General features: G+C 59.3%; 96 protein-coding genes, 1 tRNA gene and 4 pseudogenes (2 of these 101 only partly in view). 51 read left to right on the top strand and 50 right to left on the bottom strand.

Annotated elements, in window-relative coordinates:
- On the top strand, nucleotides 1-1711 hold the 3' portion of the coding sequence (locus PSJ8397_RS10210) for a helix-turn-helix domain-containing protein (protein WP_143515431.1). The gene continues 2288 nt to the left of window position 1, outside the view; 1711 of the gene's 3999 nt are visible here — the last part of the coding sequence; its start codon lies beyond the left edge, outside the window; it ends in the stop codon at nucleotides 1709-1711.
- A gap of 313 nt (nucleotides 1712-2024) precedes the next feature.
- On the opposite strand, the gene PSJ8397_RS10205 is transcribed toward PSJ8397_RS10210, so the two are convergent.
- Genes PSJ8397_RS10205 through PSJ8397_RS16870 form a run of 3 tightly spaced genes read right to left on the bottom strand, consistent with a single transcriptional unit; the run spans nucleotide 2025 to nucleotide 3595 of the window.
- Nucleotides 2025-3137 carry a tyrosine-type recombinase/integrase gene (locus PSJ8397_RS10205; protein ID WP_085864509.1) on the bottom strand — a complete coding sequence of 371 codons (1113 nt, stop codon included), beginning with the start codon at nucleotides 3135-3137 and terminating at the stop codon, nucleotides 2025-2027.
- Nucleotides 3137-3373, bottom strand: coding sequence for a hypothetical protein (locus tag PSJ8397_RS10200; RefSeq protein ID WP_085864508.1), 237 nt, complete (start codon nucleotides 3371-3373; stop codon nucleotides 3137-3139). Before PSJ8397_RS10200 ends, PSJ8397_RS10205 begins: the two co-directional genes overlap by 1 nt.
- 15 nt (nucleotides 3374-3388) lie before the next feature.
- Nucleotides 3389-3595: a hypothetical protein gene (locus tag PSJ8397_RS16870; protein WP_143515430.1), complete on the bottom strand. Its 207-nt coding sequence runs from the start codon at nucleotides 3593-3595 to the stop codon at nucleotides 3389-3391.
- Nucleotides 3596-3736: 141 nt separating this feature from the next.
- On the opposite strand from PSJ8397_RS16870, the gene PSJ8397_RS10195 reads away from it, so the two are divergent.
- The 9 genes from PSJ8397_RS10195 (at nucleotide 3737) to PSJ8397_RS10155 (ending at nucleotide 13808) form a co-directional block, all read left to right on the top strand.
- Nucleotides 3737-4159 carry a helix-turn-helix domain-containing protein gene (locus PSJ8397_RS10195; protein WP_085864507.1) on the top strand — a complete coding sequence of 141 codons (423 nt, stop codon included), beginning with the start codon at nucleotides 3737-3739 and terminating at the stop codon, nucleotides 4157-4159.
- A 4-nt stretch (nucleotides 4160-4163) separates the two neighbouring features.
- Nucleotides 4164-4469: a hypothetical protein gene (locus PSJ8397_RS16865; RefSeq protein ID WP_143515429.1), complete on the top strand. Its 306-nt coding sequence runs from the start codon at nucleotides 4164-4166 to the stop codon at nucleotides 4467-4469.
- 15 nt (nucleotides 4470-4484) lie between these two features.
- Nucleotides 4485-7697 (top strand): Eco57I restriction-modification methylase domain-containing protein, encoded by a 3213-nt coding sequence (locus tag PSJ8397_RS10190; RefSeq protein WP_085864506.1) that lies wholly within the window; start codon nucleotides 4485-4487, stop codon nucleotides 7695-7697.
- A gap of 1 nt (nucleotide 7698) precedes the next feature.
- Complete coding sequence (locus PSJ8397_RS10185; RefSeq protein WP_085864505.1) at nucleotides 7699-8637, top strand: hypothetical protein; 939 nt, start codon at nucleotides 7699-7701, stop codon at nucleotides 8635-8637.
- 13 nt (nucleotides 8638-8650) lie between these two features.
- A complete protein-coding gene (locus PSJ8397_RS10180; protein WP_085864504.1) occupies nucleotides 8651-9556 on the top strand; it encodes a restriction endonuclease in 906 nt (301 codons plus the stop codon).
- 30 nt (nucleotides 9557-9586) lie between these two features.
- On the top strand, nucleotides 9587-11236 hold the full coding sequence (locus tag PSJ8397_RS10175) for a hypothetical protein (RefSeq protein ID WP_085864503.1): 1650 nt from the start codon (nucleotides 9587-9589) through the stop codon (nucleotides 11234-11236).
- 353 nt (nucleotides 11237-11589) lie between these two features.
- A complete protein-coding gene (locus tag PSJ8397_RS10165; protein WP_085864501.1) occupies nucleotides 11590-12177 on the top strand; it encodes a hypothetical protein in 588 nt (195 codons plus the stop codon).
- Nucleotides 12178-12191: 14 nt separating this feature from the next.
- Complete coding sequence (locus PSJ8397_RS10160) at nucleotides 12192-12467, top strand: HigA family addiction module antitoxin (protein WP_085864500.1); 276 nt, start codon at nucleotides 12192-12194, stop codon at nucleotides 12465-12467.
- Between the two features lie 9 nt (nucleotides 12468-12476).
- Nucleotides 12477-13808 (top strand): HNH endonuclease, encoded by a 1332-nt coding sequence (locus PSJ8397_RS10155; RefSeq protein ID WP_085864499.1) that lies wholly within the window; start codon nucleotides 12477-12479, stop codon nucleotides 13806-13808.
- 41 nt (nucleotides 13809-13849) lie between these two features.
- Here the strand turns inward: PSJ8397_RS10155 and PSJ8397_RS10150 are convergent, their stop codons facing one another.
- From PSJ8397_RS10150 to PSJ8397_RS10110, 10 genes and pseudogenes are all read right to left on the bottom strand, one after another.
- Nucleotides 13850-15403, bottom strand: coding sequence for a relaxase family protein (locus PSJ8397_RS10150; RefSeq protein ID WP_085864498.1), 1554 nt, complete (start codon nucleotides 15401-15403; stop codon nucleotides 13850-13852).
- Nucleotides 15397-15825, bottom strand: coding sequence for a plasmid mobilization protein (locus PSJ8397_RS10145; protein ID WP_200811309.1), 429 nt, complete (start codon nucleotides 15823-15825; stop codon nucleotides 15397-15399). Before PSJ8397_RS10145 ends, PSJ8397_RS10150 begins: the two co-directional genes overlap by 7 nt.
- A 41-nt stretch (nucleotides 15826-15866) precedes the next feature.
- Nucleotides 15867-16721 (bottom strand): hypothetical protein, encoded by an 855-nt coding sequence (locus PSJ8397_RS10140; RefSeq protein ID WP_085864497.1) that lies wholly within the window; start codon nucleotides 16719-16721, stop codon nucleotides 15867-15869.
- 464 nt (nucleotides 16722-17185) lie between these two features.
- Nucleotides 17186-17911 (bottom strand): hypothetical protein, encoded by a 726-nt coding sequence (locus tag PSJ8397_RS10135; protein WP_085864496.1) that lies wholly within the window; start codon nucleotides 17909-17911, stop codon nucleotides 17186-17188.
- A gap of 170 nt (nucleotides 17912-18081) precedes the next feature.
- Nucleotides 18082-19249, bottom strand: a pseudogene (locus tag PSJ8397_RS10130) (IS3 family transposase).
- A gap of 63 nt (nucleotides 19250-19312) precedes the next feature.
- Nucleotides 19313-19471 (bottom strand): annotated as a pseudogene (locus PSJ8397_RS17125) (integrase catalytic domain-containing protein); the annotation flags it as partial.
- A gap of 18 nt (nucleotides 19472-19489) precedes the next feature.
- Nucleotides 19490-20419 (bottom strand): annotated as a pseudogene (locus tag PSJ8397_RS17110) (formylglycine-generating enzyme family protein); the annotation flags it as partial.
- A gap of 76 nt (nucleotides 20420-20495) precedes the next feature.
- Nucleotides 20496-21989, bottom strand: coding sequence for a sulfatase-like hydrolase/transferase (locus PSJ8397_RS10120; protein ID WP_085864495.1), 1494 nt, complete (start codon nucleotides 21987-21989; stop codon nucleotides 20496-20498).
- Nucleotide 21990: 1 nt separating this feature from the next.
- Entirely contained in the window at nucleotides 21991-23208 is a 1218-nt protein-coding gene (locus tag PSJ8397_RS10115) for a tripartite tricarboxylate transporter permease (protein WP_085864494.1), read from the bottom strand.
- Nucleotides 23209-23271: 63 nt separating this feature from the next.
- Nucleotides 23272-24210, bottom strand: a complete 939-nt coding sequence (locus PSJ8397_RS10110; protein WP_085864493.1) for a Bug family tripartite tricarboxylate transporter substrate binding protein — start codon at nucleotides 24208-24210, stop codon at nucleotides 23272-23274.
- Nucleotides 24211-24315: 105 nt separating this feature from the next.
- Here PSJ8397_RS10110 and PSJ8397_RS10105 point away from each other — a divergent pair, with 105 nt between their 5' ends.
- Nucleotides 24316-25311, top strand: coding sequence for a LacI family DNA-binding transcriptional regulator (locus tag PSJ8397_RS10105; protein ID WP_085864492.1), 996 nt, complete (start codon nucleotides 24316-24318; stop codon nucleotides 25309-25311).
- On the opposite strand, the gene PSJ8397_RS10100 is transcribed toward PSJ8397_RS10105, so the two are convergent.
- The 5 genes from PSJ8397_RS10100 to PSJ8397_RS10080 form a co-directional block, all read right to left on the bottom strand.
- Nucleotides 25308-26591 carry an FGGY-family carbohydrate kinase gene (locus PSJ8397_RS10100; protein ID WP_085864491.1) on the bottom strand — a complete coding sequence of 428 codons (1284 nt, stop codon included), beginning with the start codon at nucleotides 26589-26591 and terminating at the stop codon, nucleotides 25308-25310. The genes PSJ8397_RS10105 and PSJ8397_RS10100 overlap by 4 nt on opposite strands.
- Nucleotides 26588-27562, bottom strand: a complete 975-nt coding sequence (locus PSJ8397_RS10095) for a class II aldolase/adducin family protein (protein WP_085864490.1) — start codon at nucleotides 27560-27562, stop codon at nucleotides 26588-26590. The genes PSJ8397_RS10100 and PSJ8397_RS10095 overlap by 4 nt, the downstream gene beginning before the upstream one ends.
- Nucleotides 27559-28395, bottom strand: coding sequence for a TIGR01459 family HAD-type hydrolase (locus PSJ8397_RS10090; RefSeq protein ID WP_085864489.1), 837 nt, complete (start codon nucleotides 28393-28395; stop codon nucleotides 27559-27561). Before PSJ8397_RS10090 ends, PSJ8397_RS10095 begins: the two co-directional genes overlap by 4 nt.
- A 4-nt stretch (nucleotides 28396-28399) precedes the next feature.
- Nucleotides 28400-29332: an N-acyl homoserine lactonase family protein gene (locus PSJ8397_RS10085; RefSeq protein WP_085864488.1), complete on the bottom strand. Its 933-nt coding sequence runs from the start codon at nucleotides 29330-29332 to the stop codon at nucleotides 28400-28402.
- An 85-nt stretch (nucleotides 29333-29417) separates the two neighbouring features.
- A complete protein-coding gene (locus tag PSJ8397_RS10080) occupies nucleotides 29418-30068 on the bottom strand; it encodes a GntR family transcriptional regulator (protein WP_085864487.1) in 651 nt (216 codons plus the stop codon).
- A 162-nt stretch (nucleotides 30069-30230) separates the two neighbouring features.
- Here PSJ8397_RS10080 and PSJ8397_RS10075 point away from each other — a divergent pair, with 162 nt between their 5' ends.
- From PSJ8397_RS10075 to PSJ8397_RS10065, 3 genes are all read left to right on the top strand, one after another.
- Nucleotides 30231-31373 carry a Tm-1-like ATP-binding domain-containing protein gene (locus PSJ8397_RS10075; protein ID WP_085864486.1) on the top strand — a complete coding sequence of 381 codons (1143 nt, stop codon included), beginning with the start codon at nucleotides 30231-30233 and terminating at the stop codon, nucleotides 31371-31373.
- Entirely contained in the window at nucleotides 31366-32016 is a 651-nt protein-coding gene (locus tag PSJ8397_RS10070) for a class II aldolase/adducin family protein (protein ID WP_085864485.1), read from the top strand. The genes PSJ8397_RS10075 and PSJ8397_RS10070 overlap by 8 nt, the downstream gene beginning before the upstream one ends.
- Before the next feature lie 196 nt (nucleotides 32017-32212).
- The gene (locus PSJ8397_RS10065; protein ID WP_159453120.1) at nucleotides 32213-33115 is read left to right on the top strand and encodes an NAD-dependent epimerase/dehydratase family protein; all 903 of its coding nucleotides are present in this window, start codon (nucleotides 32213-32215) and stop codon (nucleotides 33113-33115) included.
- Nucleotides 33116-33429: 314 nt separating this feature from the next.
- Here PSJ8397_RS10065 and PSJ8397_RS17215 read toward each other — a convergent pair.
- Nucleotides 33430-33600 (bottom strand): annotated as a pseudogene (locus PSJ8397_RS17215) (hydantoinase/oxoprolinase N-terminal domain-containing protein); the annotation flags it as partial.
- A gap of 521 nt (nucleotides 33601-34121) precedes the next feature.
- Here PSJ8397_RS17215 and PSJ8397_RS10050 point away from each other — a divergent pair.
- The 6 genes from PSJ8397_RS10050 (at nucleotide 34122) to PSJ8397_RS10025 (ending at nucleotide 48492) form a co-directional block, all read left to right on the top strand.
- Nucleotides 34122-34658 carry a hypothetical protein gene (locus PSJ8397_RS10050; protein ID WP_085864482.1) on the top strand — a complete coding sequence of 179 codons (537 nt, stop codon included), beginning with the start codon at nucleotides 34122-34124 and terminating at the stop codon, nucleotides 34656-34658.
- Between the two features lie 77 nt (nucleotides 34659-34735).
- On the top strand, nucleotides 34736-37126 hold the full coding sequence (locus PSJ8397_RS10045; protein WP_085864481.1) for a hypothetical protein: 2391 nt from the start codon (nucleotides 34736-34738) through the stop codon (nucleotides 37124-37126).
- A 19-nt stretch (nucleotides 37127-37145) separates the two neighbouring features.
- Nucleotides 37146-40658, top strand: a complete 3513-nt coding sequence (locus tag PSJ8397_RS10040; RefSeq protein WP_085864480.1) for a DUF6603 domain-containing protein — start codon at nucleotides 37146-37148, stop codon at nucleotides 40656-40658.
- Nucleotides 40651-42579, top strand: coding sequence for a hypothetical protein (locus PSJ8397_RS10035; RefSeq protein WP_085864479.1), 1929 nt, complete (start codon nucleotides 40651-40653; stop codon nucleotides 42577-42579). The genes PSJ8397_RS10040 and PSJ8397_RS10035 overlap by 8 nt, the downstream gene beginning before the upstream one ends.
- Entirely contained in the window at nucleotides 42572-46903 is a 4332-nt protein-coding gene (locus tag PSJ8397_RS10030) for a jacalin-like lectin (protein WP_085864478.1), read from the top strand. Before PSJ8397_RS10035 ends, PSJ8397_RS10030 begins: the two co-directional genes overlap by 8 nt.
- Nucleotides 46900-48492 carry a hypothetical protein gene (locus PSJ8397_RS10025; protein WP_085864477.1) on the top strand — a complete coding sequence of 531 codons (1593 nt, stop codon included), beginning with the start codon at nucleotides 46900-46902 and terminating at the stop codon, nucleotides 48490-48492. Before PSJ8397_RS10030 ends, PSJ8397_RS10025 begins: the two co-directional genes overlap by 4 nt.
- Before the next feature lie 98 nt (nucleotides 48493-48590).
- Here the strand turns inward: PSJ8397_RS10025 and PSJ8397_RS10020 are convergent, their stop codons facing one another.
- A complete protein-coding gene (locus tag PSJ8397_RS10020) occupies nucleotides 48591-49622 on the bottom strand; it encodes a LacI family DNA-binding transcriptional regulator (RefSeq protein WP_085864476.1) in 1032 nt (343 codons plus the stop codon).
- A 99-nt stretch (nucleotides 49623-49721) separates the two neighbouring features.
- Between PSJ8397_RS10020 and PSJ8397_RS10015 the strand changes: the two genes are divergently transcribed.
- The 5 genes from PSJ8397_RS10015 (at nucleotide 49722) to PSJ8397_RS09995 (ending at nucleotide 55669) form a co-directional block, all read left to right on the top strand.
- Nucleotides 49722-51251, top strand: a complete 1530-nt coding sequence (locus tag PSJ8397_RS10015) for a tripartite tricarboxylate transporter permease (RefSeq protein ID WP_085864475.1) — start codon at nucleotides 49722-49724, stop codon at nucleotides 51249-51251.
- Nucleotides 51248-51712: a tripartite tricarboxylate transporter TctB family protein gene (locus tag PSJ8397_RS10010; protein ID WP_085864474.1), complete on the top strand. Its 465-nt coding sequence runs from the start codon at nucleotides 51248-51250 to the stop codon at nucleotides 51710-51712. Before PSJ8397_RS10015 ends, PSJ8397_RS10010 begins: the two co-directional genes overlap by 4 nt.
- 38 nt (nucleotides 51713-51750) lie before the next feature.
- Nucleotides 51751-52719, top strand: a complete 969-nt coding sequence (locus tag PSJ8397_RS10005) for a tripartite tricarboxylate transporter substrate binding protein (protein WP_085864473.1) — start codon at nucleotides 51751-51753, stop codon at nucleotides 52717-52719.
- Nucleotides 52720-52784: 65 nt separating this feature from the next.
- Complete coding sequence (gene sauS, locus PSJ8397_RS10000) at nucleotides 52785-54185, top strand: acylating sulfoacetaldehyde dehydrogenase (protein ID WP_085864472.1); 1401 nt, start codon at nucleotides 52785-52787, stop codon at nucleotides 54183-54185.
- The gene (locus PSJ8397_RS09995) at nucleotides 54182-55669 is read left to right on the top strand and encodes an AMP-binding protein (RefSeq protein WP_085864471.1); all 1488 of its coding nucleotides are present in this window, start codon (nucleotides 54182-54184) and stop codon (nucleotides 55667-55669) included. Before sauS ends, PSJ8397_RS09995 begins: the two co-directional genes overlap by 4 nt.
- 48 nt (nucleotides 55670-55717) lie before the next feature.
- Here the strand turns inward: PSJ8397_RS09995 and PSJ8397_RS09990 are convergent, their stop codons facing one another.
- Together PSJ8397_RS09990 and PSJ8397_RS09985 are read right to left on the bottom strand one after the other, a co-directional pair.
- Entirely contained in the window at nucleotides 55718-56953 is a 1236-nt protein-coding gene (locus tag PSJ8397_RS09990; RefSeq protein ID WP_085864470.1) for an L-rhamnose isomerase, read from the bottom strand.
- Between the two features lie 24 nt (nucleotides 56954-56977).
- Nucleotides 56978-59080, bottom strand: coding sequence for a bifunctional rhamnulose-1-phosphate aldolase/short-chain dehydrogenase (locus PSJ8397_RS09985; protein ID WP_085864469.1), 2103 nt, complete (start codon nucleotides 59078-59080; stop codon nucleotides 56978-56980).
- A gap of 186 nt (nucleotides 59081-59266) precedes the next feature.
- Between PSJ8397_RS09985 and PSJ8397_RS09980 the strand changes: the two genes are divergently transcribed.
- From PSJ8397_RS09980 to PSJ8397_RS09920, 13 genes are all read left to right on the top strand, one after another.
- A complete protein-coding gene (locus PSJ8397_RS09980) occupies nucleotides 59267-60079 on the top strand; it encodes a DeoR/GlpR family DNA-binding transcription regulator (RefSeq protein ID WP_085864468.1) in 813 nt (270 codons plus the stop codon).
- A 25-nt stretch (nucleotides 60080-60104) separates the two neighbouring features.
- Nucleotides 60105-61100: a rhamnose ABC transporter substrate-binding protein gene (gene rhaS, locus PSJ8397_RS09975; RefSeq protein ID WP_085864467.1), complete on the top strand. Its 996-nt coding sequence runs from the start codon at nucleotides 60105-60107 to the stop codon at nucleotides 61098-61100.
- 93 nt (nucleotides 61101-61193) lie between these two features.
- Complete coding sequence (locus tag PSJ8397_RS09970) at nucleotides 61194-62741, top strand: sugar ABC transporter ATP-binding protein (protein ID WP_085864466.1); 1548 nt, start codon at nucleotides 61194-61196, stop codon at nucleotides 62739-62741.
- Nucleotides 62738-63718 carry an ABC transporter permease gene (locus PSJ8397_RS09965; protein WP_085864465.1) on the top strand — a complete coding sequence of 327 codons (981 nt, stop codon included), beginning with the start codon at nucleotides 62738-62740 and terminating at the stop codon, nucleotides 63716-63718. The genes PSJ8397_RS09970 and PSJ8397_RS09965 overlap by 4 nt, the downstream gene beginning before the upstream one ends.
- Nucleotides 63715-64716, top strand: a complete 1002-nt coding sequence (locus tag PSJ8397_RS09960; RefSeq protein WP_085864464.1) for an ABC transporter permease — start codon at nucleotides 63715-63717, stop codon at nucleotides 64714-64716. The genes PSJ8397_RS09965 and PSJ8397_RS09960 overlap by 4 nt, the downstream gene beginning before the upstream one ends.
- Entirely contained in the window at nucleotides 64713-65030 is a 318-nt protein-coding gene (gene rhaM / locus PSJ8397_RS09955; RefSeq protein ID WP_085864463.1) for an L-rhamnose mutarotase, read from the top strand. The genes PSJ8397_RS09960 and rhaM overlap by 4 nt, the downstream gene beginning before the upstream one ends.
- Nucleotides 65027-66409: an FGGY-family carbohydrate kinase gene (locus PSJ8397_RS09950; RefSeq protein WP_085864462.1), complete on the top strand. Its 1383-nt coding sequence runs from the start codon at nucleotides 65027-65029 to the stop codon at nucleotides 66407-66409. The genes rhaM and PSJ8397_RS09950 overlap by 4 nt, the downstream gene beginning before the upstream one ends.
- Before the next feature lie 155 nt (nucleotides 66410-66564).
- Nucleotides 66565-67170 (top strand): hypothetical protein, encoded by a 606-nt coding sequence (locus tag PSJ8397_RS09945; RefSeq protein WP_085864461.1) that lies wholly within the window; start codon nucleotides 66565-66567, stop codon nucleotides 67168-67170.
- On the top strand, nucleotides 67170-67853 hold the full coding sequence (locus PSJ8397_RS09940) for an ABC transporter ATP-binding protein (RefSeq protein ID WP_085864460.1): 684 nt from the start codon (nucleotides 67170-67172) through the stop codon (nucleotides 67851-67853). The genes PSJ8397_RS09945 and PSJ8397_RS09940 overlap by 1 nt, the downstream gene beginning before the upstream one ends.
- On the top strand, nucleotides 67850-69019 hold the full coding sequence (locus tag PSJ8397_RS09935) for an ABC transporter permease (RefSeq protein WP_085864459.1): 1170 nt from the start codon (nucleotides 67850-67852) through the stop codon (nucleotides 69017-69019). The genes PSJ8397_RS09940 and PSJ8397_RS09935 overlap by 4 nt, the downstream gene beginning before the upstream one ends.
- Before the next feature lie 15 nt (nucleotides 69020-69034).
- Nucleotides 69035-69811, top strand: coding sequence for a DUF4198 domain-containing protein (locus PSJ8397_RS09930; RefSeq protein WP_085864458.1), 777 nt, complete (start codon nucleotides 69035-69037; stop codon nucleotides 69809-69811).
- Nucleotides 69811-70143 carry a hypothetical protein gene (locus PSJ8397_RS09925; RefSeq protein WP_085864457.1) on the top strand — a complete coding sequence of 111 codons (333 nt, stop codon included), beginning with the start codon at nucleotides 69811-69813 and terminating at the stop codon, nucleotides 70141-70143. The genes PSJ8397_RS09930 and PSJ8397_RS09925 overlap by 1 nt, the downstream gene beginning before the upstream one ends.
- 4 nt (nucleotides 70144-70147) lie before the next feature.
- Nucleotides 70148-71038 carry a metal ABC transporter substrate-binding protein gene (locus PSJ8397_RS09920; RefSeq protein WP_085864456.1) on the top strand — a complete coding sequence of 297 codons (891 nt, stop codon included), beginning with the start codon at nucleotides 70148-70150 and terminating at the stop codon, nucleotides 71036-71038.
- Here the strand turns inward: PSJ8397_RS09920 and PSJ8397_RS09915 are convergent, their stop codons facing one another.
- Nucleotides 71039-72019 (bottom strand): sterol desaturase family protein, encoded by a 981-nt coding sequence (locus tag PSJ8397_RS09915; protein WP_085864455.1) that lies wholly within the window; start codon nucleotides 72017-72019, stop codon nucleotides 71039-71041.
- Between the two features lie 193 nt (nucleotides 72020-72212).
- Between PSJ8397_RS09915 and PSJ8397_RS09910 the strand changes: the two genes are divergently transcribed.
- Entirely contained in the window at nucleotides 72213-74522 is a 2310-nt protein-coding gene (locus PSJ8397_RS09910) for a DUF1989 domain-containing protein (RefSeq protein WP_085864454.1), read from the top strand.
- 69 nt (nucleotides 74523-74591) lie between these two features.
- Nucleotides 74592-75950, top strand: coding sequence for an ABC1 kinase family protein (locus PSJ8397_RS09905; protein ID WP_085864453.1), 1359 nt, complete (start codon nucleotides 74592-74594; stop codon nucleotides 75948-75950).
- Here PSJ8397_RS09905 and PSJ8397_RS09900 read toward each other — a convergent pair.
- From PSJ8397_RS09900 to PSJ8397_RS09820, 17 genes are all read right to left on the bottom strand, one after another.
- Nucleotides 75919-76332, bottom strand: a complete 414-nt coding sequence (locus PSJ8397_RS09900) for a DUF3995 domain-containing protein (protein ID WP_235000676.1) — start codon at nucleotides 76330-76332, stop codon at nucleotides 75919-75921. The genes PSJ8397_RS09905 and PSJ8397_RS09900 overlap by 32 nt on opposite strands.
- Nucleotides 76329-76916: a hypothetical protein gene (locus PSJ8397_RS09895; RefSeq protein WP_085864452.1), complete on the bottom strand. Its 588-nt coding sequence runs from the start codon at nucleotides 76914-76916 to the stop codon at nucleotides 76329-76331. The genes PSJ8397_RS09900 and PSJ8397_RS09895 overlap by 4 nt, the downstream gene beginning before the upstream one ends.
- A 71-nt stretch (nucleotides 76917-76987) precedes the next feature.
- Nucleotides 76988-77821: a metal ABC transporter permease gene (locus PSJ8397_RS09890; RefSeq protein ID WP_085864451.1), complete on the bottom strand. Its 834-nt coding sequence runs from the start codon at nucleotides 77819-77821 to the stop codon at nucleotides 76988-76990.
- Complete coding sequence (locus PSJ8397_RS09885) at nucleotides 77814-78668, bottom strand: metal ABC transporter permease (RefSeq protein ID WP_085864450.1); 855 nt, start codon at nucleotides 78666-78668, stop codon at nucleotides 77814-77816. Before PSJ8397_RS09885 ends, PSJ8397_RS09890 begins: the two co-directional genes overlap by 8 nt.
- Complete coding sequence (locus tag PSJ8397_RS09880) at nucleotides 78665-79552, bottom strand: manganese/iron ABC transporter ATP-binding protein (RefSeq protein WP_143515462.1); 888 nt, start codon at nucleotides 79550-79552, stop codon at nucleotides 78665-78667. Before PSJ8397_RS09880 ends, PSJ8397_RS09885 begins: the two co-directional genes overlap by 4 nt.
- Before the next feature lie 11 nt (nucleotides 79553-79563).
- Nucleotides 79564-80442, bottom strand: a complete 879-nt coding sequence (locus PSJ8397_RS09875; protein ID WP_085864449.1) for a metal ABC transporter substrate-binding protein — start codon at nucleotides 80440-80442, stop codon at nucleotides 79564-79566.
- A gap of 107 nt (nucleotides 80443-80549) precedes the next feature.
- A complete protein-coding gene (locus PSJ8397_RS09870) occupies nucleotides 80550-81215 on the bottom strand; it encodes an alpha/beta fold hydrolase (protein WP_085864448.1) in 666 nt (221 codons plus the stop codon).
- The gene (locus PSJ8397_RS09865) at nucleotides 81212-82336 is read right to left on the bottom strand and encodes a cobalamin-independent methionine synthase II family protein (RefSeq protein ID WP_085864447.1); all 1125 of its coding nucleotides are present in this window, start codon (nucleotides 82334-82336) and stop codon (nucleotides 81212-81214) included. Before PSJ8397_RS09865 ends, PSJ8397_RS09870 begins: the two co-directional genes overlap by 4 nt.
- 96 nt (nucleotides 82337-82432) lie before the next feature.
- Entirely contained in the window at nucleotides 82433-83401 is a 969-nt protein-coding gene (locus tag PSJ8397_RS09860) for a cupin domain-containing protein (RefSeq protein ID WP_143515461.1), read from the bottom strand.
- A 79-nt stretch (nucleotides 83402-83480) separates the two neighbouring features.
- Nucleotides 83481-84473: a nuclear transport factor 2 family protein gene (locus PSJ8397_RS09855; RefSeq protein ID WP_085864445.1), complete on the bottom strand. Its 993-nt coding sequence runs from the start codon at nucleotides 84471-84473 to the stop codon at nucleotides 83481-83483.
- The gene (locus PSJ8397_RS09850; protein WP_085864444.1) at nucleotides 84470-85483 is read right to left on the bottom strand and encodes a LacI family DNA-binding transcriptional regulator; all 1014 of its coding nucleotides are present in this window, start codon (nucleotides 85481-85483) and stop codon (nucleotides 84470-84472) included. The genes PSJ8397_RS09855 and PSJ8397_RS09850 overlap by 4 nt, the downstream gene beginning before the upstream one ends.
- The gene (locus PSJ8397_RS09845) at nucleotides 85483-86247 is read right to left on the bottom strand and encodes an SDR family NAD(P)-dependent oxidoreductase (protein WP_085864443.1); all 765 of its coding nucleotides are present in this window, start codon (nucleotides 86245-86247) and stop codon (nucleotides 85483-85485) included. The genes PSJ8397_RS09850 and PSJ8397_RS09845 overlap by 1 nt, the downstream gene beginning before the upstream one ends.
- The gene (locus PSJ8397_RS09840) at nucleotides 86244-86948 is read right to left on the bottom strand and encodes a hypothetical protein (RefSeq protein ID WP_085864442.1); all 705 of its coding nucleotides are present in this window, start codon (nucleotides 86946-86948) and stop codon (nucleotides 86244-86246) included. The genes PSJ8397_RS09845 and PSJ8397_RS09840 overlap by 4 nt, the downstream gene beginning before the upstream one ends.
- On the bottom strand, nucleotides 86948-87985 hold the full coding sequence (locus PSJ8397_RS09835) for an ester cyclase (RefSeq protein WP_085864441.1): 1038 nt from the start codon (nucleotides 87983-87985) through the stop codon (nucleotides 86948-86950). The genes PSJ8397_RS09840 and PSJ8397_RS09835 overlap by 1 nt, the downstream gene beginning before the upstream one ends.
- The gene (gene hisD, locus PSJ8397_RS09830; protein ID WP_085864440.1) at nucleotides 87982-89313 is read right to left on the bottom strand and encodes a histidinol dehydrogenase; all 1332 of its coding nucleotides are present in this window, start codon (nucleotides 89311-89313) and stop codon (nucleotides 87982-87984) included. Before hisD ends, PSJ8397_RS09835 begins: the two co-directional genes overlap by 4 nt.
- Nucleotides 89314-89327: 14 nt before the next feature.
- Nucleotides 89328-90827 (bottom strand): GMC family oxidoreductase, encoded by a 1500-nt coding sequence (locus tag PSJ8397_RS09825; protein ID WP_085864439.1) that lies wholly within the window; start codon nucleotides 90825-90827, stop codon nucleotides 89328-89330.
- A gap of 3 nt (nucleotides 90828-90830) precedes the next feature.
- Complete coding sequence (locus tag PSJ8397_RS09820; RefSeq protein WP_085864438.1) at nucleotides 90831-91877, bottom strand: ABC transporter ATP-binding protein; 1047 nt, start codon at nucleotides 91875-91877, stop codon at nucleotides 90831-90833.
- Between the two features lie 250 nt (nucleotides 91878-92127).
- On the opposite strand from PSJ8397_RS09820, the gene PSJ8397_RS09815 reads away from it, so the two are divergent.
- The 4 genes from PSJ8397_RS09815 to PSJ8397_RS09800 all read left to right on the top strand — a co-directional run bounded on the left by PSJ8397_RS09815 (nucleotide 92128) and on the right by PSJ8397_RS09800 (nucleotide 96402).
- Nucleotides 92128-93369 (top strand): ABC transporter substrate-binding protein, encoded by a 1242-nt coding sequence (locus PSJ8397_RS09815; protein WP_143515427.1) that lies wholly within the window; start codon nucleotides 92128-92130, stop codon nucleotides 93367-93369.
- Nucleotides 93370-93448: 79 nt separating this feature from the next.
- Complete coding sequence (locus PSJ8397_RS09810) at nucleotides 93449-94471, top strand: carbohydrate ABC transporter permease (protein ID WP_085864437.1); 1023 nt, start codon at nucleotides 93449-93451, stop codon at nucleotides 94469-94471.
- Nucleotides 94472-94477: 6 nt separating this feature from the next.
- The gene (locus tag PSJ8397_RS09805; protein WP_085864436.1) at nucleotides 94478-95365 is read left to right on the top strand and encodes a carbohydrate ABC transporter permease; all 888 of its coding nucleotides are present in this window, start codon (nucleotides 94478-94480) and stop codon (nucleotides 95363-95365) included.
- Complete coding sequence (locus PSJ8397_RS09800) at nucleotides 95365-96402, top strand: ester cyclase (protein WP_235000673.1); 1038 nt, start codon at nucleotides 95365-95367, stop codon at nucleotides 96400-96402. The genes PSJ8397_RS09805 and PSJ8397_RS09800 overlap by 1 nt, the downstream gene beginning before the upstream one ends.
- Before the next feature lie 146 nt (nucleotides 96403-96548).
- On the opposite strand, the gene PSJ8397_RS09795 is transcribed toward PSJ8397_RS09800, so the two are convergent.
- The 6 genes from PSJ8397_RS09795 to PSJ8397_RS09770 form a co-directional block, all read right to left on the bottom strand.
- Nucleotides 96549-96623: transfer RNA gene (locus tag PSJ8397_RS09795), tRNA-Glu, on the bottom strand.
- Between the two features lie 73 nt (nucleotides 96624-96696).
- Nucleotides 96697-98463: a single-stranded-DNA-specific exonuclease RecJ gene (gene recJ / locus PSJ8397_RS09790; RefSeq protein ID WP_085864435.1), complete on the bottom strand. Its 1767-nt coding sequence runs from the start codon at nucleotides 98461-98463 to the stop codon at nucleotides 96697-96699.
- A 113-nt stretch (nucleotides 98464-98576) separates the two neighbouring features.
- Nucleotides 98577-99536 (bottom strand): class II fructose-bisphosphatase, encoded by a 960-nt coding sequence (gene glpX, locus PSJ8397_RS09785; RefSeq protein WP_085864434.1) that lies wholly within the window; start codon nucleotides 99534-99536, stop codon nucleotides 98577-98579.
- 67 nt (nucleotides 99537-99603) lie between these two features.
- Complete coding sequence (locus PSJ8397_RS09780; RefSeq protein WP_235000671.1) at nucleotides 99604-100854, bottom strand: MFS transporter; 1251 nt, start codon at nucleotides 100852-100854, stop codon at nucleotides 99604-99606.
- A 153-nt stretch (nucleotides 100855-101007) separates the two neighbouring features.
- A complete protein-coding gene (locus PSJ8397_RS09775; protein WP_085864433.1) occupies nucleotides 101008-102303 on the bottom strand; it encodes a homoserine dehydrogenase in 1296 nt (431 codons plus the stop codon).
- A gap of 70 nt (nucleotides 102304-102373) precedes the next feature.
- On the bottom strand, nucleotides 102374-102688 hold the full coding sequence (locus PSJ8397_RS09770) for a hypothetical protein (protein ID WP_085864432.1): 315 nt from the start codon (nucleotides 102686-102688) through the stop codon (nucleotides 102374-102376).
- A 145-nt stretch (nucleotides 102689-102833) separates the two neighbouring features.
- Between PSJ8397_RS09770 and PSJ8397_RS09765 the strand changes: the two genes are divergently transcribed.
- Together PSJ8397_RS09765 and PSJ8397_RS09760 are read left to right on the top strand one after the other, a co-directional pair.
- Nucleotides 102834-103778, top strand: a complete 945-nt coding sequence (locus PSJ8397_RS09765; protein ID WP_085864431.1) for an NAD(P)-dependent oxidoreductase — start codon at nucleotides 102834-102836, stop codon at nucleotides 103776-103778.
- 65 nt (nucleotides 103779-103843) lie between these two features.
- Nucleotides 103844-104320: a hypothetical protein gene (locus PSJ8397_RS09760; protein ID WP_085864430.1), complete on the top strand. Its 477-nt coding sequence runs from the start codon at nucleotides 103844-103846 to the stop codon at nucleotides 104318-104320.
- A 6-nt stretch (nucleotides 104321-104326) separates the two neighbouring features.
- Here the strand turns inward: PSJ8397_RS09760 and PSJ8397_RS09755 are convergent, their stop codons facing one another.
- From PSJ8397_RS09755 to PSJ8397_RS09745, 3 genes are read right to left on the bottom strand one after another with little or no spacing between them, the layout of a single operon-like run.
- Nucleotides 104327-104938, bottom strand: a complete 612-nt coding sequence (locus tag PSJ8397_RS09755) for a TadE/TadG family type IV pilus assembly protein (protein WP_085864429.1) — start codon at nucleotides 104936-104938, stop codon at nucleotides 104327-104329.
- Nucleotides 104938-105501 (bottom strand): TadE/TadG family type IV pilus assembly protein, encoded by a 564-nt coding sequence (locus PSJ8397_RS09750; protein ID WP_085864428.1) that lies wholly within the window; start codon nucleotides 105499-105501, stop codon nucleotides 104938-104940. The genes PSJ8397_RS09755 and PSJ8397_RS09750 overlap by 1 nt, the downstream gene beginning before the upstream one ends.
- Nucleotides 105502-105510: 9 nt before the next feature.
- A complete protein-coding gene (locus tag PSJ8397_RS09745) occupies nucleotides 105511-107349 on the bottom strand; it encodes a TadE/TadG family type IV pilus assembly protein (RefSeq protein ID WP_085864427.1) in 1839 nt (612 codons plus the stop codon).
- Between the two features lie 354 nt (nucleotides 107350-107703).
- Between PSJ8397_RS09745 and PSJ8397_RS09740 the strand changes: the two genes are divergently transcribed.
- Entirely contained in the window at nucleotides 107704-109146 is a 1443-nt protein-coding gene (locus PSJ8397_RS09740; RefSeq protein WP_085864426.1) for a Glu/Leu/Phe/Val family dehydrogenase, read from the top strand.
- A 404-nt stretch (nucleotides 109147-109550) separates the two neighbouring features.
- On the opposite strand, the gene PSJ8397_RS09735 is transcribed toward PSJ8397_RS09740, so the two are convergent.
- The gene (locus PSJ8397_RS09735) at nucleotides 109551-110387 is read right to left on the bottom strand and encodes a C13 family peptidase (RefSeq protein WP_085864425.1); all 837 of its coding nucleotides are present in this window, start codon (nucleotides 110385-110387) and stop codon (nucleotides 109551-109553) included.
- Between the two features lie 164 nt (nucleotides 110388-110551).
- Here PSJ8397_RS09735 and PSJ8397_RS09730 point away from each other — a divergent pair, with 164 nt between their 5' ends.
- The 4 genes in view from PSJ8397_RS09730 to PSJ8397_RS09715 are tightly spaced (at most 10 nt apart) and all read left to right on the top strand, a layout consistent with a single transcriptional unit that may run on beyond the window.
- On the top strand, nucleotides 110552-111805 hold the full coding sequence (locus PSJ8397_RS09730; protein ID WP_085864424.1) for a sarcosine oxidase subunit beta family protein: 1254 nt from the start codon (nucleotides 110552-110554) through the stop codon (nucleotides 111803-111805).
- A gap of 10 nt (nucleotides 111806-111815) precedes the next feature.
- Nucleotides 111816-112079, top strand: coding sequence for a sarcosine oxidase subunit delta (locus PSJ8397_RS09725; RefSeq protein ID WP_085864423.1), 264 nt, complete (start codon nucleotides 111816-111818; stop codon nucleotides 112077-112079).
- A complete protein-coding gene (locus tag PSJ8397_RS09720) occupies nucleotides 112076-115009 on the top strand; it encodes a sarcosine oxidase subunit alpha family protein (protein ID WP_085864422.1) in 2934 nt (977 codons plus the stop codon). Before PSJ8397_RS09725 ends, PSJ8397_RS09720 begins: the two co-directional genes overlap by 4 nt.
- Nucleotides 115002-115343: the 5' portion of a sarcosine oxidase subunit gamma gene (locus tag PSJ8397_RS09715; protein ID WP_085864863.1), read on the top strand. It continues 201 nt past the right edge of the window; only the first 342 of its 543 coding nucleotides appear in the window; the start codon lies at nucleotides 115002-115004; the stop codon falls past the right edge of the window. Before PSJ8397_RS09720 ends, PSJ8397_RS09715 begins: the two co-directional genes overlap by 8 nt.

Here is a 115343-nt window from a genome sequence, read left to right as displayed (position 1 = left end):
CCCATATGACAGGGGTTTCCTAACTAACGCTGTTGCTCTTCGCATGAAAAAGCTTGGGAGACTTGAAGATTCAGAAGTTCCTCAACGGAAGGCTATGGTCTTATTTCAGGAACTTGGAGAGTGGGGTGAAGCAACAATTAACGCCACTAATCTGGCTGATGTGCTATTGCTGCTCGGAAATTTGGAGGGGGAAAACGGTGCAGAAATGGCCGCCGCTGATGCTGTTGCCAATTCAGAAAAATGTCAGATAGATACAATAGTCGAATCTTCACGCGTCATGGTTCTCAGCAAGAGAACCTCAGCACAAGAGTCCGTTTGTGCGGCAGCATTAGCGATGGGAAATTTGCGCGCCGCTGAAAAGGCATTTTATTCTGCCCTAAGTAATGCAGAAGAAATCCGACCTACAACCGCACCTTGGGTCTTCTGGTCTTCGTGGTCAAAAGATTCGGCAGTCACTGATTTGCTTTTTGCAAAAGCGAGATACAGAGAGATTGCTGCTTTGACCGAACTCCGGCAACTCTTGGTATCATCGTCTCCGCAAGGTCTCGAAGAAAATGCCGACATAGTTCTCCTGAGAGCCAAATCAGCTCTATTTTCTGGAAAGACACTTGATCAGGCACCTCTTGATCTTGCCGAAGAAGCTCTTGAGCTTTTTCGCGTAGCAAACGCTGAACATAAACTTCCTCGTGGTCTCTTGACAGTAGCATCGGCTGGGGCACTCGCAGGAGAACTAGAGCGAGCCTATCACGCGCTGGACGAATTGGCCGCAATGGCTCTCCGTGGTCCAATGCCAATCTATGCCTGTGCTGCGGAACTTTTGCGTTCTCGTATCGCCTTATCCGCCGGCGACAGGCATGAGGCAAAAAAACAACGCAAGGCGGCTCACGACTTGATGGTTGCTCACTCTCTTCATGGGGTTAACCCGGAACTAACAGTTCTGGATGCTGAGTTAGCACTTGGAACTTCTTCTTTCTCGGGTGCAATGCAAGCAGCTCACGAGTGTATTGCTGGTGGCTGGTGGGCACATATACCGCGTATTGAAGCTTTAGGTGAGGATTGTTCCGATTTACGTGACGCTGAGGAGAAATTTAATGTTACGCGTAATGCGCATATGCGCTGGTACTGCGTTAAGACAGAAGAGTATGATCCAACCAGCGACCCAGTGGCTCTCTACCTTGCTGAAGAGTACCTGAAAGTCGATGGATTTCGCGAAGATATGGACGCGCGAATAGATCGCGAGAACTTCCCAGATGGGTTAGCTAGTTTGACTCACGAGCATCAGATAAAAGGCGCAGCTGAGTTTACGTCAATGTTGGGTGAAAGTCATAGGATAAATCGCAAAATAGATGCGGACCTTGCGGACCCCTCTTTCGTCGAAAAGCTGACTGACGTGCTCAATGAACAAAAGGGACTGATTTTTGATGATCTTTCGGAAAAAGATCGCAGAGAATGGGCATATGAGTTACGGAAGGCGATCAAGAAAGCTGAAGACGAGGCTTCCAACCAAAAAGGAATGATGAGGTCACACGACTTAATGGAGATTTCCGACGCGAAATTGGATGAAGTCCTCGATGATCCGTTGGACATACAGAAGATCGAGGAGATATTGGGCAGCTCGTTGACAGAGAAATTTGTAGACCTCCCGCGTGAAGCGCAGCGTAAATGGCTGTCGGTTGCCCTAGTTATTCCTCAACACTACGTCCAAAAATAAAACTCAGCTATGGGAAGTGAGTTTTGGCGCAGAGCGAAGTCAACGCAACCGTTCAATCATATGCTGGCTCGAAGTGTTTCGGATAGGTGAGTATCTTCACACAGACTTTGGCAATGCAACAGTGCGCTGCAGTATGACCTAGCACTTAGTCCGCGTGTTCATGCTAGTTCAGCACATCGCTAGCACAGTTCGGTTTAGACCCAACAATATCAAGGATTTACCCCGCCGTGACGCGCATTGAAAATCCTCGTGTCGGTGGTTCGATTCCGCCCCCGGGCACCACTTAACAAGCTGATATGATTGTAATTTCTGCTCATGGCTGATCCTCTTTTTGGTCAGGTTTGACGCTTTTCGGCGAAGGTTTGACACTTTCGGCCCGCCTTCGGTTCTCTTCTTCCAGTGTGGCCATGGTCTCGCGGTTCTTGTCGGCAAGGTTCGCAGAGCGCGAATAGTGCCGCGCCATGGACGGAGTTTTCTGCCCCAGCAGGTCCGCGATGCGGCGTTCATCGAGGCCCGCTTCGCGCAAAGTCGTGGCGACTGTGTGCCGCAAGCCCTTGAGGGTCAGGCCTTTTTCGATAAGGCCTTCATCCTCAATGGCGGATTTGAAACGGTGCCAGACGGTTGAAAAACCGTTGTAAGTCCATGCCTCGCCACGCGAATTGGAAAGTACGGTCTCGGCATCGTGGTCAGGCATGCGGTCAAGCGCGGCTTGAAGGGTCGGGCTGACCGGAATCGCGACTTCTTCACCTGTCTTGCCGCGCACGCCCCAGATCATGCCGCCGTCGACTTGATCATTCCGTAATCTTAGGGCGTCGGAAGGGTCGAGGCCGGTGTTCATCATCGGGGCGAGGGCCACGCGCACGTGAGGCTTGGCCTTGCCCAAGACGATGTCTCGCTCCTCGATGGTCCAGGGACGGTTGGCATATGCGCGGTCGCGCGGGCGGCGCTTGGGAATGACGTCTTTGGCGAAGTTCGCTGAGATAAGACCCTTCGGGATGTTGTAGCGAAACACCTCGCTTAAAAGCGTGCGGACCATGTTCGACCGCCGCCAGCCTATCTTCTTCGCTGCCCTGTCGTGGATGCCCGCAATTAGGGGCGTATCGATCACATGGATCGGCGTGTCGCGGATCGGCTCAAGGAAGTCAGCGCATTTGCGGTAGTCGCGCCGCGTAGCCTCGGCCAAGTTCTGAAAGTGCTCGGTTTCGAAGTAGGACTGGATCAACCCGCCGAGCGTCCCGGCCTTTGGTGCCTTCGCTCGCTGCGCCTCGGCGATGGCACGGATCGTCTCACATTCTGCAAAGAACTCGGCGGAACCAATAGGGGCGTGGGTCAAGTCAACCTTGTGGCCGGTCTCGCGGTGATAGCATCGCTGCTTTCCGTGCCGGTCCTTGAAAATCTTGAAACCTTTGACCCGCACCTTTGTCATCAAAGGCGGTCCAGAATGGTGTCGCGGGTGTCGGTCACGGCCCCGGACTTCACATCATCAATCCAGAGATCGAGGTCGCGGCGATCCCAAAGCAACGTGCCTTGCTTCAACTCCACCGGGCGCACAGGGCAAGCAGTCTTGAAATGCTTCACCGGCAATCCGGCGTAGCTCGCAGCCTCGGACTGCTTCAGCATGCGCTTATCGATCACGCTGATATTGAGATTGGTCGTCGCCATAACCAGACACCCCCGTCAATTCGCCGCCGAACCCTTGGCTGCTTCGACCTTGGTCGCGTTCTTCTGGAACCGGTCCCAGCCGCTCATCGTCAACAACTTGGTCTTCGGGGATATCTCCACAAATTCGAGCTTACCGCTGTTCATCAACGCGCGTACTTGCGCAACGCTTAGGCCAACCATGGAACTAAGCTCTTTTGGTGATAGTAACTTCTCGTGAGCCAAAACTCCCTCCTTTTCAGAAGATAGCGTGAATCGGGTTGATTGCGCGAACCAGCCGTGCTCCGATAGCGAAACACAACCAAATACGTTCGTTTGTGCGTATAGTATCCATATGAGCGTAAACACAAGTGGATTGCTGTGAAAATGGCAGAACGTGCGGAAGACTACCTAACTGCGCTCGGCGCGCGCATCGCGATTGCCCGAAACGAACAGGCTTTGTCGCAGGCAAAAATGGCCGAAGCGCTCGGAATGTCTTTGCGGGCATATCAGAGCTATGAGTTGGGTAAGCGAGCTATCCCAGTTGAAGCTCTGATCAAGCTGCACCGCCAGTTCGATGTGGACTTGGGTTGGATTTTGCTTGGTGTGGAGGCTGTCCGCCTCAAGCACGACCTCGACAAGCTGGAAGAATTCGAAGTCGCGCTGGACAAGTACCTGTCAGAAAACGGGATCAAACTGAAAAGTGAAAAGCGCGGCGCAATCGCGGCGCGCTGGTATCGCTCTTTCCTAGAAGGGAAAGAGATCGCCATGGACGACGTCCATACCTGGATCGAGCTATTGAGGGAGTAGAACTTTGACACCACCAACCGAAAAGTGGCGCAGCGCACAACTTGCGACTGTCGAGGCCTCGCATCGCTTTCTCTTCAAGTTTGCGGGCATTTTGTATGCAAGCGCCAGCGTTGCGGCCATTTTCTATCTGGTCGTTTTTGCTCGGCTAAACTTTCTCCCTTTCGATGCTTCAAGCGGAAACGTTCACTCAACTATAGAGGGCCTGATGGCAGGGCTTGCCATGGTATCCTTCATTGGCCTGGCTATATTTTCTGGCCCCGTTGCATTGCTTCAATGGCGCTCACAACGCTACCTCCAATCAATTTCATGAGCAGCAAATTAACGAATGAACCTCTTTAACAAAAAGACCATTGCGCGGAATGCTAAGCCCACAACGCTGCCGGCGGATCACCAAGATGCGCTGACAGCTTGGGCGGACATGATCCGCGACGGACGCATCTACTCGCTGAAGGAAACCGCCCTGCATGGGCAATTCACCGCAAAGATCGTTGAAGGTGTTCTCGGCTATCACGGTCCCGCTGGCGGTGCGGATTATACGGTGGCGACGGAACAAACGATCCTAAGGGGCAGTGTCGATCTGGCCCTCGGGCGGTTCGGTGGCCCTACGCCTGAAATCCTTGCGCCGTTTGAGCTGAAGGGTGCAGATACTCGCGACCTCGATGCAATCATGCCTGGCCGGAACAAGAGTCCCGTTCAACAGGCATGGGAATACGCCATGAACGCCCGCGGCGTGAAGTGGGTTCTGGTGTCCAACTACATCGAACTGCGGCTCTACGGGTTTGGGGAAGGCACCTCGGCGTATGAGGTCTTCCGCCTCGACAAGCTGACCGATCCGGACGAATACGCCCGCTTCATGCTCCTGCTCTCAGCGGAAAATCTTTTGTCTGGCCGGACGCTTGATCTGCTCAAGGAAAGCCGTCGCGAAGACAAGGACATCACGGACAAGCTGTACCAGGACTATAAGGACCTGCGGCTGAAACTTCTTCACGCGGTGCAAGAGGCGGATACGTCCATCGATGCACTCGACGCGATTGCCCTTGCGCAGAAGGTCCTCGACCGCGTGCTCTTCATCGCCTTTGCCGAAGATACGGGCCTACTGCCTGACAACACGCTCAGTGACGCGTTTTCACACGTCGATCCGTACAATCCGCGCCCTGTCTGGGAAAACTTCAAGGGCCTCTTTCGTGCCATAGATGCGGGCCGCAATGAGGTCAGGGATGCAGATGGTAAGGTTCTGGTTCCGTCCATCCCGCGCTACAACGGCGGGCTGTTCCGCACGGATGATCTTATCGACGGCCTCACCCTGCCAGACGCCATCTGCGAGGGCTTCAAGACGCTGGGCGAATATGACTTCGCCTCCGAAGTCTCCGTCACCGTTCTCGGCCACATCTTCGAACAATCCATCGCGGACGTGGAACGCCTGCAAGCCATCGCACGGGGCGAAGAGGAAGAGCCGGAAAAGACCAGCGGCACCAGTGGGCGGCGCAAGCGGGACGGGGTGGTTTACACGCCGGACTACATCGCGCGGTTCATCGTGGTCGAAACTCTTGGCGCGCATCTCAAGGAAGCCTTTGAAAACATCCTCCGCGATCATGCCAAGAAGGGTGCGGATGTGTCCGACTATGCCGCTATCCCATGGCGCAGGAAATCGGCCGAGCTGGAGGCCTGGCAAGCCTACCGCGACCGGATCAAGACGCTGCGCATCGTTGACCCGGCTTGCGGCTCGGGCGTGTTCCTCATCATGGCTTTCGACTTCCTCAAGGCCGAACTGTCCCGCGTGAACGACAAGATCGCCGAGCTGCAAGGCAAGGATCAGCACATCCAGGACCTTCTCGATCCGGACAGTGAAATCCTGTCAAACAACCTCTTCGGCGTGGATGTGAACGCGGAAAGCGTCGAGATCACCAAGTTGTCGCTTTGGATCAAGACCGCGCGGCGCGGCAAGGTGCTGGACAGCCTGTCGGGCAGTATCCGTGTGGGCGACAGCCTGATAGAGGACAGCAATTTCGCCTATCTCGATCACGCCTTCACCTGGGAGACGGCATTCCCTGAGGTCTTTGCCGAAGGCGGTTTCGACGTGGTGCTGGGCAACCCGCCCTATGTGCGGATGGAGTTCCTTAAGACGCTGAAACCCTATCTCGAAAAGCGGTATGAGGTCGTGTCCGACCGCGCGGACCTCTACTGCTATTTCTATGAACGCGGCCTGCGTCTGCTGAAACCGGGTGGGCGCTTGGGCTACATCTCTTCCAACACCTTCTTCAAAACCGGCTCGGGCAAGCCGCTGCGGCAGTACTTGGGTCAAAGAGCTGCGATTGAAAGCGTCGTAAATTTCGGAGATTTGCAGATTTTTGAGGGTGTTACGACATATCCTGCAATTCTAGTACTGAAGAACATCGCTCCACCAAAGGAGCATGAAGTTAAGTTTTGGAATGTCGAAGCTATTCCAGAAAGCAACTTCCAAGCTACTTGGGAAGCTGCCAGTGGCCCTTATCCGCAATCCGGGCTCGGTACGGGCTCTTGGGAATTGGAGAACCCATCACTTCGAGCCCTTCGCGACAAACTAATCAGTGGTCGCAAAACGCTCAAGGATGTCTACGGACCGCCATTGATGGGGGTGAAGACAGGGCTGAAGCCTGCGTTTGTGATTGATGCGCCAACTAAAGAACGCATTTGCGCCAGCGATCCGCGATCTAGCGAACTGCTTAAGCCACTCATCGAAGGAAAGAACCTGCAACGTTGGAGGGCGGATCAACATGGGCACTGGTTGATCTACATCCCCAAGAACCGGATCGAAATCGATCATTTCCCTGCTGTCCGCGAATGGCTGCTCCCATTCAAGGACAGGCTCGAAAAGAGAGCAACCCAACAAGCATGGTTTGAACTCCAGCAAGCCCAAGAAGCCTATGTTCCTCACTTCGAAGGGCCAAAGATCATGTGGAGCGACGTCGCGTCCGAGGCGCGATGTCATCTCGACACATCGGGCACTTACGGCGAAAACACCTGCTATTTTCTTCCGTGTGACAAGCCAGGCGTGGTCGGTTTTCTGAATTCAAAGCTGGCTTGGTTTGTGGTCAAAGCTCTGACGCCAAAGGCGCAGGGTGGCTATGCTCGTTTTCAAACTCAGTTCGTCGAGCAACTACCATTGCTTGATGCCGTCGCGAAGAACGCCGACCTCGAAGCCGCGTCGCAGCTTTGCCATGACCTTGCTGAGCGACGGCAGAGGCTTCAACAGGCGCTGCTTCGTCGCATCCCCGACCTCTGCCCGCCGGAACGCGATCCGAAGCTCAACACCAAGCTCAAGGAATGGTGGACCTTGCCAGACTTCGCCGCCTTCCGGGCTGAGGTGAAGAAAGCTTTCATGGCCGACATCCCGCTTTCCGAACGCTCGGACTGGGAAGACTGGATCACCCGCGACCGCGCCGAAATCGCCCGCCTCACCGCCGAAATCGCGCAAGCCGAAGCCAAAATCGACGGCATCGTCTACGACCTCTTCGACCTCACCCCCGACGAAATCGCTCTTCTCGAAAGCGTGGTGTGACATGAGTTCCGGTCTGCCCGACGGGCGCAACATGTGGATACGCGCCTTTTACGGCTTCGACCCGGAACTGGACGGCTATGTCGGCTGGACTAACGAGAGTGGTCAGGCACGCGCCCTGCGTGAACTGAACGACGGAGACTTGATGATGATCTATGGTGCGGCTTCAGGCAACACCAAGAAATCTATGCGTTCCCATATCATTGGGTTTGTCGAGATCGAAGCACGCCCAATACGCGATCACGAAAAGGCGTCTGAAGCTTCGCTTGAGGCCAAACGAGAAAGAGGCAACGGCGAAAAGTGGACCTATGGCCTTCCCGTGCGTCGCGCATGGCGTGCGCTCGACAAGATGTCGATCGAACGCATCGCACCCGACACCTACGACAAGGACGCAGGGCAAGGCATCGGCGTTTGGGGCCGTGCCCTGTCGACTGCCGAGATCGAGACGGCGCTGAAGATCAAGGTGACAGAGGTCAACGTCTTCGGCGAAGAGCCAGTCGGTGATAGCGGTCTGACCGACACCCCGTTCAAAGAGGAGTTTTTTCCGTCAAAGGCGTTTCCGGGGTCTAACGGCGAACGGACGTCCACCTACACCGATGGCGAAACCTTCTTGTACCTGGCTAAGTTTGACGGTGACGGCGCTGCGCTATTGGGGCGCGCCAAGGCTTTTGGCAGCAAGTCGGTCGCAATGAAGATCGGTGTCTCGAACGATCCGGCGTCCCGCTCCGGCCAGCTGAACGCAGGCATTCCGCCCGCTGCGAAGGGGCGCTGGCAGATCGAGCTGCAGGCCCCGTTCGCGGATCGCAAAGCGGCTGAAGCGGCAGAGCAATTATTCAAGGATAAGTCCGGCAAGTTGGAAAGCCTGGGCGGTGAGTTTTTCTGGGGCGATAGTATGGACGCGGTTCTGCTGTTCTCATCGATCCCAGGTGTGTCGCGGTTTTGAATGAGGGATTTTGATGAGACGATTTGAAATTGATGCAGAGACGCTCCCGGACCTTCCCGGAATGATGCTTGTCACGGTCGAGGCACTGAAAGACCTCGGCGGGTCCGCGACAATCCAGGAGCTTGATGAGAAGGTTATTGAGCTGGAAGGTGTGACAGAGGCCGAACAGGCTTTCACCATGCCTCGCGACGAAAACCGCACGCGGGTAAACTACTACCTCGCCTGGGCGCGGACCTATCTGAAACGGGGTGATGCGCTTAACAACTCCAAGCGCGGAGTCTGGGCCTTGACCGAGACAGGCTCCGCGATTTCCGAGTTGAGTGCGACGCAAGCGATCTATGATCAGGTGACGCAGGAAGAACGCGAGCGCGCCCGCCTGAAGCGGTTGGCCGCCAAGAAGGCTGATGCTGACAGGGGCGAAGAGATTGAGGTCTTGGCCGAAGACGGCCCGGCTGATGAGGAAGATTGGAAGTCGGCGCTTCTGGCCGTGCTGGGCAGGATGATGCCGGACGGGTTTGAACGGCTAGCGCAGCGTCTTCTTCGTGAGGCGGGTTTCACCAAAGTTGAGGTTCGAGGCAAGTCAGGCGACGGCGGGATCGATGGTGTTGGGGTGCTACGCGTCAATCTTGTGTCGTTCCAGGTCTACTTTCAGTGCAAGCGTTGGAAAGGCAGCGTTGGCTCCAAGGAAATCCGTGACTTCCGGGGGGCGTTGCAGGGCCGCGCAGACAAAGGGCTGTTCATCACCACTGGGCATTTTACCAGCCAAGCGTCAGACGAAGCCACGCGCGACGGCGCTATTGCGATTGATCTCATCGACGGTGACCGGCTGTGTGAGTTGCTGAAGGAAAATCGGCTTGGGGTCGCGACAGAGATGATTGAGAGGGTGAGCATTAAGCCAAACTGGTTTGAAGGCATCTAATTAACATCAAAAATTCGAGCGAGAAATAGCATGACCCAGGAAGATTATGATGAAGAGCTACGTTGGCGGTTAGAGGTGCTCCGTGCGCAGTTTGAGGAAGGTAAAATACACATTGCAGAGCACCTCGCTGCGGATTTTGAGGAAAGTATAGGAGCGGTCCGCTACGGAGCAGACGGCAAGATCGATCTATCAACCGTCGATGGCCGCGTTCGTACAATGGCAATGATGGCTGCGGTCGTCAAAAACCGCCAAGATGCGAAAGACGCGGTTTCTTTGGAGGAGATTGCTCACTCTTATTTCAGGTACATTGAAGACAATCTTGGGTTCTTCGTTAACGAAGCTCGCGACAAAGGGTACGACGCACATGTCTTTGCAGAAATGGTGTCTAGGCAACCCCACGTTGTTGCCGACATAAGCCCGCAGATCCCCAAGTTTTTGGAAGGTCTAGAGGAGTTCTGGTCGGCTTTGACCGAGCCCTCACATTATCACGTGCAGGATTTGACCGGAGTGAAGGCGGTTTTTGGTGGTGATCTGTTTCCGTCCTACCAGCGCAATATTGCAAGCAGCACCGGTTTGTATGTTGATACAATTGTGCTGTCAGACCCGTTTTGGCACACCCGCCACATTTTTGAACGCGTGACTCCGGAACTGCAGGTCTACTACCTGGTAAAACACGCGATCAACCTGATGCAATATCGTGACCTAGCTCTTGCCGAGTTGGAGAATCCAATTGTGATCGTCACGCCATTCAAATCTTCTGTCGACGAGGAAGAGGTGGATTTCCTTAAGGGTTTGGCGGAAACGGATGCTCTCGTCCATGCTGGGAAACTCTTTGGTCGCGGTTTCAGTTCAGTTGAAGAACTATTTGATTTTGCAACAGATTTAGACACGCCAGAAAGCGTCGTTAAAGAGCTAGTAGATAGAGATCGGTTGCTATTTGACACCGATTGGACAGAGCCATTGGAACAGCAAATTCGTCGCTCAATTGAGAGCGGTGATGGGTTATTGCCGACTGGCACCAATGCCGGTGGCTTGGTCGCCTCCCAATGCATGGGCAGAATGATGCAGTCGACCGACATATTACTCAAAAGTCGCTACCTTATGGGCACGCCTTTGATTGATGCGGCCACGTCGTGGAAGTATTTTAGCTGGAAGTTGGAGTATAATTCGGCATTGGCTGAAGATGACGTGACAAGCTTACATATGGTGAGAGGCCTGCAACGCGTTGGGGAAACGGATATGCAATGGCTTGGCAACATTCCGCCAGCCGCTCTCATAGAAATGCGCCAGCAGGGCGCTTTTGATGAAATCCGTGAAATGTTGTCGCAAGGTGTCAGTGAAATTGCGGCGTCCAAGCCCGATTCTTTCTTCAGGTCTAGTGATCAGATCGTTGAGAACGTGCAAGACGCCTTTGAGAGGCACCAAGAAAACATCCGAGAACTTCGTGGAAAAGGTATGAAGTTTGCGGGACAGGACCTCGGCTCTTGGATCGTTGCGGGAACAATTGAGGTTGCGGCAATTGCTACTGGGACACCGGCATTTGGAGCGGCGGCATTTGCAATCAATCAAGTGGTCGATGCTCCTAAGCTGAAAGAGCTACCCGAACGCTTCCGTAATCTGAAAGATGCGCAAGTTGAGCTCAAGAAGTCACCCATGGGACTGTTTTTTGCCCACAAGTAAGCCGGATCGGCGCTATGTGGCTGATACTTGTGCAAGGTTGTCGATTGACAGCTTAAGAAAGTGAGACTATCTAATGGCTAGAAAGCCGCACAAGTCGAAAGAGATCGAGGCTGTTCTGCGTGAGCTGGAGGCCTTGGGCTGGACGGTCACTCTGCGTTCTGGGCGCGGTCATGCCTGGGGCCTGATCCGATGCCCGAACAACGATCCTGACTGCCGGTGCGGTGAGTTTTGTCAGATGGGTGTATGGTCGACGCCTCAGAATCCGGGCCGCTTTGCGCGGCAATTGAGAAGTCGGGCGCTTGGTTGCACGAAACTCGACAACACGAACGAAGGCGCGCAAAAGGATGAATAATATGGCAGAAATCGAGTTTGAACTGATCTTCGCCCTTCCAAAGGGTGAACATGAAGCGTTCGATCTGATGGACGTGGTCTTCGAGGCTGGTTTCGAGGATGCCATCGTCGGGACCGGCGTGCCTGGCATGCTTGGTATTGCATTGGAAGCGGCGAGTGATCGCGCTGAGGATGCGATCCTAGATGCGGCGCGTGCGATACAAAAGCAATTGCCTGCGGGCTCGGTCTTGCGAGAAGTGCGGCCTGACCTCGTCAGTTTGGCTGATGTTGCTAAGCGGTTGGGAGTGACACGCCAGTCGCTGCAAAAGCGCAAGATGCCACCGGCAAGTCAGGGCGGGCTGTTCCGGATGGAGGAAGTCGCAGTCGTCATCATCGACGCAGCGGCAGGCATAGGCGCTGGCGCGCGCAAAGGGCGCTTCGCAGTGGACAAAGCGGGGAAGTGGCTGAGCGCGGGGAGACCGGCCCGGCGGGTGAACGCAGGCCTTGCCGTTGGTGCGATTGACGTGGCGACGCTAGAAGTGCGCGAGGACGCCAAACAATTCATCTACGCGGATGAAGTGAACGCCGAGCCACGAACCAGTGCGGCCTGAGGAAGTGTGTGGTGATGAGCGCGCTTGAAGAACCAATGCACCCCGGTGAAGTCCTGAAAGAGCTTTATCTTGATCCCCTGGACATGGGGGGCATCGCGTTTGCGCGGCGTCTGGGTATGCCTCGGACGCGGATCGAGCGGTTGATCAAGGGCACGACCGGGATCACGCCTGATACGGCGCTGCGCCTCGCTCGCGTATTCAACACGACCCCGGCCTACTGGGTGAACCTGCAAGCACAATACGACGGAGTATTTTTGGCTCCCGAAAGTGTGCCGAATTCGCGTACTTAGCCAGTTGCAATGAACGCACTTCAGCTTGAAATCGCACGCTTCTTGGCTTGGAAAGCTATAGCAAAAAAACGAACGACCTACCAAGAACTGGCCGAAGCGATAGGGTGGCCGCATCCGACGGGTCGGGGGCTCGGCAAGAATCTGTACGCAGTTCTGCATTACATGCACGACAAGCGGTTACCGCCTTTGACAACAATACTTGTTCGCAAAGGACACCGATATCCAGATGATGATGCTCTCGACTATATTCGGGAAGCGATAGGGGCGGTCGACATTGCCGACGCACAAGAGAACGTCTTTCAGTATGACTGGGGCTCGATTCAAGAACTTCGTGCGGTTGCAGACGATCTGCCAGGCGGCCGGGCGATTTGGCGATCATCGTTTCGAAAGCAAGTTGATGCTGGCGACGCCGGTTCACATGCCTTTTTGCTGAAGTTTAACGGCGAACTCCATGGCCCTGGTGGTGTATCCCGTCCGATTGATCCGCGAGACTGGGACGATCAGGTCTTGAGCATGCCTTGGGACAGCCCCCGTGCAAGCTCTTGGACCGATAAGTCCCCCGGTCCCCAAGTTGTTGCTGGCGATGTCCTTTACCTCTGGGCTAACGAGGAAGAAGCATTTGGATCAGGGCTCGGCTTGACTGGCATCGCAAAAGCAAAAGACGCGCATCTAAAGGACGGTGTCCTTGAAATACTGCTTGCTGAACTTGCTCTGCTCAAGAGCCCGTTTGGGTTTCGCAGCCTTGGTGCTACTGGATGGAATTCGACGGTTCTTGACCGCATAAATGAGGATCGCAGTCCCAGAGCTTGGGCAATGAAACCTGATGAGCAGGCCGAGATTGATGAACTTATTCTGAGCTATGGTTCGAGGAAGTCCGACGCAATTTCAAGCCTTGAGCTTCAGCACCTATCGCCTTTGGATCGAGCGCTTTCCGATGACCGTGATGCCGTATTGGCGGCAGAAGAAGAAAGGAAGACAACAACCGTCAAGGCGAGACCTGAACAACAGAAATTCCGGGAAGCAGCGATGCTACGTCATGGTGGGCGTTGTGTCGTGACAGGCTTTACGCCGCCAACGGTGTTGGAAGCGGCTCACGTTATTCCTCACACTGGCAACCCCGCATTTGAAGTGCCAGAGAACAGCCTGATCCTAAGGAGAGATGTTCACTCACTATTTGACGCTGGCATGATCGCAATAAACCCTAAATCTGGGCTAATCGTGGTTTCATCGGAACTTAAGGCTACGGCATACAGAAAACTGGATGGAAAGAGCGTGATGCATAAGTTGGCCCCGGAATCCCTCTCCTACCAATTCAGACGCTTCAAAAAGGCAAGCTTATAGAGTTTTACCGCACGTTTTCAAATATTTACATGCCTCTACCCCTAGTGCCGCAGCCCCCGTTCCGCATGAGCCTCCTGGCTGTCTAGCTGTCCCTCAATCTCTCGGCGGCGGCTTTCGCTAAGCTCAAGCTCTGCTGCAAGTTCTCGTCCAGCGTCTTGTAGCTCGCCTCGTCGTTCAGCAATCCGCTCAAGGCCTTCATGGATGCGGCCTGCGAACGAATGAGCAAGGTCACGCAGTCTTTCAATCCAGCTAGTTCCCTCTCGATCCTGCCGGTCGAGCGTGTTTCCAAGGCGGTCAAATCCCTCGCGGAGGCCTCTGAGGCCGTCACCAACCGCTCGACGCAGGCGAGTAAGTCGCGTTCCAAGGCTGTCAGTTGGGTCATTTAATCCTCCACGATCCGAATGCAGGTGACGGGTCTCTCGCCCATCGTGCAGGTCCTGAGCCGTGTCTTCGATGGTTCCAGGATCAGCCAAGTCCCCTCGGGCCGTTCGATCCGTGTCAGGCCCATTTCCGTCAACTCCGAGCGTTTCAGATGCACCGTCCATAAGAAGCTCGCGGCCATCATCGAGGCGATCCCCGTCAGCACCATCCCGGCGATCAGCCAGGGCGAGATCGTCAGCCAGAGGCGGATCGAGCTCAGCCGCGTCTCGAACAAGCTCGCTGTCTCGGTCTGAAAGCGGCGCGTATCGCTCGCGATGGCATGCTGCGCGGCGCCCACAATGTTCTTCAAATCGATCCTGAAGCTCTTGAGTTGGGACGAGATCGAGGCGACGTGTTCGGCCCGGATCGTGTCGAGCTCCGCGTTCAACTTCTCGCTCAGCCGGGTCGGCTTGCCAGTCTTCATGGAAAATCTCTCCTTTCAGCCGCCAGCGTTCGCCGGTCTCGGGGTCGCGGGCGGTGATGTAGGCCTTGCCGGTGCGTGGCAGGTCGAAGCCTGCGTCCGTGAGTGCGTCGACCATAGTGGCGCGGTCATTGATCTGCCCCATATCGATCTGGTCCTGTATCCAGGCGTGCAGCTCGTCGCGACCTTGGGCGCGGGTTGGGGACTCGATGATGTCGCGGACGTCCTGGGTGCGCTCTACGTCCATGGGGTCGGCCCAGCCGTGGCGCTGGTTCATCACGTCCCGCAGGCTGTCATAGGCGTCCTGGTAACCCGGCGGCGCGATGTTGAGGCTCTTTCCCGTCGTCAGTTCCAGGCGCGGCGTGCAGAAGTGAAGCTCGACCCGGCCTTCGTGGCGATGGCGGACCCAGAGCACCTCATATTGCTCAGGGTCCAGCCCCGCGAAGGCCAGCCGCTCGAACCCGTCCATGACCTCGGCCTGCTGGTCCTCGGTCGGGGCGTCGCTGTCGGCAAAGCTGATTACGCCCGCACGGTAGGTCCATTGGTGGCGGCTGGCGTCGATCAGGGCCTCGGTGCGTTCAGGGTTTCCGCGCAGGACCTCGGGCCAAGGATCGCGGGTAACGGTCTTGGGCTGGCCGTCAGCATCGCGGATCAGGTCGCGGTTGCCGTCATAGGCTAGCACGCGTTCGGCCACGAGGTACCCGACCGGCCCCGCACCCGCACCTTTGCCATTGGGGAAGAACTTGATCAGCACCGCCGGGCCTCATCGAGGAGGGCAGCAAGCTGGCGTTCGATCACCACAAGGCGGCGGGCAACGGTAAGCGTGTCGAGGTCTGTGCGTCCGACCTTCATGGCGTGGTTCAGCCAGCGGGCGATCTGGTTGAGGTTGCCACCAATGCGACCGACAGCGAGCACCAGCGCCGGATCGACGCGCGGCACAGGCTTGCGGCGGCGAGCTTCGGTGAGGCCAAGCGCCTCGCGCAGAAGCGTCGAGGCAGGCACGCCAGCGGCCTCGGCCTTGGCGCGCAGCTGGGCCTTCTCTGACGCGGTGCAGCGGAAGACGAAGGTCTCAGTCAGTGTCTCTTTGGCGGGGGCTTTGCCCGCGCCGGTGGGGTTCGAAGGGGAGGCTTGCCGCCACTCGCAAGGTCCCGTGTCAGCAGCGCCAGCGTATGACATGGGTCGCCTTGCTGTTTGCGCTTCGGTCGGTCCGGTGCTGGTCATGTTCTGAGGCCTGCGGCTTGGATTTGCGCCTGCGTCACCAGTTTTGAGGCAAGCAATCCGTCGATCTGCTTGGCCGTGATGTGTTTGCACATCGGGCTGCGATCACTGATCCAGCAGGCCAACCGTGCTTGGTGATCGGCCTCCAACGCCTTCGCCTTCTCTCGGTCTTCCGCCTGCTTTTCGACGTAGGCGCGCCAGCGCCCAGACCTGAACCAGTTGTCCGAGAAACAGACCTTGGAGCGGGTGAAGCCCGCGCTGTCGGTCGCGTAGGCCTTAACGGCCTGCAACAGGTCCTCGACCTCTGTCCCCGTGTCCAAAGCCTCCCTTATCCGGCTGAGGCACTCAGCCTTCCCGCGCAAACGGTCGGGCGGATAGGTGGCCAAAATCTTCTCAGCCTCTTCATCCTCCACACCCACGCGCTCGCGCGTAGGTGGTTTATGGATGGTTTTAGGATGGTTTGGGGGCCGTGGTGGCCCCGGTACCCCGGCCACAGTGGCCCCCGTACCGGGTCCAGTCTGGACGGGGGCCACTGTGGACCCCGTCTCAATCTTGGGTTCAGCCGTCAGTTCAAGCGCCTCGATCCTGGCCAGATCGATCCGGTACACAACGGTAAAGCCATTCTTGCAGCCGCGCGCGCCGGTCTCGACTAGGATGCCTTCCTTCAGGAACTCCCGGATCGTCCGCTTGACCGTGGTTTCCCCCAGTTCTGTGTGTCGCTGGATTGTCCCCTTCGAACACCAGATGCCCGACCCATCATCAGAGGCCTTGTCCGCCAAAAACATGATGATCTGCTTGCGCGTCGCACTCCCGAACTTCCGTTCCGCGCACGCATTTGCCACGCGCCAGCTCATTGGAAGGCCTCGTGCCCAAGGTTTGACAATTCGCCGCTATGTGCTTGATGTGCCGTGGTGGGTTTGACAGATTTTTCGTGACTAACCTGTTGAGCGTTCTCAATAAGCTTCGGTTTGAAAATCCTCGTGTCGGTGGTTCGATTCCGCCCCCGGGCACCATTTAAATCAATCGAAAACAATAGTTTGCTGGGCTTCTGCGCCGCAGCGTAAATCGCTGAAAAACCGAAAATACACTATCACAGCGTTAGCACAGTGGGAAAATGCTGAGTTAGCACAGTGCGTTGTGAGCGCCGCGCCGTACACCTAGCACAGTTTTAGCACAGCACGGTAGCAACGCTCCTTGCCGTGCTTATGGTGCTTTGGGAATGATGTTTTGGTGTTAAGCTGTTGGAATTGTTGGGTGAAACCTGCGGCTTCCGCCGTTTGCTAATTTGCCCAGTGCTGAGGGCCTTTACGGCCTTATTTTACCATTTGGGCGCATCGTAAATCTTTGAACGTTTGATTTCACCTTGGAAGCACGTTTGTTGCTGGCTATCCGCTTTGTCAGTCTTCCATTTTGATCGATCTCTGTTCGGGTCTGCCATGATCTGAGTGATCATCTTTTGTGGATCAACATCATACCAAAACAGACCCTTATCGTCCAAAGACTCGAAAATCGGACAGTGCATCAGCCGAACCTCGCGCTCATGTGAAAACGCGATTCTTTTGAGAAGTAGCGAGTCAAACAAGAGATCCATGCTTACCTCAGCGCCCTTCTTTTCGTTGTAATATGATCTTATTTTGTTTGTTGCTTGGTACTTGACCAGACCGATACGGCATAGATCGGCAGACTGTCGTGGCTTTGCGCTACAAAGAGCATCCAGAAGAAGTCTTGGTGTAGATCGGATGCGTAAGAAACGTTGATTTGGATCGTTGGCGTAGATACCCCACATTGCCTCAGAGTATTTTTCTCTAGTCCAACACTGAGCAACCATCTTTTTTCGCGTGGTGTTGTCATGTTTGACGCCGTTGTATTCGTGTCCGCATGTCATCAAGAAGTTCTCGAAATTATCTTTCCAGTTTGAGAACCTGCTCAATGCGTTCTTACGTTGACCAAACAGCGAAAGCACATGCTCCTGTTTCATGATCCTGTAGACGGGCTCATCCAGCTCCTGTCGCGAGCTGAAATTCATAATTTGATGATCCTGCATTTTCGACCTTAACAAGCGGAACGTTGAGTGTTTTTGATGTTCAAGAAAAGCTAAATGTCCAAGCTTCTATATCGAGCCACCTCTTGTCTTCAAGTTCCTGAACGCTCGCCCCATTCGAAACTTGATCCGAAATGGACCTGTCCCGCTTTTGTGCCGCCCCAAGTGCTCGTTTAGGCCACCTTGCGTTCGAAAGCGACCGGGCTTTTCCAACCCAGTGCTGAGTGGCGGCGACGCGGATTGTAGAAGCCATTGATGTACTCGAAGATGGCCATCTCAGCCTGCCTTCTGGTTTCCCACGACCGTCGCCAGATCAACTCGGCCTTGATGGTCTTGAAGAACGTCTCGACAGCGGCGTTGTCGTAACAATTGCCCTTTCCGCTCATGGACACTTTGTGGCCATTCTGACGTAGGATTTTTTGGTAGTCGTGGGAGCAGTATTGCGACCCGCGATCCGTATGATGGATGCAGCCTTTGGGCGGTGTGCGGAAGGCTATGGCCATCTGTAACGCCCGGATCGCCAGATCACGTTTCATCCGATTGCTCACGGCCCAGCCAATCACACGCCTTGAATGCAGGTCGAGGATCACAGCCAGATACAGCCAACCCTCGCGTGTCCAAATATAACTGATGTCACCAGCCCACTTCTGGTTTGGCGCATCAGCTTTGAAGTCGCGATCCAACAGGTTCGGCGCGATGTTGAACTTATGATTACTCTCCGTTGTGACCTTGTGTTTACGCGTTCTAACAACGGATATGCCGTTCTGGCGCATCAACCTGCCAACACGGCGGTGCCCGATGTCCAAGCCGATCTCCTTCAGCTCTTCCGTCATCCGTGGCCGACCATAGCTGCCAAGGCTAAGGCGCGATTGTTCCTTGATGTGAGCCAGCGCCACCAGATCAGATCTTTGCCTGCGGCTGGCGGGGCGACTGCGGAAGGCACGTAAACCCCGCGCACGGACGCCGACAACCTCGCACAACCGAGTGGCTGGAAAGCTGGCCCTATGCTCTTCGACAAACCTAAATCTCATTGCTTTAGGCCCGCAAAGAACTGGTTCGTCCATTGTCCTCGGACCAATGGCGGAAAATGGCCTCACCCTTTTTTAAGATTTCCCTCTCCTCCTTAAGAAGCCGGTTCTCACGTCGAAGCCGATCATTCTCTTGGGCGAGCTCTAAATCATCTTTCGAAACCACGTTCGTGTCTCGATGTGCTGTGATCCATGTGTTCAGCGTCGACATGCCAACGCCAAGATCGTCCGCCACCTGCTTACGCGTAAGCCCACTGGTCAGGGCAATACGTACCGCATCAGCTCGGAATTCGTCCGTCCGTTTCAGTCCCATAGTTCGTCTCCTTTATTGCAGTAAATGCTATCAAAGGAGCGGCATCAAACCGCGACAGGTCCAGTCTTGCATGGGCTTTCCGGGTGCGATGTAGTGCCATCCGACTTTGCGATCCTCTTGCCATTTCAGCATCGCATTGCTGGTCAGTTCGGTTCCATTGTCGCTGACCACAAGGCAGGGATATCCGCGAAACTCGGCGATCCGAACCAGTTCGCGGGCGACCGGGTAGACCACGCGGAAACCTTGATGCGAGGTCGAGCTGTCAGGGGATGTCCCCGTGCGGGCCGCAATTCTATAGCGGTAGCAATACGTCGCGTGACATAGGAAAGATCCGCCTTTTGAGATTTAGAAACCGCGCCTTTGCACGTCAGACCGTCGGGCAGATTTCTTGAGTGATCTCAATCGGAAGGGGTCCGTGGTGAAGTCCCAGGTGTTGCCGGCCATGTTAAATAAACCATAACCATTTGGCGCAAAACTCTCGGCCGGTGCCGTCGCGAAGTAGCCGTCTTTTTCCAGATTGTGGTCGGGAAAACGGCCCTGCCAGATGTTGCAGGGCAAGAAGCTGTCGTTATTGGGGTCGCGGTCGCCCTACGGAAAGCGCACGTCGCCCAGCCCGCCCCGCGCGGCGTGTTCCCATTGGGCTTCGGATGGCAGGCGTCCGCCCGCCCATTTGGCAAAAACACATGCGTCATTCCAGGTGATGTGAACGACCCGATGATCCTCAAGACCGATCGTGTCGCTGCCTGGCCCCAAGGGGCTGTGCCAACATGCGCCCTCGACCTCGCGCCACCATGGGGCGTTGGCCACGCCACGGGTCGGGGCGGCATGATCAGGCAGCAGGGCACTGAAAACAAAGTTGTTCCCGATGCTCTCGGCCTGTGTCACGTAGCCTGTGGCGTCGACAAACCGCCGGAAGCGGCCATTCGTGACCTGCGTCGCATCCATTTGAAAGGAGGCGAGTTTTTTGCGTCGGAGTGGGCCTTCCTCGTCCTGCGGGATAAGGGGTGTATTGGTGCCGATGAGGGCCTCTCCGCCGGGGATCGTGACCCGCTCTGCGTCATCGTGTTTGGCCACCTTGGTGATGGTGGGCGAGGTGTTGACCCGGTCGGCGGTGGCGCGCGCGGGCAGGCAGCAACTGGCCTTGGTCTTTGGCGAGGTCGGGGGCGTCATCTTGGGCCTGTCTGACCGGGCAAGGGTCTTGGCCGGGAATATGCCAGTTCGCGGCCCAATACCATCACGGCGGCTGTCACCCCTTGGGCGGCGCTTCGGGGAAGAACACCATATCGCCTTTTTTGTTGATGGGGGGGACGGGCCATTGGTTGCCGCGCGTCAGGCTGAGGCCGCGATTGGGGCCGGGGTGGAAGGTGCGGCCTTCTTCGCCTATGGGTGTGTCGCCGTCCCACCATTTGCTGTCGGAGCCATAGGTCTCGGTCCGCAGTTGTGCGAAGAGCCGTGCGATGGTCTCTGCGTGGTCGGGGTTTTGACCAAGATCGGTCAGCTCCTGCGGGTCATTGTCCAGATCGAAGAGCTGCACGTGGTTCCCGCAGGGGTACCAGATCAGTTTGTAGCGGTCGTCGCGGATCATGCGGGAGGAATGCGCCTCCTCCCCGAACTCACCATAGATGTAGTCGCGGGGCGCATCGCTGACCATGGAGCGCCCGTCGCAATGGGCAGGCGCGTCGATCCCCGCCAGCCCCAACAACGTGGGCATGACGTCTTGCAGGCCGGTCACGCGGGTATCGGTTGAGCCGAACGGCAGCCGGTCGTCGCCTGCTTCACCCACCACGATCATGGGCACATTGGCGGAGCCTTCGTAGAAATTCTGCTTGGCCCACATGCCGTGATTGCCAAGGTTGTCGCCGTGATCCGAGGTGAACATGATGATGGTGTTATCAAGGATCCCTTCTTCGCGGATCGTCCCGATCAGAGAGCCGATCTGCTGGTCGATGTGGGTGCACAGCGCATAGAAGGCGCGGCGGGCCCATCGGACCTCACGCTCGGAATAGACATTGCGGGCCTGCACGCCTTGGGCGTTGTAGGGCAGATCGCCGCTGGCCCAATCGCCCGCGTAGGGCATGTCGATCTCGATATCCGCGTAGTGATCCAGGAACCGTTGTGGCGGCACCAGCGGCGGGTGCGGGTGGCGGTAGCCCAGATACCAGAACGCGGATCGCGTGGGGTCCCGGCGGCGGATGGTACGTTCCATCGTTGTGGTCGCCCAGTTGGTCGCGTGCAGCCGTTCGTCGAGGTGCCACGGGGTCGCCTGATAGGCGTTGTTGGACATGCCGTGGCCGAACTGTTGGCCGACATGGCCCTGATCGCCCAGGAAAATCTCGTAATCATCGGTCACGCCGTACAGCGTGCGGCCTTCGTCATCCAATTGGATATCATCAAACCCGATCCTGTCGCGCTGCGGGTAGGTGTGCGTCTTGCCCACCGCGTAGGCCTGATAGCCCGCGTCGCGGAAACATTGCGCCATGGTGGGCAGGGTGGGCTCCATCGGGCGGTAGGGTTGGAACGTGCGGTCACCGTGTTGCTTGGGCGTGCAGCCGGTCATCAGCGTGCGGCGGGCGGGCAGGCAGACGGGCGTTTCCGAATAGCAGTTGGAGAACCGCACGCCATTGCGGCACAGCTGATCCAGCACCGGCGTGTGGATCGCGGGGTGCCCTGCCGTGCCCAGCAACGCGGCCGGCCAGTGGTCTGTTACGATCAAAAGGACATTGGGCTGTGTGTCAGACATTCTAGGAACTCCTTGTTTGGTTGGGACGACCGCGCAAAGGTGAGAGGCTGACGAACAGCGCCGTCATGGCAAGGATACCAAACGCGATGTGGTCGTTGATGAACTCGGCAAAGCTGCCACCGTCGCCGGGACTACCCAGTGGCAGGGTGGGGATGAGTGCGCCGCCGGTGACGGCGTTGTTTGCGGTCTCGGAGGCGACAAGAGCGTCGGGTTCACCATCACCCTTCTGGTCGGCGCGGGGCGAGGTGCGCTTGCTCTCTGAATAGCTTACAAAGGTTGCGGCCGTCGCCCCGGCGCCCGGCAGGATGCCGATGAATGTGCCGATGCTGGAGGCGCGCAGGAATTGCGGCCAGCGCAGGTAGATTTCAGGCCAGGGGGGCATCTTGAAGCCCATATTCGACATCTCAGGCGGTTTGCCCGCGAAGTAATGGGCGGCGCGGTGCAACACCTCGGCCAGTGCAAAAAGTCCGATGGGGACAGGGATCAGATGCAGCCCGCCGCGCAGGGCGGGCAGATCAAAGTCAAAGCGTATTACCCCCGTCAGATCGTCCGACCCCACCGTTGTCAGCCACAGCCCGATGACGCCTGCCAACAGCCCCTTGATCGTGCTGCCAGTGGACACCCACGCGATGCAGGTCAGCGCAAAGATGATGATCGCGAAAATTGTCGCTGGGCCAAAGGCGATTGAGACTTTTGCCAAAACCGGTGCGGCGATGATCAACACGATCAGTGAGAAAAGACCGCCCCCCAGCGACGCAAACGTCGCCCAGCCAATCGCCAGATCCGCGCGGCCCGATTTTGCCATCGGATAGCCGTCCAGCACCGTGGCGGCCGATTGCGGCGTGCCGGGGGTGTTGATCAGGATCGCCGAGATCGACCCGCCATAGACCGAGGTGACGTAAATGCCCACAAACAGCGCGATGGAGGCTTCCGTGGACATTCCAAAGATGAACGGCAGCGCCACGATCAGGGCGGCCACGGACAAAAGTTGGGGTAGATTGGTGTTCAAAGGCTCAGCTGCGCCGCTGCGAAGGGCCTGGAGCAAAGCAGTGGCTGCAAAAATCACCCAAGCCGTCAGAAACAGGCGTGGGGCAAAGGCGGGGCCGACATCGCCACCAAAGGTGAACGTGTCAAACGCGCCGCTAAAGGTGTGCGCCAGAAAGGCCACCCCGATGGCCAGCAGCACGGCAGAAACACAAATGTCCAAGGTGCGCGACACGTTTTGCCTCCCAACAAAATAACCCCGCCCCTCCGTATAAAGGGGTGGGGTTGGTTTGCTTGCTTACTTCAAAAGACCAGCGTCTTTGAGAAGCTGTCCGTTCAATTCAAACGCTTCATTGAAGAAGGGGCCGACTTCGTCCGACCCCATGTAACGGATCAAACGGTTCGCACCAGCCATGTTTTCGGCAAAGCTGTCTGTCGCGACGGCCTGTTTGCATGCGCCAGACAGCGTGGCCACCACGTCATCAGGCGTACCCGCCTGCGTGAAGAAACCGAACCAGACGGACACTTGGGTGTCATAGCCCAGCTCTGCCATGGTCGGCACGTCGGGGCGCGCCTCGGACCGCTGGTCAGACATGATGCCCAACGCGCGCCAGCCGAAACGGCTGTCAAAATCGGCAAACCATGCCGTTGCATCAGCGCGACCGCCGTTGATTTCTGTGGCAATCTCACCGCCGCCACCCGTTGGGATGTAAAGAGAGTCCGCACCCGTCGCGTTGTTCAACGACAGCTGTTCCAGATGCGCCATGGAGCCTGGCCCCGCGCCTGCAAATTTCAGACCGTCGCCGTTGGCCTGTGCGATGAAATCATCCATGGTTTCGATCGGGCTGTCGTCCGCGACCACCAGATTGAACGGCCCTTGGCTGACCATGCAGATCGGTGTCCAGCTTTCGTTGTTGTAGCAGGTGCCGCGCAGGTGCGGCTGGGTCGTCATGGTGCCCAGGGGCAGGAAGCCAAGGTTGTAGCCGTCGGCATCCGCTTCGCTGAGTTGCGTGGCACCGACGGTGCCGCCTGCGCCTTCGACATTGCTGACCACACTATTCTGGCCCATAATCTCCTCCATTTCAGCGGCAAAGAAACGGGCAGGCACATCCGTGCCGCCGCCCGCACCAAACGGCACAAGCATATTGATCGTGCGATCAGGGTATTCTGCCATGGCAGCACCTGCTGCAAGCGTCAGGCCCGCGGCGAGGCCAAGTGTAAATGTCGTGGTTTTCATCAGACCTCTACCCTAAAAAATCTGAAATCGAGAGTACGGCCATTCTTCGCAAAGAATATTGACAAATTGTCTCTCGTTAACAATTAGGGTAGTCTTGCTGACGTAATGCCCAACCGTTTGACCCTCAAAGACGTGGCCGCCGCTGCCGGAGTGTCGCAGATCACCGTCTCCCGCGTGGTGCGCGGCGAGGGCGTGGTCTCCGCGCGGACCCGCGATCATGTCACGCAAGTTATTCAGGATCTGGGATTTGTGCCCAATAAACTGGCCGGCGCTTTGTCGCAGACGCGGTCCAATCAGGTGGCTGTGCTGATCCCGTCGCTGGTGAACAATGTCTTTGCGCAAGTGCTGCGTGGCATCACCGAGGAGCTTGCCAAGGCGGGCTATAACCCCGTTGTGGGCGTGACCAATTATGATGAGCAAATCGAAGAGGAACAATTGATTTCGATGCTGTCGTGGCGTCCGGCGGCGGTGATTATGGCCAACCGTGTCCACACGCCCCGCACCAGAAAGATCCTTGAGAATGCAGGCGTTCCTGTGGTGGAACTGATGCAGCTTCAGAGGGAACCCATCGACATGGCCGTGGGGTTCGATCACGGTGCCGCATCGACCATCCTCGTGGACCATGTTGTGTCGAAGGGCCATCGCAGCTTTGGCTATATCGGTTGGAGCAACCACGATTTTTCGGCCGCATCCCGATACACCGCGATCAAGGACAGGTTGGCCGAAAAGGGGTTCGATTTGATCGCACCGGATCTGTTTGAAATGCCCCCCGATATGCCCATGGGCAAAGACGGCACGCGCACGCTTTTGTCACAGGCGCCTGAGGTCGACGCGATCTTTTATGCCAATGACATCGCCGCGATTGGCGGGGCTTTGCATTGCCTTGAACAGGGGCTGTCTGTTCCGACGGACCTTGCCTTGGTGGGCTATAGCGGCTTGCAGATGGGTCAAGCCCTGCCGCAGCCTCTGACCACGATCCGCACCTTTCGGTACGATATTGGCCGGATCGCGGCGCGCAATGTGCTGAAATCATTGACCAACACGCCGGTGTCCAAAATCACGGATGTGGGGTTTGAACTGGTCGAGGGGGCGACGGTTTAAGGGCCAGATGACCCCGTCAGCATCGTACACCGCGCGGCCCCAATCGCGGCTTCGGTGTCTTCGGTGACGGAAACTGAAGCGGGCAGGCGTGCTTGGCGCATCTGCAATAACGCCGTGTTTTTCGCGGCCCCCCCGGCTGAGAAGATATGGACGGGGTCGCCCCCGCCGCGCGCTGCTATTTCGGCATAGCAACGTGCTTCGATGTCCGCGATCCCTTCGAGCAGGCCTTGCAGAAACACCACATCATCGTCCGGGCGGGGCGAAAGGCAGGGCTGCAAATCCGGGTCATTGACCGGGAACCTCTCACCCGCTTTGATCAACGGGTAATAGTCCAGCCCCGTGGGCCGATCCGTCCTGATCTGCGGCGTGAGCCTTTCCAGGTCGTCTGGTGTAAAGAAATGCGCCAGCACCGCCCCGCCGGTGTTTGACGCCCCACCAATCAGCCATTGGTCCCCCAGCCGGTGGGAATACAGCCCGATCTCAGGCGCATCGATGCGCTGCGTGCTTAGCAGTTTGATCGCCAGAGTTGACCCGATGGACGTGACCGCATGCCCCGCCCGCACAGGGGAGGCCGCCAGAAACGCCGCAATGCTGTCGGTCGTGCCCGCGTGGATGTGCGTGGTTGGGGACAGCCCCAATGAGGTCGCGAGCGCTGGATCAATGCTGCCGAAAAGCGCGCCGACGGGGGCGGGATCAGGCAAGAGGTTCGTCGGGAAAACGGCGCCGATCCAGTCCGGCCAGCGTCCGGTTTCAGGATCAAATCCGGTCTTCAGGGCATTGTTGTGATCTGAACCGCAGCCGACCCCCATCAGTTTTGCCGCGATAAAATCGGCCTGATGCAACAGGTGCGCGGCCCGATTGTCCGTGTCTTCGGACCGCAGCCGCATGGCCCGGGCCAGGGCCGAGGAGGACCCCCGGGTGATGTGAGTAGGGGGCGCGTGTTCAGCGATGCGGGCGGCCTCAGCCTCGAACCCTTTCGAATTATACATGAGGGCGCGGGTCACGGGCGCGAGGTTGGCGTCCGTCAGAACCATCGTGCCCGATGTGCCATCCACGGCAATGGCCGCGATATCGGCGGGGGACTGACCTGCTGCGCGCAACCGCGCCACTTGTGTCACGAGACACGTTCGCACCGCCGTCCACCAATGTTCAGCGTCAATTCGATCTGGGTCTTGGGGCAAATGCGCTGCGCGCGCCATGGACACGACAGTGCCCGCGTCATCTATCACCGCCGTCCGGATCCCACTGGTGCCGATGTCTATGCCAAGCGACAGGCTCATGTCTGCGCCGCGAGCGCCTGACGGTATTTCTCGGCGTCCCAGTTCAATAATTCTGCCTCTGCCGCTTCGCCAATCGCCTCCACGTTCCAGCCATCCGGCAGGCGCAAGAACAGATCAGACAGGCATTTGAGCATTGCGCGCTGGCTTGAGGTGGCGTCATCGCGCAACAGGATGCCAACGCCCGGCTGCAAGATCGCGGGCGGGGTTCCATCATGGTCGGCAAGCGGCAGGCCCGGCCCCAAAAAGACAACGTGGTCGGGATAATACGACCCGCCCGCCAGCCATGTGGTGATCGCCTCGTCCAGTGCCATCCAGCTTTCGTCAGCCCAGTGAAGTCCTGCCGGAGCAGGCATCGTCGGGACCTTGTATAGAGACTCGGTCTTGGGCAAGGCCAGACGGGATTCAACCTCGTTGATGATCTCGGAGACTTCGCGCACATCCGTCCCGCAGCCAATCAACCCGTGATTTTGCAGGATAAACACCTGCGTTTGAGGCGTGGCCTTCGCCAAAATCTCGCGTGTCAGTGGCAAGCCCGGTTTGGCATAGGGCACCATAACAAAGGGCAGGCCGTCCAGTTTCTCAATGGCCACTTTGCGTCCGTCGGGGCTGATCGCATGGGCCAATGTCGCGACCGAATGCGTGTGGGCCACGACGGGCCAGTCAAGGGCTGCGTGAAATGTGGTTTCAATCGACGGGCGAAGGGAAATGGCAGGATCCAGTACGGTGGACTTGCAACTGCCATCGCCAGCCTGCTCTCGCGCTTCGGCCACTGCGGCCGCGCGGTCAACGGCCACGAAGATGTCCTGACGCTCGGCATCGGCCAATTCCGTGCCCGACGCTTTGATCCACATGGTGTTGCCCCGCTTGATCGAGGTATTCCCCCCCGGCCCTTGCACCTGCAGCGGGTCTTGGCCCAACCGGGCGGAGAGAGCGCGGAAATCATCTGTCAGAATGCTGGTGTCGATGGTCATGAAAGCGTCCCTATTCGGTAGGTTGGCGGCAGCACGGATTTGTCGGCGCATAATTTGGAGAGCACAGCATCCTCCGACCCATGCGCGAAAGCACTGGCATACAACCCGCCTTGCACGAGCAGGCTGTCCCAGCCCACGCCATGGGCACCGACGATATCGTGGTCCAGACTGTCCCCGACCATGAGCAAGCGGGTGCTGTTCATCGCCGTCTCCAACGCCCGAAAGATGGGCAGATGTGGTTTGCCGTAATAGACAACCTGTCCCCCCCGCACCGCATAGGCCTGTGCGAGCGCCCCGGGAGAGACGACCAATGCCCCTCCGCCACGGGGGCTGGCAAGGTCAGGGTTCGAGCAATACATCGGCAGGGCGCGCGCGGCGAGTTGATCCAACATGGGGACCCAATCTGACAGGATGGCCCCGTCCGGCAGGCCCATCAGCAGCACGGCCTGCGCCTGATCGAGGGTAACCAGATCAATGTCCAATCCCCCAGCCCAGTGCGCAGCATCGCCCACGCTGCGTTCAATGGCATGAAAGCGCACAGCGTCAATCCGGCCCGCGTGGATGTCGCGCCAGAGCGCCTCTCCGCTGGTCATCACCACCTCGAAGGCATCTGGGTTAAATCCCATGTCTGCAATCCGTGCGAGGTTCGGGGCCGCGCGTTTGCCCGAATTTGACAGTACCGCCAAGCGCGTGCCGGTCCGGGCGAGGGCGTCAATTGCGGCTAAGGCCTGAGGATAGGGGGCCGTGCCGTCATGCAGCACGCCCCATTGATCCAGGACGATCCCGTCATACTGACCGGCAATCTCAGTCAAACTGTTCAGAACGCCGGTCACAGGGTCAGTATTCCGCCATGTCCTTGGGGTCCGTCAGGCTGGCGATGTATGCATCGACCTCGTCTGAGCGCATCGCGGGCGCCGCCTTGTCGGCCATGCCAGCAGGCATGTCCCCAAAGTAGAACTTGTAGCCCGGGATCGACTGACGCCGCTTACGGATGGGCATGCCCTCATAGGGGAACACGTCAGAGCGCGCGTTGGCCGCTTCGTCGTGGCAGGGCAGCACGTAGTCCGCGCGCTTGTCGATCTCCTCGACCGATTTCCAGCCTTCGACGGAGTTCACGAAACGCGCAGGCACCCAGTAGCGCCACGCCTCGGACGGGTTGGGTTCAAGGTTGCGTTCGACGAAGATCGCATCGCCCACGACGCAGATTGTGCCCGCGCTGGTCTCAACCGCGACGGCCATGTGACCGACCGAATGGCCCGGCGTGTGGAACATGGTGATGCCGGGGAAGATCTCGGTCTCTTGGTCAATCGCCTCAAACACGCAGCCCGCGTAGGCCTGTTGGACGCCGATATTGGCCTCATAGGTGCGGTAGTAAAGCGGCAGGGGGTTATAGGCCATTTCGATCTCGGCCTTGGGGGCGATGTAGCGGGCGTTCTTGAACTCTTTCATGTTTTGCACGTGGTCCCAGTGCAGGTGGGTGAAGATGATCGCGTCGATCTCATCGGGATGCACGCCCAGCTTTTGTTCCAGATGCTCATGCACCTGAAGGCAGCCACGTTTGTCGCATTTGTGGTGCCACTTGGTCGCGCGGGCCTCGTCGGGCAGGCCTGTGTCGATCAGGATTTTCTGGTCACCGGTGTCGATGTAATGGCAATAGACCGGGTTCCAGTACTTTTTGCCGGCGGGCCCTTTCCAGAAAATATAGGTCCCCAGATCGGCCTCAAGCCAGCCAGTGTTGATCGGGTAAATTTTGGTTTCGGCCACGCTCATGGGGGTCTCCAGGTCAGTCAATGAAATTTTGTATACAAAAATGACAATCGGGATACATTTGCAAGGCGAAACTGAAATGGGGGTCTTAGTTTGCTTTGAGCGTTTCCATGAAACTGAGCGTCATGTGATCCCGCATACCTTTGGATGCGGTTGCCGAGTCTCTGGAAAAGATATCCGCCATCAAATCACGGTGGCTTTGCGCGGAGGCCAGTAAGTCCTCATGGGTTGCGAATTTCTTGGCGCGGAACGGGCCTGTACGGCGGCGGAATTCGGATGCGATTTCAGCCATGAAAGGATTGCCCGTCGCGCGGTAAATGGCCATATGAAAGTCTTCGTTGGCTTGGATGAAACGGGCGGTATCGCCGGATGCGGCGGCGTCCTCACAGACGATTTGGGCTGCCTCAATCTCTGATCTACTGAGGAAATTTAGCCTTAGGGACACAATTCGGGCGCAGGCGGCCTCAATTTCGTGCATGGCTTCAAAAATCTGGCTCAGCTCTTCGCGGCTGTATTCAGCCACGAATACGCCCCGCTTTTCACCCTCGACCAGAACACCTTGAGCGGTTAGGCGCGAAAGCGCCTCGCGGACGGGGGTGCGGGACGTGCCAAACCTCTCGGCCAGTCCAGCCTCATCCAGTCTTTGGCCCGGCTCCAGTTTGCCAACGCTGATCTCTGTCAGGAGCGCTTGTTCAATTCGCTTTCCGGTGGAAAGCTTGTCTGAGTCTTTTGGTTTCATGCCGTTTTCACTTTGGTTTGGTCCGGAAAAATATGGTCTTCAAATATAGTAGATTGGTCAGATACGCAATTTTGCAGGTTTACCTTTGGTTTTGTATACAAAATAAAGAGGCCAAGGAAAACAGCCAGGGAACCGTCTGACGTGCCCGCACAAGGACACACAATGAATGACGCAAAGGTCATCGTCTTGTCTACGCTTGAAACCAAGCAGGACGAGACTGACTACCTTGTCACTTGCCTAACTGAGAAAGGCGCAAAAGCACAGGTTCTCGACATATCTTTGGCGTCGGGCGGCACGATTTTGGACAGCTTGGGCAAGTTGGACGCGATGGAGGCCCAGATCCAGGCAGCGGTACGGACACTCGCACAGGATTTGGGTCGCGCTTGCGCGGTTGTGGCGTTGGGCGGTGGCACCGGCGGCGAGATTGCGATGCGCATTTTTCGAAGCCTGCCTGCAACCTTCCCCAAGGTGCTGATCACCCCGCTGCCGTTTGACCCCCGTGCGGCGGTGGCTGAAACCTCTGTCATGTTGGTCCCGACGCTGGTCGACATTTGCGGGCTGAACGACACCCTTCGCGAAGTGATCCAGAACGCCGCCGCCATGGTGGCAGGGCTCTGTGGCGGCCCGCGACGCACCCAAGTTGAACGCTCCATCGGGGTGACGGGCCTTGGATCAACGGAGGCCGCGGTCAAAGGCCTTGTGTCGGGTTTGACCGTGCAAGGGCATGAGGCCACGGTGTTTCATTCCAACGGTTTTGGCGGCGCGGGCTTTGCCCGGTTTGCGCAGGCCGGAGCCTTCAAGGCCATCGTTGACCTCACCCCGCATGAGGTCACCCGGCTTCATATCGCAGGGGTCCATATCCCGATGCCCACACGGTTCAGCGCAGGGGGCGATTTGCCGCGTATCGTGGTGCCGGGGGCTGCGAATTTCATCGGGCTCGGAGAACCTTCGACACTGGCGCCGGACTATCTTGAACGTCCGCATTACCAACATTCCGGCTATTTCACACATGCCAAAGTCACCCCGGATGAGATGGCACAGATTGCCACCGCCCTGATCGACGCGCTGAACGCCAATACCGGACCACGCGCACTGATCGTGCCCATGGGGGGCTTTTCGCATCAGGACTGTCCGGGCGGCGCGATCGAAGATCCTGCCTTGCGCGACGTCTTTCTGGAAACCGCGCACGCGAGGCTTGCTGCCGATATCAGTTTGCAGGTCATCGACGCGCATATCTCCTCGCCCGAGATCACCACAGCCATCTTGGCCACCCTGAACACCTTCATGAAAGAAACCCATGTCTGACATCGCTGACAAGAAAGACGCCCTGATCGCCATTGCCAAACGCTGCTTCGACCTGCGCCTGCAAACCAATGCGGGTGGCAATCTGTCCGTGCGATTGGACAGCCGCGATGCGATTGTGATCAAGCCGTCGGGCGTGGGCTTTAACGAATGCACGCGGGACAATCTGCAAGTGGTTCATCTGGACGGAACGATTGAGCCGTCCGAGCACAAACCGTCCAAAGACCTGGACTTTCACCTCGACCTGTACCGCATCCGCGAGGACATCAACGCCATCGTGCATTGTCACAGCCCCTGGGCCACAGGCTATGCCAGTGCAGGCTTGGAAATCCCGTGTCTGACGGTCCAGACCATTGAAAAGATCGGGCGCATGCCCCTGATCCCATTGTCGCCTCAAGGCGGGCCGCAAACAGACGCCGAGATCAGCCCCGTTTTTGAGGATCCCAAGGTGGTCGCCGCTGTCTTGGCCAATCACGGGACCATCGGCGTTGGGGCCACGCTGATGAAGGCACAATATCTTGCTGAGATCATCGAAGAGACCGCCCAGATCGCCTACGTCCGCGACACCTTGATGGCGGCCCACGGCAAAAGCCAAGCCGACCTGCCGCAATACGGCACCGCCGCAGAGGCACGCGCGGGCGGGTAGGCCCTCAAAGTTGCGCAGCATTAGGCCGTCCCTGTCGCCCACCAAAGTCTTGATCAGGCTCATGCTGCGCCTTGAACGCGTGTCTGGTTTCGTCCCCAAAATGCTGCGGTTTCCAGACCACTTTCGATGACCTTTCGACTATTCTATGGCTCCTTTCGATGATAGGCAGCGGGTCTGGCAGGGAGGAGACTTGGGGATGGGATATCACGCTGTGCTCGGAGCCGATGGGGCCATCGGACGCGCAACCCTTGAGGCCATTGCGGCGAAGGGCCTTGATGGAAAGGCGCTGAAACGTGCCGATGCCGATGCGATGGATGCCGATGCCTTGGAGCGTGTCTTGAAAGATGCGGACGTCGTGTATCACTGCGTCGGCCTGCCTTACAATTCTGATCTCTGGACGACTGGTTTTCCGGCGATTTCTCAGGCTTTGATCGCCGCGTGTGAGACAACAGGGACCAGGATTGTCTATCTCGACAACGTTTACCTTTATGGGCCGGCACCACTCCCGGTGCCCTTTGATGAGACCACGTCGCGACAGCCGCCTTCGCGAAAAGGCGCGGCGCGCAAGACCGCAGTCGAAATCCTGATGGAAGCGCATCGTGCCGGTCGCGTGCGGGCGACCGTCGGGCGGGCGGCGGATTTTTACGGCCCGGGCGCGGTGAATTCGCCTTTCTACATCAGCTTTCTTGAACATATGCTGCGCGGCAAGCGGCCCCAAGTTGCTATGCCCGAGGGTCCGCTCCACACCTATGCCTATACCGCAGACATAGGCCGCGCGCTGGTGACACTGGCGCTGGACGATGCCGCATATGGCGAAGAATTTCATCTTCCTGTCGGGCCAGCCGTTCGCGTGTCAGATATGGCCGCGCTTTTTAACGAACAACTCGGGACGTCCCACAAGGTCGCACATGTGCCTGATGTGATCCTGCGCGGTCTGTCACTGTTCAAGCCGCTGATCCGAGAGGTTCATGAAATGACCTACCAATACAAGAGCGATTACATCATGTCAGACGACAAGTTCCGGCAGCGATTTCCTGATTTTGTGCCGACTTCGTACCGCGACGGTGTTGCCGCAATGATCCGGCATTTCCAGTCCTGACCCGCGCGCCGGACCAGGCCGAAGCCTGCGCCTGGTTCGCGGCCCACATGGTCGCTTATCGTCCCCATGGTCTGCCCGACCGCGCGGTGTTTCTTGGCAAAGGCCTCAGCGGATCCGCGATGGGGGATGTGGGTGATCGCCTTGCGGTCTGTGTCCAACACATCCGCAATCGCGCAGATGGATTGACCGCGATGGAAGTAGGTGATCGACTTGGGCGCAGCTATCGAGATCTTTGTTGGTGGGCAAAACCCAAGCGGTAGACGCGCCCATGAAGGCGCCTCCGACGCGGACGACACCTTAGCTTTGGTGGGATGGGCTTTACCTGCCTTGGCGCAGACCTGATACATCCCGTCGATGATCGCATTCTTTGGCGCCTCGTAGGTCGTCAGCACTTTGACTGAGTGCTGTGTGCTTCCGTTTTCCAGAACAACATCTGTGAATGTGCCGCCGATATCGACATCCATGCGAACAGAAACAGCAGTCATCTCGATCTCAATCAAGCCCCATCAAGGACAGGTAAGTTTGAGGCCATAGGGTCTTGCGACTGGCCAAAAATCAAATCAATTGATGTTCGGTCCCTGATAAATTTGATTTATCCCAAGGTTTGGCTGACCGAAGGCTTGCTGCGATTTCGCAGGCCTTTGCAACAAAGCGCGGTTCGCGTTGTATCTCGCATAGAATGACAAGGGGCGCGCGATCCGGTCTGCGTCGAGCGCGGCCAGCCGCCCTGCCTTTATGTCCTCTGACACAAGCGAACGGGGCAGCAGTCCGACACCCAAGCCCTTGAGTTGTTTGAAGGTGAACTGACGTCTTATCATCGCGCGCCGAAAGATAATTTTTCGGAATCATGCATGCATCCGAAGCAGGCGCAAGTTGCGACAAAGGTCGCAAGGTCCGCCTGTTTGTTTGTGTCACAAAACGGCGTTATCTAAAAAACGTGGTCAAGTGGGGCAATTGATGCAAGGATCATCCCTAAAGATTTTATTAAAGTGATTGTGGGGACAAAATGGCGAATGCAAATCGTGCGATCCATCCAAAGACCGCCAATCGTGGGGGGATTACATTTTCTACCGCGGCAATCGAAGTGCCCGAAGGGACGCCGGGGACACCGGGGACGCTCAGCACGAAGGCGCAGCGCCAAAGCTACATCGACCGCGTGCGAAATTATATCCCGGTTGAGGTGATCGCATTTTTCATCTTTGCCAATAGCCTTGTCGATCGCGAAAACCTAAGCAGCGATGACGTGAAGATGACAACGGCGATCGTGGCGGTCGCAACGGTGGTCATCGGGCTGTTTGCGACGTTCGTCTATGTCAAAATGGCGGCAGACCAAGCGGGCAATCAGGCCTGGAAAGTGCATGCGGCCATGGCGGCCGTGGCCTATTGTATCTGGGTGTATGCCCTTGATGCGAAGGTCTTTGCGCTGATCGGGACCAATATTCAGGACACGGCTTTGTCCGGCCTTCTTTTGGCGTCGTTCACCTTGTTCAGCGGGCTGATTGTCCCGACGCAAAAGCCGAAGGAGGCACCGGCGGAGGGGTAGGGCGTGAGGCATTTCCTCCCTTTGGGTGACACCACGGTGATCGGTGCGGTCGTGCAGGCCCCGCGCGCGGTGCGGCCATGAACCCGCACACCAAAAGTCTTCGGTTGCTGTCTGACACTTTGCAGACACGCAAGGAAGACGAAGAGGTGCTGATCGACTACTACAGCAGGTTGCGTGGCATCGGGCAGGATCTCAAGGGGCAGATGAGCACCGCCTATGCGCAAACTGGTGTGGGCCTGTCATTGGGATTGGCGTTTGATTTTGGCAGTTTTGTGTGCCCCGGTGTCCATATTGACGCCGCCCTGAAGGCCAAAGGGGCGGGGACCGCGCACGGCATTTTGACGTTGCATCGGGGCGCGCGGGTGGCTTGGTTTGCGGACATCAAGCACCCCCCACTGCCCCCCAAAAACCCCAGCCCCGCAGATCAGGCGCCCATCGCCCGCACGGATTGGTCCACGGATCGGCCCTATTGTCTGAGTTTTCTGCGTGGCAGCACCTGGGAATACGGCATCGATGGAAAGGTGGGTGTCTGGGCGGGCTTTGGTGATGCGGGCGACGTGGATGAAACAGGGGCCGCGATCGGGGGTGAGCTTGATCTGGGCGGCATGGGTGTCACCACGCGTCTGTGTGACCCGGTGCCAAGCCACTATCCAAGCTACAACGCCGATCTGATCAAGAGAGACCTGAACGGCATTTTCAAAGAGAACGCCAAGAATGCAGCCGCTGCATGGCTTATTTTGGTGGGAAAGGGGCGCAAACTGGCCTTGGGGGATGGTGTGCCGATACACAGCACCAATTTCCTTGCGCGCAAGATGGCTGCGTTCCGCGGTGCGGCGGGGACCCCTTTGCAGGATGTGGCAAACGTTTGGGACACCCACGATACGGCCTTTGTGAGCCGCAGCGGGGGTGATGCGCTGTGGAGCATCGGCGATATGCTGGCCAGTGCGGCCGACACCCTGCGTAACAAACGCAAATTGGGAAAGCTGCGCACCAAAGATCTGATTGCCGATCTGGAAAAGGCCTACGAACGTTTCGATACGCTGTATCAGGATGCGCGGGAGAAGTTGGATGATCTGGCTGCGTCGTCCCGCGGGAAGGTGGCCGCGCCGCGGGGCTATCAGATGACGTTCCTGCTTAAGAATGCAGCCCATCACCGCCGCAACGAGGCCGAGACCCACCTGAAGGTTCTGCGTCGGATCCGGGACATGACGCACTTTAACGCGATTGCGAAAACGGCGATCAAAGCCAGAGAGGTCCCGAAGTGCTATCTTGATGTCAACGTGGTTGAAGGACATGCCACAGCCAGTGCGACGGCCAAAATTGTCCTGCCCCAGTTGGGCCAAAAAGACAGCAAGATCATGCCCCGGGCCGTCGCCCAGATTAAGGGGAAGTGCTATAAGAAAAGGATCGGCAGCCGGTATCAAAGCTTCACCCCGGGCCATGGCCGGACACTGTTGAATACGCAGGATTCAGTGGTGACCTATGCCTCCAAATTGGTGACGGAAACCCGCGCGTTGTCCGGGTTTGGCAAGGGCACAACAGGAAAGCCCACTGAGACAGAATACAATCTTGTGACCATGAGCTACAGGACGGTGACGGCGCAATGGTTCGACGATAAGGGCACGGAGTCTTATAAGGCGTTGCCCAATGGGAGCGGCGTGACGTTCGGCATGTCGGTTTTGCGCAGCCGGATCATTGATTACACCAAAGCCTGCAAGGCGCTGTCGCCTCTCAGCGTGAATAACAAAACGGCCTTGTCGAAGGACCAGATCGCCCTGGAAGAGGCCATGGAGGCGCAGCTGCGCATCAGCCATCGGGAGCTGCGCGCGGCCTTTCGGGCCTCACCTGACACGATGCTTGAGGACACGGATGCCTCCGATGCATTTGTGATCGAACTCAGTCATGCGTTTGAAGACCCTGTAGGTTTGACGTTTGTGAAGAAGGATTTCCGCGTCAAGAACATGTTTGATCTGCCCTTGGTGCAGCAATTGCTTGCGGCCAAGCCAGGCGTGCGGGTCAAAGGGATCCGACCGCAGGTGATCCGGATCCGCTACCGCGTCCAGCAGGACGAAGACCGAACGCGCGGGCTGTTCTCGTTAGGCTGGAACCCATTGGTCAACCTTGAGGAGGGCAAGACGCGCGAAAGCGTCAACCCGTTCTCAAGCCAGGGCAACTACGATGAAAATCTGCAAGAGGCTGAGCAGTTCAAGTCGTTTGACGGCTTTGACCCCAAGAAGGTCAAGTCGCCCTTTACAGTGGTGCCCGAGATTGCTGCGCAAACCTCCTTTGATCTGACGCGGGTCAGTCGTGTGGGCACGGAGTGTGTGATTTCGCTGCACGAATACCATATCCCGCCGCATTATTTTCCGCAGGATTTCGGTGCTGAGCGCGCGGCCTCTCTCACCCGAATGAACGCCAAACGCGACGCAGAATTGCTTGTGCCGCCCGTTTTGCTGTTCAGCCAGTAGGGGGGCGGTCACCGTGGATATGTTCGAATTCCTGAAAACACAGCTTCTGAAGCACTTGCCGCATCCCCATGCGCGCAGCCCGTTTCAGATCACGACTGAGGGGTTGGTTGTCGAAGAGCCGGGCATCGCCGTGCGTGATATTGCGGCGCTGATCGCCGATATCTCAGGCAACCGAGATTTCTTGCCGTCAGATATGACGTTGCCCGACCTCAGGATTTCGGATCTGCGCCTGACACGCACGCCGGATGTCTGGGGCGGTGCGTTTGCCTGCACGGTTGAATGGGGTCAAATTGGCCTCACCCTCGCAGATGATATCAACCTGAAGCTGGACAATGCGTCTGTTCATTTGGAGACAAAGGGCACGCGCCTTTTGGGTACTGTGTCGGCGGGGTTGATCGTTGAGGACATGACCCTTGATGTGACCCTTGATCTGCCCAGCCAGTTCATCACCGGCACATTGGCGCCGAGCCAACATGCCACGGCCATCGATTTCCTGACGGCGCGCAATTTGTGTCACGGGACGACCGCGCCCGTTATTGAAGACCTGACCGTTGAGGCATCCCTGCCTTTAGGGTTTCTTGCCGTGCATCTGGAACTGGCCGATGTCGTCACGATGGGCCCCGTCCGCATCGTGCACGTCACAACCGACCTGGAGATTGCAGGGGCGGGGGAAGAGGCCAGCTTTGAGGCAGCGGCGAAGGTGGAGATTGCCGTGCAGGGTCAGGCCCCGCTGGCGTTGAGTGCGGCGGGGCAGGTGGATCGCCAAGGATGGCGTCTGGCGGGCGAACTTGATGCCCCGCCAGGGCGGCTGTCGATTGGGGATCTGGTCGGCACCATCGCGGTCGATTTGCACATGACAGCCCCGCAATTACCCAATGTGATCAAAGACCTAAGCCTGACCCATCTTGGTCTCGCCCTTGATACGCATACCGATCATTTCCAACTCGATTGTACGTTGGATTGGTCGCATGCGGCGCAGGTTGTTGTCCATATTGCAAAGACTGGTACCGACTTCGATGTCTCTGCCAGCCTCACCATTGAGGACGTCACATTCAAGATCGCGTTCGAGGATCACGGCGCAGCGGTTTTGGTGGCCAGTTTTGATGCGGCTGGTCATGCGAAAATGACGCTTGATCAGTTGATTGCGGCGTTTTCGGGGGGCAAATCCCCCTTTGGTCCACCCGCAAAAGGGGTCTCGCTTGAGGTCAAATCCGCGGCTATTGCGCTGGACAGCAAGGCACAGATGCTTTTGGGCGCTGAGTTGAACGCAGGCATAGACCTGTCCGAAATGGGCGATCTGCCGCTTGTAGGGGCCTTGTTGCCAGAGGGCGGGCAGTTTGGCCTTTCGATGATCCCTGCCTACCGTGGCAAGGGCTTTACGGATGCGGATGCCACAGCCGCCGCCAAAGCCATGCCTGCAGGGATCCACATTGATCCGGCGATGGCGCCGGGCTTTAAATTGGAGGCCCACCTGACGCCTGAGGGCACCTTTGGCGCGCGCGATCTGGGGACAAAACCGGATGCGGCCCAACCCCCCGATACGCCCCCCAAAGGCCCGCAACCCGCTTTGCCCGGTGCGCTGAGCTGGAGCGACGTGGATGCGCATCTTGGCCCGTTGCATATCAAACGGCTGGGGTATTTCTTTGACCCGAAAAGCAAGTCGATCGACGTGGCGTTTGATGCAGAACTTGGGCTTATGGGCCTTCATCTGAGCGTGGATGGCCTAAGTGCGCATTACGACTTTGGCACGCGCCAACTGACGCCTCGGCTCAATGGGCTGGGGGTTGATCTTGCGCGTGGCCCGCTGGAGATCGGGGGGGCGTTTCTGAATCAGGATGGGGATTTCGCGGGGGCGCTGACGCTGAGCACCAGCCAGTTCTCGCTGAATGCGTTGGGGGCCTTTACGATGGACCATGGCACCCCGTCCATGTTCGTCTATGGGGTGCTAAGCATGCCCCTCGGTGGCCCGCCGTTTTTCTTTGTCGAAGGCCTCGCCGCGGGGTTCGGGCTGCACCGGCACCTTTCATTGCCGCCTGTGTCCAAGATCCACGAATTCCCGCTGATCGTTGGGGCTGATCCCGCCCGCACGGGGCCCACGACACCTGCGGCACAAGCGGCCGCCCTGCATGACTATGTTCACCCTAAACTGGGTGCTCATTTCATTGCCGTGGGCGTGAAATTCTCGTCGTTCAAGTTGCTTGAGGGCTTTGCCGTTCTTGTGGCCGCCCTGAGTGAGGAGCTTGAGGTGGATATCGTGGGCACCGCCACGCTGACGTCCCCGCCCAAGGCGCCGCCAAACGTGCCAGCCATGGCGCGTGTGACGCTTGATTTGCTGGCCCGCGTCATCCCCGCAGAAGGGCGCATCGCGGTCGAGGCGCGGATCAGCCCGCAGTCCTATGTCTACAGTCCGTTGTGCCATCTGTCTGGCGGGTTTGCGTTTTACAGTTGGCTAAAGGACGTCCCGGACCAACACATCTATGGCGGCGATTTCGTTTTGACGTTGGGCGGCTATCACCCCGCCTTTGACAAACCGTCGCATTATCCCACCGTCCCGCGCATCGAGTTGAAGTATCAAATCACGCCAGAGGTTTATGTCAAAGGCGACGCCTATTTCGCCCTGACACCGTCGACAATGATGGCGGGTGGGCATTTGCACCTGCAGGCCAGCATCGGGGCGCTGCACGCTTGGGCGGATTTCTCTGCAGATTTCCTCGTTGCGTGGGAGCCGTTTCATTACGATGTGCGCGTTCATTTCGAGGTTGGCGCAAAGTGGAAGTGTTTTCATACAACTGCCTCTGCGGATCTGCAGATATGGGGCCCGCCCTTCACCGGAGTGGCCAGTGTTGACTGGTGGGCCTGTTCGTTTGATGTGCACTTCGGGCACAGCGGCTCCTTTGCGCCGGTCCCGATTTCGACGTCCAAGTTCAAAGAGAGCTTTCTTGACATCGACGAGAGTGCGGCCAGCCAAACGGCAGCCCTTGGGATCGTTCCGACTGCAGGTGTTGTTGCGGAGAAGGACGGCGTGTCGTGTGTGTCGCCGGTGAACTTTGAGGTGCGGGTCTCAACGAAGGTGCCGATTACCGACCTGACCATGGGGGCCACGTCCGACACCCACAGTGCGCCGGTTTTGGGGGTCGCCCCCTGCGGAACCCCTGATCTGGGCACGTCCGCCATGACCATTCAGGTCGTCAGCCTGCCCAGCCGCTTTGATGTGACGGACCATTTCAAAATGGTGAGCGAAAGCACCGCTCATCCGCCGGCGCTGTGGGGGCAGGCACTGAAACCTGATCAGAATGCGAAACCGATTGTCTGTCTGTCGGGGGCGGTTTTGCGTGCAGCACACCCGGCTGTCGCGTCTGCGTCGCAGGCCAAGAAGGTGAAAGACATGCAATTCAATCCCAAGGCTGTCGGTCATACCTATACGCCGACGACGCCGGGCGCGCCGGGGGCGACCTTGATTGAGGAACTGCAGGCGCTGGGCCTTGATACCACTGGGATGGCGACCAATGCACAAGGAGGGTTCGATGCGTAGCGCAAACACCGGCCCCATGTTGCACCCTGACGATCAGGTGCGGTTCTTCGATCACCATCGTCCGTCCCTTATGGCGGGCAGCTATTCTATTGAGGTCGCCCACGATGTGGGCAGTTTGGGGATTAACGCGGCCCGTACCCAAGAGATTTCGATCGCCGGTCCGCGTTTTGCACTGGCACCCAATGAGATTGCAACGTCGTTTCCCGCGCGGGGGACCGAAGGTCAGTTCGAGACTGTCTTACCCCATGTTTTGCTCAGCCGTCCGAGCCTGCCGTGGGAGCGAAGCGCCTGTCTGCAAACCCAATTCGAACCGGGTGATCCGAAAGCGACGGCGCCCGCCGCCGATCTGCCGCCCTGGCTTGCGTTGATGGTGTTTGATGCCGAAGAGATTGAGGGATGCGCGAAAACCGTGCCTGCCGCAGACTTGATCCATCCGGTGGCGGGGCACGCTGGAACGGCGCCGTCATCCGGAGCCCAGTTTGCGCAACTTAATCACGACGTGGCGGATGACCCCAAAACGCCCGTGGCGGTGATTGATCTGCCGCGGGATCTGGCACTTGGCCTGCTGCCCAAGCCTCAGGACCTGAATTTTCTGACTGTCGTACGCGACGTTGAGAAAACGGCCCAAGGTGCGCCCCACGAGGCCCGCAGCGTGGTCATCGCCAACCGTCTGCCCCTTCCGGGCAAACGGAATGTCGTGCATTTGGTTTCACTGGAACATCAGTATACCCCCAAACCCAACGCCGACTTGACCAAACCGTGGTGGACAACCCACACCCATTGGACAGACCAGATCAAGCCGGGCCCGACCTTGCGGTTTGTAAGCCTGTTCAATTGGGATTTTACCTGCGACGCGGCCCCAGCGGATTTGCAGCACATCCTCGAAGGTCTCGACCACGGGACGTTGTCGATTGCGTCTTCGACGCTCAACACGACCCTTCCTTTGGCGCAAACGGGGGCTGTTCCCGTCGCATTGCACAAAGCCACGGGCGCGCGCACCGCGGCGTGGTATCGGGGACCGTTTCAGGTCTTTTCACGGTCCGCTGCCGTCACACTGCCCGCGCGGCAGGCCGACGCCCTGACACGCCAGGATCCGGCGACGAACATGACCGATCAAAGCTATGCCAGCGCGTGGGAGTTGGGCCGCCTGTTGGCCCTGCGTGATCCGGCGATCGGGCTGCGTCTGCATCAATGGAAACGCCAATGCGCCCATGCAGCCCGCGCTGCTGCGCAACAGCTGACCCAGACGCCGCCTCCGCCCGCGCCCGATTTACCGGATGACATTCATCAGTGGTTCGACGCGGCGCTTTTGCGGTTGGGCGCGGTGCCCTACAGCTATCTGTTGCCCGATCCTGATGTGCTGCCCCCCGAGACCATCGCCCCCTTCCGGCTGGACCGGGTCTGGCTGGCGGCACTTGTAGACGGCGCGTTCAGTATTGGACGCGTCACCGAACAGCAGGCCGACGCAGACGCGACATTGCGCGCCGCCCTTCCGGCTGTCGATGCCGCAAGCGGGGCAATCACCCGACAGACCACTGGCGTTCTGGTGCGGTCCCGTGCGGTGCGGGACTGGCCTGATTTGGTGATTGACGGGTTCGCCGCGTCCGGCGCGACCACCCCCCTGCGCCCCTTGCGCTACGACACCATCGGGCCGGAGACGAGGCTTCTTTTGTTTGAGGGGCCCTTGGCGCGGGTCGATGTTCATCTGCACCCCATGGCCATTCACTTTGGTCTTGATGGCACACATGGCGCGCTTTCCAAGGCGGGGCAGCCCGTCAGCCCGCGCAAAGGAACCAATGGCGTCCTTGAAATTGCCGATCTTGCCCAAGCCCTTGGGACCGCGTCCAGCCGCGCGTTTGCCTTTGAGATGATCGAGACCGTTCCCCGAATTTCCCGCACGTTTGATTTGCCCCATGAGTGATTTGATTTTCCCCGTTTCCGTCAATGCATGGCGCCTGACACGTCCGCGACAGGTTGTCGGGCCGCCGACCGATTATGAAATCCTGCCATGGTTTGACGGGGTGCGGGACCACAACGCGTCCACGGCCAATGTCGCCTCTGCGGTCAATGCACCGCCCTTTGGTGATCACAGTACATGGCTTGATGCAGGTGTTCATCTGCACTGGACCCTGCCCAAACCGATGACACGTGGCGCAAGCCGGCGCACTGAATATTGCACCGTGCAGGTCGGTGACATGTGGCTGCCACCGGCGCCCAACAGGTGGCTGATCCGCAGGGAGGCCGAGGGACAGAATGCTGACCAATATCGCCGCATCTGGATCGTTGAAAGTGACTATGTCCACCCCGGGGTGCTGCGCCCCAACACCCATGTGGTGGCCTATCCGCGCGCAAACAGAGATCCACATGACCCGCCATTTCTTTACCTTGGCCGTCAGTTTGAACTGGATGTGAAAACCCTTGAACCGTCACCGGACGTCGTGCCTATGACACAGGCGACGTCGCTGGATTTCTATGGCCCCGACATTACGGCCGTCGGCCCCGGTGACCCCCTGTTTGCCGCACATTATCCCAGTTGCCGGAGCATCTTTGGGCTGCATGACGATGCGCCGCCCCCTGAGGATGTCGCGTTCGGCTATGGGGTGTTTGGCTGGTATGAGGACGGGGCAAAAGATCCCACTGTCCGCGCGGTAACCCAAGGGTTCCGAGACATCGTGCAAAACCTGTCCCAAGTTGCCGGAATTGGATCGCTGGATGCCAAACAGGATCTGGGGGAATTGGGGGACCGCCTGTCGGTTTATAGCACCCTTGGACGTGAACTTGGGCTCGATAGCGGTGACGGCAAGATCCTTGCTGTCGATCCCACCGGCGCGCGGACCCTGGTGGCAGGGTCGGTTGGATCGGAACCGGACACGCCGCTGCCCCGTGATATGCCTGCCGAAACCGCATCGGCCCCTGATTTGGCCCCAATCGGGATCGGAAGTTCTGCGGCGGAGGCCTTTGCCGCGCTGGTGACCGGCGGAACCCCCGGCCCCAACGAAGATGCCCTTGTTCAGGGGCTTGCGGCGACCGATTTGACGGCGCACCCCTTAGACCACGATCTAAAGCTTCGTGAGGCCCGCCATTCGGAGCAATTCAAAGCGGTCCGCGGGCATGGCATCTGGACCCTGCGCCCCAATCAGGCGGCTGAGGGGGAGGGCACGGCGGGTTTGGAAGATCTGTCCGATGACCTGGCCGTTGAACTGGACGCCTTGAACCGGCTGCAAGAGGCGTATGGCGCCCGCCTTGATGAGATCGACAGCCTTCGGCAAGGGGTGTTCTCCGACTGGAGCCGGTTCATGCGCGCGGCCTATCCTGAAAGCGACAGCGATATCGTGCCGTTTGATCTTAATGCCGCCGAGGATCTTCTTGTGCGAACCCAACTTGCGCCGCTTGAGGCGCTGCTGGAGAAGACGGGAACCCTTTATATGGGGGAAAGCCCCAAAGGCGATATGCTGGTCACGGCCCAAGCACCGCAGGCGCAGGATGCGGTCGCGGTTGACCCGTTTGCCTATGGCGAAATGCACGGGGCAGAGGGCGCGGCCTATTCGTTTGATGCCGCAGCCGTTGACGACCGTATTGCTGAAATACGGATCGCCTATGGCGAAATCATCGACAGCCTGCAGATTGTCACTGCTGACGCTGGCCCCTTGACCCGACGTGGCGGCCCCACTGGAAACAAGGCCACATTCACGCTGCAACTTGGCGAATACATCACAAAGATCGAAGGCAGCACTGGCCCGTGGAGGGGCCATGAGCCGATCAACCATATCCGGTTCACGACGAATTTTGGCCGCACGTCACGCACATACGGATCAGAAAAGACCACGGGCAAACACTTCTTGCTGCAAGCGCCGCCCGGGCATTTCATCTGTGGCCTTCGGATGCGATCGGCCACCTATACCGAAGCCATCGGGATCGTCGTGACACCAGACCCACGGGCCGGACCCGTGGCCGAGACACCCCCCCCGTCCTCGCCGTACAGCCTCGCGGCGCAGATCGTTGGACAACACGCGCGCGTCTTGGCGCATCTGCAAGGCGATCACGGGGCCGATCTGCATCTTGGGATCACGCCGGGTCCGCGGTTCTGGCGTCCCAACGATCCCGTTGTGGTGCTGGACGACACGCAAACCCGTGCCCCTGACCGGACGAACGGCGTCCTTGATGACGGGATGAGTTCCTTTTATTTAGTGGGCGACCGGGACTGGTCGCATGCGGTGGGCAAGGTTATCGTGCACCCTGGGCTGATTGAATATTTATGTGGTGACGACGCCAAAATCGTCTTTAACTGGGTGTCCGCCGCCGCCGACTGGGCGCCTGTTCAGCTGGAGTGGCAAGCTGAAATACGCGCCGAGGATGACCACAACACAGAGGCCCATTCAGCGTACCCCACTGATTTGGTGACCAAATCCTACACCCTGCAGCAAGATCACGCGGACCTTGTGGCCCGGAACAAGACCATATTGGCAGAGCCGCACCTGAGTTATCTGTCTGGCCGCAGCGTGCTGAACCCGTCGGCGGGGCGTTTGATCGCTGAGCGGTATAAGGGCCTCTCCAGCGCGCTGACGCAAGGGACAACACCGCTGAAGGGGACGCCCGTTGTGCTGCCTCTGGGTGGGTTCCACGACCACCTGTTGATGCACACCAATGAGCCACAATTGACGGTGGATGACCCCGTTGGCCTGCCCGAGCAACGGGCCTTGGCACAGCGGATCCGCAGGGGCCTGGGGGGCTTTCATCCGGTGACGCCTGCGTCTGATCAGCCGTTCCATCCCTTGCGTTCCGGCGAGGTGACGTTGACCCGTCTGCGTGCGGTCGATGCTTTTGGCCGCACACGGAGCTGGCGGCCAAAGGTGCTGCACACAACGGCGCGCATGACGCCCGCACCCCGTGACATAAAGCGGGCGACAGCGCGCTTGCCCGTGCGTCTGAGCCAGCCCGCGCGGTTGACGTTTCGGTGGCTATCGGCGGGACACGCCGATCTGGAAAGCAATGCCCATCCGGCCAGTTCACCCATTTGCGGATGGCTTTTGCCCAACGATTATGACGGCTCCATCGCGGTCTACGATCGCGCGGGCCATATGCTGGGCGGTTTGATTGAAGGCGCCACGTGGGTGCCCGCGCCGGGCCGTGCGAGGGCACCCCGCTCATGGCGGGAGGTGCCAGACCGGACTTTGGCCAGGATCATTGGCTGGATGACGCGGGATCAAAGCAGCACGTCGGATTTCACGGAGGCCTTGCTGACGACGCTGGATGCCGGCCTCAACATGGTGGACCCAATGGCCGCCGCGCAGGCCCCTGCGCGGGCGCTTTTGATCGGACGCCCCATCGCCGTGACCCGCGCCCGCCTGCGCCTTTCAACGCAACATGCGTTTGCAACGGACCAGTCCGATCAGGCCTTCATGGCGCGCCTTGAAGGCAGCCCTGCCGCAACGAAGGGTTTTGAGAACGTCCACATTCCGGTGCGTCTGGGGGAACACGGGCAATTGAACGACGGGCTTTGCGGCTACTGGATCGAAACGGACGATGGGTTTGCGGACGACACGCTCCATCTGCCGCAGGGGCTGGTTCCCCCCAAAGCGCACGCAAGAATTGCAGCCTACGACGGTGCAGGTGGCACGACTTTGCCCCTTACCCTGTCGCTGTCTGGTGGCTCTGTGGATGTGACGATGCTGTTCGATCCTCTGGGCCGAGTGCATGCCACAACAGGGGTTTTACCGACCAAGTCGATTGCAATGCTGCCTGAGTTGTTTGAACCCGCCATGAACAAACTGCGCGCCACGTTCCGAACGGCCCCTTTGCTGACGCCAGCGGACGCCATAGAGATCCCCCTGCCGTCTGAGCCGGGATCCAGTTGGAGTTGGTTGCACCGAGACGGTGACATCTGGACCCATATCCCCCACCACCCATCGGTGCCGCGCGCGGCGTTTTTGTCTGCCTTTGGCACCGTTGCACCCGCGCTTTGGGAGGCGCTGGTGGAGAGCGGACGTTTCGTGCGCCAAGATGGCCCGGACACGGCCCTGTTGATGCCCAGCACGACAGGACAACCGATTGATTTTGCGGCCTTCCCCGACCTTACGCCAGCAAGTCTTGAACGCGGATTGCATGCGCTGACCAAGGGGATAGATCCCCCGTCCATGCGTGATCAGGGTCAACAGAGACCCATTTTGAGGCAAGGATGGCTCGAATTGCGTCAAACGCCCACGCCGCCCGGCGCGAAGACAAAGCAGGGGGGGCATAGGTCATGAGCGCCGACAAATCGTTCTATGCCAGCCGTGCCCATCCCGAAAGCGCGGGCCTGAGTGCGACATTGCGCCATGCCGGTGGCTGGCCCGCATTGTCCATCACGGGATCTCCGCAGACTGTGGAACTGACACTTGTGAACCGCACGCCTTTGCCGGTGACAACCGGGTCGGCCACCTTGCGGCTGCAATTCCGTCCGGGGGTGTTGCGCGACACGGACCAAATTGCGCTTGCGCCGGAATCCGAGGCGCAATGGGTGTTGGCACTGGAAGATGTGCGACCGGGCAAGGACGTGACCTTGGTGATGGTCGGTGTCTCTTCGTTCACGCTTGCGCCCGGGGCTGCCTTGACCGTGCGTCTGGATGGCATCAGCGCGGCCCCTGAGGGGGGCTCTCGTGCGACGAATGTGGATCTGTCGTATAGCGATTTTTTTCACCCAAGCGGCACCGAAGTCGCCGGTGCGCGCCTGATCCATTTGCCGGTCTTGCGCCGTCACGCGCCTGCCTCACCTCCGATCAAGGACATCCGCACGGGGGCTGTCGCGCTGAGTGGGCCGTTTTCGGCGGGGTTTGTCGGGGGCAATCAGGTGGTGAACGACGGTTTCACCCTGAACACTTTGACCCTGCGGATCGTCAATACGGCCCGCCATTCGGTCCCGTTGGCCGCGACCTCAGAGGTGGGGGACGGGGCGACGGAAATACACCTTGGATTTCGCGCGGGCAAGCTTGGCGCGCAGTGGGGCCTTGTGTCAGAACGCGGGGATCACGTGGGCATTGCGTCCGTCACGGATTTTCGCGCGGCTGATGACCACAGCCAGCCCCACGGGGGATGGCAAGTCGACAACCACACCTTACGGCGGGTTTCCCCCGGCACACTTGAGCCGGGGGACTACGTTGAGATCGTGATTGAGGTGCAAACCCAAGCCGAGCCAGGCCAGGCACAGCTGATCCTGACCTATGAAAACCTGCGTCACAGCGATGATGGGGATCTGGTACTTCTTGCGACATTGGGATCTGTTGTGGACAGCACAGACGGCGTGACAATCGCGCGCGCGCTGACTGTTGAGGCGCCCATTACGGGGGCTGACTTCGCCTCACAGTCCCATCAAGCGATGTCCCTCACGCCCCAGACCTTTACCGTTGGTGGCGACATTGACGCCTTTTATCCGGTTGTCTTTGAAGACCTTGATTGGATGAACAGCGCCTTCAAGTTTCAGATCATGCGGCCCTATACCCATATCGATTCCGACTGGCACGGAACCTTGATGGCCGAGGTGTCCTGCCACAGTTCAAATTACGGACATGGGTCCGAGTTTGCCCGCATCCGCGTGGCGCAGGCGGGGCGTATCTTTTTGGCCGGGTTTGCCAATTACCACAGGCGTCCCTACCACGTTGCTTGGCTGCGGGGGGCCACGACATACAAGTGGCGCAGCCAAGGCCCCGGGCTGCTGTCACCGTTGAACAATTTGACTGTGCCCGGACCTCTCACGATCACATTCGGTGACCATGGGGGCGACAGCACCTATGACGTCAAGACATCCCCCGATCCGGAGTTTGACAAGTTCTATGTCAAATTTGAATACGAACCCGGCTAGCGTGCACCGGTGTCCGCGTTCTTTGGACAGGCCCAACGTGCACCTGCCAATCAAATTGATCCGGTGGTCTGACAGCAAACCCACCAGACTTGTGCGTGTCAGGGGTGGACCGATTTCGTCGATCGGCGCAGGATCAGTTTGGGTTCACAATGGCGGCTACAGGCCGTCAATGACGTCTGATCCACAATGGCCCTTGCGAGGACTTCACCGGCCTCCTGACCAATCCTTTTGGCGGGCAATCTGACGGTTGTCAGGCCGGGTTCGATGTCAGCGCTGCCTTTGAAATCGCCGATGCCAACAACCGATATGCCGTCTGGCACAGGCACACCCGCGGCTTTCGCCCCATAGAGCGCCCCCGTGGCAAGGATATCGTTGCCGCAGATCAATGCGGTGGGGCGATCCGACTGCGACAGCAAGTCTTGAGTGTCCCGTTTGGAGGACGAAATGCTGTAAACGGTGGTCAGGCGCCACGCGTCGGGCACGGTGACATTCGCCTTTGACAAGGTTTCAAGCACGATCTCACGCCGGGCGAGGGCACGGTCGTTGCCTTGAGTGGGCGGAAACATGCAGGCAACCTTCGTATGGCCAAGCGCGATGATGTGTTCGGCAATCATTTTGCCCGCCAGTTCATTATCGGCCCCGATGCAGGGAAACGCCGCATTGGGCGCGTAATTCCACATGGACAGGCTTGGGATGTGGTGTTGGTCCAGCAGCTGGAAAACCGCCTCATCATGGTTAAGCCCCGTCAGGACGACACCGTCGACCCGATGTTCCAAAAACTTACGCAGGATCGCGTATTCCCGCTGCAAATCGTAGCCGTGGGACGCCAAAAGAATGGTAAAGCCAAGCCTGTCGACCGTGTCCGAAAAGGCCTGCACGACTTCGGCAAAGATCGCGTGATCCAACGTCGGCACCAGAACCCCAATGGTGCCGGACCGGATTCCGTGGATCGTTTGGGCGGCGCGGTTGCGGATGTATCCGGTTTTGCGGACCGCGGAATTGATGCGTTTTCGCGTCGATGGCTTGAGCAGTTCTGGATGGTTGAAATACCGAGACACCGTCGACGCAGACACCTTTGCGGCCTTTGCCACAGCCGTAATATCTGCCTTTTTATCATTTTTATCAGACATATAAGCGCGAAATTAGGGAAATTTATGAAAACATTTGCAAAACTATTTTCATCGCTTAGCGTGATTGGTCAAGCCTGACTTTGGGAGAACTTGGACGCGATGGACTTTCTGTTCTACATGGGCGACGTGTTCACCCCGATCAATTTTGGGTTGTTGTTGCTTGGCACCGTTGGGGGGTTGATCCTGGGCGCGACGCCGGGATTGTCGCCGACAATGGCGGTGGCGCTTCTCATTCCATTTACGTTCAAACTTGAACCGCAGCAGGGTTTGATCCTGCTTGGGGCGGCCTACACCTCGACGGTGGCGGGCGGAGCGGTCAGTGCGATTTTGCTCAAGATCCCGGGGGCGCCCGCCAATATCGCCACAACGCTGGATGGGCACGCGATGGCCACCAAGGGCGAAGGGGCGAAGGCGCTGCAATTGTCCTTTCTGGCCTCGGCCGTGGGGGGGCTGTTCGGCGTCTTTTTGTTGATCTTCCTTACGCCGGTTTTGGCGCGATGGGCGCTGGCCTTCGGGCCGTCGCACCTGTTCTGGCTGGCCATTCTGGGGGTCACCGTGATTGGGACGCTCGATTCTAGTTCGGTCGTGAAGGGGCTTTTGTCAGGCTGTATTGGCTTGTGGCTGGCCACGATTGGGTTTGACGACATCATGGGCGCGCAACGCTTTATCTTTCACCCGGCGGTCAGTGGCGGGATCAATGTTATTCCCGCCTTGATCGGGCTGTTCGCCATCCCGCAAGTCATCACGATGCTGACCAAAGGCCGCACAGGGTCCAACGCCGAAATCATAACGGTGAAGCGTCACCCCATCCGTTTGGCGTTTCTTGAGGTCATCCGCCGCAAAACAGCGCTGATCATTGGCACCATCACAGGGTCGATTATCGGCCTGATCCCGGGCGTTGGCGGGCAGATCGCAGGGCTTGTGGCCTATGACCAATCCAAGAAGTTCAGCAAAGAAAGCGAGAAATTCGGGACCGGCCACAGCGAAGGCGTGATCGCTGCGGAAAGTGCGAACAACGCGATGGTCGGCCCGTCGCTGGTGCCGCTTTTGACGTTGTCCATTCCTGGCTCACCCACGGCGGCGGTGCTGCTGGGCGGACTGCTTATTCATGGCATCTTTCCAGGTCCTGATCTGTTTATGAACTACCCTCAAGTGGCGTGGACATTCATCGATTCCATGCTGATCGGTCAGATCCTGATGTGCGTCTTTGGTCTTTTTATTGCGGGTCTTGCTGCCCGTGTGGCCCGCGTCCCCCACGCCGTTATGGCAGCGATTGTTCTGGGGCTGGCCGTCTTCGGCAGCTATTCAGTGCAAAACTCCATGGGGGATGTCTATGTCATGGCGAGCCTTGGACTGGGCATGTACTTTCTTGAACGCTTCGGCTTTTCGGCGGCCCCCCTTGTACTGGGCCTAATCCTTGGTCCGATCGCTGAGGCGAACTTCATCCAAGGGTCGATGATTGCCAATGCAACCGTCGGCACGGGTACCTATTTCTTCACCGGCTGGCTCAACTGGGCGTTGATCGGGATCGTTCTGGTGTCGGTGAGCTATTCGATCTGGATGGAAATTGCCCAGCGTCGCTACACGACCAAAGAGGAAGCCGTCGCGAAAGAGGAGGCGGTGTCATGACCGATCTGCCCCGCACCCAACACATCATAGCGTCGGGCGGTATCGCTGCCGTGGGTGTCATTGTGGCCTATATCAGCTTCACGCAAGAGCCAGCGGATGCCTTCATATTTCCACGTCTGATCTCATCCGTTTTTGCGGTTTTGGCCATCTGGACCTTTGGCAAGGCTGTTATGGGCCGCACGAAGGTGGGCAATGGCATCAGCGGGGAGGCCATGCGCAATATGCTGCCCGGATTGATCGTGATGATCATCTATGTCTTTTGGGCCGCGAAGGCTTTGGGCTTTTATACGGCCACCACGATCACCTTTTTCATCATGCTTTCGCTGTATGATCCGGCACCGCACGGCGCCTTTGCGTCCTGGGCGAAACGCATAGCGATCACCGCTGGCTTCTTGCTGGTGATGTATGGGCTTTTTGCCCTGCTACTCAATGTCTTCACACCCCGTGAAGTCTTCTTCTGAACCGTAAGAGCGGCAGACCAAACCTTAGGGAGGATATTATGAAAAAATGGATTGCAGGGGCCGCATTGGCCGTCGCAGCAATGACGGGATCCGTTCATGCCGAAGGGCACGGAGACTATCCGGAACGGCCCATCATGATGATGGTCAGCTATGGCGCGGGGGGGGCCACTGACTTTCAGGCGCGCATCGTGACGATGACAGCCGGGAACGAGGATGCCTTGGGCATGCCCGTTGCCATCGTGAACCGCCCTGGTGCGGGTGGACGTGTCGGCTGGAACTGGTTCGCAACTGAGGCCGACAATGACGGCTACACGCTTGGTGCCTACAACATCCCGCACTTTATTGCGCAGTCGATTGAAGGTGGCGTTTCGTATTCCACGGACGATTTTGAACCCATCGCGAACTGGGGGGCTGACCCTGCGGTGTTCGTTGTCGGTGCGGACAGCGAATTCAACTCGATGGCGGACGTCATTGACTACGCCAAGGCGAACCCTGGTGGGCTGACGTTCTCGGGTGCGGGCCTCTTTGTGGGGCACCACATCGCAGCCTTGCAGTTGGAAAAAGCCGCCGAGGTTGAGCTGGCCTATATCCCCAACAACGCAGGCGGTGCCGGCGCAATGCGCGCCGTGATCGCAGGTGAAGTGCTGGGTGGCGTCAACAACCTGTCTGATGCGTTCCGCGCGCAGGCGGCGGGCAATGTCAAGATCCTCGGTGTCTTCGATCTTGAGCGCAATGACTTTTTGCCAGAGGTTCCAACGATGATGGAGCAAGGCTACGACATCGACAACGCATCGGTGAACTTCCGTGGTATCATGGTGCCCAAAGGCACCCCACAAGAGGTGATCGATCATCTTGCGGCTGTGGTGCCTACGATGTTCGAAAATGGCCGTGTGCAAAGCCGTATGGAGGCGGGGGGCTCACCCATGCATGTCATGACACGTGACGAAGTTCTGGATATGTGGGCTGCGCGTCAGGAAACCCTCGAAGAGCTGCTCGCAGATCTGTAAATAGGACCCAGTCGTGTCCGTTTCGTGCGGGCACGACCCTCTGATTTTTCTTCAAGGACAATTCGATGGTCGACGATCCCATTCAAGAGGTCGCAGCAACTGTGGCACGCGCACGCCGCGCTCAGGCCGCGTTTGAAAAGCATGGCTCGCAAAAGGCCTATGACCGCGCGGCGCAGGCTGTTGCCTGGGCCATCATGGAGCCCGCCCGCAACCGGCACCTTGCGGAATTGGCCGTTGAAACCACTGGCCTTGGCAATGTCGCGGACAAGATCATCAAGAACCACCGCAAGACCCTTGGCCTGATGCGCGACATCAAGGACGCCCAGACCTTTGGGGTGATCGCGGACGACCCTGCAACGGGGATCACGGAGATTGCGCGTCCCATCGGGGTGATCGGGGCTGTCGTGCCATCGACAAACCCAGGTGCCACGCCTGCCAACAACATCATCAATGCGCTGAAATGCGGGAATGCGATTGTGGTGTCGCCCTCGCCCAAAGGGGTTGCAACCTGCGAGACGTTGATCGGGTATATCCATACGGAGTTCGACAAGCTCGGCATTGATCGCGATCTGGTGCAGATGATCCCCGGTCGCGGATCAAAAGAAAAGACCCAGCGACTGCTTGAGATTTCGGATCTGATCGTTGTTACCGGCAGCCAGAACAACGTCAAACGCGCGTATACATCGGGCACACCTGCGTTGGCAGTAGGCGCCGGCAATGTGGCTGTGATCGTTGACGAAACCGCCGATCTGGCGGCGGCTGCGGAAAAGATCAAAGCCTCAAAAACCTTTGACAACGCGACCTCATGTTCATCCGAAAATGCTGTGGTTGTCGTGGATGCCATCTATGATGCCTTCGCCGCTGAAATGGCGAAGACCGGCGGGGCGCTGATCACGGATGAGACCAAGGTGACAGCCAAACTCTGGGTCAAAGGCCATCTGAACCCGCAGGCCATCGCGCAGGATGCGAACAAGATGATTGCAGCCCTTGGTCTGACCGATGAGGTCCCCGCAGACACGTGCTATCTGGCCGTAGAGACCACGGGGATCGGCCGGGACCATCCCTTGTCCGGCGAAAAGCTAAGCCGCGTCCTGTCCGTCTATCGGGCCCGCGATTTTGACGATGCGGTCGATATCACGTCGCGCCTTCAACGGCATCAGGGCGCGGGGCATTCGGTTGGTATCCATACAAATGCGCAAGACCGGCCCATGGTCTTGGCCAATGCACTCCCCACAAGCCGCATCATCGTCAATCAGGCGCACACCTTTGCCACCGGCGGATCGTTCACCAACGGGATGCCGTTTTCGTTGTCCATGGGCTGCGGATCTTGGGGGGGCAATTCAATCGACACCAACCTGCATTGGCGCCATTTTATGCAAACGACAAAGATCATCCGCGAGATCCCGGCCAATGAGCCCAGTTTGGACGACATCTTTGGCGACTATTGGGACGAGGCGGGCACGTGATTTTCGACCCGCACGCCCCCCCCACGGGCACCGTCCGCGATTGGCTTGAGGCGCGCGCGCAGGCGGGCGGTGTGGCGATCGTGTTTCCCGAAACGGACGAAACACTCAGCTGGGTGGACCTGAAGGACGCAGCATATGACGCCGCCGCAGGTTTGGTCGGTTTGGGGGTGCAGTCTGGCGAAAGCGTGGCGATTGTTCATCCCAACGGCAAAGACGGTGTCATCGCGCTTTATGCGGCACTTGTTGGGGGATTTCGGGCGACGATGATCAACCTTGCGGCGGGGCCGGATGCCATCGGGTATGCGCTGGATCACAGTCAGGCCCGCTTTGCGTTCGTGCATGCCGACAAACAGGACGTCATCGCGAATGTGGCCCCACCCCATTTGCAGATCCTGACCCCCCAGATGCTGACCACGACGGGCGATGTTGCGCCGGTTTCGCCCGATCAGCACGCCTTGCTGATGTATACATCGGGCACCACGGGGCGGCCCAAGGGCGTCGTTCATACCCATGCGAGTCTTTTGGCCGGTGGCTGGACGACGGCTGTGGCGCATGGGCTGATGCCCGAGGACCGGGGTTTTTGCGTTTTGCCCATCTATCACATCAACGGGCTATGCGTGAGCCTGATGGGGTCGCTTGTCTCCGGTGGGTCGCTTGCGATGACATCGAAGTTCTCAGCAAGCCGCTTTTGGGAACAGGCCTGCGCAACACAGGTCACGTGGTTCTCGGTGGTGCCCACCATCATCAGTCACCTTCTGCACGGGGCCGCGGAGCCGTCCGATGCCGTCAAGATGCGGCTTCGGTTTGGGCGTTCGGCCTCGTCCGCCTTGGCCGTTGAGACACAAGCAGCGTTCGAGACCCGCTTTGGCGTGCCGATTATCGAGACGATGGGGCTGACCGAAACGGCTGCCCAGATCCTGTCCAATCCGCTGCCGCCGGGCCGGCGCAAGACCGGCTCACCGGGGGTGGCCATCGGGAATGAGGTTCGCATCCTCAACCGAGATCTGACCGATGCCGCACCCCTGCAGGTCGGCGAAATCGCCATTCGCGGACCAAACGTGATGTCGGAGTACCTGTTCAATCCAGACGCCACCGCCAAGACGTTTGTGGGGGGCTGGCTGCGCACGGGGGATTTGGGGCACATTGACGACGACGGCTATGTGTTTGTGACAGGGCGCCTGAAAGAACTCATCATCAAGGGCGGGGAAAACATCGCCCCGCGCGAAATTGATGAGGTTCTGTATTCCGAGCCTGACATCATCGAGGCCGCCGCCTTCGCGCGCACCTGCAAAAGCTACGGCGAAACCGTCGAAGCCGCCGTGGCCATCAAGCCCGGATCAGATTTGACCGAGGATCGCCTGCTTGCCCTATGCAAGGACCGTCTCGGCCCGTTCAAGTCGCCTGATCGTATTCATTTCATGGACGCACTACCCAAGGGCCCGTCCGGTAAGATACAGCGGCTTAAGCTGTCGTCCCTCATTTAGGCGGGCAAGCACCCGCCCAGATTTGGGGTTTGGCAGGCGGCGCGGTTGCTATCTGTCGGCCACGTTGGCTTGGTAGGTGTCCAGTTCGGAAATGAGGGTCTGGCCCAGGGGCACATCCATCCGTGCGCAGAATTCAGCCCAGACAGCGGCATAGGGCAGATCCTTGATCTCTTCGGTGACGACAAAACGTGACGTGTAATCAAGGGACGTTTCCGCGGCCTTCAACCTGTCCCACGGGGCCAGCAAGGCCCGCAGCAGGGCCTTTTGCATGTTGCGGGTGCCGATGACCCAGGCCGCGGTGCGGCTTATCGTGGCGTCAAAGAAATCCAGACCGATGTGGGTGCGCCCGAGAAGATCGGCGCTGACCAGTTCTTGCGCCATTTGCAGGATTGCATCATCGAGAAGGATCACATGGTCACTGTCCCAGCGCATCGGGCGGCTGACGTGCAGCAGGATTTCATCCACGGACAAGGCCACAGAGCTGAGTTTGTCGGCCACGTTTTCGGTGGGGTGAAAATGCCCCATATCCAGACACAGCAACGTGGCCTTTCGGATCGCATAGCCCATGTAAAATTCATGGCTGCCGACGGTGCAGGCCTCGACCCCGATCCCGAAGAGCTTGCTTTCAACCGCATCAAGAAGCTGCGTTTTGTCGTGGTCGGTGGCCAGCATCGCGTCCAGCGACGCCTCAAGCCGTCGGCGCGGCGCCATACGGTCAACGGGGGTGTCTTTGTAGCCATCGGGCACCCAGATGTTGTTGACGCAGGCAGAGCCCAAGGCCGCCCCCATTTGCGCCGCGATATCGCGGGACCGGCGCCCGTGTTCGATCCAGAAATCACGGATGCCCGCGTCAGGGTGACTGAGCGTAAGGTTGTCGTCGGCCTTTGCGTGGGCAAAGAACGTGGGGTTGAAATCAAGGCCGAGGCGCTGATCCCTGGCCCAATCGACCCAAGGCGCAAAGTGGCTGAATTCAATCTCGTCCCGGTCGGGGTTTTGGTCGGTATCAAGGTAGAACGCATGCAGGTTCAGCCGGTGATTGCCGGGGATCAGGCCGTAGGAAAATTCCAGATCTGCGCGCAGCTCATCCGGGGTGCGGGCGCGGCCGGGGTGGTTGCCCGTGGCTTGGATGCCGCCGCCGGAACTGCCCGATTTTGCCTCAAACCCGACGACGTCATCGCCTTGCCAGCAGTGCATGGAAATCGGAATGCCTGCCAGTTTGGTCAAGGCCGCTTCGGTGTCGACGCCCCAGTCTGCGAAGGCCGCTTTTGCGCTGTCATAGGTCATGGTGTGTCCTTCCCTCGCGCGCGGTTAGCGCGTGAATGCCTCTTTGTTGCCGGCGTCTACGTTGATGATGTTGCCGGTCGATTTTGCGGACAAATCAGAGGCCAGGAAATAGGCGGCTTCAGCAATGTCTTCGGGCAGAACGGACCGTTTCAGCATGGACCGGTCGCGGTACATCTGTTCCAGCCCGTCTTTGTCTGTCCCGTAGGTGCCCGCCCGTTGGTCAAGCCATTCGCCCTGCCAGATTTTGGACCCTTTCAGCACCGCATCCGGGTTCACCACGTTGACGCGCACGCCCATGGGCGCCCCTTCGAGGGCCAGACACCGAGCGAGATGCAATTCAGACGCTTTTGCAGTGCAATAGGCTGAGGCATTGGGCGATGCGGCCAGCCCGTTCTTCGAGGCCACGAAAACAACCGCGCCGCCCATGTCCTGCACCTTGAACAGCTTGAATGCCTCTCGGCTTACGAGGAAATAGCCGGTGGACAGGATCGACATGTTCTTGTTCCACAGATCAAGGCTGGTCTCTTCGATCGGGGCAGAGCTGGCGATGCCCGCATTGGACACGAGGATATCGACGCCGCCAAATTCGGCCGCGATTTCGGCGTAGGCGGCGGCGACCGCCGTTTCATCGGTGACGTTCATGTTGACCGTGCGCACGACGTCGGCGGAATATTTCGCGCATAGGCCGTCCATGGTTTCCGCAAGGGCTGCGTCGTCAATGTCGGCCAGCATCACACAGGCGCCTTCGCGCAGGTATCTGTCCGCTGTCGCGGCACCAATGCCGCCAGCACCACCCGTGACTAGAGCCACGCGGCCCGCCATGGATTTCGGCGCTGGCATGCGTTGCAGCTTCGCTTCCTCAAGCAGCCAATATTCAATGTCGAAGGCTTCTTGTTCGGGCAGGCCCTGATATTCAGACACCGCATCCGCGCCGCGCATAACGTTGATCGCATTGACGTAGAATTCACCCGAAATGCGCGCTGTGGCTTTGTCTTTGGCAAAGGTGATCATGCCGACACCGGGGATCAGGTAGACGACAGCGTTGGGGTCGCGGATGGCGGGGCTGTCGTCGCGTTTGCAGCGGTCGTAATAGGCCTGATAGCCCACGCGGTATTGTGCAATCGCGTCATCAAGGCCCGCGATGGTGGCGTCGATGTCGGGCTTGGCGGGGTCGAAATCCACGACGAGTGGGCAAATCTTTGTGCGCAAGAAATGATCGGGGCAGGAGGTGCCAAGGGCCGCGAGGCGCTCCATATCTTTGGCGTTGACGAATTCCAGAACCGCGTCGCTGTCGGTGAAGTGGCCGACCATGTGCTGCTGGCCGGACACGTAGCCGCGAATGGCAGGCATCAGGCGGGCGGCGGTGGCCCGGCGGCTGTCGGCATCAAGGCTGTCGTGGATCGCACCCCCAAACGCATCCTTGCCCGCCGTTTCCTCGGCGAACCAATCCATCGCTGTCTGGATGACCTGCAACGTCAGTTCATAGCAGTCCTTGGCGTCGTCGGCCCATGTGAACAGACCGTGGCTTTCCAGAACGACGCCCTTGGCATCAGGGTTCTTTTCGCAGAAATCCGACAGCCAAAGGCCCAATTCGTAGCCCGGTTTTTTCCAGGGCAGCCAGCCGATGCTGTCGCCGAAAATCTTTTGCGTCAGCGCCTTGCTGTCCTTGGCGGCGGCAATGGCGATGATGGCGTCCGGGTGCATGTGGTCGACGTGTTTGGCAGGCACATAGGCGTGCAGCGGCGTGTCGATGGAGGCCGCGCGCGGATTGAGGTTGAACGTGCAGTGGGGCAGGTAGCCCACCATTTCGTCTTCAAATTCGACCCCTCGGTAAAGCCCGCGTAGTGCGTTCAGCTTGTCCATGTAAAGCGTCGAAAACCCGTCCATCTTGATCGATCCGACGTCCCCACCGGATCCCTTGACCCACAGCACTTCGGTCGTTTGTCCCGTCAGCGGATCGTCCTGCATGACCTTGGCGGAGGTGTTGCCGCCGCCGTAGTTCGTGATTCTTTTGTCTGATCCCAAAAGATTGGACCGATACAGCAGCTTTTCGGGCTCGCTCATCTTGCTTGCGCGGGTGTCATCCCATTTGTTTTCAAGGCGTTTGCTGTTTTCGGCAGAGGTCATGTGTGTCTCCGTAGACGACGGGTTGGGACGAAATATTCGCGTTCAACGTGACCGCAGGTCGCAGGCAAGTCAATCACTTTCAATCAATAACAATCATGCTGCAGTGCAGAATGATCGAATGTGACAAAAAATGATTGACAACTTGTCGCGACTCGCCCCACCTTCAAGGCAACCAAGAGGGCATCCATGCACGAAAAAGACCGCCACAGAGTTATCCTTTCCGCCGTTCAAGACCGGTCCCTTGTGACTGTGATTGACCTGTGTGCGTTGACCGGCGCGTCTGAGGCGACGGTGCGCCGTGACATCAACACGCTGGATGACCAAAAGAAGCTGCGCCGTGTGCGGGGCGGGGCGGAGGCCTTGACCACAACGCCTTTCGTGGGCCTTGCGGGGCGGCCGTTCTCTGTCAATGAAACGCTTCATATTGCAGAAAAGCAGGCCATTGCCGCTGCTGCTGTCGATTTGTGTGCGGACGGAGAGCCCGTCATCATCAACGGCGGTACAACGACATTCCAGATGGTGCATCCGCTGGCGTCGCGCAAAATGCAGGTGTTCACCAATTCCTTTCCGATTGCCGAACATCTGCTGAAGAACACGACCAACACGGTCATGCTGTCGGGCGGCATCATCTACCGCGAACAGAACATTATCCTGTCGCCATTCGACAATGACGTGACCCGCAATTTCTATGCAAAACGCATGTTCATGGGCGCGCAGGGCATTGGCCCGTTGGGCCTGATGGAAAGTGATCCCCTGCTGATCCAAGCGGAGCAAAAGCTGATCGGTCAGACCGAAGAGCTGATCGTCTTGGTGGACAGCAGCAAATTCGAACAACGCTCCAGCCTCGTGCTGTGCGCGTTGGAACGGATCGACACAATTATCACCGATGACAAGATCAATGACCGCACTGCGTCGATGCTTGAACAGGCGGATGTAAAGCTGATCGTGGTGCCTTCGGGTGCCGCGCAGAAAGAGGGGGTGGCAACACTGCCAGCCTGACCGCAACCACTCCAGGGAGGAAACCATGAGTGTACTGAAGAAACTGGCAGCATCCGCTGCAATGGCCGCCGCGATGTTCGCCACGCCAGCCTTTGCCCAAGACGATGTGCGCATCGCGCTGGTCGTCAAGGCGCTTGGCATTGGCTTCTTTGAAGCCGCCGCAGAGGGCGCAGAAGAGGCCGCCGCAGAATTGGGCAACGTAGAGATCATCTACACAGGCCCCACGGACACAACGGCTGAGGGCCAGATCGAAGTGATCAACGCGCTGATCGCGCAGAACGTTGATGCGATTGCCGTGTCCTCAAACGACACGGACGCGCTTGTGCCTGCGTTGCAGCGTGCCATGCAGCGCGGCATCACGGTCATCAGCTGGGATTCCGGCGTGGCCCCGGAAGGGCGTCAGCTGCACCTGAACCCGTCGTCCAACCCGCTGATCGGCAATATGATCATCAAGCTGGCCGCTGATCACCTGCCCGATGGGGGCGAAGTGGCCCTGCTGTCCGCCACGACCACATCCACCAACCAGAACATCTGGATTGACGAGATGATGGCCGTCATGGGTGATTACCCTGGCATTGAAGTTGTAGCCACGGTCTATGGTGATGACCTTGCCGACAAATCCTACCGTGAGGCCACGGGCCTGATGCAAACCTACCCAGAGCTGGACGCCATCATCGCGCCAACGTCTGTTGGGATTGTGGCCGCGGCACAGGCTGTTGTGGACGCAGGCAAGGTTGGCGAAGTGAACGTCACAGGTCTGGGCCTTCCGTCCGAGATGGCCGGTGCCATCGAATCCGGTGCATCCCAGTCCTTTGCGATCTGGAACCCGATTGATCTGGGCTATTCCGCCACGATGCTGGCCTATGAGCTGAGCCAGAACGGTGCGGTCGCAGAACCCGGCGCGGAAATTCCGATGGGTCGCATGGGCAGCCTGACATTGGACGAGAACAACGAGGGCGCCATGGCAGATCCGTTTGTCTATGACGCCAGCAACATCGACCAGTTCAAGTCGATCTTCTAAGTTGCCTCCCCGGACTTGCCCGGCGCAGTCACTGTGTCGGGCAAGTTCGCCCTTCCTTTACCCCCCCACTTCATATCCTGTGAGAGTTCCCGGATGACGACCCGTATTGCGCCTGCCCCCGCACCAGACGTGTCCCCCATCGTGTCGATGGACATGATCACCAAGACATTTCCCGGCGTCAAAGCTCTCGATCAGGTCAAACTGGACCTGTTCCCCGGACAGGTGACCGCACTTGTCGGAGAAAACGGCGCCGGAAAATCCACCACCGTCAAGATCCTGACAGGTATCTATCAGCCCAACGGCGGCACGATCCGCATTGACGGCGATCCTGTCGTACTGGCCACGCCCGATGACGCATCACAGGCAGGGATCACGGCGATCCATCAAGAAACTGTCTTGTTTGATGAACTGTCCGTGGCCGAGAACATCTATATTGGCCACGCGCCCCGCACGCGGCTGGGCCTGATCGACAAGGCGCGGATGCATCAGGACGCAAGCGCCTTGTTGACCGAAATTGGGGCGCCTTTCAGTTCCCATACCCAGTTGCGGGACCTTGGCATTGCCAACAAACACCTTGTGGCGATTGCACGGGCCTTGTCCGTGGATGCCCGCGTGGTCATCATGGATGAACCCACGGCAGCCCTGTCCCACAAGGAAATCGAAGAGCTGTATGAGTTGGTCGAGACGCTGAAATCCCAAGGCAAGGCCATCTTGTTTATCAGCCACAAGTTTGACGAGATTTTTCGCATCGCCGATCGCTACACCGTCTTTCGGGACGGCGCCTTTGTGGCCGATGGCCAGATCAGCGACATCGCCGAAAATGATTTGGTGAAGATGATGGTGGGGCGGTCTGTTGAACAGATTTTCCCGCAAACAAACCATGAGATCGGTGAAGAAGTCCTCAAGGTCGTGGGATACGCCCATCCGACCGAATTTGCCGACATCAATTTCACCCTCAACAAGGGGGAGATTTTGGGGTTTTACGGGCTTGTGGGGGCCGGGCGGTCTGAATTTATGCAGGCGCTTTTCGGGATCACCAAACCGTCCAAAGGGGTGTGCCGGATCAATGGCAATATTGAGGTCATCCGCTCACCCGCCGATGCGGTGGCCAACGGGATTGTTTACGTACCAGAGGACCGTGGCAAGCAAGGCGCGATCATCGGTTTGCCGATCTTTCAGAACATCACCCTACCGTCGCTGGACAAGACATCGCGCAAGGGATTTTTGAAGCTGGCCGAAGAATTCAAACTGGCGCGGGAGTATTCGCAGCGTCTGGATTTGCGGGCAGCCTCGCTGGATCAGGATGTGGGCAACCTGTCGGGGGGCAACCAGCAAAAGGTGGTCATTGCCAAATGGCTCGCGACCCAGCCGCAGGTCATCATTCTGGATGAGCCAACCAAGGGCATCGACATCGGGTCCAAGGCCGCCGTGCATGAATTTATGGCCGAATTGGCGGCCCAAGGGCTGTCAGTGATCATGGTCAGTTCCGAAATTCCTGAGGTCATTGGCATGTCAGACCGCGTGATTGTCATGCGGGACGGTCGCATTGCGGCCGAAGTGGAAGGGGATGACATGACGCCCGAAACCCTCGTACGGCACGCCGCCGGCATTACAACACCAACCGAAGGGGCCGCCGCATGAGCCGTCTCATTCCCGTACGCGAAACCATTCTGGCCGCGGCCATTCTGGTGCTTTTGCTGCTGATTTCATCGAGGTTTGCGGGGTTTATTGCCCCGTCCAATCTGGCCAACGTGTTCAACGACACGGCCCCGCTGATCATCCTTGCCCTTGGGCAGATGGTGGTGATCCTGACGCGGTGCATTGATCTGTCCGTGGCCGCCAACCTTGCGCTGACGGGCATGGTGGTGGCGATGATCAACGTGGCCATGCCTGGATTGCCGATCCCTGTGATCCTTGCCGTCGCCGTGCTTTTGGGCGCGGTCATGGGGGCGGTGAACGGTATTTTGGTGTGGAAACTGTCAATCCCGCCCATTGTGGTGACCTTGGGCACCATGACCATTTTCCGAGGCATCATCTTTTTGATTTCAGACGGCAAATGGGTGAACTCACACGAGATGTCGCCCGCCTTCACCGCCTTCCCAAGAATGGAGCTGTTGGGCCTTCCGGTTCTGTCATGGGCAGCCATCATCACGATCATCCTGTTCGGCATCATGATGGCGCGCACCCAGTTTGGTCGATCCATTTTCGCGGTGGGCGGCAACCCCCATGCGGCTGTGTACACAGGCATTGATGTGGGTCGCACGCAGTTCTGGGCCTTTGTGGTGTCGGGGGCCCTGGCGGGGCTGACAGGATATCTTTGGGTGTCGCGTTTTGCGGTGGCCTATGTGGACATCGCGGGCGGGTTCGAACTCGAAGTCGTGGCGGCCTGTGTCATCGGCGGCATTTCCATCGCGGGCGGTATCGGGTCCGTGGGGGGCGCTGTTTTGGGTGCGATTTTCCTCGGTGTTGTTAAGAATGCCCTGCCGGTCGTGAATATTTCGCCGTTCTGGCAGCTGGCGATTTCGGGCAGCGCCATCTTGATTGCCGTTGCCTTCAATTCCCGTTCGGGCCGTACCAAGGGCCGCATCATCCTTAAATCAGCGGAGGCCACACAATGACGACCGCCCCCCAAACCCGCCACGTGCCCGACCGGCTGAACAGCCGCGCGGCCCGCATCTTCAAAAGCTGGGAGGCATTGCTGCTGGCTGTGGCGATTGCGATCTTTGTGATCAACAGCTTTGCCTCCCCCTATTTTCTAAGCGCGTGGAACCTGTCCGACGCGACCTTCAACTTTACCGAAAAAGCGATGATCGCCTTTGCTATGGCGTTGTTGATCATCTCGGGTGAGATTGATTTGTCCGTGGCCTCGATCATTGCGCTGGCCAGCACGGCGATGGGGCTTGCGTTGCAATACGGGGCCGGAACGCCGGAGCTGGTGATCATCGGCCTGACGGTTGGGGTGCTGTGCGGTGCGTTCAACGGGTTCTTTGTGACGGTTCTGGGCCTGCCGTCGATTGTGGTGACCATCGGCACCATGAGCCTGTTTCGCGGCATCAGCTTTATCATCCTTGGGGATGATGCGTTTCGCGGATACCCCGCCAGCTTTTCATGGTTCGGGCAGGGCTACATCTACTGGGTGTTCACGGTGGAAATGTTGTTGTTCGTGATCATCGCCGTGATTTACGGGGTGCTGTTGCACAAGACCAATTTCGGCCGCGCGGTTTATGCGATTGGCAACAACCCCACAGGTGCCATGTTCAGCGGGATCCGCGTGGCCCGCGTCAAGTTCATCCTGTTCTTGTTGACCGGTCTGATGTCTGGCGTGGCGGCGGTCTGCCTGACCTCCCGTCTTGGGTCGACGCGGCCCAGCATCGCCACCGGGATGGAGCTTGAGGTCGTGACGATGGTTGTTTTGGGCGGCGTCAATATCCTTGGCGGGTCCGGTACGATCCCGGGCGTGGTCATTGCGGCCTTTGTGATGGGGCTGGTCACCTTCGGGCTTGGGCTTTTGAATGTGCCCGGCATCGTGATGTCCATTTTCATTGGCCTTCTGTTGATCGGGGTGATTGCCCTGCCACGGCTTTGGGCCATGGCCGCAGCGAGGCGCACACCATGAGCAGTCGTTTCGTTTTCCGCATGAAGCTGCACGACGACATGGAGGCTGAATATAAGCGCCGCCATGATGAGATCTGGCCCGAATTGGTCGATCTGTTGCATGACGCGGGCGTCAGTGAATATTCGATCCATCTCGATGAAGACACAGGTCATCTGATCGGTGTTCTGGAACGCGCAGATGATCATGACATGCACGCCTTGCCGAGCCATCCGGTGATGCAGAAGTGGTGGGCCTATATGGGCGATATCATGGAGACAAATGCCGACACATCGCCTGTGGCGGTGCCCCTGACGCCGATGTTTTACATGCCATGACCGCACCGCACCACGTGGCTGTGATCGATATTGGCAAAACCAATGCCAAGCTGGCCTTGGTCGATTTGCCCAGCCTGACAGAAATCGCTGTTCTGACCAGGCCCAACACGGTGCAAGCGGGGCCGCCTTATCCGCATTATGATGTGGACGGTCATTGGGCGTTTCTGCTGGAGGGTCTTGGCCAGTTTCAACGAGAGCACGGCATCGATGCGGTCTCGGTCACCACGCACGGTGCGTGCGCGGCCTTGCTGGATGGCGCTGGGGGACTTGCCACGCCCATCGTTGACTATGAACACATCTACCCCGAACCTGTCTGTCAGGCCTATGACGCCATGCGGCCAGATTTCTCCGAGACCGGATCGCCCAGACTGGCAGGCGGGTTGAACATTGGCGCGCAGTTGCATTGGCTTTTTTCCCAAGACCCAGGCCTAAGGGACCGCACGGCCCAGATCGTGACCTATCCGCAATACTGGGGCCATCGGCTGACGGGGAAGGCGGCCACGGATGTCACATCCTTGGGGTGTCACTCGGACCTGTGGAACCCGTTTGATCAGGGCTTTTCCAGCCTTGTCGCGGCGCTGGGCCTTCAAGACAAGATTGCACCGGTACGACGCCCCGGCGACGTTCTGGGGACGGTCTCCCGCGATGTGGCGGACCGAACCGGCCTGCGGCCGGACACGCCGGTGAGTGTGGGAATTCACGATTCAAATGCCTCACTTTATCCCTATGTCGCCTCACGCGAGGGGCCGATCAGTGTGGTGTCGACGGGCACATGGGTCATTGTCATGTCCATGTCTGGCGACGGTGGCAGCGCAACGCTTGACCCTGTGCGCGACACCCTTGTGAACGTGAACGCTCTTGAACAGGCGGTGCCCAGTGCGCGTTTCATGGGCGGGCGCGAGTTTGAGGTCATCCAGCAAGGCCAGACCGTGACGCCCACGCCAAGCGACGTGGAGGAGGTGCTGTCGGCCCCTTTGATGCTGCTTCCGTCGGTCGAGCAAGGGACAGGCCCGTTTCAAGGGCGTCAGATGGCATGGCAGGGGGGCGAACCGCCTGTGGGTTCCGGCGTGCGGTCTGCAGCCTTGTCGTTTTATCTGGCATTGATGACGCACACCTGCCTTGATCTTGTTACAGGGGCAGGCCCCACAATCGTTGAGGGTCCGTTTGCGCGAAACCCCCTTTACCTTGCCATGTTGCAAGCCATCACGGGGCGTCCTGTTTTGACAAATGGTGCTGTCACGGGCACCAGCATCGGGGCTGCGATGTTGTTTCGCGAGGACACGGTTGTCCCGCGGCTGGACCCCGTCGAGACGGATTTTGATGTGCCCTCACTGAGGCGTTATGCCGATCTGTGGACGGAGCATGTGCGCCCGTCCTGACCTAGGCCGGCAAAACATCGCCTGTTTGATGCGAACTTTCCCGTCGACAGACCTGTATGGGCGAACAGGCATGGGTTTGTGGCCTTGAACTTCGATCTGATCTGCAAGAGGGTGCGAAGAACAACAAGCCGCCCCTTTCGAGTGATTGAGCTGCCATGCGATCTGCCCTTTTTGCCACCCTTGCTGGTGCCGCCGTTTTGGCGGCTGCGGCGGTCGTGTTTATGCCCGATGACGCGCGCATTTCCGAGACAGATACATTCACCGCGCCGGGTCTTGACCCGCTGACGATTGAGGACGCGCGGGGGGAATTCTGGCGGCTGACGCCCGCGCTTTTGCTGGTGGTCTATGAGGCGTTCAATGAAACACAGGAAGACGCGATTTACGACACCTTGGCCGATGTGACCCATGGCGATGCGTTGGAGTATCTGTACCTGGAACGGGTGGGCGCAATGGCGGGCGGGGGCCTTGATGAAACGCAGCAAACGATCCATGAAATCAAGCTGTTGAACACTCAGGTTGCACGCGAAGATGCGACGTTGCTGATCGATGCGTCATGGCAGGTCATCGGGACGGTGGGGCATGCGGAACATCTGCACGTGCGCGGGAATACCTACAGCGCGGATTTGCGTGTGACGCCGGTGGACGGCGCGTGGCGGATCACGGATTTTGAGCTGCTGGATGTGAATCGCGACACCGCCGGAGAGACGTTCTTGGCCCCTGATGCCGTTGCCCCCGCTACGGCGGAAAGCGAGGCTGACTGATGGTGCGCGTCGAGGATCTGAGGTTCGGCTACGGCGCCACAGGGTTTCGCCTGCACGTGCCTGAATTCACACTGGCTGCGCGGGAACGCGTGGCCATCGTGGGGCCGAGTGGAAGTGGCAAAACGACCCTGTTGAACCTGATCGCCGGTATCCTGACGCCGGAGGCGGGGCGCATCGATGTGGCGGGGACGGATGTGTCTCAGCTGTCTGATGCGGAGCGGCGCAAGTTTCGCGCCAGTCAGATCGGGTTCGTGTTTCAGGATTTTGCGCTGTTGGATTATCTGCCCGCGCGCCAGAATATCCTTTATCCTTACCGCATCACGCCTGCGCTGACGCTGGACCAAGACGCCCGCGACCGCGCCGAGGCTTTGGCGGTGGCGTGCGGGATTGGCGATAAACTGGACCGGCATCCAAACGCGCTAAGCCAGGGTGAGCAACAGCGGGTCGCCATCTGCCGTGCGCTTGTCACACAGCCGAATTTGATCCTGTCGGACGAGGCAACGGGCAATCTGGACCCTGACAGCAAGGCCCGCATCCTTGATCTGTTGTTTGAACAGGCGGCCGAGGCGGGGGCGTCTGTGCTGGCCGTGACACATGACCATGAGTTGTTGCCGCGTTTTGAACGGGTGCTGGATTTTGCGCAGTTCCGCGTTGCGGCCGTGGACGAGGGGGCACCCTTATGAACGCGCTTTACCTCGCCTATGCCTATCTGCGTTACAATTGGGCGCGCAGCCTTGTTCTGGTGCTGGTGGCGGCCTTGATCATGTTCGTGCCCGTGGCCACGCAGACGTTGTTGTCGACCTCCGAAAGGGCGCTGGTCGCCCGTGGTGAGGCGACACCGTTGTTGCTGGGCGCGCGCGGGTCGCAGCTGGATCTGACGATGGCCGCTTTGTACTTCGGTGAAGAACGCCCCGAACCTGTCGCCATGGCAGAGGTCGAGGCGATTTGGGACAGCGGGTTGGGCGTGCCGATCCCTGTGCATACCGCGTTTTCCTCGGGCGGGTTCCGTATTGTTGGCACGACGCTGGATTATTTCGATTTCCGCGATCTAGGTATTGCCCAAGGGCGCGGGTTGTCTGTGTTGGGCGATGCCGTCATCGGTGCATCCGTGGCGCAGGCGCTGGGCAAGGGCGTGGGCGACGCCTTGGTGTCGTCTCCTGAAAACCTCTTTGATCTTGATGGTGTCTATCCGCTTGAGATGCCCATCGTTGGCGTTTTGGCCCCCACCAACACCCCCGACGATGAGGCGATTTTCGTCGACATCAAGACCGCGTGGGTCATCCAGGGCATCGGCCACGGACACGAAGACGTCGTAACGGCAAATGATGTGGCCAACGGGACCGCCGCCTTGGCCAACGCCGCAGTGGTGCAGTACCAGCGCATAACGGAGGACAACATCGACAGCTTTCATTTCCACGGATCACAGGACGGCTTTCCGACCTCGGCTGTGGTGGTTGTGCCCAATGACACGCGGGCGGCCACGATCCTTAAGGGTCGTTATCTGGACGGCAACGGGCCGACGCAGTTGATTGAACCGGCCGGCGTGATCCAAGGGCTGGTCGACCGGATTTTCCGCATCAAAGCCCTGCTGGATGTGGTCACAACCATCATCGCCATCGCCGCACTGGCCGCCATCGGACTGGCTGTGTTCCTGAGTTATCGGTTGCGCGCCAAAGAGATCGCGACTGCCGTTAAATTGGGCGCGCGCAAAGGAATGGTGCTGCGCCTCTTGTCGGCGGAAACGATTACTTTACTTTTATTGTCAGCTTTGCTTGCGGGGCTTGGCGCTATGGTGGTGTCGCGCAACGCAGAAGCCTGGGTGGGCTGGCTGCTTGCCCTTGGTACCTAACTTTCTGGAGATCTTATGAAACGTCATCTTGTCACAGCATCTATTGCCACGTTGATTGCGACCACGCCCGCCTTGGCACACTACGGCATGATCATCCCCAATGACCCGATGATCAGCCAGGAAGACGGGCGCAGCGTCGATCTGACGATGTCATTTTCTCATCCGTTTGAATTGGACGGCATGACGCTGGGCACCCCAGAGGCCTTCGCCGTGACCTATGGGGATGAGACGACGGATCTGTTGGGTGAGTTGCAGGAGGCCACCGTGATGGGCGATCAGGGCTATACCCTGTCTTATGATCTTGCGCGTCCGGGCACCTACATCTTCACCATGGAGCCCAAACCGTTTTGGGAACCTGCGGAGGATTCCTTCATCATTCACTACACCAAAACCTACGTCACCGCTTTTGGCGATGATGAGGGCTGGGATACGGAACTGGGCCTAAAGACCGAAATTGTGCCCCTGTCCAAGCCGTTCGGCCTGTGGGAAGGCAATGTGTTTCAGGGCATCGTGAAACTTGATGGTGAGGCCGTGCCCTATGCGGAGGTTGAGGTAGAGTTCTTCAACGAAGATGGCGACGCCACTGTGCCGGATGAGTTGATGATCACCCAAACGGTCAAAGCGGACGAGAACGGTGTTTTCACCTACGCGGCACCCTCTGACGGGTGGTGGGGTTTTGCTGCGCTGAACACGGCGGACTACACGCTGACCGAAGAAGGATCGGGCGAGGAAAAGGCGGTCGAACTGGGCGCAGTCATCTGGGTTCACTTTGAAGAGTGGACGGGCCAGTAATGCGCGGTTTTGCCTTTGCCGCGGCCTTGGTTGTAGCCCCTATGGGGGCTGCAGCGCATGGGCTGATTGTCTTTGCGTCTGCGGATTGTGAGGCCGTGACGGTTGAGGCGAAGTTCTCAAACGGGCGGGTCGCTCAGCAAGGAGAGGTGCGCATCCTTGACGGCGACAACATGCTGCTGACCACGCTTGAATTGGCCGAGGACGGCACGGCGGTCTTGCCGCTGGCCGATGTTGACCACGAAGGCGGTCTGGTGGTTGAGGTCGACACTGGCGGGCACGACAATTACTGGATCGTGACGCCTGACGATATTGCACGGGGCTGTGAGGGATAAGATCATGGGGGTAGGTTTGAAACGACTGTTGATGGGCGGCGCGGTCGCGGCGATGGCGACGGGTGCGTTGGCACAAGATCGCCCGCAGATTATCGTTGTGAACCAAGCCCTTGAACTGATGGCCGAGGCGCTGGTGGGGGAGGCCGCTGATGTGGTGTTTCCTGTGCCCGAGGGCGTGGACCCGTCGTTCTGGCGGCCCAGCATTTCCGACATCAGCGAAATTCAAGGCGCTGATCTGATCCTTCTCAACGGGGCGGGCTTTGCCACGTGGATTGACCGCGTGACCCTGCCGCGCGCGCGGGTGGTGAACACCTCAGCCGCACTTGAGGATCAGTTTATCGTCACTCAAAGCATCACTCACAGTCATGGCGAGGGGGAGGAGCATTCGCACGAGGGCCTTGCGTCTTACCTCTGGCTTGATCCGACGTTGGCGGTGGCGCAGGCGGATGCGATTGCGGCCGCCCTCGTTTTGCGGGGGATTGCCGAGGCTGAGGACCTTGAGACGGCGTTGGATGCCTTCACCGCAGACCTGACGGCGTTGGATGCGCAGACGGCAACGGCCCTTGAGGGGGCGGGGGATGTGCAGATCATCGCCACTCATCCACGGTATGAATATTTCGCGCGGCGCTACGGCCTCAATATCGCGTCGCTTGAATGGGACGCAGGTGCCATGCCCACCGATGCAGAGCTTGACGGGCTGGCTGCCATGGCCGCCGACACTGGCGCGACCGTTCTGATCTGGGAAGCCACGCCCCCGGCGGAGGCTTTCGCGGCCACCGAAGGTTTGGGCCTTGCGAATGTCGTCTTTGATCCGCTGGCCTTTAACAGCGATGCGGGTTCTTACGTGGATGCGGTGGGCCGCGCTGTGGACGATCTGGCGAACGCGCTGAATTGATCACTTGCCCATGATGCGTTTGCGGCGGTCTTGCATCTTGTCGTTGGCTGCCGTTGTGCCATCGTGGAAGGATCCGAACCATTTGTCCCACGGGATCTCAAGACTGCCGTAGTTACATTCAAAATAACGGTGGTGCATCTGGTGGTGGAATGTGCCCAAGGCCAGACGGTTCTTGTCGCCCAGCAGAAGGCCTTGAAAGCCCGTGTGCGAGGTGATGGCTGTCAGGAAATAGTATTGCAAGTGGAACAGAATGTGCACCGGATGCGCGCCCACGGCGAGATGCACAAAGACCGACCCCAGAAAGATAAACTGTTCCACCGGATGCATCGACATGCCGGACCAAGGCCCCACGTTGATGTTGCGGTGGTGCAGGGAGTGCACGTGTTTATACAGAAACGGAACATGCAGGGCGCGGTGGATGATGTAGAAATAAAAGCTCTCCCAGATCGGGACGAGGAAAAACAGGGCGATGAACCAGACGGGGTTTGCGTCAAACGTGATCAGACGGATGTGGCCGTTGGCCAACGCCCACATCATCACGGCCTCAAACGCGGTCCAGATCGCCACGCCGCTGCCCAGCGTCCAAAACATATTGTCGCGCACCTGACCACCCAAAGTGAACTGCCGCCCATTGACCATCAGCGGGCGCGGGTCGAATTTCAGACGCTTGCCTTGGGCTGAATAGGTGTAGAACCACAGATGCAAGGACCCTGCGACCAGCAGTGTCAGCACCAGGTTGCGCAGATACATCTGCGCGATCCATCCGGGCGCAAAGGTCTGCGAGGCCTCAAGCGGGGGCTGGAACCATGCGTAGCACGCAAAGGCGAGGCCGACGATGATCAGCTTTTCGGTGATCAGGAACCACGAATTCCAAACCCATTTTGCCATGTCCACCACGTTGAGGGGCCAGATGAAAAAGGGCGACGTTTTCAAGGGAACCTCTGGCAGGTGGTTCCATCCTTTGAGGGGTTCGTCAGACATTGGGGCAGCCTTTTTGGATTTCGTGCCGCTAGGATAACACGCAAACTGCAAATGTCGCCTATGAATGACGTGGCCAAGGTCTGAGGATGCCTTCGGTCCACGACGGGTGTGCCAAAAGGGTTGACTTGCGAAAAGATCTGCCGCGAAGATCATCCCATCTGTAGGCGTCTACAGGGCTATTCAGGACGACAGGATGGACATCCTCACCGCGTTTCGCAACGGAGTGTCCCGACCCAAAGGTCGGCGGTTTGATGGGCTACAGGCCCCGCATCCGGCAACTGTCCAGCGGGTCGATCCGAGACAGGCGGTGCGCGTGGATGTGGCGGAAGGCGACACGATGAGCGTTCTGCACGCCGATCAGACAACAGGTTTGCAATTGGCTGCCTTTGGGCCGGACGGGGCTGATGCGCTGGCCAGCCTTGGGGTCGTGGCGACGAGCCACTTGCAGGTCGATGCCTTTGCCAGCGGCGCGATGGTCGGTTGGATTGCCAGCAAGGGCGGCGTGGCCGAGGCCACCGCCGTGGCCGAGGTGACGGACGCCGAGGCGCTGTTGGTGCTGCGCGCCACGGCCCCCGCAGCACTTTGGGTTATCAATGTCAGTCGGGTGGCCGATCACGTTGCGGGTGTATCCAGCGGCGCGGTAGAGGTGCACGTCAAACGCGCGGCGGCGTCCAACCTGGTGCTTCCCCCGCCGCTTGGCAAACTCCGCGATGAATTCACGGTGTCGCGTGCCACGGCGCAGGCCTACCGACTGAACAAGGGTGAAACCGTGCAGGTCATCGATGTGGACGGACAGCAGTGTTCTGATTTCATGGCCTTTCGGAGCCGCGGCCTCGATGCGGGTGTTGAACAGCTCATCGACAGTACCGTCACGCGGTCCATGGTTGGGGGCGCATATCCGGGGCCGGGCCTCTTTGACAAGTTCTATGACGCCGAGATGCGGCCGATGCTGAACGTGGTACAAGACACCGTGGGGCGGCATGACACCTTTGCACTTGCGTGTACTGCGCGCGGCTATGAAGAACGCGGCTTTCCGGGGCATGTGAACTGTTCTGATAATATCAGCCATGTCATGGCAGACTACGGCGTGGCCCGTCGGTCTGCCTGGCCTGCGATCAATTTCTTTTTCAATTCATGGATCGACCGGGGCGACAACCGCATCCAGTCAGAGGAATCGTGGTCGCGGGCGGGGGATTATGTGGCCATGACAGCGATGGATGATCTGGTCTGTGTCAGCACGGCCTGTCCCGATGATGTGGACCCGATCAACGGCTGGAACCCCACGGATGTTCACGTTCGCATCTACGCACCTGACACCCCCGTCCGCCGCGCCATCGCGTATCGGCCAAAGGAAAACGCCCCCATGAGCCTGAGCCAAAACAGCGCCTTTCACGAACGCACCAGCCAGCTGACCGAACAGTTTATCGCGGCCCGAGACACTTGGGTGCCTGCGGCCTACCCAAGCGTGGGCACGACGGGCGAATATTGGGCCTGCCGTGAGAGGGTGACGGTGCAGGATATGAGCCCGCTGCGCAAATACGACATCCTTGGGCCTGATGCTGAACGGCTGTTGCAGCACGCCATGACGCGCAACATCGCCAAGCTCGCCCAGTGGCGGGGCACCTATGCGCTGATGTGTGACGCCCAAGGTGCCGTGATTGACGACGGCACGCTGTTTCGGCTTGGGCCGCAGTCGTTCCGTTGGTGTTGTGGGACCGAGGAATCTGCGCGACATTTGGCGTCTTTGGCTGTGGATCTGGATGTCCGCATTCATGACATGCAGTCGTCGCTGCCCAATCTGGCCGTACAAGGCCCACGGTCACGCGATCTGATGCGCAAGATTGCTTTTACTCAACCCCATGTGCCGTCCCTTGAGGATCTGAAATGGTTTGGCGTGACGGTCGCACGGCTGCACAACCGCGAAGGCGCGCCGTTTATGATGGCGCGGTCCGGCTACACCGGCGAATTGGGGTATGAGGTCTTTTGTGACCGCGCCGATGCGCCCGCCGTGTGGGACGCCATCATGGAGGCAGGGGTGGAGTTTGGGATCGCCCCCATGGGCGCCCACGCGCTTGAGGTCATTCGGATTGAGGCCGGACTGGCCGCAGCGGGTGCGGAATTTGCACCTGATGTGGACGCGCTTGAGGCCGGCTTGGGCTTTGCGGTGGATTTCAAGAAGACCGATTTTGTGGGGCGCGCCGCGTTGGACCGCAACGCGCAAGCGCCGCGCCGTGTGCTGAAAGGCCTGCTCTTTGAGTGCGATGACGTGCCTGCCCATGGCGCGCATGTGTACTTGGGTGAGAGGCCTGTGGGGGTCGTGACGTCGGCCACGCGGTCACCCACATTGGAACGGGCCATCGCCATGGCGCGGCTGTCCGTCGAAGTGGCCGAGGTCGGCACCGCGCTTGAGGTCGGGTTGATGGACGGACACATGAAACGGATCACTGGCACCGTTTGCGATATCCCCTTTGTCGATCCGCGCCGCGAACGCGCCCGCGCCTAAAGGCCGCGCCCGCACCCGTGGCGCTGGCCCTCGCGCGTCCTAAGTCCTGTCAGGACACAAGGAGGCCGCATGTCTGACACGCCCGATACTTCAAACGCGCCCAAGGGCCTGCGCGTCCCCGCAGGACGTCTCAACCGCATGGCACGCCTTGGCGGGCTGACGGCAGGCGTGGCGGGCAATATGGCTGCGGGTTCACTGGCCTCATTCGGGCGGGGGGAGAGGCCCCGCATGCGCAACCTGCTTCTGACCCCGCGCAACATTACCAAAATCGCAGATGAACTGGCGCGGATGCGCGGGGCGGCCATGAAGATGGGGCAATTGATGTCCATGGACACGGGCGACGTTTTGCCGCCTGAGTTGGCACAGATCATGGCACGGCTGCGCGATGATGCCCATGTGATGCCGCCAAAACAGCTAAAACACGTGCTGACGGAGACGTGGGGCGACGGTTGGCTGCGGCGGTTCAAACGGTTTGATGTGCGGCCTATTGCGGCGGCGTCCATCGGGCAGGTTCATCGCGCACAGACCCGTGACGGGCGCGATGTCGCGGTCAAGGTGCAATACCCCGGCGTGGCCCACAGCATTGACAGCGATGTGGCGAACGTGGGCGCGTTGATCAAACTGACGGGGTTGTTGCCCAAGGGGTTTCAGCTGGCCCCCTATCTGGAGGAGGCGCGCAAACAGCTGCATGTTGAGACGGATTACGCGGCCGAAGGGGCATCCTTGCGGCGATTTCAGGCCGCTTTGACGGGGGATGCGCGGTTCGTGGTGCCCGCGATGCACGATGATCTGTCGGGGTCGCACATCCTGAGCATGGATTTTATCGACAGCCAACCGGTCGAGGCCGCAGCGGCTGAGGATCAGGCCACCCGTGACCGCATGGCCGCCGACCTGATTGATCTGATGTTGGCAGAGATGTTCGATCTGGGCTTCATGCAGACGGACCCCAACTTCGCCAACTACCGCTATATTCCCGCAACGGGGCAGGTGGTGCTGTTGGATTTTGGGGCGACGCGGGATTTGCCTGCATCGGTTGTTGAGCCTTATGCGCGGCTGATGCAAGCGGGGTTGGACGGGGACCGCGCGGGGCTGGAGGCCACGTGCCGCGAGGTTGGCTTTTTGTCGGAGGATGTGTCTGACACCCACGCCAGCCAAATCGTGGGCATGATTGAGGCTGTCTTTGCCGCCCTGACCCGTGCGGAGATGTTTGATTTTGCAGACCCGACCCTAAACCGCGACATGCAGGCCAAGGGCATGGCGTTGGCTGAGGATGGTTTTGTGCCACCGCCCTTGCCCATGGATGCCGTGTTCTTGCAGCGCAAGTTTGGCGGCATGTTCTTATTGGCTGCGCGGCTGGGGGCGAAAGTGCCGGTAGAGGCCGCGCTGCGCGATTGGCTCAGCCGGTACTTTGCGACGACAGCAGCATAAAGACCAAGCCAAAGAAGATGCAGATCGGGCCATAGACCGTCTCATCCAACCGCCGAAAGGGCTGTTCAGGGGCGAGGCGTTTCATCATCGTTGAATAGGCCGCCACGGCGCGAACTTGAAAGACCACGGCGATTGCAAACAGACCTGCGGTTTTCAGAATGCCAGGCGGAAACCAGGGCCAGGCCGCAGCAAACAACAAGGCCACAACGACAAGCGCACAAGGAATGGGGCCGGGCATTTTCGTGATGCCACGTGTGCCAACAACCGTGCGCGCCAAGCTGGCCTCATCCTTGATCGGCCACCAGAACCCCAAGGCCCACAAAAGGTGGATGGCAGCGATGACAACAAGCCCCGCAGAGGCCAGACCCGCAAGGATCGTCACCGCGCGACCTCTACATCAATATAGGTCCATGTGTCTTTTGGGGCGCCGTCGTCTTCATAGCTGATGAGGAGGGACATGGACAATTCGGGCAGGTAAATGACCTCTTCGTTGACTGTGAAGCCGTCGCTTTCGTAGCGGATTTTGCCGGGCAAAGCGTCAAAGGCGCAATCGCCCACCCGAAAGGTGATGGGCTGGCCCCACGTCTGGGACTGCGCCTCTGCGTAAATATCGCCGTAGCCGTTGATGATCGTGTCGACGTCCCAGCGGCTTTGCGCGGTGGGAATAGGCAGGTCGCGCGCGGCCATGGGATAGGATGTGCTGACGACGCTGTCACTGATCGGCTGACCGTTTTCCGTGTCGGACAGTTGCAGCACATGCACGCCTTGCCCCAACAATGTGCGGTAGGTGAAGCCATCGGTCGCCACACCATCAATCTGCACCACCCCGTTGCCGATGGATGTAAAGGTGTCGCGGTCGCCCGCGTCTGACGTGAAGGTGATGCCCGTGGCCAGATCGGCACCCGTGGGGCAGGTGGCCCATGCAGGAGTGGCTGCAAGGGTGGCAAGAAGGGTCAAGGTGCGCATTGTCAGGCTCCGTCTGGCGTTGGCTTTGGCACAGCTTACAAGGTCGCGCGGGTTTGTCGATTGCGGTCGGGTCAGATTGCGCGGCGCTGCGTGCGTTTGTTCAGGGCAATGCGGACCAAAAAGGCCAGGATAAACAGGGCGGTGAGGACCAAAATGACCGTGGGGCCTGCGTCTGACGCGATCCAAAAGCTCAAATACACCCCGGCCACCATTGAGCCAGTGGAGGCCAGCACGGCGACGATCAGCATGTTCCGAAATTGGCGGGTGATCAGGAAGGCGATGGCCCCTGGTGCGATCAGCAAACCGATGGCAAGGATCAGGCCGACCGCCTTGAGGGTCGCCACAATGGTCAGCGACAGCACCACCAGAAGACCATAGTGCAACAGCGCAACTGGCAGGCCAATGGCGCGGGCCTGTGCAGGATCAAAGGCGTTCAAAAGCAGGTCTTTCCAGCTGAGAAGCAGGGCTGCGCAGACCAGCGCGCCAATGATGCCCGAGGTCCACAGATCCTGCGCCGTCACCCCCAGCATATTGCCAAAGAGGATATGATCGAGATGCACGTTGGTTTCGATTTTCGTATAAAGAACAAGGCCAAGCCCGAACATGCCAGAGAACACGACGCCCATGACCGTATCTTGTCGGACCCGTGAATTTGCGTCGAGATATCCCGTCAGCAGCGAACACACCATGCCCGCGATGAACGCCCCCACGATAAGCGGCAGCCCCACGATATAGGCCAGCACCACACCAGGCAGAACCGCATGGCTGACGGCATCGCCCATCAGCGACCATCCCTTGAGCACCAGAAAACACGACAACAGCGCCGTGGGCGGGCCGATCAGAAGGGCGATGTAGAACGCCCCGTGCATGAATGGAAATTGGAAGGGAAGAAGGAGATCACCCATGGCTAAGCGCCTCTGCCGCACGCCTGCGGGCTGCGAACAGCCCGTGTTTGGGCGCAAAGAAAAAGGCGGCGGCAAAAAGCGCCGTTTGCAGGCAGATGATGATCCCACCTGTGGCCCCGTTCAGGAAATAGGACACATAGGCGCCCACAAAGCTGGACAGCGTGCCGATGGTCACAGCGATGATCAGCAGACGGGGGAACCTGTCGGTCAGCAAATAGGCCGTGGCCCCCGGTGTAATGACCATGGCAATGACTAGAAAGGCGCCCACGGTCTGCAGGGCCGCGACGCAGGCCGCCGACAGCAGGACAAAAAAGATGAACCGCAACCGGCCCGGGTTCAGCCCAATGGACCGTGCGTGGTTTTCATCGAAAAACGCGACCATCAAGTCCTTCCACTTGGCCAGCAGAACCACCAGGCAAACCCCGCCGATAATCAACAGTTGCGCGGTGTCGCTGGGCGTAATGGCCAGGATATTGCCAAGGATAATTGTTTGCACATCCACAGGCACAGGGGACACGGACACCATGAACAGGCCAAGGCCGAAGAAGCTTGTGAAGATCAGCCCGATGATCGCGTCCTCTTTCAGCCCCGTACGTTGGTTGAGAAACATCATGGCACCGGCCGCTAAACCGCCTGACAAAAACGCCCCCAAGGCAAAGGGCAGGCCCAACATATAGGCCCCTGCAACCCCGGGCACGATGGAATGGGACAGCGCGTCGCCGATCAGGGACCAGCCCTTAAGCATCAGATAACACGACAAAAACGCACAAACCGCCCCCACAAGGGACGACACCACCATGGCGTTCACCATAAAGCCGTAGGTGAAAGGCTCCAGCAAAAGGGTCATTCGCCGCGGGTCCGTGTCTGATCGTCGTAGATGACGAAAGGCCGTTCATCGTCTGTGAGGATCGTCACTTTGCGTTCGTCATCATCATCATGCAGGTCTTCACCACCCAGAACGAAGTGACGCAAAACGCCACCGAAGGCGGCCTCAAGGTTTTCGCGATTGAACACCTCTTCCGTCGGGCCGAAGTTGAGAACCGTGCCCTTGACCAGCACGGTTTGGTCGCAAAATTCAGGCACCGAGCCGAGGTTGTGGGTGCTGACCAGCATCACACGGCCTTCGTCGCGCAACTCCTTTAGCAGGGCAATGATGGCTTCCTCGGTTTGGACATCGACGCCGGTAAACGGCTCATCCAGCAGAATGACTTGCCCGTTTTGCGCCAAGGCACGGGCAAGGAAGACGCGCTTGCGTTGGCCGCCCGAAAGCTCCCCGATCTGGCGGGTGCGGAAATCGGCCATGCCCACACGGGCCAAAGCGTCTGTGACGGCCGCGTGATCCTTGAACGAGGGGCGGCGCAGCAGGCCCATATGACCGTAGCGGCCCATCATCACCACGTCTTCGACCAGCACGGGAAACGACCAGTCGACCTCTTCCGCCTGGGGGACGTAGGCGACGATGCCTGCCTTGATCGCCTGTTTGACCGTTTGCCCCAGCACGCCGATCTCACCGCTCGCCGCAGGCAGAAAGCCCATGATCGCCTTGAACAGCGTGGATTTCCCCGCCCCGTTGACCCCAACCAAGGCCGCAATCGTGCCGCGTGGGATGGCGAACGTCGCATCGCGCAGGGCTGTGGTGCCGTTGCGATAGGTGACCGTCACACCATCCGCATAAAGCCCCGCCTGGTTCTTGGACGTTTGATGCGGGGCCGGTTTGGGCAGGGTGTTCAGGGGGGGAGGGTTCACTCAGTCAGGCCTTCCACGACGGTTTCAGTGGTCACACGTAGTAGGTCCAGATAGGTCGGCACGGGGCCGTCTTCCAGTGACAGACTATCAACATAAAGCACACCGCCGTAATTGGCACCGGTTTCACGTGCGACCTGTTCGGCAGGATCGGTGTTGACCGTACTTTCACAAAACACCGCGGGCACGTCATTGGCACGCACGGTGTCGATCACAGCGCGGACCTGTTGGGGCGTGCCTGTCTGATCAGCGTTCATGGGCCAAAGATAGGCCTCCTGCAGACCGAAATCACGGGCGAGGTAGCTGAACGCCCCTTCGCAGGTGACCAACCAACGTTGGTCTTCCGGGATCTGCATGATCTGGGCGCGCAAGGGTTCAATCGCCGCCGTAATTTCGGCCTTGTAGCGCTCTGCGTTCGCCGCATAGGTGTCGGCATTGTCGGGGTCGTGTTCGGACATGGCGGCTGCGATATTGTCGATGTAAATCAGCGCGTTGTCCAAGCCCATCCAAGCATGTGGGTTGGGCAGACCTTCGTAGCTGCCCTCACGGATGGGCAGGGGGGCGATGCCTTCGGAGATGGTCGCCGACGGGATATCCCCCAGGTTGCCCAGGAACTGTTCAAACCACAGTTCGAGGTTCATGCCGTTCCACAGGATCAGGTCCGCATCCGATGCGCGCAACAGATCGCGCGGGGTGGGTTGATAGCCATGGATTTCGGCACCAGCACGGGTGATCGATTCCACCACTGCGGCGTCTCCGGCGACATTTTTGGCCATATCAGCGATGACAGTAAAGGTCGTCACGACCTTGAAGTCATCGGCGATGGCGGCGGTGGCCAGCAGGCCGGATAGGGCAGTCGTCAGTGTCAGTAAACGCATTGAAACCTCCTTATTGCTGGGCTGAGTTATGGGCCATCCTGCGGGGTTGTCAATGAGATTGAGAATTATTCTCAACTAAAGGGGGAGGAATGTGTCGCTCTGCTTGATCAGCTCAGCCACTGGACGAGGGCTGCATGGGTGAGGGCGGGTTGCTCAAGTGGTGGCAAATGGCCTGCGTTTTTCAGCACGGTCAGTTGGGCATCGGGTATCAGCTCTGCCATCAAGGTATGGCGGTGGAGGGGGCACAGCCGATCATGTTCCCCTGTCAGGATCAACGTGGGCTTTGTCCATGATTTCAAGGTGCCTTTCTGGTCGGGCCGGGACATGAGCGCATGGGATTGGCGTGCGAACACCTCGGGGCCCAGATCGATCGCCATGTCCATGCACAGGTCCAGAACTGGCTGACGGTGCGGGCCATCGGCCAAGTAGTTGGGCTTCATCTCATCGCGCATCACGGCACGCAGATTGCCAGCCTGCGCCTTGGCGATCTGGGGCGCGCGCATGTCTTTGATGCGGTCGGTCTCGGCCTCACAATTGGTGTTCATCAGGGCCAGTTTTGTGACACGGTCGGGCGCTTGCCGAATGATCTCCATCGCGACGATCCCGCCCATCGACAGACCGGCCAGTGCGAAGGTGTCGGGGGCATTTTGCAAAACATCCGCCGCCAATGCCTCAACCGTGTCATGTTGAGAAATGGAAAGACACAAATGGGGCGGCATGTGTTGGAACAGCCGCCCGTCGCACATCATTCCAGGCAGAAAAACAAGGGTCATTTGACCTGAGCAGCCCCCGCTGACAATGCACCAAGTTTGGCATAGGCGATATCGGGGTCCACAGCGCCAAAACCGGCGAAGGTTCCAAAACCACAATCAGACCCTGCGATCACGCGGTCATGCCCAACAATCCCCACGAACCGTTCGATGCGTTCCTGAACAAGATCAGGATGTTCGACAAAGTTCGTGGTGGTGTCGACCACGCCGGGGACAAGGATTTTGTCGTCAGGAATGTCTGCCTTGCGATCACGGAACACGGCCCATTCGTGGCCGTGACGCGGGTTGGATGTTTCGAACAACAGATACGAGGCTTGCGTGGACATCAAAGTGTCGAACATCTTGGACATGGGGATGTCGCAGACATGTGGGCCTTCGTAATTCCCCCAACAAATATGAACGCGCACGCGGGCCGGATCGATCCCGTCTAGGGCATGGTTCAACGCTTCAACATGGGCGCCTGCGATCTTAAGGAATTCCTCATCGGTCAGATCATTGAACAACATATGACGCGACAGCGCGAGGTCGGGACAATCGAGTTGCACGTCCAGCCCCGCATCCACAATCGTGCGGTATTCTTCGCGCATGGCATCGGCCAGCGCGCCCAGGTATTCGTCCCGCGTTGCATAGTAATCGTTCTGCAAAAACAATGAGATAACGCCAGGGGAGGCCGCGTTCATAAAGCCGCGTTCGATGCCGTTCTCGGCCATCGCAGCTTTGAGGTTGGCGATATCTTTCTCAAGCTCGCCCTGACCTTTGGATTTTACAGGACCGACACACATGGGGCGGGCGTATTGAGGCGTCCCGCCGTCATCCGCCAAGCGCTTGAGAAAGCTTGGAAATTTCTTCAGATCGGCAGGCGCATTGCGGGGGCTGTCGCCGTCGAAACCTGTGTAGCGGTCCTTGACGTAGGTGGCGTAGCTGATCTTGGAGGTCTCCCCGTCAGACACGATGGAAATGCCTGCATCCTTTTGTTTTTTAACGGTTTCCGCAACGGCTGCCGTCATACAGGCGTCAAAGGCGGCGGTGTCGTACTCCTTGCCATGTTCACGGGCGAAGATGAAATCGACAACCTCTTGACTGCGGGGAAGGGAGCCGACGTGGGACGTGAGTATTTTGGACATTTGAGGCCTTTCGAGACGTATGGTTTTGGTATGGCTGGCGTATGGCAAGCGTATGGCTCCGCGCGGATGCCCCGCCACAACCAAATCACGAAAATGTTATCCCGTCCATGTGTGCCCAGCCGGATCGCCCGTTGCAACCACATGATACAGGCTCGCCTCGCCGGTCATGGAGGGCACGACCGAATGGGGCGTGTGTTCGGGCACGGACATGGTATCGCCCGGGGCCAACGTGGCCTCACCTGCGTCAAGGCCTCTGGCGGCGTCCCAGCGGACTTTCCAATGGCCGCGCATGGGCATCAGGACAGTCGGGTACGGGTTGGATTTCCTTGCCTCCGTCGCGGAGCCGCGGGTGATGAAGCTGACCTCAAACCCAGGCTTGTCTTTGAGCAAGCCCCGTTCGCCAATGACCTGCACAGGCATGCGATCGGCCAACGCCATCATGTCCCAGTAGCGGGCGACGTGATTGGGCAGCACCTGCGCCGTTGTGGGTTCGGGCCGTTTTGCAAGGTCGTCGTCCGTCATCACGGGCATTGGTGCCACGCCTTTTGGCAATTTTTGCTGACGTTTGGTGTCATACAGCTTGCCGTCGTCGCCCAGCACAAGCCCATGGTCTGCGGCGTCCTCGATGACTTGTGGGGCCCACATGACGCCGCCGCCAGCATCATCGCCGCCCAAAATGGCCATGATCATCCCGTAGTCGGTGCCGATGTTTTCAAACCCACGAAAGATGCCCGTGGGGATGTTGAAGATGTCGCCCTCTTCCAGCACCACCTCGCCTGCGTCCCCGTAGCGGCCCCAGAAAAAGCGCCACCGGCCCTTGAGGACAAAGAACGCCTCTGCCGTGTGGTGATCATGCAGGCTGTTGCGGCATTTGGGCGGTTGGCCAGCGGCGCCAATGTTGAAGCCGTGGGGCAGGCCGATGTGCACGTGCTGATCGGGAGATTCCGAGACGCCGCCGCCGATGATCGTGAAGTTTTCCTTTTGATCGGAGCCGGGGGTGTGGGCGTCGATAAAGGCGGTCTTGCAAGGCTGCAGGTCGCCATAGCGCACAATGCGGTGTTCCATGATCATGTGATGTTCCCTTTGGCGGCGGGCTAAAATTCCGGAATTTTAGCGGTGGGGCCAAAATTCCGGAATTTTGGCATTATTGGTGCATGAGGATCTGTTTCCAGATCGCGATTTCGTCGTAGAGCGCGCATTCGCGACGGATGCTGGCATCTTGCGGGCCATCTGCGTTCACGAAGGGCCCGTATTCGGCGTGACACATGCCCATGACGTGCACCGGTGCGCCCGTGGGTTTGCCGAATGTGCCCCAGCCCGAATGCGTGCCATCCAGCGACCATCGGATCGACGCACGCGGTGGCAGCATGTCGCCGTCCATCCCGATCTGGTGGTGGATTTTGAACGTCGCATCAGGAAAGGACGACCGCAGGCCAAGCCAGAATTCGGTCACGCTGTCATGGCTTAGCACCGTTTTCCCACCTGCGTATTCGCACAGCACGGCACGGTCGTAGTCTTTGGGAATGCAATGAAAGTCCAGATCCATGATCTGTTGCAATGTATCGGCATAGCGGCGGCCCCAGACGTTGTCGTTGCCTTTGGAGTTGTAGCCGCCGTCGATGTCTTGATCGGGCGTAAAGGGACGCGGCGCGACCTGCGGGCCGCCTTCGATGTCGATCATGTTTTGGGTGAACTGGCGCGGATCCATGCCCATTTGACGGACCATGCCGCCGTAGTCGCGGATCAGCCATTCATCATAGATCGTGTTTTCCTTGGCTGCACAATCTGCGATGACGCGGATCGTCCAGGGTTTGCCGGTGGCTGCACCAAACTGGCCATCGCGGGTGTGGGTGGCACGCGTGATCAGGCGGTGTGAGGACAGCAGGCCGTATTCGGGATCGTCGGACCAGATCACATCGTCGCCAAACAGTTCACGGTCGGGAAATTCGTTGATGGTGGCCATGGTGGAGGCCATCACAGCGGCATTGCCGCGCTGGATCCCCATGGGCGAACGGACGACGATGTCGGGGTGGTAGTAGTCGTGCAGGGTGCCGACACCGCGGTCTTCCCAGATCTCTTTTGTGATCTTGATGATGTAGTCGGGGAAGTCTTTGAACTTTTGCGAAAAGCCTTTCATGGCCTTGGTCCTTTTGGTGGTTTGGAGGAGCCGCGTTGGATCAGCGGGCCTTCGATTTCAATGGTGTGTGCGTAGGTTTCGGCGCCCGCGATGGCGGACATCAGGGTGGTGACCGTGGCCTCGACCATACGGTTGACCGGTTGGCGGACGGTCGTCAGATCGAAGCTGGGCCAGGCGGCCAGCGGTGTGTCATCATAGCCGATAATGGAGATGTCGTCAGGAATATTGAGGCCCGCTGCGCGGATTTCCTCAATCACGGCGAAGGCCATGTGATCATTGGCCACAAAGATGGCGTCGGGGCGGTTGGCCCCGCTGAGGAGTTGACGGGTGGAGGCTGCAGCCACATCGCGGCTGTACATCCCATCCACGATAGCAAAGGGGGTCAGGCCCGCGTCTGCCATTGCATCCTCAAACCCTTGACGGCGGTCCCGCCCTGTCATTGATCCTTCCCACCCTGCGATATGGGCGATGCGGGTGTGGCCCGCGTCGATCAAGGCCTGTGTTGCGGTATAGCCGCCTTTGACGTTGGCCGAGGTCACCGACGACAGACCGCTGCCCGGCTGGCCGCGATTGAACAGAACGACGGGAATGCCGGCTTTGGCACACAGATCGGTCAGGGCGGAGGACAGGGACACAGAGGCCGCGATGATGCCTTCGACCTGATGGTCGAGCATATCCTGCACCACGGTTTCGACCTCATCTGCGTCGTTGGAGGTCGTGAAGATCAGGATGTGGTACCCGCTGGCTTGCAAGGCATTGGACAGCCGTTGCAGGGCCTCGGGGTAGAACTGGTTGTCGAGGTAGGCCACCACAAGGCCAATCACCCGGCTTTTGCCGGTGATCATGGCGCGGGCCAGCACGTTGGGGCGGTAGCCCAGTTCGGCGGCCGCCGCGCGGACCTTTTCGGCCGTGGCCGCAGAGGCCGAGGCGCCGGAAAACACGCGGCTGACGGCCGACTGGCTGACGCCTGCGCGTTTGGCGACCTGAAGGGAGGTGACACGTCTGTCCATCAGCCTGCGGTCCACCCCCCGTCGATCAAAAGCGAGGTGCCGGTGATCAGGGCGGCGGCATCGGAGGCAAGGAAGGTGGTGGCCCCCATGATGTCGGTCACTTCCCCGACGCGGCCCAGTTTGATTTTCTCTTCAATCCAGGCGCGGCGTTCTGGGATCGCCAGCGTCTGTTCGCCCAAAGGTGTGCGAATGAAGGTGGGGCAGATCGTGTTGACGCGGATGCCGTGGGGGCCCCATTCGATCGCCATGGATTTCGTCATCCCCTCAAGCGCGTGTTTGGTGGCGCAATAGACAGCGCGGTCGATCCCGCCCACATGGGCCATTTGGCTGGAGATGTTGATCAAGCTGCCCGGCTTGCCCGCCGCGATCAGGCCACGAGCCACCGCACGGGTCAGGAAAAACGCGGCTTTGACATTCAGGTCGGTGACCGTGTCGTAATCGGTTTCGGTGGTCTCGACCGCGGGGGCATGACGGGCAAGACCTGCGGAATTGACGAGGATGTCAAACGGCCCCTCATCGGCCACGGCCTCTTGGGTTGTTTTGGTGTCTGAGATATCGAGAGGCAGGGCGGAGGCTGACCAGCCGTTGTCCGCAAACCGCGAGACTTGGGTCTCGACCGCGGCTGCGGTGCGGGCCACAAGGGTGACATGAGCGCCTGCTTCGGCCAAGGCCACCGCGCAGCCTTCGCCAATGCCGGATGTGGCCCCTGTGACAAGCGCGCGTTTTCCGGCGAGGCCGAAGGACGGTGTGCGGGGGAGTGTCATTGCGATCGGCCCTCCGTTTGGCCACCTGGGTTGAGTTGTATTTGCCAAGATGAAGACGGTTCGGGGTAGGCAATGCCGCCCAGTTCGGGAAAGTCGGCGTAACGCGCAGCACGGGTGGCGGTGTCCTCATCCGGGGTGGCGCCTGCGGCCAAGAGCGTGCCTTTGGGGGCCACGTAGCTGTGGATGGAGCGCGCGGGATTTTCGTGCCACGTCAAATTGAAGGCGGCGAGTTTGGGGAAGAAATACATGGCTGAATAGGGCAGGTGGTCATGGATCCACCATGCGAGGTCCCGCCAATCGCGACCCTGTTCATATTGATCGGTGAACCACGGGATGACGACGCTGACGCAGGCGCCCATATGGCCGTCCTTATCCCGAATATCCCAGATGTGGCCCGCGTAATTCTTTTCATTGGCGGAACACCGCTGCGGTTTGGCCTGCGTCGCCCCGAAGTGGTTCAACGTGGGAGAGCGGTAGGCGGAGCGGATGTGCAACGGCCCGAACGTATTGGTCATTGGATCGAGAAGGTGTTTGCACAGCCCGCGACCAGCCGCGATGGCCAGATCGGGCGTGTCGGGGATGTTGGGAACCGCGTGGAAATTGCCAATTTCCGAATACAGAAAATCGCGCATGAAAAAGTGTTGGCCGAGCCGCACGCGCCCTAAGGTTTCAAGGCCTGAATATGAGGCGGGCGGACGCATCAGAATTGGCTTTCGGGCAGGCGGATGGGGCCAAGGTTGCGGGCTTTGTTAAATTCCGACATTCGCGCCAGAACATCGACGCCGCATTGCGCATAAAGATCCAGCAGGTCCACCAGCACCCAGTTTTCACGGATCTTGCCGTTTTCCATGCGCCAGAAATCAAGCGACCGCAGAAGCACCTCGCGTCCTGCAGGGGCGGTGCCCATCCAGCCGTCATCTGTCAGTGTCAGGCGCATATTGGGCCAGCCGGTTTCGCAAACATAGTCCCCTTGCGCAAACCAATGGGACATCAGGTCCCCCATGGCATCCAGTTTGCGATCAGGCATGGCGCGCAGGAACGGGATTTGGTGCCAATTGCGGAACCCCGCGATGCCGCGACCTGTCCCGATGCCGTGGGGGCCGTACCAATTGAAACGGGGGTGCCAGTAGGCCTCAAGGTTCATAACCTCCGGCCCGCCTTGTGCGGGATGTTTGCACAGGTCCGTCAGCATGGCGATGACGTGATCCATTGTGGCCTGACCGTCACCTGTGGCAGTCAGCCCGTCTTGGGTCATCGGTGCCGGTGTGCACAGTGCTTTGCCCAGCTGGGGCGCCATCGGCCAGGCATGGGCCTGCATCATGACCTCTGGGATGTCCCAGATGATCTGCGCCTCGGTGACTTTGCCGTCCTTGATGCGAAAGAACTCGTGATACCGCATGTGCGTCAGGTGGCCGGTGAGCGGAATGTGGTGGCCTTTGACAGACCATGGGGCCGTCATCGTGCCCATGTAATTGCCCATATGCCCCGCCCATGTTTCCCCCTCGGCCGTCGTGCCGGTCAGGGTGATCATGTCGCGGCGTTCAAGGTCGGGCATTGCAGTCAGCAGGGGCGCGTAGAGTGTTTCAAACGCATCCGCGGCTGTAACATCGCCAAAGGGTGCGCACATTTTGACCGTGGCGTCTGCGGCGAAGGTGTCTGCAATCGCCGCCCGCAGGCCGTCGGTTGTGGCCGTTGCGGCGGCGGATTGGAAGGCCGAGAGGGCGGGGTGCGTTGTCACTCTGCCGCCTCACGGTAGGGCGCGCCTTCGCCATAGGGCACGTTGATGCCCCCGTAGCGGCGCACACGGATGTTGCATTGTTCTGCGTGGCCAACGAACCCTTCGAGCATGCACAGACGGGATCCATATTCGCCGATCAGCGTGGCGGCTTCATCCGTTGTGACCTTTTGATAGCTGTGTGTTTTCAGATACTTGCCGACCCATAGGCCGCCGGTGTAACGGCCTGCTTTTTTGGTGGGCAGGGTGTGGTTGGTGCCGATGACCTTGTCGCCATTGGCCACATTTGTGCGCGGGCCAAGAAACAGCGCGCCGTAGCAGGTCATGTGTTCGAGGAACCAATCGTCGCGGTCGGTCATCACCTGCACGTGCTCGGACGCGATGTCGTCGGAGACCTGTAGCATCTCGTCGTAGGTGTCGCAGACGATGACCTCGCCGTAGTCTTCCCAAGAGGTGCGGGCGGTGTCCGCTGTGGGGATGATCTCAAGCAGGCGGTCGATCTCGCGGAGGGTGTCGTTTGCCAGTTTCTCGGAGTTTGTCAGCAGCACAGCGGGGGAGTTGTAGCCGTGTTCAGCCTGGCCCAGAAGGTCTGTCGCGCAGAGTTCACCGTCGGCGGCGGTCTCATCGGCAATGACCATGGTCTCGGTCGGGCCTGCGAACAGGTCGATGCCGACGCGGCCAAACAGCTGGCGTTTGGCCTCTGCCACGAAGGCGTTGCCAGGACCAACGAGCATGTGCACGGGATCAATCGTCTCAGTCCCGATGGCCATGGCGCCGATGGCTTGAATGCCGCCCATGACGTAGATTTCATGGGCCCCGCCCAAGTGCATGGCGGCGATGACTGCCGGGTTGGGTTCGCCCTTGAACGGTGGCGTGCAGGCGATAATGCGCGGCACACCGGCGACAGCGGCTGTGGCGACGGACATGTGGGCCGACGCGACCATGGGGAATTTGCCGCCCGGCACGTAGCAGCCAACAGATTGGACAGGGATGTTTTTGTGGCCAAGGATCACGCCGGGCATGGTTTCGACTTCGATATCAAGCATGCTGTCGCGTTGGGCCTGGGCGAAGTTGCGCACTTGATCCTGCGCGAATTTCAGATCCGCCATGTCCTGTGGCGAGACTTTGGCGATGAGCGCCTGAATTTCGGCCTCAGACAGGCGGTACGTGTCACGGTCATATTTGTCGAAGTTTATCGACATTTCGCGCACAGCCGCGTCGCCCCGTTGTTCGATTTGTGCAAGCGCGTCTTCGACGATTTTGCGGGTTTTGGCATCGTCTTCGGCGCGGGCTTCTTCGGAACGGGCGGTTTTCAGGTGGCGGATGGTCATATCGTTACCCTTTCTTAAGCGGCAATAAAGGAGGCGGCGCGGTGGCCGATCATCATGGCGGGCGCGTTGGTGTTGGCGGAGGTCACGGCGGGCATCAGGCTGGCATCTGCCGCCCAAAGGGAGCCAACACCGCGGACGTCGCATGTTGGGGTGACGGGCGCGTCTGGGTCGGTGCCCATCCGCAGGGTCCCCACGGGGTGGTAGGCGGTGCCCGCATTGGCGCGCACATGGGCCCGCATGTCATCATGAGAGGTGGCTGCGCCGGCGGGATAGACTTCGGGTGCGGCGGCGTCGCCCATGGCATCGGCCATTAGGCTGCGCAGGCGAAACAATCCGTGGGTGAGCGTGTCGAGATCGGCCTCGTCTTTGAAAAGACCAAGGTCAATGTGCAGTTGGCCGTTCCGGCGCATCAGTCGGCCACGGGATTTGGGGCGGCAGACGCAGACGTCCGCGAAATAACCCGACCCTGGCGCGTAGCGGTGGCCTGCATGGTTCATGAAAAACGGGATGAAATGGGATTGAACATCGGGGTCGGAGCCATCGCCGCGCGCGTTGAAAAACGCGGCCCCCTCAACGGTGGGCGAGGCCAGTGGCCCGCGCCCGCGCATCAGGTTCAGCGGCGCGGCGAGCCATTGCCCTGCCTGTTTCAAGGTCAAACCATAGCCGGTTTCGGCCCCCGCAAAGTGCATCCCGCAGCCAGGATGATCATGCAGGTTTTGGCCCACACCGTCCACGACAACGGTTTGCTGGGTCACGCTGTCAGCCGGTCCAATCCCTGAGCGCAACAAAAGGTCGGGGGACCCGATGGCACCTGCGGACAGGATGACACCTTTGCGTGCCGTGATCACGGTATCTTCGCCCGCGCCGCCAAGGATCACGCCTTTGGCGCACCCCTTGTCGAGATGCAGGCGGCGGACGATGCGTCCGGTTATGACCGTCAGGTCATGGTCGGATGCCGCGGGGCGCAAGAACGCATCGGCGGCCGACCAGCGGCGGCTGTTTCGCATGTTGAAGTGGCACACGCCTGCGGATTCGTAGTCGGGCGAGGGTGGCGCTGCGCCGTTGCCACCAAACAGCCGATGCAGACGATCCGTCAAAGGATGGGGAGCGGCGAGCCGGTTGGGTGTGATCTTCGCCTCGACCTCTTCAAACGCGGGTTCCACATCGGCCCAGGACCAGCCAGGCACATTCCAGCCGTCAAAATCCGACGCGCGGCCACGAAACCAGACCATGGAATTGATGGATCCCGATCCGCCGACCATCCGCCCGCGCGGAATGTTGATGCGGCGCCCGTTCACTCCCGCCATGGGGGCAGATTTGAAGCGCCAGTCGCGGCGCGACCCCATAAGCCACATCAAGGCCATCGGGATTTTGACAAAGGGGTGTGCGTCCGACGGTCCGGCCTCAATCACGGCGACAGACCCGGCTTGCCGTTCGGCCAGCCCAGCCGCCACTGCGCAGCCTGCAGACCCTGCGCCAACGACGATATAGTCGTATGCCATTGGCGCAGTCATAGGTCAGATCCGCTCGCCCGTGGTGGCGTCGAACAGGTGTGTGAGGGCGGGCGGGATTTCGGCAGATACGGTTTCGCCGATCTCAGCGCGGAAATCCTTGTCGGCCTTGACCGATGCGATGGCGTCGCCCACGCGGAAGGTCGCCATGGTCGCGTCGCCCAACAGTTCCATCGAATAGACGGGCGCAGAGATGGAGGGCGCCGCACTGCCCACGATGCAATCTTCGGCGCGGAACCCCAACGTGACCTTGCCCGTGTGTTTGGTGTCGATGCCGGTGACCGTAACGCCGGGGCATGTGAAGGTGCCGTTTTCGATGGTGCCGTTCACCAGGTTCATGGCGGGCGAGCCGATGAAACTGGCGACGAAGGTGTTGGCGGGGTTGTCGTAAATCTCAGTGGGGGAGCCGACCTGCTGGACCACGCCCGCAGACATGACAACGACGCGGTCGGCCAATGTCATCGCCTCGATCTGGTCATGGGTCACGTAGACGGTTGTAGTCTTGAGTTCGTGGCTGAGGTTTTTGATTTGCGCGCGGGTCGATACGCGCAGTTTCGCATCAAGGTTCGACAGCGGTTCGTCCATGAGGAAGACATTGGGTTCGCGCACCACAGCACGGGCCAGGGCCACACGTTGACGTTGTCCGCCCGAAAGCTCGGCCGGTTTTCGGTGCAGAAAGTCTTTGAGTTCAACCATTTCGGCGGCGCGCATCACGCGTTCGTTGTGCTCGGATGCTGGCACCTTGCGCATCCGCAACGGGAAACGGATATTTTCGTAGACATCGAGGTTGGGGTAGAGCGCGTAGGATTGGAATACCATGGCGCAGTCGCGGTCTTTGGGTTCGAGATCATTGATGCGTTTGCCGTCGACCAGAATGTCGCCCTCGGTCACGTCCTCAAGCCCTGCGATCATGCGCATGGTGGTGGTCTTGCCGCAGCCCGATGGCCCCAGAAGCACCAGAAACTCTTGATCTGCGATGGTGAGGTCGAAATTATCAACACCGACAAAACTGCCCCAGCGTTTCGAGATGTTCTTGAGCTGAATCTCGGCCATTTTGCGCACCTTTATTGCAAACGTATGCAACAGGTGTAGTGCCGATTCTGTTTTGAGAGCAAGATGTTTTTGTGCAGTAAGGCTTAGGCGAAATTTAATTTCACTCGCCCCCGCTTATTCAGTCATTTTGTCTTGCATTGTTATAAGTGAGCACGTTTCATTGCATTCGTATGCATAGGCGTGCCCGATTCGTGGCGCGGGCAAATGTTTTACGAACGCCGCATCAAAGCGGCACCACAGGGAGATCAATATGACAAAAATGACGAAACTTATGGGCGCTACGGCTGTCGCGATGGCGATGGGCACAGCGGCCTATGCAGACGGCCACGCCTGCGCCGCCGACGGCCGGTTGAGCATCATCGGCAACGAATTCCCCGCCATTCAGTCTGTCGCTGCACTGGCGCAGTCGTGTGACGGTGTCGAAAGCGAAGCCAACCTGACAGCGGACCACCAGTCCCTGAACGTGCCCGGCATGACAGGCAACCCAGCCGAATACACCACAGCGATCGTTGCAAACTCATCCATCGTGGCGCTGATCAACAACGACGTGATCCAGCCGCTGGATAATCTGGTTGCCCAGTACGGTGCAGACATCCCTGATCACATGAAAATCTCCGTCAACGGTGAGATCATGGCGATTGCGTTCATGGCGAACGCACAGCACCTTGTGTATCGCGCCGACATTCTTGAGGCCGCGGGCCTTGAGGTTCCGACATCTTACGAAGAGGTTCTGGCGGCTGCTGAAACCATCCGTGAGCAGGGCCTGCTGGAAAACCCACTGGGTGGGGCCTATGCCTCCGGTTGGAACCTCGCACAGGAATTCAACAACATGTACATCGGTCATGGCGGTGAATTCTTTGAGCCCGGCACAGCCAACGTGGCCATCAACAATGAAGCGGGCATTGCCACGCTTGAGATGATGAAGGCGCTGTCCGAATACATGAACCCCGACTTCCTGACGCATGACAGCAACGCGACCTCCGCTGAATGGGAAGCCGGTAACGTGGCCCTGATGAACATGTGGGGCTCCCGCACGGGCGTTCTGATGGACGACGAAGGTGCGGCTGAGGAAGTCTATTCCAACACCATGGTGAGCGGTCCGCTGATGGTGGGCGACAGCGGTGTGCCAGCCACGACCCTGTGGTGGGATGGTTGGACTGTGTCCAAGAACATCTCGGATGAAGATGCAGCCGCGACGTTCCAGGCCATGGCGCACGCTGTGTCGCCCGCGCTGCTGAACGACGAGACGATGTCTCAGGCGGTGTGGCTGATCGACGGTTTTGAGCCACAGACCGTGAACGAAGGCGTTCTGGCCACCGTGTCCGCGGGCGCCAAGCCATACCCAATGGTCCCATATCAGGGCCTGCTGCACACAGCACTGGGCAATGAGCTGTCTGACTTCATGCAGGGCAACGAGTCCGCTGAGCAGGCCTTGGCCGATGTCGAAGCCGCCTACACGGCTGCTGCGACCGAAGCTGGCTTTATCCAGTAAGGTTTAGCCAATCGGACCGGCGCAGTCTTGCGCCGGTCCATCCGTTTTTCCCGACCGATCATGATGTTGAGGGCCCCGCGTGCGCCACGGAACCTTTCTTGCCTTTGTAGCCCCGTCCCTGATTGCCATGATCGCGTTGATTGTCTTTCCGGTCATTTCTGTCGTTGTGCAGTCGTTTCACGCCCAGCATGAGCAGGTGATTGAAATCGTCGAAAGCTGCGGCCCGTTTGGTTGCTCCGAGACCACCGCCGTGAACCAAGAGGCCACCCAAGCCCTGCGTGAGGCCGAACCATTGGGTCGTTTCGTCGGGTGGGACAACTACGTGAACCGCGGGCATTTGGCCTTTGCTGAGATGGCAGAGGCCTGGTCGTCGTCCGAGACCTGGGGTGAGTGGTGGTCGAAGGTGATGAACCTGCCGTTTTATGGCGCGATCGTCTTTACTCTGACCTTTACCTTTATCGTCACACCGCTGACCATCGCGCTGGGCTTTGCCATTGCGGTGGCGGTCAATTCCGCCACGCGGGCCATTCGCGGGCCGCTGATCTTTATTTCGCTGCTGCCGTTTATCATCAACCCGATTGTGGGGTCGTTGGTTCTGTTCTGGATGGTCGATGCGCGCGGCATCTTGGGGCAGGCCATTCAATGGCTGGCGTCTGATCCCGATTTGTCCGTCAAGGCGTCGACGCCGATGATGTGGATCATGCTGATGGTCTACGGCGTCTGGCATTCCGCGCCCTTTGCTTTTGTGGTGTTTTACGCAGGGCTTCAGACCGTCAACCAGGACACCAATGAGGCCGCGATGATTGATGGCGCCAACCGCTGGCAGCGGGTGCGCTATGTCACGATCCCGCACATCATGCCGCTTGTGACCTTCGTGGCATTGATCCAGTTGATGGACAATTTCAGGGTGTTCGAGCCGCTGATCTCGTTCTCGGCTGAGGCGCACGCCCAATCGCTGTCGACCTATATTCTGTCCGATCTGACCGGTGAAACGGTGCTGTTTAACTCAGCCGCGGCGACGTCCATGTTGACGGTGGTTTGTGTTGGCATCCTGCTGTCCCCCGTCCTTGTGCGCACCTGGCGCGACTTCAAGAGAGCCTAAAGCCCCATGTCACACGCCCCCACACACCGTCGATTGCCCGGCTATCTGCAGGCCCTGCTGACCACGTTCCTTGTGGTTTGGTTGATCATGGCCGCCGTGCCGTTTTTGTGGACCCTTTGGGGGTCGTTCAAGGTTGAGGGGGATTTCTTTTCCAAAGCCGATTGGACGAACGCGCTGACCGGTGAGTTGACGATCACTGAGACCGGCGGGGCCTTTACCGGGCAAGGCTATTACGGCGCATGGGTGCAGGAGGAGTTCTGGCGCGCCGTCATGAATTCCGCCATCGTGTGTTTCTTTGTGGTGACGATTTCGCTGACCTGTTCGACGCTTGCGGGCTACGCGCTGTCGCGGTCCACCTACAATTATGCGTTCTGGTTCCTGATCGCCGCGCTGATCTTCCGCGCGATGCCGCCCATTACGCTGGTGTCTGGCTATCTGCTGCCGTTCTTTGAATGGAACCTGTGGGGGCATCTGAGTACGACAATCATTGTTCTGGTGGCGATCAACCAGCCGTTCAGCCTGTGGATGATGACATCGTTTTTCCGCAACATTCCCAAGGATCTGGACGAAAGCGCCATGGTTGACGGGTGCAACCGTATACAGGCGTTTCGCCATGTGATCCTGCCGGTGATGTGGCCCGGGGTGATCACAACGGGGCTGTTTTCGTTCCTGTTGGCCTACAATGATTTTGCCGTGACCGCGTTGTTGTTGGAAAAAGACAATCAGACGATGATCCCCAAGATCGCGTCGTTCCTTGGCACCACACAGACCAAAGGCAACGTGATGTTCGCCGTGGCTGCGGTGATTTCCGCGACGGCCCCGCTTTTCGTGCTGATCTTGTTCTTCCAGCGTCAGATCGTGTCTGGTCTGACTGCCGGCGCAGTGAAGGGCTGATGGACGGCGTGTCTTCTGACCTGATCTCAGGCGAGATGTTGCAATCGGCCAAGGCCGTGGTGCGGGCGCATTACGCAGCACTTGCGGCAGGCGGTGATATGGCGGCGGCACTGGCCCAGAACACCAGCGCCGACTGGCATTGGCGCGGGGTGCATCCGTTCTACGAACATCACGGCGCAGAGGCCGTGGCCCGTGTGTTTTGGGGCCCGTTGTCATCATCGCTGACACGGATCCAGCGGCGCGAGGATATTTTCTTTGCCGGTGCGGGCCATCAGGGTGGCGTTTGGGTCGTCTCTATGGGCCATCTCATGGGGTTGTTTGATGCGCCTTGGTTGGGCATTTCACCGACCCGCAAACTGACCATGTTGCGCTATTGTGAATTTAACCGCGTGGACGCGGGCCAGATCGTTGAAACGATGCTGCATATCGATATTCCGCACCTGATGGTGCAGGCGGGGCAAAACCCGTTCGGCCCGCAGACGGCGGCCAATTTGGTGCAGCCCGGGCCCTTGACCCATGATGGCTTGCTGTTCGACGCCCAGGACCCTGCCGAGGGCGTGGCGACTATGGCAGCGATTGAGGCGATGATCGGGGATCTGGGCACATGGCAGCTGGGTTTGCCGCTGGAGGAAGAGCTGGCGCGCACCTGGGATGATGACATGATTTGGTGGGGCCCCACGGGGATCGGCGCGACCTACACCATCGAACGCTATGCCAAACAGCACAGCGGCCCGTTCCGTGCCGCGTTCTACGACAGGTCAGGAACAGGGCATGTCGCCCGTTTGGCCGAGGGGCATTACGGTGGCTTTTTCGGGTGGCCCAACTTCACCGCCAAGCAGCGCGGCGGGTTCATGGGGATGCCGGGGACTGAGATGGATGCGGAATTCCGCGTGATCGACATCTACCGCCGTTCGGGCGACAAGCTGGCGGAAAACTGGATCTTCATTGATCTGTTGCACTGGCTGGCCCAGCAGGGCGATGATGTGCTGACACGCTGTGCCGCGATTGCGGGCAACCCCTACACGCCACCTGAATAAAAGACTGCAAATGTGACGTGACTGCAAAGCGCGGGGCAGGCCTGCGCGGCGGGCTGGGTTGTGCGCGCGCGGTGACCTTCAACGTCAGAAAACCACTGACAACCCCAGTGGGGCTGGGCGCTGATTATTGCGAAGGGAAGGCCAAGTGGTACTCCCTAGGGGAATCGAACCCCTCTTTCCAGGTTGAAAACCTGGCGTCCTAACCGATAGACGAAGGGAGCACTCTTGGTGAGGCGGTATTTAGGGAATCTGCCGATGGGGCGCAAGCAGATTCTTTGCCAATTTCGGCAAAAATTATGTGGCGGGGGCAGCGTCCTCCAGACGCAGTTGGGCGCTGCGACGGCCCTGCCATTCGTTGATGTCCAAACGCCCCGCCAAATGGAACCGCGCCCCGCCGTGGTTCATCAAGAGCGGTCCAAGGGGGCCATCCATCGCGCCAAAGCAAATGGCATCCAGACGGGCGCTGATCCCGTCGCCAAAGGTGAGTTTCAGGTGATTTGCACCGACCTGCTTGGCGAAGGTGATCGTGCAGTCCGGAAAGACAAAGCGGGGGGCAGGGGCGCCTGCGCCAAAGGGGCCCGCCTGTTCGATGTGTTCGATCAGATCCACCGTGGCGGCGCCCGGCATCAGCAGGCCGTCGACCCTGAGATCTGCAGGCCCCATCTCGCCCGCCCCCTGTTTGGCGAGCAAGTCCGACAACCGCGCCATGGCGGCGTCCAGCTTGTCGCGCGCCACGGTCAGCCCAGCAGCCATCTTGTGGCCGCCGCCCTTGATCAACAGCCCCTCGGCTGCGCACCGCTGAATGGCGGCCCCAAGATCGATGCCTGAGACACTGCGTCCCGATCCCTTGCCGATGTCCCCGTCAAACCCGATGACGATGGCGGGGCGGTTGGTGGCCTCTTTCAAACGCGAGGCCACGATGCCCACAACGCCCGGATGCCAGCCCTCGCCTGCGGCCCAAACAAGGGGGGCGTCGTGACCGCGCGCCTCGGCCTGTTCCAACGCGGCGTCGCGCACTTGGGTCTCAACTTCACGTCGTTCGGTGTTCAGCTGGTCAAGTCGGTCTGCCATGGCGCGGGCCTCAGCGACGTTTGTGGTGGCCAGCAGGCGCGCGCCGAGATCGGCCTTGCCGATGCGGCCGCCTGCATTGATCCGCGGGCCCAACAAGAACCCCAGATGATAGGTTGAGGGCGCTGTGTCCATCCGCGCCACATCGCTGAGTGCGACAAGCCCCGCACGTTGCCTGCGGCCCATGACGGTCAGGCCTTGGCGCACAAAGGCGCGGTTGACGCCAACCAGCGGTGCGACATCGGCAACCGTACCAAGGGCCACCAGATCAAGCAGCCCCATCAGATCGGGTGTTGGGCCACCTTTGGTCCGCAATTGGCGGTTCGCCTCGACCAGACAGAGGAACACAACACCCGCGGCACACAAATGCGCCAGATCGCCCGTTTCATCCTGACGGTTGGGGTTCACAACCGCATGGGCGGGGGGCAGGGTTTCGCCCCCTAAATGGTGATCCAGCACGACGACATCGGTCCCCTTCGCGGCGGCCAGCGGCCCGTGGGAAAGCGTGCCGCAATCCACACAGATGATCAGATCATGATCCCGCGCCAGCATCGCCATGGCTTCGTCATTGGGGCCATAGCCTTCGTCGATGCGGTCGGGGACATAGAGGGTGGGCGTGACGTCAAAGGGGCGCAGCCAATCTATCAACAGTGCGGCGGACGTGCCGCCATCCACATCATAGTCGGCAAAAATCGCAATCCGCTGGCGTGACGTGGCCGCCGCAACAAGACGTGCTGCAGCAGGTTCCATATCCCGCAACGACCGGGGATCTGGCAGCAGATCCCGCAACGTGGGCGCCAGAAACGCAGGGGCCTCCGCAGCTGTGACCCCGCGTCGCACAAGAATGCGGCATAGGGACGGCGGCAGGCCGGTGGCTTGCGCCATCGCCTCGCCCAAGCGGTCATCCTCGCCAGTTGGCCCAACCCAGCGACGCCCCGTGGCAGACTTCGCAACATCAAGGAACGGGCGCGCAATATGTGGGGTATCCGTCATCACACCCCACCATATGCGCGGCGTCAGGGATTCGCCACGCCCCCCGCTTCTTTGGGTCAAAAATACCTTCCCCGAAGGGGGCTAAAATTCCGGAATTTTAGCGATCGCCCCGATTACACAGGGTTGCGGTAGGTCATGCGGCGTACGGATCCGGTTTTGGACCGCATGAGGATCGTTTCAGCCGTCAGAAACCCAGGTTCCCGTTTGATACCCGCCAGAAGCGAGCCATCGGTGACGCCAGTGGCAGCAAAAATGACATCGGACGTCACCATATCGTCGCGGGTATACACGCGATCAAAGTTGGTGATGCCCGCCTTGCTGGCACGCGCACGTTCGTCATCGTTGCGGAACAACAGCTTTCCGAACATCTGGCCGCCCATGCATTTCAGTGCCGCGGCCGCCAGAACGCCTTCGGGCGCGCCGCCGGATCCCATGTACATATCAATACCTGTCGTCGCAGCCTCGGCACAGTGCATCACACCGGCCACATCTCCGTCTGTGATCAGGCGGATGGCTGCACCGGTGCTGCGGATTTCCGCGATGGTGTCGGCGTGGCGGGGACGATCCAGCACGCAAACGGTGATGTCTTCGGTCGAACACCCTTTCGCGGCCGCAAGGGCGGAGACACGTTCGGCAGGCGACATGGCCAGTGTCACGACGCCCTCTTTGAACCCGGGCCCGATGGCCAGTTTGTCCATGTAGACGTCCGGCGCGTGCAACATAGACCCGCGCGGCCCCATGGCGATGACCGTCAGGGCGTTGGGCATGTCTTTTGCTGTCAGCGTGGTTCCCTCAAGCGGATCAAGGGCGATGTCCACGCCCGGTCCATTGCCGGAGCCGACCTCTTCGCCGATGAACAGCATCGGGGCTTCGTCCCGTTCACCTTCACCGATCACCACAACCCCCGCTATGTCGAGCTTATTGAGCTGTTCGCGCATCGCATTCACCGCCGCCTGATCGGCCGCCTTTTCGTCGCCGCGCCCGATGAGCTTGGCAGAGGCGAGGGCCGCGGCCTCGGACACGCGGGCAAGGCCCAAAGACAGCATACGGTCGTTGAAATCGGGTTTGGTCATGACAAGGTCCTTTGTGGTCTGTCGTCGCCATACCCTTGGCATGGCACCGCCCGCAACCTTGGTGGCGCTAACGGCGGACGGGTTTGTCCGGATGCTGCGGATCAAGATCAATTTTGCGCGCGGCGAAGGCGAGAGTGACCAGAGCAACAAGGCCAAAAAGGGTCGCCGTGGCCAAGATGCCGGCAATGTCAGCATGGGGCATTGCGCCTACATCTGAGGTGGAGACCGCACCCAATGTGAGGGCTGCAGCAAAACCCAGCCGGCCGACAAAGCTTTTGAGGGAGAGCCATGTGGCGCGGCTGTCATCGCTCAGCAGGGGTTGGATGCGGCCCAGGATAAACGGGCGCGACAGCGCGTCGGGCACCATACGCAACAGCAGTATCACGAGCACTAGGGCGCTGTCGGTGATGGCCATTGTCGCGATGATCAGCAGCTGCACCCCAAAGGCGCCCAGCAACAGCGGCGCAAGGCCCAAAGCCGCGCGCGCTTGCACCGCCACCAGCGAGACAGCAACCGAGACGATCATCATCGTGGCCGATACCCCGCCGCTGACAAGGGGGGCAGAGGCTGCAAGGCCCCATTCGGTGAGGGCCTCAAGAATGAAGGGTTGGCCGAACACAAAGGGCAGGTGGCTGAAGCCGTACATCAGCACCCAGAGCGCAAAGATCCATGAGAGCACCGGATTGCGAAAGTGAGAAGCTATGTGCCTGAGCCGGAGCATCTCACCACCTTCGGGCAGGGCTGTGGTGTGTGGGGGTTCCACCATGCGCCATGTCACACCCAAAAGAGCCGCCGCCGCCAGGGCCCCTGCGATGAAAGGCAATCGCGGATCGATAAGGACCATGGCCCCTCCGGTCAGGGCGGAAAGGGCGAGGGCGGTGAAGGAATAGCGCCAGGCCGTGACCTCTTGGGCCTCGATTTCGTCTGTGCGGTCGGTGGCGGCGAGGCTTTCGAAGAGCATTGCTTCGTCCGTGCCGCTGGCAAAGGCCCCGCCAACCCCGATGAGGATTTGCCCCAGCGCGAACATGGCAAACGTGTCCCCGATCGAAAGGCATACCGCACCCGCGCAGGCCGCGATGGCGCTGAGGATCAGCGTTTTGCGGCGGCCAAGTCTATCAGACATATAGCCTGACGGGACTTCGAGGAGGGTGACGGCGACGTCGTACACTGCATAGAGCAGGATCGCCTCGGCGGCGGACAGGACGTTTTGGAAATAGAGAAACCAGACGGCCTGCCAGAAGATCAGATTACGCAGGAAACGTGACCAGCGATACAGGGTGATGTTGCGGGCCATCTGGGTGATCAGGGGGGGCTGCATACCGCGACCCTAGCGTGTTTTACAGGGACGAGGGTATTTTTATGACGCCGGGTGGGGGACTAATTTTCTGCGAAAATTAGAGTTTGGGGGGGCTGCCCCCGCCTTCGGCCCCCCCGGAGTTTTTCCGGTCAGATGAAGGGGATGCCGTTGCGATCAGTCGACTTCTTCGATGCGAATGGCGACGGGAGTGCCCATGACGATGTTTGGGTCCATCGCCGACAGAGCCTCATCCAGGGCGGTTCGGGTCGTTTTGTGGGTCACGATCAGCACTGGGGCTGCGGTGTCCTGGTGGCCGTACTGGCGCATCCGGTCGATGGAGACGCCCGCGTCGCCCAGAACGGCGGCGACCTTGGCCAGAGCGCCGGGTTTGTCCACAAGCTGCATGCGCAAGTAGTAGGGGGCGGGCACAGCGGCGGTGGCGGCGCGCGCTTGTGTAAGGCTGGCGGCTGGCTGACCGAAGGTGGGCAAGCGCAAGCCGCGCGCGATGTCGATGATGTCAGACAGCACCGCAGAGGCTGTAGGACCTTCGCCAGCACCGGCGCCCCGCAGCACGATCTGGCCCACGGCGTCGCCTTCGATCACGACCATATTGGTTCCGCCTTCGAGTTGGCCGAGCGGTGAATTGGATGGCACAAGGCAGGGCGACATACGTTGTTCCAGGCCGCGGCCCGTCATCTGTGCGACACCCAGCAGTTTGATGCGGTAGCCCATGTCATGGGCGGCGTCGATGTCCTCAAGCGTGACGTTCTGGATGCCTTCGAGGGCCACGGCATCAAAGTTCACTTGGGTGCCAAAGGCGACCGACGCCAGCAGGGCCAGTTTGTGGCCCGCGTCGATGCCGCCCACATCGAGGTTTGGATCGGCTTCGAGGTAGCCCAGTTTGTCGGCCTCGGCGAACAGGGCGTTGTAGCCTTGGCGTGTGGCCTGCATTTGCGTGAGGATATAGTTGCATGTGCCATTCATCACGCCCATCACGCGGGTGATGTCGTTGCCCGCCAAGCCTTCGGTTAGGGCTTTCATTACGGGAATGCCACCGGCCACGGCGGCCTCATACCGGATGACGCAGGCAGCGGCCTCGGCGGCCTCGGCCAGGGCTTGGCCGTGAATGGCGAGCATGGCTTTGTTGGCTGTGACGACGTCCTTGCCTGCGGCAATCGCAGCCTCAGTCGCGTCTTTGGCGGGGCCTGCGTCGCCGCCCATCAGTTCGACAAACACATCGACGTCATCGCGTTTGGCCAGCGCCACGGGATCGTCTTCCCAGGCGTAATCTGACAGCGGCACGCCGCGGTCTTTATCTTTGCTGCGCGCGGAGACGGCGGAGATGGTGATTTTGCGGCCTGTCCGGGCCTCCAACAACGCGGCCTGCTGGCGGATGATGCGCACGACGCCGACGCCAACGGTGCCAAGACCGGCAATGCCAAGGCGGAGGGGAGAGGTCGTGTCGGTCATGGTGGCATCCTTTATCGCAGCGTTTGACGCCTGTTAGCCCGTGTGCGCGGGGGATTCAACGCGTGGATGGTTATCGCACTCCGCGCAGCAGGCGCGCACGGGTGGCAGGGGGCAGCACAGGGCCGCGCAGGCGGGCCGCGCGGGCGTTCAAAGCCGCCACGCGGCCTGACAGGGAGCGGGCGGTGGTTTCGGCGGTGGCCGCCCCTGCAGCGCCATCTGCGCCGGCTTGGGCGATCAGTGGTGCGAGGGGGATCAGATCGGGCACGGGTGCTGCGGCCAGTTGCGGCGAAATGCGTTGATCCAATTCGGGAAACTCGGCGCAGGCCGACAAGGCCACGCAGGCGGCGAGGGCTGTAAGTGCAGGGCTGAGGACCTTGGCGGGCATTATGATCCATGACGAATTTGGTGTTGCGCGACCATAGGGGGCGCGCAGGGGCGAGGCAAGTTGGCGTGCGATATGTCGGGAACCGGACAGACGTGTCGGGGATGGGGGCTGACGGTGGAGCCACGTGCAAGGAAAGGAACGCGCTATGAAGATCGGATTTGTCGGGCTGGGGTCCGTTGGGGGAAAGCTGGCGGGGTCGGTGTTGCGCAACGGGTTCGATCTGGCCGTGCACGATCTGGATGCGCAGGCCGTGGCCGCGTTTGTGGCCGGTGGGGCGCGGGCTGGCGGATCGCCCGCCGACCTGATGCAGGATTGCGATGTGGTGATCACCTGTCTGCCATCGCCCGCCGCCTGTAAGGCGGTGGTTGAGGAGATGTTGCCCCATGTGACGGACGGCAAAATCTGGCTTGAGATGTCGACGACGGATGCAGCCGAGGTGCAGCGGCTGGGCGCCGAGGTGCAGGCCCGCGGTGGGTTTGCGGTGGATTGTCCGGTATCTGGCGGGTGCCACCGTGCGGCGACGGGCAATATTTCGATCTTTGCGGGATGTGATCGGGCGACGTTTGAGAGGGTGTTGCCGGTACTGACCACCTTGGGACGGCGGGTGTTGCACACGGGCGATCTGGGCACGGCCAGCACGTTGAAGGTTATGACGAACTATCTGGCGACTGCGAACCTGCTTACGGTGTGTGAGGCGCTGGTGACGATGAAGGCCGCCGGGCTAGATTTGGCGACAACCTATGAGGCGATCAAGATTTCAAGCGGGACATCCTTTGTGCATGAAACCGAAAGTCAGGTGATTTTGAACGGCAGCCGAGATATCGGATTTTCCATGGGGCTGGTGCAAAAGGACATTGGGCTGTTCCAGCAGATTGCCGAAGACCACGACGTCCCGTTGGAGATCAGCCCGATGATGGTCAAGATTTTCGAGGACGGGATCGCGCGATACGGGGCGGGCGCGCAGTCTGATGACATCATCAAACGGCTGGAGGAGCCGACGGGTTTGGACATCACCGCGCCCGGCTTCCCGCCGGAGATGATAGACGATGAGCCGGAGGAGGCAGGGTATGAGGTGGTGCCGCCCCGCTAGGCGTGGTCTTTTCTTTGGCAGGGCAGGCGGCTAAAGACGCGGGAGTTTGATAGAAGGACGCCCCCATGCCGAACCACGATGACGAAGTGATCGCCACGTTGCAGGCGACGCCCGTGCGCCGGATCTTTGCTTATGGGGCGGTGTTTATCTTTGGCGCGTTGTTGATCTTGCTGGCGTTCGTGCAGCCGCCCGCGCTGGGCTGGCAGATTTTCTTGATTGTGCTGGGCGCGGGGGCCCTGGTGGTGGCCGAACGGTTGCGGCGCGCGACGTTGTTGGGGCTTGTTCTGACCGAAGAGGACCTGCGCGACACCAGCGGCGCTGTTCTGGCACGGCTGGGCGATATCCGCGCCATTGATCGCGGGGCGCTGGCGTTCAAGCCGTCCAACGGATTTGTTTTGCATCTTCATTCCGGCGCGCGTCGGTCTTGGGCGCCAGGGTTGTGGTGGCGGTTTGGTAAACGGGTGGGCGTGGGCGGTGTGACCGCATCGGGCCCCGCCAAATTCATGGCAGAGCAGATTGCGATGCGGGTCAAACCGACCTGAACGCTTTTAGGTGTTTGGCGTGTGCGCAGGGCAAATTGCGTTGTCCGGCGACCCGTCAGAGCTGAAACACAGGTTGCGCGGTGACCAACGCGGACGGGTGAACGTCACGTTTTCGAAGGAAAACGATTCCAGCCCGATCGAAAAGTTTGGCGCGTAGTCGACACCTGTTTGCACGACGATCAAAATCTCACCGTCCGGCATCACAGGGACTTCGGCGGCTGTCAGGCCGATCTGCGACAGGGGTTTGCGGGTATAGTTTGATCCGCCCCCTTTGGCCCGTGACCAGACCACCTCGTGGCTATCGTCGGCGGCATCATATCGGATCACGCTGACCCGAAGGCGTGTCAACGTGGGCGAACTGGTGAGGAACCGGTGCACACGCCACATGTTATTGATGTAGGTGTTGGTGATGTACTGGTCTTCACGGCTGACGGCATCCGCAATTGTATAGTTGGCTTTGACGTTGATGGATTGGTTCCGGAACGCGTCAAAGAAGACGACCATGGCGATGACACAGGCAAAGAGGGACGGGAACATGATCACCGCCTCGGCCGTGATTGTGCCTCTGTCGTCCTTGCGAAAGTCGCGCAGATGACTTTTGATATAAGACCACAGCATTATAGAGGCTCCATCACGAAGGCGGAGGTCGCAACAAGGCGGTAGCGCCCTTGAGGACCCTGATTCAATTGGTAAGCCACCCCGACACCCGGGATCAGCATCGGTTTAAAGACGCCACAGGCCCGAACGATCATCATCTGGTTGGCCGCGCCGTTTTCAAAGTTACGGGCTGGCAAAAACGGCTGGTTCAAGTTCGTGCAAGAGGCACTGCGCGGGATCGAGTTGGTCGACTGGTTGCCGACGTGCCGCATGTTGAGCGTGCGCATCTCGAGACGTACATTTGTCATACACTCAGGCAGAATACCGGCGGCGTTGCAGATCATGCGTTTCATGTCGGTTTCGCTGATCTCTTCGCCGGTGTTCAAACGAACTTCGCGAATGGCCATATCAAGGCCTCGTTCCAGCATCGCGTGCCGTGTCATCAAGAGGCCCATTTCGAACCCTGTGACTGGCAGAACGATGAACGGTGTGAACAGCAGAACAAACTCAACCGTGGGGCCGCCGCTTTCGTTGCGTCGGAAGCGACGTAGGATGGCGCCAATTGTGCGGAGAAGAAAATGCATTTTCAGATCCTATCGCGTCAATTTCAGGGCGCGGATATCGGATGCGATCGCTGCGAAAGCGGCCGAGATATCGGTTCCTGCCACGTCGAAGTAGTGCGAGGGTGAACTGGCACAGTCGAGAAGCGCGTTGCGTCCATCTGCGGGGGCCTCAAAGGCCACCGTGTAGATCACAATCCCCGCTTCGCGCGCTCTGGCGCATAGGGCCGACAGTCGGTCATTCGCCTGGGAATTGTTCACCACCTCGTAATCGATGGAATAGAAGGCGTCCGTGTAGTCGGGCAGATACACAAGGGTCCAGTTGCCGCTGTTGTCCTGAGACCAGACCTGGCCTGCGCTCCACGGGATGTCGCCATCGTTATAGGGATACCACAAAAGGTCATATGTAATCCGGTCATATTCCCAGTTCGCGTACATCTCTTGCCAGGACGCATTGTGAATGTTGCCCAGGTAGCTCGGTCCATCGCCCACGTCGTTGATGCCGATGGCACCGGTTTGCCGGGCCTGCACATAGGCCCATTGGCTTGCGTAGCCGTAGGGGTATTTGCGCACGCGATCGCTTTGATAATATTCACCGCGCTCACGCATCCAGTAGAACCGGTCATCCCAGTAATTTTCCGACGTTGAGAACCCGTTGACCTGAACAGAAATCCGATCAAGCGGGATTTGGTGCAATTCGCCCGTCGGATTGGAACTGCGATCAAACCAGAAATAGGAATTGGTCGTGCGGAACCGTTCCTTGAGGTCATATTGGGTCGTGTTCTCCCCGTCTGTCATCAGCACGACGACTTTTTGAACGTCTTCCAGATCGTGCTCATACGGACGGCCTGAGGCCACCCCTGGCACAACGTTTTGACCAACAAGCTGGTTTACGACAGTGCGCGTGCTTGGATCCAAAAGGCCCACACCCCATTTCATGCCCATATCAATGGCGGTGTTGCCGTAGGGCGTCAGCGCATCAATTGCGGTGTGCAAATCGGTTACGGAGGTGCTGATGGGGACGATCGCGTTGTTGTTGCCTGTCGGGCACCACGGATTGCCGATAGGATTGCTGTCAGAGGTGAACCAGTCTGGGTCAAAGTGCGCGACGTGATCGTGCGGCTGCGACAAATCCAGTTCAATCGAATTGAATGATCCGGACTCGAACAGCACGCAGTTCGAATAGCTATGCGTGCGATTGATATTCATGTGAGTATCAAAGGCAGAGCCCGGGCTGACCACAGCGCTATAGGGAATCATCGAAATGGTGATCAAACCTTGAGGCGCGTTGGTGTTGTTGGCCAATACCGTCGTCACAAAGTTCCGTGCAGCAGGGCGCAGATTCTCGATGCGCGATCCGCTCATGGAGGTTGAGACGTCCAAAATCAGCGAGACTTCCACATCTGTGACCCGCTCTTCTGCTGAAGAGGTGCCGGAGACCGTCAAGGCTGTTAGACCTGGATTGAAGGGCTGGGTGAACACGCGAGGGATGTCATAGAACATCAATGGCATTTCGGCTTCTGCCGCTGCAGACACGATGCGGTAGTTCAAACCCTGTTCGACGTATGGTTCGCCATCCAGAAAGTCGATCATGCCCGCCTTGCGGAAGTAGTCTTTGACCACCTCAGCGGGCGGTTGGGTCTGATCAAGGTCAGCCGCTGCCAAAGTGGCACGGTCAAGCGTGCCTTGCAGCTTGGCGCGCGTGGTTTCAAACCGCATCAGGTCAACGGACATTCCGCCCAGCCAGAGGATCATTACAAACATAAACAAAGAAAAAATGATCATCGCGCCGTCTTCGTCTTTCCGAAAACGGGACAGAACCCGCGCCATGGCGGTCGAACCAGAAGTAAGATCTTTCCGATCGTTCAACATTTTCACCTTCCCGAGAGTTGTGGCCGCACAGAGGGCGCGGACGGACTCATCGCTTTAATTCTTGGGAGGGTAGATCAGGGCGAGATGGCAGAATTAGGGCAGATTGTGTCCCTCAATCGTTAATTGGTTGCCAAAAGGTTAACAGCCGTCCGATTTGCAGCGCACTGTTGCGGAAATCGGCAACCGCTGGCGGTTTTTGCGCGGCATCGCGGTTTGCAGGCTCACCACGACGGGCCGTTGGGATGTTTTTTAATTGCTTAAAAATTAATCAGTTCAACATGTTCTTTACGAATCATGTTTAGCTCCGCTCAGGGCGGGGATGCCCCCGTTCATATCTCCAAGAAAGGGCCCGTCATGAGCACGTCCACATCCACCCCACATGAGCCATCCTTCCGCGAAAGCGTTGACATCATGTTCAACCGTGCGGTTGCGCTAATGGACCTGCCGCCCGGGCTTGAGCAGAAAATCAGGGTGTGTAACGCGACCTACACGGTTCGGTTCGGCGTGCGGTTGCGGGGCAAGATCGAAACCTTCACGGGCTACCGGTCGGTCCATTCGGAACACATGGAACCCGTCAAAGGCGGGATCCGCTATTCGATGGGCGTCAATCAGGACGAGGTTGAGGCTTTGGCCGCGTTGATGACCTATAAGTGCGCGCTGGTCGAAACGCCTTTTGGCGGATCCAAAGGGGGGCTTTGTATCGATCCGCGCGACTGGGAAGAAGATGAGCTGGAACGCATCACCCGCCGCTTCGCCTACGAGTTGGCCAAGCGTGATCTGATCCATCCGTCCCAGAACGTGCCTGCGCCTGATATGGGCACCGGCGAACGGGAAATGGCATGGATCGCGGATCAGTACCGCCGCATGAATACGACCGACATCAATGCCGCGGCGTGTGTGACAGGCAAACCGCCCCACGCGGGCGGCATTGCCGGACGGGTTGAGGCCACGGGACGGGGCGTCCAATTCGCGCTTCGTGAATTTTTCCGTGATGCAGGCGATGTGAAAACGGCTGGTTTAGCTGGGTCTTTGGATGGCAAACGGATCGTTGTGCAGGGTCTGGGAAATGTGGGCTATCATGCTGCGAAGTTTCTGGCGGACGAAGACGGTGCGAAGATCATCGGGGTCATCGAACGCGACGGGGCTATTGTGGACGCAGACGGCATCGACGTGGATGGGTTGCGTGACTGGATCGGCAAACATGGCGGTGTGGCGGATTATCCCCATGGTCAGTTTGTGGCGGACGGCGCTGTGGTTCTTGAAGAAGACTGCGACATCCTCATCCCGGCGGCGCTGGAAGGGGTGATCAATCTGTCCAACGCCGCCAATGTCAAAGCGCCGTTGATCATCGAGGCGGCCAATGGCCCGATCACGGCCGGCGCGGATGAGATTTTGCGTGACAAGGGGACAGTCATCATTCCTGACATGTACGCCAATGCGGGTGGTGTGACCGTGTCCTATTTCGAATGGGTCAAGAACCTGAGCCATATTCGCTTTGGTCGGATGCAGCGCCGACAGGAAGAGGCCCGTCATCAGTTGATCGTCGGTGAGCTGGAACGGCTCAGCGCTCATATGGGGGATCAATGGTCCATGACGCCCAATTTCAAACAGAAGTACCTGCGCGGCGCGGATGAATTGGAATTGGTGCGATCCGGTCTGGACGACACGATGCGCACAGCGTTCCAATCCATGCGGGATGTCTGGCACAGCCGTGAGGATGTCACAGACCTGCGCACGGCGGCTTATCTGGTATCAATTGACCGCGTCGCCCAAAGCTATCGCGCGAAGGGGCTTTAACGCCAACTTACAAAAGGTCCAGTGGACCTTTTGGGCGTTAAAGCGGGCGGAGCCCCGGGAAAGACGCCAACTTACAAAAGGTCCAGTGGACCTTTTGGGCGTTAAAGCGGGCGGAGCCCCGGGAAAGACGCCAACTTACAAAAGGTCCAGTGGACCTTTTGGGCGTTAAAGCGGGCGGAGCCCCGGGAAAGACGCCAACTTACAAAAGGTCCAGTGGACCTTTTGGGCGTTAAAGCGGGCGGAGCCCCGGGAAAGACGCCAACTTACAAAAGGTCCAGTGGACCTTTTGGGCGTTAAAGCGGGCGGAGCCGCGGGAAGGCCGCCAACTTACAAAAGGTCCGGTGGACCTTTTGGGCGTATAAGTGAAGGCCCTAAAATTCCGGAATTTTAGGGCTTGCACCAGGTTAGAGGCGGGTGTTCAGCCACAGGTCCCGCATGTTTGCCCCGACAGAGCTTTGCGGGTTTGAGGGGGGCACGCCTTGGGCCGCTTCATCCGCGGCCACAAGGGCGCGGGTGCGCTCAAAAACCTGTTTCCAGGACCCACCGCGGGCGCCCACCTCGACCATGGCGCGGTTCAGGGCTTTGATGAACCATGTGTTGTCGCTTTCAGGATTGCAGCCGAACGACGACCTGTCGGCCGCGGCGGCTGTCAGTATGATCCGGTTCGGACTGCGCAATTCGTCGATCAGCGATCCTGAGAAGCAGGCCTGCAGGATCAGGATCTGTCGGTCGGCGGCCAGTGGAGCCAGAAACTCGGCGAGACCTTCGGCCGACACACCGGACACGGGTCCGTTTGGTTCGGTCTTGATCGCCATCACATCGGGGGAGCCGTGGGAGGTCAGCATCACGACCACCGTGTCGCGGCCATCGACGGCATCGGCCGCCATCTGTGCCAGTTCTGTTTGCATCACGGTGATGTTGGGCTCTTCGAGGGTGGAGCCTGTGAAGCCGAATGTGTCAGCATCGACAGGTGTGCCATAGGCACGCGCGAAGGCCCGTTCGAATGTCACAACGTCACGGTCAAACACCGGATCGGCAAACATCCCCCAGCTGAACAGGAATGTCTGATTTGCGGGCGCGACTGCGACGGGCGTGACCACCGCATCTGCAGGCGGGGGCGTGACACCGGGGGCGACAACAGTTGTTGTGGCGATTGGGGTTGCAGTTCCTGTTGCCGGGGCGGTGCAGGCCTGCAGGGCCATCGCGCCGATCAGGGCTGCGGCTGCGGAAAAACGACGCATTTTTGCGATCCTTTCTGGATAGAATTGTCGGCAAAATACCTACAATCCAGTGGAAGGATAGAGGTGTCATCGCGCCGGGTCGCGAATATGCGGGGATTTGTCGGGTGCAGCCCTTGCGCTGGCGGGGACGCAAGATAGGGTCGACCCAAGAGCGAGGGGACGCCATGGGATATTCCGGTTTCAAGGTCATAAAAGAAGGTCTGTTCGGCCAAAAAGGGTGGAAGCCTGTGTGGCGCGATCCTGCGCCGAAATCCGAGTATGATGTCGTCATCATCGGGGGCGGCGGGCACGGGCTGTCTACGGCGTATTATTTGGCCAAGGAACACGGGATCACCAACGTGGCCGTGTTGGAAAAGGGCTATATCGGGGGCGGCAACGTGGGCCGCAACACCACGATCGTACGGGCCAATTATATGTTGCCGGGCAATTCGGAGTTTTATTCCCATTCTCTGAAACTGTGGGAGGATATGGAGCAGGACCTTAATTACAACACCATGATGTCCCAACGTGGCGTGATGATGTTGTGCCATTCCGACGGCCAGCGGGATTTCTTTGCCCGCCGCGCCAATGCCATGGTGAACCAAGGCGATGATGCGGAGTTGTTGACCCCTGAGGAGGTGAAACGCGAAGCGCCATCGATTGACCTCGATAACGTGCGGTTTCCGATCTATGGCGGGCTGATGCACCGACGCGGTGGCACGGCCCGTCACGATGCGGTGGCGTGGGGCTATGCGCGCGGGGCCGATCAGCGCGGCGTTGATCTGATCCAGAATTGTGAGGTGACGGGCATCGACATCGAAGGCGGTGTCGTCAAAGGCGTGCAGACCACGCGCGGCGCGATCCGCGCCAAAAAAGTCGCGATTGTCGTGGCTGGCCGGTCGTCACAAGTGGCGGCGATGGCGGGCATGCGGCTGCCCATCGAAAGCCACGTGTTGCAGGCCTTTGTCAGTGAGGGGTTAAAACCCGTCTTGCCCGGTGTCATCAGCTTTGGCATGGGGCATTTCTACATCAGCCAGTCGGACAAGGGCGGGCTGGTCTTCGGGTCGGATCTGGATTTCTACGCCTCTTACGCGTCGCGCGGGAACCTGCCCATGGCAGAACACTGCATGGAGGCCTGCATGACGTTGATGCCCAGCCTTGGCAAAGCCAAGGTCCTGCGGTCGTGGGGCGGGATCATGGATATGTCGCCGGATGGATCGCCCATCATCGACACCACCGACACAGCGGGTTTGTTCCTGAATTGCGGTTGGTGTTACGGCGGGTTCAAGGCGGTGCCGGGGTCCGGTTTTTCCTACGCGCATCTGATCGCCACGGGTCAGCATCACACGCCTGCCGCGCGCTATCGGTTGGACCGGTTCCGCACGGGGCGCGGGCTGATGGACGAAGAGGGCACAGGCTCTCAGCATAATCTACACTGAGGGACGCGGAATGAGATTACCTTGCCCCATCTGCGGTGAACGGGACCGCCGCGAGTTTTACTACAAAGGCGACGCCTTGGCGTTGGACCGGCCCGCAGGGGACGCGGATGGGGGTGTCTGGGACGACTACCTGCACAACCGCGACAACCTCGCCGGCGTCGTGCGGGAGTTGTGGCACCATGCGGGTGGCTGTGGGGCGTGGATCGTTGTGACACGCGATACTGTCACCCATGAGGTTCACGGGGCGGAACGGGTCGGAAAGGCAAAGGCATGAGGGTTGCGGGCAAAGGCCATACGGACGCGGCTGAAACGGTCCACTTTACCTTTGACGGACAAAGCTATGCAGGCCGCAAGGGTGAGACTTTGGCGGCGGCGTTGTTGGCAAACGGCGTCAAATTGGTGGGGCGGTCGTTCAAGTACCACCGCCCGCGCGGCATCGTGACCGCAGGATCGGAAGAACCCAATGCGTTGGTCACCGTGGGAACCGGCGGCGGGCAAGACCCCAACGTGCGCGCCACCACGCTTGAGATTTACGACGGGCTTGAGGTGCGGTCGCAAAACGCGTGGCCGTCATTGAAATACGATATGATGTCAGTGAACGATCTGGCGGCGCCATTCCTTAGCGCGGGCTTCTATTACAAGACGTTCATGTGGCCCAAGGCGTTTTGGGAAAGCCTCTATGAACCGGTGATCCGCAAGGCGGCTGGTTTGGGCGCGTTGTCGGGCGACATCAACGACGACATCTATGAAAAGGCTTTTGCCCATTGTGATCTGCTGATCATTGGCGCGGGGCCTGCGGGTCTGATGGCGGCGCTGACCGCAGGGCGCGCGGGTGTGGATGTCATTCTGGCCGACGAAGACAGCCAAATGGGGGGGCGTTTGCTGGCCGAGACCTTCACGGTGGATGGGCAAGACGGGGCCGATTGGGCCGCCGACGCCGTGTCGGAGTTGGCCGCGATGGACAACGTGCGCCTGATGACGCGCACGACCATTACTGGCGCCTATGATCAAGGCACTTATGGTGCGATTGAACAGGTGGGGCATCACGTGGCCCGCGCTGATGCGCCAGATCTGCCGCGCGAGTGTTTCTGGCGGATCGTGGCCAAACGGGCGGTGCTGTGTGCCGGTGCGCTGGAACGGCCCATTGCCTTCCCGAACAACGACCGGCCCGGGATCATGATGGCAAGTGCTGTGCGCAGCTATCTGAACCGCTGGGGCGTTGCGCCCGGTAAGGCGGTGACGATTTTTGCCAACAACGATGACGCGCACCGCACGGCGGTGGATCTGATCGCAGCGGGCGTGAAAGTCGCCGGTGTGATTGACGTCCGCGCGGATGTGCAGGCCATGGGCGACTACCCCCTTTATACATCGGGCGCTGTCACGGCGACGAAGGGACGTTTGGCACTCGAAAGCATCACCATCACCCACGCGGTTGGTACGCGAGAGATCCGCACCGATTGTTTGGCCATGTCCGGCGGTTGGAATCCGACCGTGCATCTGACGTGCCATATGAATGGGCGGCCCACATGGGACGAAACCCTGCTGAGCTTTGTGCCCACGGATGGATCGATCCCTGGCCTGACCGTCGCGGGGGCTGCTGCGGGACACATGTCGACCCTTGGCGCGTTGCAATCGGGGGCCAAGGGTGCGGCGGCGGCCGTGGCTGATTTGGGGGTGACGGCAAAGGTGGACGTGCCCACCGCAGAAGATGACCCCTACCGGATCGAGGCATGTTGGCAGGTTGACGGGAAGGGCCGCAAATGGCTCGATTTTCAGAACGACGTGCATGTGAAGGACATCAAGCTGGCCGCGCAGGAAAATTTCCGCAGCGTCGAGCACATGAAACGCTACACCACCCAAGGTATGGCGACGGATCAGGGCAAATCGTCCAATGTGGCGGCTTTGGCGGTGTTGGCGGATGCCACGGGACGGGGAATTCCTGAAACAGGCACGACGACCTTCCGCCCTCCTTACGTGCCGGTGTCCATCGCGGCCATGGGCGCGGGGTCGCAGGGCCACGGGTTTGCGCCCAAACGCCTGACCACATCGCACCATGCAAGCACAGGCCGCAGTGCCCCGATGATCGAGGCTGGCCTGTGGTATCGACCCAGCTATTTCCCCGCACCGGGTGAAAAGACATGGCTGGAGAGCTGCAACCGTGAGGTCGGCTATGTCCGCGACGCCGTAGGCGTGTGCGATGTCAGCACATTAGGCAAGATCGACATTCAGGGGCCGGATGCTGCGGCGTTTCTTGATTTTGTCTATGCCAATACGTTCTCAACGCTAAGGGAAAACCGTGTGCGATATGGCCTGATGTTGCGCGAAGACGGCCATGTGATGGACGATGGCACCACCGCGCGCCTTGGCGCGGATCATTACGTGATGACGACGACCACGGCAGCAGCGGGACAGGTGATGACCCATCTTGAATGGGTGGCCCAAGCGTTGCGCCCGGATCTGGACGTGCGGTTTGCCTCCGTCACGGAACAATGGGCGCAGTTCGCCGTGGCAGGCCCACGGTCGCGGGCGTTGCTGAACACAGTGCTGGATGACCCAATCACCGGTGAAGACTGGCCGTTCATGTCCTGCGGTGCGGTGTCCATTGGCGGCATCGAGGGGCGGTTGTTCCGCATCTCATTCTCTGGCGAACATGCCTATGAGATCGCGGTGCCGTCGCGCTATGGCGCGTCGCTTTTCCGGCTGCTGGTGGCTCAGGCCGAGGCGATGGAGGGCGGCGCCTACGGGATGGAGGCGCTGAACGTTCTCAGGATCGAAAAGGGCTTTATCACCCACGCAGAAATTCACGGGCGGGTGACGGCCTTCGACATCGGGATGGACAGGATGGTCAGCCGCAAGAAGGATTGCATTGGCTTTGCCGCCAGTCGCCGTGAAGGGCTGCTGGATGGGCAACGCGAACGGTTGGTCGGGCTTCGGTCCGTCAATGGAACCGACAAGATCACGGCAGGGGCGCATCTGTTTGTTGAGGGTGCAGATGCGGTCAGCGACAACGATCAGGGGTACATCACATCGGTCTGTTGGTCGCCCACGTTGGACAGCCACATCGGGCTGGGGTTCGTCAAAGACGGGCCAAGCCGGCTGGGCGAACATGTCGTGGCGGTGGATCATGTGCGCGGCGTGACCGTCACATGTGAGGTCTGCAGCCCTGTTTTCTTTGACCCAGACGGGGGACGTGTCCGTGGCTAAATTGATCGAGACCACACCCTGCGCGGGGCTATTGCCGCTGTCCATCGGCGGCGTGAACATCCATGAAATTAACCTTGGACAAGTGACACTGGTCGCCCCTTATGCGGGCGGCGCCAAGGCGACGTCGGATGCGTTGAAGGCTGCGATCGGGGTGACATTTCCCAAGCCGAACCGCACCAACGGGGCAGGCCCGCGTGCGATCTGGTGCGGATTGGATCAGGCGCTGATCGTGGGCGGAGCGTGCCCTGATCTGCCGCAGGCCGCCGTCGTCGATCATTCGGACGCTTGGGCTGTGGTGCGGATTGAGGGGGCCGAGGCCGAGGCCGTTCTGGCC

The organism is Pseudooctadecabacter jejudonensis (genome assembly GCF_900172275.1).
In the GTDB taxonomy this organism is placed as follows: domain Bacteria; phylum Pseudomonadota; class Alphaproteobacteria; order Rhodobacterales; family Rhodobacteraceae; genus Octadecabacter; species Octadecabacter jejudonensis.
This window is presented reverse-complemented; position numbering and strand designations above follow the sequence as displayed.

Bases quoted from the DNA above. Each gene is read 5' to 3' on its own strand.
- PSJ8397_RS10155 (WP_085864499.1), top strand. From the start codon at position 12,477: ATGAACGCACTTCAGCTTGAAATCGCACGCTTCTTGGCTTGGAAAGCT.
- PSJ8397_RS09765 (WP_085864431.1), top strand. From the start codon at position 102,834: ATGAAGATCGGATTTGTCGGGCTGGGGTCCGTTGGGGGAAAGCTGGCG.
- PSJ8397_RS10160 (WP_085864500.1), top strand. From the start codon at position 12,192: ATGAGCGCGCTTGAAGAACCAATGCACCCCGGTGAAGTCCTGAAAGAG.
- PSJ8397_RS09720 (WP_085864422.1), top strand. From the start codon at position 112,076: ATGAGGGTTGCGGGCAAAGGCCATACGGACGCGGCTGAAACGGTCCAC.
- PSJ8397_RS10020 (WP_085864476.1), bottom strand. From the start codon at position 49,622: ATGTCTGATAAAAATGATAAAAAGGCAGATATTACGGCTGTGGCAAAG.
- PSJ8397_RS10140 (WP_085864497.1), bottom strand. From the start codon at position 16,721: ATGAGCTGGCGCGTGGCAAATGCGTGCGCGGAACGGAAGTTCGGGAGT.
- PSJ8397_RS09820 (WP_085864438.1), bottom strand. From the start codon at position 91,877: ATGGCCGAGATTCAGCTCAAGAACATCTCGAAACGCTGGGGCAGTTTT.
- PSJ8397_RS09845 (WP_085864443.1), bottom strand. From the start codon at position 86,247: ATGACACTCCCCCGCACACCGTCCTTCGGCCTCGCCGGAAAACGCGCG.
- PSJ8397_RS10065 (WP_159453120.1), top strand. From the start codon at position 32,213: ATGGGATATCACGCTGTGCTCGGAGCCGATGGGGCCATCGGACGCGCA.
- PSJ8397_RS09855 (WP_085864445.1), bottom strand. From the start codon at position 84,473: ATGAAAGGCTTTTCGCAAAAGTTCAAAGACTTCCCCGACTACATCATC.
- PSJ8397_RS09905 (WP_085864453.1), top strand. From the start codon at position 74,592: ATGTCTGACACGCCCGATACTTCAAACGCGCCCAAGGGCCTGCGCGTC.
- PSJ8397_RS10200 (WP_085864508.1), bottom strand. From the start codon at position 3,373: ATGGCGACGACCAATCTCAATATCAGCGTGATCGATAAGCGCATGCTG.
- recJ (WP_085864435.1), bottom strand. From the start codon at position 98,463: ATGACGGATACCCCACATATTGCGCGCCCGTTCCTTGATGTTGCGAAG.
- PSJ8397_RS10110 (WP_085864493.1), bottom strand. From the start codon at position 24,210: ATGAAAACCACGACATTTACACTTGGCCTCGCCGCGGGCCTGACGCTT.
- sauS (WP_085864472.1), top strand. From the start codon at position 52,785: ATGGTCGACGATCCCATTCAAGAGGTCGCAGCAACTGTGGCACGCGCA.
- PSJ8397_RS10105 (WP_085864492.1), top strand. From the start codon at position 24,316: ATGCCCAACCGTTTGACCCTCAAAGACGTGGCCGCCGCTGCCGGAGTG.
- PSJ8397_RS10015 (WP_085864475.1), top strand. From the start codon at position 49,722: ATGGACTTTCTGTTCTACATGGGCGACGTGTTCACCCCGATCAATTTT.
- PSJ8397_RS09750 (WP_085864428.1), bottom strand. From the start codon at position 105,501: ATGCATTTTCTTCTCCGCACAATTGGCGCCATCCTACGTCGCTTCCGA.
- PSJ8397_RS10070 (WP_085864485.1), top strand. From the start codon at position 31,366: ATGTCTGACATCGCTGACAAGAAAGACGCCCTGATCGCCATTGCCAAA.
- rhaM (WP_085864463.1), top strand. From the start codon at position 64,713: ATGAGCAGTCGTTTCGTTTTCCGCATGAAGCTGCACGACGACATGGAG.
- PSJ8397_RS10120 (WP_085864495.1), bottom strand. From the start codon at position 21,989: ATGTCTGACACACAGCCCAATGTCCTTTTGATCGTAACAGACCACTGG.
- PSJ8397_RS10035 (WP_085864479.1), top strand. From the start codon at position 40,651: ATGCGTAGCGCAAACACCGGCCCCATGTTGCACCCTGACGATCAGGTG.
- PSJ8397_RS09965 (WP_085864465.1), top strand. From the start codon at position 62,738: ATGAGCCGTCTCATTCCCGTACGCGAAACCATTCTGGCCGCGGCCATT.
- PSJ8397_RS10030 (WP_085864478.1), top strand. From the start codon at position 42,572: ATGAGTGATTTGATTTTCCCCGTTTCCGTCAATGCATGGCGCCTGACA.
- PSJ8397_RS10045 (WP_085864481.1), top strand. From the start codon at position 34,736: ATGAACCCGCACACCAAAAGTCTTCGGTTGCTGTCTGACACTTTGCAG.
- PSJ8397_RS10010 (WP_085864474.1), top strand. From the start codon at position 51,248: ATGACCGATCTGCCCCGCACCCAACACATCATAGCGTCGGGCGGTATC.
- PSJ8397_RS09755 (WP_085864429.1), bottom strand. From the start codon at position 104,938: ATGCTGTGGTCTTATATCAAAAGTCATCTGCGCGACTTTCGCAAGGAC.
- glpX (WP_085864434.1), bottom strand. From the start codon at position 99,536: ATGACCAAACCCGATTTCAACGACCGTATGCTGTCTTTGGGCCTTGCC.
- PSJ8397_RS09760 (WP_085864430.1), top strand. From the start codon at position 103,844: ATGCCGAACCACGATGACGAAGTGATCGCCACGTTGCAGGCGACGCCC.
- PSJ8397_RS10095 (WP_085864490.1), bottom strand. From the start codon at position 27,562: ATGACCATCGACACCAGCATTCTGACAGATGATTTCCGCGCTCTCTCC.
- PSJ8397_RS09915 (WP_085864455.1), bottom strand. From the start codon at position 72,019: ATGTCTGACGAACCCCTCAAAGGATGGAACCACCTGCCAGAGGTTCCC.
- PSJ8397_RS10085 (WP_085864488.1), bottom strand. From the start codon at position 29,332: ATGAGCGTGGCCGAAACCAAAATTTACCCGATCAACACTGGCTGGCTT.
- PSJ8397_RS09730 (WP_085864424.1), top strand. From the start codon at position 110,552: ATGGGATATTCCGGTTTCAAGGTCATAAAAGAAGGTCTGTTCGGCCAA.
- PSJ8397_RS10165 (WP_085864501.1), top strand. From the start codon at position 11,590: ATGGCAGAAATCGAGTTTGAACTGATCTTCGCCCTTCCAAAGGGTGAA.
- PSJ8397_RS09875 (WP_085864449.1), bottom strand. From the start codon at position 80,442: ATGCGTTTACTGACACTGACGACTGCCCTATCCGGCCTGCTGGCCACC.
- PSJ8397_RS09895 (WP_085864452.1), bottom strand. From the start codon at position 76,916: ATGCGCACCTTGACCCTTCTTGCCACCCTTGCAGCCACTCCTGCATGG.
- rhaS (WP_085864467.1), top strand. From the start codon at position 60,105: ATGAGTGTACTGAAGAAACTGGCAGCATCCGCTGCAATGGCCGCCGCG.
- PSJ8397_RS09960 (WP_085864464.1), top strand. From the start codon at position 63,715: ATGACGACCGCCCCCCAAACCCGCCACGTGCCCGACCGGCTGAACAGC.
- PSJ8397_RS09935 (WP_085864459.1), top strand. From the start codon at position 67,850: ATGAACGCGCTTTACCTCGCCTATGCCTATCTGCGTTACAATTGGGCG.
- PSJ8397_RS09910 (WP_085864454.1), top strand. From the start codon at position 72,213: ATGGACATCCTCACCGCGTTTCGCAACGGAGTGTCCCGACCCAAAGGT.
- PSJ8397_RS09735 (WP_085864425.1), bottom strand. From the start codon at position 110,387: ATGCGTCGTTTTTCCGCAGCCGCAGCCCTGATCGGCGCGATGGCCCTG.
- PSJ8397_RS10025 (WP_085864477.1), top strand. From the start codon at position 46,900: ATGAGCGCCGACAAATCGTTCTATGCCAGCCGTGCCCATCCCGAAAGC.
- PSJ8397_RS09745 (WP_085864427.1), bottom strand. From the start codon at position 107,349: ATGTTGAACGATCGGAAAGATCTTACTTCTGGTTCGACCGCCATGGCG.
- PSJ8397_RS10180 (WP_085864504.1), top strand. From the start codon at position 8,651: ATGAGACGATTTGAAATTGATGCAGAGACGCTCCCGGACCTTCCCGGA.
- PSJ8397_RS09780 (WP_235000671.1), bottom strand. From the start codon at position 100,854: ATGCAGCCCCCCCTGATCACCCAGATGGCCCGCAACATCACCCTGTAT.
- PSJ8397_RS09945 (WP_085864461.1), top strand. From the start codon at position 66,565: ATGCGATCTGCCCTTTTTGCCACCCTTGCTGGTGCCGCCGTTTTGGCG.
- PSJ8397_RS09775 (WP_085864433.1), bottom strand. From the start codon at position 102,303: ATGACCGACACGACCTCTCCCCTCCGCCTTGGCATTGCCGGTCTTGGC.
- PSJ8397_RS09970 (WP_085864466.1), top strand. From the start codon at position 61,194: ATGACGACCCGTATTGCGCCTGCCCCCGCACCAGACGTGTCCCCCATC.
- PSJ8397_RS09805 (WP_085864436.1), top strand. From the start codon at position 94,478: ATGTCACACGCCCCCACACACCGTCGATTGCCCGGCTATCTGCAGGCC.
- PSJ8397_RS09840 (WP_085864442.1), bottom strand. From the start codon at position 86,948: ATGCGTCCGCCCGCCTCATATTCAGGCCTTGAAACCTTAGGGCGCGTG.
- PSJ8397_RS10195 (WP_085864507.1), top strand. From the start codon at position 3,737: ATGGCAGAACGTGCGGAAGACTACCTAACTGCGCTCGGCGCGCGCATC.
- PSJ8397_RS10050 (WP_085864482.1), top strand. From the start codon at position 34,122: ATGGCGAATGCAAATCGTGCGATCCATCCAAAGACCGCCAATCGTGGG.
- PSJ8397_RS09770 (WP_085864432.1), bottom strand. From the start codon at position 102,688: ATGCCCGCCAAGGTCCTCAGCCCTGCACTTACAGCCCTCGCCGCCTGC.
- PSJ8397_RS09825 (WP_085864439.1), bottom strand. From the start codon at position 90,827: ATGACTGCGCCAATGGCATACGACTATATCGTCGTTGGCGCAGGGTCT.
- PSJ8397_RS09940 (WP_085864460.1), top strand. From the start codon at position 67,170: ATGGTGCGCGTCGAGGATCTGAGGTTCGGCTACGGCGCCACAGGGTTT.
- PSJ8397_RS09860 (WP_143515461.1), bottom strand. From the start codon at position 83,401: ATGGAACACCGCATTGTGCGCTATGGCGACCTGCAGCCTTGCAAGACC.
- PSJ8397_RS10040 (WP_085864480.1), top strand. From the start codon at position 37,146: ATGTTCGAATTCCTGAAAACACAGCTTCTGAAGCACTTGCCGCATCCC.
- PSJ8397_RS09980 (WP_085864468.1), top strand. From the start codon at position 59,267: ATGCACGAAAAAGACCGCCACAGAGTTATCCTTTCCGCCGTTCAAGAC.
- PSJ8397_RS09740 (WP_085864426.1), top strand. From the start codon at position 107,704: ATGAGCACGTCCACATCCACCCCACATGAGCCATCCTTCCGCGAAAGC.
- PSJ8397_RS09920 (WP_085864456.1), top strand. From the start codon at position 70,148: ATGGGGGTAGGTTTGAAACGACTGTTGATGGGCGGCGCGGTCGCGGCG.
- hisD (WP_085864440.1), bottom strand. From the start codon at position 89,313: ATGACCATCCGCCACCTGAAAACCGCCCGTTCCGAAGAAGCCCGCGCC.
- PSJ8397_RS10080 (WP_085864487.1), bottom strand. From the start codon at position 30,068: ATGAAACCAAAAGACTCAGACAAGCTTTCCACCGGAAAGCGAATTGAA.
- PSJ8397_RS10075 (WP_085864486.1), top strand. From the start codon at position 30,231: ATGAATGACGCAAAGGTCATCGTCTTGTCTACGCTTGAAACCAAGCAG.
- PSJ8397_RS10100 (WP_085864491.1), bottom strand. From the start codon at position 26,591: ATGAGCCTGTCGCTTGGCATAGACATCGGCACCAGTGGGATCCGGACG.
- PSJ8397_RS09885 (WP_085864450.1), bottom strand. From the start codon at position 78,668: ATGACCCTTTTGCTGGAGCCTTTCACCTACGGCTTTATGGTGAACGCC.
- PSJ8397_RS09950 (WP_085864462.1), top strand. From the start codon at position 65,027: ATGACCGCACCGCACCACGTGGCTGTGATCGATATTGGCAAAACCAAT.
- PSJ8397_RS10190 (WP_085864506.1), top strand. From the start codon at position 4,485: ATGAACCTCTTTAACAAAAAGACCATTGCGCGGAATGCTAAGCCCACA.
- PSJ8397_RS09990 (WP_085864470.1), bottom strand. From the start codon at position 56,953: ATGACCTATGACAGCGCAAAAGCGGCCTTCGCAGACTGGGGCGTCGAC.
- PSJ8397_RS10005 (WP_085864473.1), top strand. From the start codon at position 51,751: ATGAAAAAATGGATTGCAGGGGCCGCATTGGCCGTCGCAGCAATGACG.
- PSJ8397_RS09925 (WP_085864457.1), top strand. From the start codon at position 69,811: ATGCGCGGTTTTGCCTTTGCCGCGGCCTTGGTTGTAGCCCCTATGGGG.
- PSJ8397_RS09815 (WP_143515427.1), top strand. From the start codon at position 92,128: ATGACAAAAATGACGAAACTTATGGGCGCTACGGCTGTCGCGATGGCG.
- PSJ8397_RS10175 (WP_085864503.1), top strand. From the start codon at position 9,587: ATGACCCAGGAAGATTATGATGAAGAGCTACGTTGGCGGTTAGAGGTG.
- PSJ8397_RS09800 (WP_235000673.1), top strand. From the start codon at position 95,365: ATGGACGGCGTGTCTTCTGACCTGATCTCAGGCGAGATGTTGCAATCG.
- PSJ8397_RS09850 (WP_085864444.1), bottom strand. From the start codon at position 85,483: ATGGACAGACGTGTCACCTCCCTTCAGGTCGCCAAACGCGCAGGCGTC.
- PSJ8397_RS09870 (WP_085864448.1), bottom strand. From the start codon at position 81,215: ATGACCCTTGTTTTTCTGCCTGGAATGATGTGCGACGGGCGGCTGTTC.
- PSJ8397_RS09930 (WP_085864458.1), top strand. From the start codon at position 69,035: ATGAAACGTCATCTTGTCACAGCATCTATTGCCACGTTGATTGCGACC.
- PSJ8397_RS09725 (WP_085864423.1), top strand. From the start codon at position 111,816: ATGAGATTACCTTGCCCCATCTGCGGTGAACGGGACCGCCGCGAGTTT.
- PSJ8397_RS09865 (WP_085864447.1), bottom strand. From the start codon at position 82,336: ATGTCCAAAATACTCACGTCCCACGTCGGCTCCCTTCCCCGCAGTCAA.
- PSJ8397_RS09890 (WP_085864451.1), bottom strand. From the start codon at position 77,821: ATGGGTGATCTCCTTCTTCCCTTCCAATTTCCATTCATGCACGGGGCG.
- PSJ8397_RS10135 (WP_085864496.1), bottom strand. From the start codon at position 17,911: ATGCAGGATCATCAAATTATGAATTTCAGCTCGCGACAGGAGCTGGAT.
- PSJ8397_RS09985 (WP_085864469.1), bottom strand. From the start codon at position 59,080: ATGACCTCTGCCGAAAACAGCAAACGCCTTGAAAACAAATGGGATGAC.
- PSJ8397_RS10205 (WP_085864509.1), bottom strand. From the start codon at position 3,137: ATGACAAAGGTGCGGGTCAAAGGTTTCAAGATTTTCAAGGACCGGCAC.
- PSJ8397_RS10145 (WP_200811309.1), bottom strand. From the start codon at position 15,825: ATGTCATACGCTGGCGCTGCTGACACGGGACCTTGCGAGTGGCGGCAA.
- PSJ8397_RS10185 (WP_085864505.1), top strand. From the start codon at position 7,699: ATGAGTTCCGGTCTGCCCGACGGGCGCAACATGTGGATACGCGCCTTT.